This is a genomic window from Chryseobacterium sp. IT-36CA2 (assembly GCF_949767875.1).
In the GTDB taxonomy this organism is placed as follows: domain Bacteria; phylum Bacteroidota; class Bacteroidia; order Flavobacteriales; family Weeksellaceae; genus Chryseobacterium.
Genome location: NZ_CATKPG010000024.1, coordinates 57,672 through 173,014 on the forward strand (window position 1 = coordinate 57,672; position 115,343 = coordinate 173,014).

106 protein-coding genes, 13 tRNA genes and 1 pseudogene (2 of these 120 cut by a window edge) are annotated in these 115,343 nt (G+C 33.7%); 34 read left to right on the forward strand and 86 right to left on the reverse strand.

The genetic code is table 11. The features are described from left to right. The 4 genes from ACM6F9_RS19365 to ACM6F9_RS19380 form a co-directional block, all read right to left on the reverse strand. Nucleotides 1–172, reverse strand: the start of a protein-coding gene (locus ACM6F9_RS19365; RefSeq protein ID WP_414847210.1) for an MGH1-like glycoside hydrolase domain-containing protein. It extends 2,498 nt beyond the left edge of the window; 172 of the gene's 2,670 nt are visible here — the first part of the coding sequence; it begins with the start codon at nt 170–172; the stop codon falls past the left edge of the window. Between the two features lie 111 nt (nt 173–283). Next, a complete protein-coding gene (locus tag ACM6F9_RS19370; RefSeq protein WP_414847211.1) occupies nt 284–1,093 on the reverse strand; it encodes a glucose 1-dehydrogenase in 810 nt (269 codons plus the stop codon). 73 nt (nt 1,094–1,166) lie between these two features. Continuing rightward, nucleotides 1,167–1,640 (reverse strand): GNAT family N-acetyltransferase, encoded by a 474-nt coding sequence (locus ACM6F9_RS19375; protein WP_414847212.1) that lies wholly within the window; start codon nt 1,638–1,640, stop codon nt 1,167–1,169. Nucleotides 1,641–1,646: 6 nt separating this feature from the next. Beyond that, on the reverse strand, nt 1,647–2,264 hold the full coding sequence (locus ACM6F9_RS19380; RefSeq protein ID WP_414847213.1) for a DUF1684 domain-containing protein: 618 nt from the start codon (nt 2,262–2,264) through the stop codon (nt 1,647–1,649). 131 nt (nt 2,265–2,395) lie between these two features. Here ACM6F9_RS19380 and ACM6F9_RS19385 point away from each other — a divergent pair, with 131 nt between their 5' ends. Next, entirely contained in the window at nt 2,396–3,976 is a 1,581-nt protein-coding gene (locus ACM6F9_RS19385) for a GMC family oxidoreductase N-terminal domain-containing protein (RefSeq protein ID WP_414847214.1), read from the forward strand. A gap of 2 nt (nt 3,977–3,978) precedes the next feature. Here ACM6F9_RS19385 and ACM6F9_RS19390 read toward each other — a convergent pair whose 3' ends face one another. The 3 genes from ACM6F9_RS19390 to mqo all read right to left on the reverse strand — a co-directional run bounded on the left by ACM6F9_RS19390 (nt 3,979) and on the right by mqo (nt 6,819). Further along, nucleotides 3,979–4,845 (reverse strand): AadS family aminoglycoside 6-adenylyltransferase, encoded by an 867-nt coding sequence (locus ACM6F9_RS19390; protein ID WP_414847215.1) that lies wholly within the window; start codon nt 4,843–4,845, stop codon nt 3,979–3,981. Further along, a complete protein-coding gene (locus tag ACM6F9_RS19395; RefSeq protein WP_105704045.1) occupies nt 4,845–5,246 on the reverse strand; it encodes a hypothetical protein in 402 nt (133 codons plus the stop codon). The genes ACM6F9_RS19390 and ACM6F9_RS19395 overlap by 1 nt, the downstream gene beginning before the upstream one ends. A 67-nt stretch (nt 5,247–5,313) precedes the next feature. Next, entirely contained in the window at nt 5,314–6,819 is a 1,506-nt protein-coding gene (gene mqo, locus ACM6F9_RS19400; protein ID WP_414847216.1) for a malate dehydrogenase (quinone), read from the reverse strand. 512 nt (nt 6,820–7,331) lie between these two features. On the opposite strand from mqo, the gene ACM6F9_RS19405 reads away from it, so the two are divergent. The 6 genes from ACM6F9_RS19405 to ACM6F9_RS19430 all read left to right on the forward strand — a co-directional run bounded on the left by ACM6F9_RS19405 (nt 7,332) and on the right by ACM6F9_RS19430 (nt 13,771). Beyond that, nucleotides 7,332–8,435 (forward strand): hypothetical protein, encoded by a 1,104-nt coding sequence (locus ACM6F9_RS19405; protein WP_414847217.1) that lies wholly within the window; start codon nt 7,332–7,334, stop codon nt 8,433–8,435. Nucleotides 8,436–8,446: 11 nt separating this feature from the next. Beyond that, nucleotides 8,447–9,268, forward strand: coding sequence for a hypothetical protein (locus ACM6F9_RS19410; RefSeq protein WP_414847218.1), 822 nt, complete (start codon nt 8,447–8,449; stop codon nt 9,266–9,268). 10 nt (nt 9,269–9,278) lie between these two features. After that, the gene (locus ACM6F9_RS19415) at nt 9,279–10,049 is read left to right on the forward strand and encodes a hypothetical protein (RefSeq protein ID WP_414847219.1); all 771 of its coding nucleotides are present in this window, start codon (nt 9,279–9,281) and stop codon (nt 10,047–10,049) included. Nucleotides 10,050–11,055: 1,006 nt separating this feature from the next. After that, nucleotides 11,056–12,153 (forward strand): hypothetical protein, encoded by a 1,098-nt coding sequence (locus ACM6F9_RS19420; protein ID WP_414847220.1) that lies wholly within the window; start codon nt 11,056–11,058, stop codon nt 12,151–12,153. An 11-nt stretch (nt 12,154–12,164) separates the two neighbouring features. Next, nucleotides 12,165–12,983 carry a hypothetical protein gene (locus tag ACM6F9_RS19425; protein ID WP_414847221.1) on the forward strand — a complete coding sequence of 273 codons (819 nt, stop codon included), beginning with the start codon at nt 12,165–12,167 and terminating at the stop codon, nt 12,981–12,983. A gap of 11 nt (nt 12,984–12,994) precedes the next feature. After that, the gene (locus tag ACM6F9_RS19430; protein ID WP_414847222.1) at nt 12,995–13,771 is read left to right on the forward strand and encodes a hypothetical protein; all 777 of its coding nucleotides are present in this window, start codon (nt 12,995–12,997) and stop codon (nt 13,769–13,771) included. Nucleotides 13,772–13,859: 88 nt separating this feature from the next. Here the strand turns inward: ACM6F9_RS19430 and ACM6F9_RS19435 are convergent, their stop codons facing one another. Continuing rightward, on the reverse strand, nt 13,860–14,900 hold the full coding sequence (locus ACM6F9_RS19435; RefSeq protein ID WP_414847363.1) for an NAD(P)H-dependent glycerol-3-phosphate dehydrogenase: 1,041 nt from the start codon (nt 14,898–14,900) through the stop codon (nt 13,860–13,862). Between the two features lie 224 nt (nt 14,901–15,124). On the opposite strand from ACM6F9_RS19435, the gene ACM6F9_RS19440 reads away from it, so the two are divergent. After that, a complete protein-coding gene (locus ACM6F9_RS19440) occupies nt 15,125–16,153 on the forward strand; it encodes a peptidoglycan DD-metalloendopeptidase family protein (RefSeq protein WP_414847223.1) in 1,029 nt (342 codons plus the stop codon). A gap of 206 nt (nt 16,154–16,359) precedes the next feature. Here ACM6F9_RS19440 and ACM6F9_RS19445 read toward each other — a convergent pair whose 3' ends face one another. From ACM6F9_RS19445 to ACM6F9_RS19465, 5 genes are all read right to left on the reverse strand, one after another. Continuing rightward, a complete protein-coding gene (locus tag ACM6F9_RS19445) occupies nt 16,360–17,532 on the reverse strand; it encodes a MoaF-related domain-containing protein (RefSeq protein WP_414847224.1) in 1,173 nt (390 codons plus the stop codon). Between the two features lie 17 nt (nt 17,533–17,549). Next, on the reverse strand, nt 17,550–18,203 hold the full coding sequence (locus ACM6F9_RS19450; protein WP_105704039.1) for an NAD(P)-dependent oxidoreductase: 654 nt from the start codon (nt 18,201–18,203) through the stop codon (nt 17,550–17,552). Nucleotides 18,204–18,262: 59 nt separating this feature from the next. Continuing rightward, the gene (locus tag ACM6F9_RS19455; RefSeq protein WP_105704038.1) at nt 18,263–18,673 is read right to left on the reverse strand and encodes an Rrf2 family transcriptional regulator; all 411 of its coding nucleotides are present in this window, start codon (nt 18,671–18,673) and stop codon (nt 18,263–18,265) included. 65 nt (nt 18,674–18,738) lie between these two features. Next, nucleotides 18,739–19,689 (reverse strand): hypothetical protein, encoded by a 951-nt coding sequence (locus ACM6F9_RS19460; protein WP_105704037.1) that lies wholly within the window; start codon nt 19,687–19,689, stop codon nt 18,739–18,741. Between the two features lie 145 nt (nt 19,690–19,834). Then, a complete protein-coding gene (locus ACM6F9_RS19465; protein ID WP_051934256.1) occupies nt 19,835–20,269 on the reverse strand; it encodes an FKBP-type peptidyl-prolyl cis-trans isomerase in 435 nt (144 codons plus the stop codon). A 297-nt stretch (nt 20,270–20,566) separates the two neighbouring features. Between ACM6F9_RS19465 and ACM6F9_RS19470 the strand changes: the two genes are divergently transcribed. Further along, nucleotides 20,567–21,574 (forward strand): catalase, encoded by a 1,008-nt coding sequence (locus ACM6F9_RS19470; RefSeq protein WP_414847225.1) that lies wholly within the window; start codon nt 20,567–20,569, stop codon nt 21,572–21,574. Between the two features lie 217 nt (nt 21,575–21,791). Here the strand turns inward: ACM6F9_RS19470 and ACM6F9_RS19475 are convergent, their stop codons facing one another. The 9 genes from ACM6F9_RS19475 to ACM6F9_RS19515 all read right to left on the reverse strand — a co-directional run bounded on the left by ACM6F9_RS19475 (nt 21,792) and on the right by ACM6F9_RS19515 (nt 29,152). Beyond that, nucleotides 21,792–22,205 carry a DUF1348 family protein gene (locus ACM6F9_RS19475; protein WP_414847226.1) on the reverse strand — a complete coding sequence of 138 codons (414 nt, stop codon included), beginning with the start codon at nt 22,203–22,205 and terminating at the stop codon, nt 21,792–21,794. 3 nt (nt 22,206–22,208) lie between these two features. Next, on the reverse strand, nt 22,209–22,736 hold the full coding sequence (locus ACM6F9_RS19480; protein WP_414847227.1) for a TetR/AcrR family transcriptional regulator: 528 nt from the start codon (nt 22,734–22,736) through the stop codon (nt 22,209–22,211). A gap of 418 nt (nt 22,737–23,154) precedes the next feature. After that, entirely contained in the window at nt 23,155–24,198 is a 1,044-nt protein-coding gene (locus tag ACM6F9_RS19485) for a TerC/Alx family metal homeostasis membrane protein (RefSeq protein ID WP_414847228.1), read from the reverse strand. Between the two features lie 85 nt (nt 24,199–24,283). After that, nucleotides 24,284–24,892 carry a TerD family protein gene (locus tag ACM6F9_RS19490; RefSeq protein ID WP_414847229.1) on the reverse strand — a complete coding sequence of 203 codons (609 nt, stop codon included), beginning with the start codon at nt 24,890–24,892 and terminating at the stop codon, nt 24,284–24,286. A 69-nt stretch (nt 24,893–24,961) separates the two neighbouring features. Beyond that, nucleotides 24,962–25,909 (reverse strand): hypothetical protein, encoded by a 948-nt coding sequence (locus ACM6F9_RS19495; RefSeq protein WP_414847230.1) that lies wholly within the window; start codon nt 25,907–25,909, stop codon nt 24,962–24,964. A gap of 16 nt (nt 25,910–25,925) precedes the next feature. After that, a complete protein-coding gene (locus ACM6F9_RS19500; RefSeq protein WP_414847231.1) occupies nt 25,926–27,101 on the reverse strand; it encodes a toxic anion resistance protein in 1,176 nt (391 codons plus the stop codon). 2 nt (nt 27,102–27,103) lie between these two features. Beyond that, nucleotides 27,104–27,661 (reverse strand): TerD family protein, encoded by a 558-nt coding sequence (locus ACM6F9_RS19505; protein ID WP_414847232.1) that lies wholly within the window; start codon nt 27,659–27,661, stop codon nt 27,104–27,106. Next, nucleotides 27,651–28,475, reverse strand: coding sequence for a phosphoribosyltransferase family protein (locus tag ACM6F9_RS19510; RefSeq protein ID WP_414847233.1), 825 nt, complete (start codon nt 28,473–28,475; stop codon nt 27,651–27,653). The genes ACM6F9_RS19505 and ACM6F9_RS19510 overlap by 11 nt, the downstream gene beginning before the upstream one ends. Nucleotides 28,476–28,483: 8 nt before the next feature. Further along, the gene (locus ACM6F9_RS19515; RefSeq protein WP_414847234.1) at nt 28,484–29,152 is read right to left on the reverse strand and encodes an HAD family hydrolase; all 669 of its coding nucleotides are present in this window, start codon (nt 29,150–29,152) and stop codon (nt 28,484–28,486) included. A gap of 626 nt (nt 29,153–29,778) precedes the next feature. Between ACM6F9_RS19515 and fusA the strand changes: the two genes are divergently transcribed. Then, a complete protein-coding gene (gene fusA / locus ACM6F9_RS19520) occupies nt 29,779–31,845 on the forward strand; it encodes an elongation factor G (protein WP_414847235.1) in 2,067 nt (688 codons plus the stop codon). Nucleotides 31,846–31,941: 96 nt separating this feature from the next. On the opposite strand, the gene ACM6F9_RS19525 is transcribed toward fusA, so the two are convergent. Beyond that, the gene (locus tag ACM6F9_RS19525) at nt 31,942–33,480 is read right to left on the reverse strand and encodes a SulP family inorganic anion transporter (protein WP_414847236.1); all 1,539 of its coding nucleotides are present in this window, start codon (nt 33,478–33,480) and stop codon (nt 31,942–31,944) included. Between the two features lie 618 nt (nt 33,481–34,098). Here ACM6F9_RS19525 and ACM6F9_RS19530 point away from each other — a divergent pair. Together ACM6F9_RS19530 and ACM6F9_RS19535 are read left to right on the forward strand one after the other, a co-directional pair. Then, nucleotides 34,099–34,527, forward strand: coding sequence for a transposase (locus tag ACM6F9_RS19530; RefSeq protein ID WP_414847237.1), 429 nt, complete (start codon nt 34,099–34,101; stop codon nt 34,525–34,527). Between the two features lie 11 nt (nt 34,528–34,538). Continuing rightward, nucleotides 34,539–34,877: a helix-turn-helix domain-containing protein gene (locus ACM6F9_RS19535; RefSeq protein WP_414847238.1), complete on the forward strand. Its 339-nt coding sequence runs from the start codon at nt 34,539–34,541 to the stop codon at nt 34,875–34,877. 1,192 nt (nt 34,878–36,069) lie between these two features. On the opposite strand, the gene ACM6F9_RS19540 is transcribed toward ACM6F9_RS19535, so the two are convergent. The 4 genes from ACM6F9_RS19540 to ACM6F9_RS19555 form a co-directional block, all read right to left on the reverse strand. After that, nucleotides 36,070–36,291, reverse strand: a complete 222-nt coding sequence (locus tag ACM6F9_RS19540; RefSeq protein ID WP_414847239.1) for a phosphate ABC transporter substrate-binding protein — start codon at nt 36,289–36,291, stop codon at nt 36,070–36,072. Between the two features lie 331 nt (nt 36,292–36,622). Then, complete coding sequence (locus tag ACM6F9_RS19545) at nt 36,623–37,150, reverse strand: DUF6584 family protein (RefSeq protein ID WP_414847240.1); 528 nt, start codon at nt 37,148–37,150, stop codon at nt 36,623–36,625. 237 nt (nt 37,151–37,387) lie between these two features. Then, nucleotides 37,388–38,050, reverse strand: a complete 663-nt coding sequence (locus ACM6F9_RS19550) for a hypothetical protein (protein WP_414847241.1) — start codon at nt 38,048–38,050, stop codon at nt 37,388–37,390. 161 nt (nt 38,051–38,211) lie between these two features. Next, nucleotides 38,212–39,729, reverse strand: coding sequence for a TROVE domain-containing protein (locus ACM6F9_RS19555; RefSeq protein ID WP_414847242.1), 1,518 nt, complete (start codon nt 39,727–39,729; stop codon nt 38,212–38,214). A 409-nt stretch (nt 39,730–40,138) separates the two neighbouring features. Here ACM6F9_RS19555 and ACM6F9_RS19560 point away from each other — a divergent pair, with 409 nt between their 5' ends. Then, nucleotides 40,139–40,591, forward strand: coding sequence for a VOC family protein (locus ACM6F9_RS19560; RefSeq protein WP_414847243.1), 453 nt, complete (start codon nt 40,139–40,141; stop codon nt 40,589–40,591). A 123-nt stretch (nt 40,592–40,714) separates the two neighbouring features. On the opposite strand, the gene ACM6F9_RS19565 is transcribed toward ACM6F9_RS19560, so the two are convergent. From ACM6F9_RS19565 to ACM6F9_RS19575, 3 genes are all read right to left on the reverse strand, one after another. Further along, entirely contained in the window at nt 40,715–42,058 is a 1,344-nt protein-coding gene (locus ACM6F9_RS19565; protein WP_414847244.1) for an SWIM zinc finger family protein, read from the reverse strand. Between the two features lie 3 nt (nt 42,059–42,061). Continuing rightward, complete coding sequence (locus tag ACM6F9_RS19570; protein ID WP_414847245.1) at nt 42,062–44,758, reverse strand: DUF6493 family protein; 2,697 nt, start codon at nt 44,756–44,758, stop codon at nt 42,062–42,064. A gap of 101 nt (nt 44,759–44,859) precedes the next feature. Next, complete coding sequence (locus ACM6F9_RS19575; RefSeq protein WP_414847246.1) at nt 44,860–45,654, reverse strand: DUF6493 family protein; 795 nt, start codon at nt 45,652–45,654, stop codon at nt 44,860–44,862. A gap of 358 nt (nt 45,655–46,012) precedes the next feature. Between ACM6F9_RS19575 and ACM6F9_RS19580 the strand changes: the two genes are divergently transcribed. From ACM6F9_RS19580 to ACM6F9_RS19590, 3 genes are read left to right on the forward strand one after another with little or no spacing between them, the layout of a single operon-like run. Continuing rightward, nucleotides 46,013–46,438 carry a MarR family winged helix-turn-helix transcriptional regulator gene (locus ACM6F9_RS19580; protein WP_414847247.1) on the forward strand — a complete coding sequence of 142 codons (426 nt, stop codon included), beginning with the start codon at nt 46,013–46,015 and terminating at the stop codon, nt 46,436–46,438. A 7-nt stretch (nt 46,439–46,445) separates the two neighbouring features. Beyond that, nucleotides 46,446–46,790 carry a GIY-YIG nuclease family protein gene (locus ACM6F9_RS19585; RefSeq protein WP_414847248.1) on the forward strand — a complete coding sequence of 115 codons (345 nt, stop codon included), beginning with the start codon at nt 46,446–46,448 and terminating at the stop codon, nt 46,788–46,790. Next, nucleotides 46,787–47,674: an alpha/beta fold hydrolase gene (locus ACM6F9_RS19590; RefSeq protein WP_414847249.1), complete on the forward strand. Its 888-nt coding sequence runs from the start codon at nt 46,787–46,789 to the stop codon at nt 47,672–47,674. The genes ACM6F9_RS19585 and ACM6F9_RS19590 overlap by 4 nt, the downstream gene beginning before the upstream one ends. A gap of 64 nt (nt 47,675–47,738) precedes the next feature. On the opposite strand, the gene ACM6F9_RS19595 is transcribed toward ACM6F9_RS19590, so the two are convergent. The 29 genes from ACM6F9_RS19595 to ACM6F9_RS19735 form a co-directional block, all read right to left on the reverse strand. Continuing rightward, entirely contained in the window at nt 47,739–48,290 is a 552-nt protein-coding gene (locus tag ACM6F9_RS19595; protein ID WP_129042333.1) for a 3'-5' exonuclease, read from the reverse strand. Between the two features lie 110 nt (nt 48,291–48,400). Next, the gene (locus ACM6F9_RS19600; RefSeq protein ID WP_414847250.1) at nt 48,401–48,943 is read right to left on the reverse strand and encodes an exonuclease domain-containing protein; all 543 of its coding nucleotides are present in this window, start codon (nt 48,941–48,943) and stop codon (nt 48,401–48,403) included. 87 nt (nt 48,944–49,030) lie between these two features. After that, complete coding sequence (locus ACM6F9_RS19605) at nt 49,031–49,594, reverse strand: metallophosphoesterase family protein (protein WP_414847251.1); 564 nt, start codon at nt 49,592–49,594, stop codon at nt 49,031–49,033. A 193-nt stretch (nt 49,595–49,787) separates the two neighbouring features. Then, entirely contained in the window at nt 49,788–50,804 is a 1,017-nt protein-coding gene (locus ACM6F9_RS19610) for an RNA ligase, Rnl2 family (RefSeq protein ID WP_414847252.1), read from the reverse strand. A gap of 13 nt (nt 50,805–50,817) precedes the next feature. After that, nucleotides 50,818–51,189: a cyclic-phosphate processing receiver domain-containing protein gene (locus ACM6F9_RS19615; protein WP_414847253.1), complete on the reverse strand. Its 372-nt coding sequence runs from the start codon at nt 51,187–51,189 to the stop codon at nt 50,818–50,820. A gap of 10 nt (nt 51,190–51,199) precedes the next feature. Further along, on the reverse strand, nt 51,200–51,976 hold the full coding sequence (locus tag ACM6F9_RS19620) for an ATP-grasp domain-containing protein (RefSeq protein WP_414847254.1): 777 nt from the start codon (nt 51,974–51,976) through the stop codon (nt 51,200–51,202). Nucleotides 51,977–51,998: 22 nt separating this feature from the next. Further along, entirely contained in the window at nt 51,999–52,811 is an 813-nt protein-coding gene (locus ACM6F9_RS19625; protein ID WP_414847255.1) for an ATP-grasp domain-containing protein, read from the reverse strand. 18 nt (nt 52,812–52,829) lie between these two features. Further along, nucleotides 52,830–53,315 (reverse strand): ribonuclease H-like YkuK family protein, encoded by a 486-nt coding sequence (locus ACM6F9_RS19630; RefSeq protein ID WP_414847256.1) that lies wholly within the window; start codon nt 53,313–53,315, stop codon nt 52,830–52,832. Nucleotides 53,316–53,435: 120 nt separating this feature from the next. Beyond that, a tRNA-Leu gene (locus ACM6F9_RS19635) sits at nt 53,436–53,511 on the reverse strand. Nucleotides 53,512–53,607: 96 nt separating this feature from the next. Continuing rightward, nucleotides 53,608–53,681, reverse strand: a tRNA-Leu gene (locus tag ACM6F9_RS19640). A gap of 370 nt (nt 53,682–54,051) precedes the next feature. Then, nucleotides 54,052–54,123 (reverse strand) — tRNA-Glu (locus ACM6F9_RS19645). A gap of 77 nt (nt 54,124–54,200) precedes the next feature. Next, a tRNA-Tyr gene (locus ACM6F9_RS19650) sits at nt 54,201–54,287 on the reverse strand. Nucleotides 54,288–54,478: 191 nt separating this feature from the next. After that, nucleotides 54,479–54,560: transfer RNA gene (locus ACM6F9_RS19655), tRNA-Cys, on the reverse strand. A 216-nt stretch (nt 54,561–54,776) separates the two neighbouring features. Continuing rightward, nucleotides 54,777–54,848 (reverse strand) — tRNA-Asn (locus tag ACM6F9_RS19660). Between the two features lie 4 nt (nt 54,849–54,852). Next, nucleotides 54,853–54,926 (reverse strand) — tRNA-Ile (locus ACM6F9_RS19665). A gap of 2 nt (nt 54,927–54,928) precedes the next feature. After that, nucleotides 54,929–55,003: transfer RNA gene (locus ACM6F9_RS19670), tRNA-Glu, on the reverse strand. A 6-nt stretch (nt 55,004–55,009) separates the two neighbouring features. Further along, nucleotides 55,010–55,081 (reverse strand) — tRNA-Pro (locus tag ACM6F9_RS19675). A 71-nt stretch (nt 55,082–55,152) separates the two neighbouring features. Continuing rightward, nucleotides 55,153–55,226, reverse strand: a tRNA-Arg gene (locus tag ACM6F9_RS19680). Nucleotides 55,227–55,233: 7 nt separating this feature from the next. Continuing rightward, nucleotides 55,234–55,307, reverse strand: a tRNA-Lys gene (locus ACM6F9_RS19685). 8 nt (nt 55,308–55,315) lie between these two features. Next, a tRNA-His gene (locus ACM6F9_RS19690) sits at nt 55,316–55,383 on the reverse strand. Nucleotides 55,384–55,958: 575 nt separating this feature from the next. Then, the gene (locus ACM6F9_RS19695; RefSeq protein WP_164976820.1) at nt 55,959–56,087 is read right to left on the reverse strand and encodes a penicillin-binding protein; all 129 of its coding nucleotides are present in this window, start codon (nt 56,085–56,087) and stop codon (nt 55,959–55,961) included. A gap of 231 nt (nt 56,088–56,318) precedes the next feature. Further along, nucleotides 56,319–57,341 (reverse strand): hypothetical protein, encoded by a 1,023-nt coding sequence (locus ACM6F9_RS19700; RefSeq protein ID WP_414847257.1) that lies wholly within the window; start codon nt 57,339–57,341, stop codon nt 56,319–56,321. Continuing rightward, a complete protein-coding gene (locus tag ACM6F9_RS19705; protein ID WP_414847258.1) occupies nt 57,334–59,028 on the reverse strand; it encodes an APC family permease in 1,695 nt (564 codons plus the stop codon). The genes ACM6F9_RS19700 and ACM6F9_RS19705 overlap by 8 nt, the downstream gene beginning before the upstream one ends. Then, a complete protein-coding gene (locus tag ACM6F9_RS19710) occupies nt 59,018–61,396 on the reverse strand; it encodes a hypothetical protein (protein WP_414847259.1) in 2,379 nt (792 codons plus the stop codon). Before ACM6F9_RS19710 ends, ACM6F9_RS19705 begins: the two co-directional genes overlap by 11 nt. Next, nucleotides 61,387–62,130: a hypothetical protein gene (locus ACM6F9_RS19715; RefSeq protein WP_414847260.1), complete on the reverse strand. Its 744-nt coding sequence runs from the start codon at nt 62,128–62,130 to the stop codon at nt 61,387–61,389. The genes ACM6F9_RS19710 and ACM6F9_RS19715 overlap by 10 nt, the downstream gene beginning before the upstream one ends. Then, nucleotides 62,103–63,236: an AAA family ATPase gene (locus tag ACM6F9_RS19720; protein WP_414847261.1), complete on the reverse strand. Its 1,134-nt coding sequence runs from the start codon at nt 63,234–63,236 to the stop codon at nt 62,103–62,105. Before ACM6F9_RS19720 ends, ACM6F9_RS19715 begins: the two co-directional genes overlap by 28 nt. A 12-nt stretch (nt 63,237–63,248) precedes the next feature. Continuing rightward, nucleotides 63,249–63,824: a DUF4919 domain-containing protein gene (locus ACM6F9_RS19725; protein ID WP_414847262.1), complete on the reverse strand. Its 576-nt coding sequence runs from the start codon at nt 63,822–63,824 to the stop codon at nt 63,249–63,251. Further along, entirely contained in the window at nt 63,817–64,473 is a 657-nt protein-coding gene (locus ACM6F9_RS19730; RefSeq protein ID WP_414847263.1) for a hypothetical protein, read from the reverse strand. The genes ACM6F9_RS19725 and ACM6F9_RS19730 overlap by 8 nt, the downstream gene beginning before the upstream one ends. A 286-nt stretch (nt 64,474–64,759) precedes the next feature. Then, the gene (locus ACM6F9_RS19735; RefSeq protein WP_414847264.1) at nt 64,760–65,152 is read right to left on the reverse strand and encodes a VOC family protein; all 393 of its coding nucleotides are present in this window, start codon (nt 65,150–65,152) and stop codon (nt 64,760–64,762) included. A 261-nt stretch (nt 65,153–65,413) separates the two neighbouring features. Here ACM6F9_RS19735 and deoD point away from each other — a divergent pair, with 261 nt between their 5' ends. Then, the gene (deoD, locus tag ACM6F9_RS19740) at nt 65,414–66,124 is read left to right on the forward strand and encodes a purine-nucleoside phosphorylase (RefSeq protein ID WP_414847265.1); all 711 of its coding nucleotides are present in this window, start codon (nt 65,414–65,416) and stop codon (nt 66,122–66,124) included. Between the two features lie 52 nt (nt 66,125–66,176). Here the strand turns inward: deoD and ACM6F9_RS19745 are convergent, their stop codons facing one another. The 3 genes from ACM6F9_RS19745 to ACM6F9_RS19755 all read right to left on the reverse strand — a co-directional run bounded on the left by ACM6F9_RS19745 (nt 66,177) and on the right by ACM6F9_RS19755 (nt 68,549). Next, nucleotides 66,177–66,962 carry a TatD family hydrolase gene (locus ACM6F9_RS19745; protein WP_414847266.1) on the reverse strand — a complete coding sequence of 262 codons (786 nt, stop codon included), beginning with the start codon at nt 66,960–66,962 and terminating at the stop codon, nt 66,177–66,179. 220 nt (nt 66,963–67,182) lie between these two features. Then, nucleotides 67,183–67,833, reverse strand: coding sequence for a hypothetical protein (locus tag ACM6F9_RS19750; RefSeq protein ID WP_414847267.1), 651 nt, complete (start codon nt 67,831–67,833; stop codon nt 67,183–67,185). Between the two features lie 2 nt (nt 67,834–67,835). Further along, nucleotides 67,836–68,549 (reverse strand): DUF434 domain-containing protein, encoded by a 714-nt coding sequence (locus ACM6F9_RS19755; protein WP_414847268.1) that lies wholly within the window; start codon nt 68,547–68,549, stop codon nt 67,836–67,838. A 271-nt stretch (nt 68,550–68,820) separates the two neighbouring features. Between ACM6F9_RS19755 and ACM6F9_RS19760 the strand changes: the two genes are divergently transcribed. Beyond that, a complete protein-coding gene (locus tag ACM6F9_RS19760; RefSeq protein ID WP_414847269.1) occupies nt 68,821–69,660 on the forward strand; it encodes a DUF4822 domain-containing protein in 840 nt (279 codons plus the stop codon). A 79-nt stretch (nt 69,661–69,739) separates the two neighbouring features. On the opposite strand, the gene ACM6F9_RS19765 is transcribed toward ACM6F9_RS19760, so the two are convergent. From ACM6F9_RS19765 to ACM6F9_RS19775, 3 genes are all read right to left on the reverse strand, one after another. After that, nucleotides 69,740–70,789: an MBL fold metallo-hydrolase gene (locus tag ACM6F9_RS19765; RefSeq protein WP_414847270.1), complete on the reverse strand. Its 1,050-nt coding sequence runs from the start codon at nt 70,787–70,789 to the stop codon at nt 69,740–69,742. Nucleotides 70,790–70,920: 131 nt separating this feature from the next. After that, on the reverse strand, nt 70,921–71,616 hold the full coding sequence (locus ACM6F9_RS19770; RefSeq protein WP_414847271.1) for a hypothetical protein: 696 nt from the start codon (nt 71,614–71,616) through the stop codon (nt 70,921–70,923). Nucleotides 71,617–71,712: 96 nt separating this feature from the next. After that, nucleotides 71,713–73,464, reverse strand: a complete 1,752-nt coding sequence (locus ACM6F9_RS19775) for an alkaline phosphatase D family protein (protein WP_414847272.1) — start codon at nt 73,462–73,464, stop codon at nt 71,713–71,715. Nucleotides 73,465–74,270: 806 nt separating this feature from the next. Here ACM6F9_RS19775 and ACM6F9_RS19780 point away from each other — a divergent pair. Both ACM6F9_RS19780 and ACM6F9_RS19785 read left to right on the forward strand, forming a co-directional pair. Next, the gene (locus ACM6F9_RS19780; RefSeq protein ID WP_414847273.1) at nt 74,271–76,430 is read left to right on the forward strand and encodes a hypothetical protein; all 2,160 of its coding nucleotides are present in this window, start codon (nt 74,271–74,273) and stop codon (nt 76,428–76,430) included. Between the two features lie 815 nt (nt 76,431–77,245). Further along, a pseudogene (locus ACM6F9_RS19785) lies at nt 77,246–77,344 on the forward strand (N-acetylmuramidase domain-containing protein); the annotation flags it as partial. Between the two features lie 54 nt (nt 77,345–77,398). On the opposite strand, the gene ACM6F9_RS19790 reads toward ACM6F9_RS19785, so the two are convergent. Both ACM6F9_RS19790 and ACM6F9_RS19795 read right to left on the reverse strand, forming a co-directional pair. Then, nucleotides 77,399–78,319 (reverse strand): hypothetical protein, encoded by a 921-nt coding sequence (locus ACM6F9_RS19790; protein WP_414847274.1) that lies wholly within the window; start codon nt 78,317–78,319, stop codon nt 77,399–77,401. Nucleotides 78,320–78,323: 4 nt separating this feature from the next. Continuing rightward, nucleotides 78,324–79,754: an MBOAT family O-acyltransferase gene (locus ACM6F9_RS19795; protein WP_414847275.1), complete on the reverse strand. Its 1,431-nt coding sequence runs from the start codon at nt 79,752–79,754 to the stop codon at nt 78,324–78,326. Nucleotides 79,755–79,841: 87 nt separating this feature from the next. Between ACM6F9_RS19795 and ACM6F9_RS19800 the strand changes: the two genes are divergently transcribed. After that, the gene (locus ACM6F9_RS19800) at nt 79,842–80,054 is read left to right on the forward strand and encodes a hypothetical protein (RefSeq protein ID WP_414847276.1); all 213 of its coding nucleotides are present in this window, start codon (nt 79,842–79,844) and stop codon (nt 80,052–80,054) included. A gap of 152 nt (nt 80,055–80,206) precedes the next feature. On the opposite strand, the gene ACM6F9_RS19805 is transcribed toward ACM6F9_RS19800, so the two are convergent. The 4 genes from ACM6F9_RS19805 to ACM6F9_RS19820 form a co-directional block, all read right to left on the reverse strand. Next, entirely contained in the window at nt 80,207–80,365 is a 159-nt protein-coding gene (locus ACM6F9_RS19805) for a hypothetical protein (RefSeq protein WP_414847277.1), read from the reverse strand. 839 nt (nt 80,366–81,204) lie between these two features. Continuing rightward, on the reverse strand, nt 81,205–81,945 hold the full coding sequence (locus ACM6F9_RS19810; protein ID WP_414847278.1) for a hypothetical protein: 741 nt from the start codon (nt 81,943–81,945) through the stop codon (nt 81,205–81,207). Between the two features lie 440 nt (nt 81,946–82,385). Further along, complete coding sequence (locus ACM6F9_RS19815) at nt 82,386–83,306, reverse strand: hypothetical protein (RefSeq protein WP_414847279.1); 921 nt, start codon at nt 83,304–83,306, stop codon at nt 82,386–82,388. Next, entirely contained in the window at nt 83,293–85,602 is a 2,310-nt protein-coding gene (locus ACM6F9_RS19820) for a hypothetical protein (protein ID WP_414847280.1), read from the reverse strand. Before ACM6F9_RS19820 ends, ACM6F9_RS19815 begins: the two co-directional genes overlap by 14 nt. Nucleotides 85,603–85,787: 185 nt before the next feature. On the opposite strand from ACM6F9_RS19820, the gene ACM6F9_RS19825 reads away from it, so the two are divergent. Continuing rightward, nucleotides 85,788–86,603, forward strand: a complete 816-nt coding sequence (locus ACM6F9_RS19825; protein WP_414847281.1) for a hypothetical protein — start codon at nt 85,788–85,790, stop codon at nt 86,601–86,603. Between the two features lie 54 nt (nt 86,604–86,657). Here the strand turns inward: ACM6F9_RS19825 and ACM6F9_RS19830 are convergent, their stop codons facing one another. Genes ACM6F9_RS19830 through ACM6F9_RS19840 form a run of 3 tightly spaced genes read right to left on the reverse strand, consistent with a single transcriptional unit; the run spans nt 86,658 to nt 88,155 of the window. Next, a complete protein-coding gene (locus ACM6F9_RS19830) occupies nt 86,658–87,458 on the reverse strand; it encodes a hypothetical protein (RefSeq protein ID WP_414847282.1) in 801 nt (266 codons plus the stop codon). 29 nt (nt 87,459–87,487) lie between these two features. After that, the gene (locus tag ACM6F9_RS19835; RefSeq protein ID WP_414847283.1) at nt 87,488–87,946 is read right to left on the reverse strand and encodes a hypothetical protein; all 459 of its coding nucleotides are present in this window, start codon (nt 87,944–87,946) and stop codon (nt 87,488–87,490) included. Between the two features lie 2 nt (nt 87,947–87,948). After that, nucleotides 87,949–88,155: a hypothetical protein gene (locus ACM6F9_RS19840; RefSeq protein WP_047096491.1), complete on the reverse strand. Its 207-nt coding sequence runs from the start codon at nt 88,153–88,155 to the stop codon at nt 87,949–87,951. 71 nt (nt 88,156–88,226) lie between these two features. Between ACM6F9_RS19840 and ACM6F9_RS19845 the strand changes: the two genes are divergently transcribed. Then, the gene (locus tag ACM6F9_RS19845; RefSeq protein ID WP_047096490.1) at nt 88,227–88,538 is read left to right on the forward strand and encodes a hypothetical protein; all 312 of its coding nucleotides are present in this window, start codon (nt 88,227–88,229) and stop codon (nt 88,536–88,538) included. A 313-nt stretch (nt 88,539–88,851) separates the two neighbouring features. Here ACM6F9_RS19845 and ACM6F9_RS19850 read toward each other — a convergent pair whose 3' ends face one another. Then, complete coding sequence (locus ACM6F9_RS19850; protein WP_414847284.1) at nt 88,852–89,463, reverse strand: recombinase family protein; 612 nt, start codon at nt 89,461–89,463, stop codon at nt 88,852–88,854. 389 nt (nt 89,464–89,852) lie between these two features. Then, nucleotides 89,853–92,261 (reverse strand): hypothetical protein, encoded by a 2,409-nt coding sequence (locus ACM6F9_RS19855; RefSeq protein ID WP_414847285.1) that lies wholly within the window; start codon nt 92,259–92,261, stop codon nt 89,853–89,855. Between the two features lie 242 nt (nt 92,262–92,503). On the opposite strand from ACM6F9_RS19855, the gene ACM6F9_RS19860 reads away from it, so the two are divergent. The 4 genes from ACM6F9_RS19860 (at nt 92,504) to ACM6F9_RS19875 (ending at nt 96,600) form a co-directional block, all read left to right on the forward strand. Next, on the forward strand, nt 92,504–93,193 hold the full coding sequence (locus tag ACM6F9_RS19860) for a hypothetical protein (RefSeq protein ID WP_414847286.1): 690 nt from the start codon (nt 92,504–92,506) through the stop codon (nt 93,191–93,193). Between the two features lie 109 nt (nt 93,194–93,302). Further along, nucleotides 93,303–95,024 (forward strand): DNA methyltransferase, encoded by a 1,722-nt coding sequence (locus tag ACM6F9_RS19865; RefSeq protein ID WP_414847287.1) that lies wholly within the window; start codon nt 93,303–93,305, stop codon nt 95,022–95,024. A 124-nt stretch (nt 95,025–95,148) separates the two neighbouring features. Next, a complete protein-coding gene (locus tag ACM6F9_RS19870; RefSeq protein WP_414847288.1) occupies nt 95,149–95,358 on the forward strand; it encodes a helix-turn-helix transcriptional regulator in 210 nt (69 codons plus the stop codon). An 18-nt stretch (nt 95,359–95,376) separates the two neighbouring features. Further along, complete coding sequence (locus tag ACM6F9_RS19875) at nt 95,377–96,600, forward strand: tyrosine-type recombinase/integrase (protein WP_414847289.1); 1,224 nt, start codon at nt 95,377–95,379, stop codon at nt 96,598–96,600. A 20-nt stretch (nt 96,601–96,620) separates the two neighbouring features. On the opposite strand, the gene ACM6F9_RS19880 is transcribed toward ACM6F9_RS19875, so the two are convergent. The 10 genes from ACM6F9_RS19880 to mce form a co-directional block, all read right to left on the reverse strand. After that, complete coding sequence (locus ACM6F9_RS19880; protein WP_414847290.1) at nt 96,621–97,379, reverse strand: DUF6011 domain-containing protein; 759 nt, start codon at nt 97,377–97,379, stop codon at nt 96,621–96,623. A gap of 119 nt (nt 97,380–97,498) precedes the next feature. Beyond that, nucleotides 97,499–98,785: a protein NO VEIN domain-containing protein gene (locus tag ACM6F9_RS19885; RefSeq protein WP_414847291.1), complete on the reverse strand. Its 1,287-nt coding sequence runs from the start codon at nt 98,783–98,785 to the stop codon at nt 97,499–97,501. Nucleotides 98,786–98,821: 36 nt separating this feature from the next. Then, nucleotides 98,822–99,484 carry an endonuclease NucS domain-containing protein gene (locus ACM6F9_RS19890; protein ID WP_414847292.1) on the reverse strand — a complete coding sequence of 221 codons (663 nt, stop codon included), beginning with the start codon at nt 99,482–99,484 and terminating at the stop codon, nt 98,822–98,824. Between the two features lie 16 nt (nt 99,485–99,500). Then, a complete protein-coding gene (locus tag ACM6F9_RS19895) occupies nt 99,501–101,492 on the reverse strand; it encodes a restriction endonuclease subunit S (protein ID WP_414847293.1) in 1,992 nt (663 codons plus the stop codon). Then, nucleotides 101,492–102,937, reverse strand: a complete 1,446-nt coding sequence (locus ACM6F9_RS19900) for an N-6 DNA methylase (RefSeq protein ID WP_414847294.1) — start codon at nt 102,935–102,937, stop codon at nt 101,492–101,494. Before ACM6F9_RS19900 ends, ACM6F9_RS19895 begins: the two co-directional genes overlap by 1 nt. A 67-nt stretch (nt 102,938–103,004) precedes the next feature. Further along, on the reverse strand, nt 103,005–105,380 hold the full coding sequence (gene hsdR / locus ACM6F9_RS19905) for an EcoAI/FtnUII family type I restriction enzme subunit R (protein WP_414847295.1): 2,376 nt from the start codon (nt 105,378–105,380) through the stop codon (nt 103,005–103,007). A 451-nt stretch (nt 105,381–105,831) separates the two neighbouring features. Continuing rightward, nucleotides 105,832–106,293 carry a Panacea domain-containing protein gene (locus ACM6F9_RS19910; protein WP_414847296.1) on the reverse strand — a complete coding sequence of 154 codons (462 nt, stop codon included), beginning with the start codon at nt 106,291–106,293 and terminating at the stop codon, nt 105,832–105,834. 1 nt (nt 106,294) lies between these two features. Continuing rightward, on the reverse strand, nt 106,295–107,158 hold the full coding sequence (locus ACM6F9_RS19915; protein ID WP_414847297.1) for a hypothetical protein: 864 nt from the start codon (nt 107,156–107,158) through the stop codon (nt 106,295–106,297). A 171-nt stretch (nt 107,159–107,329) separates the two neighbouring features. Further along, nucleotides 107,330–107,403, reverse strand: a tRNA-Ile gene (locus ACM6F9_RS19920). A 62-nt stretch (nt 107,404–107,465) separates the two neighbouring features. Next, on the reverse strand, nt 107,466–107,864 hold the full coding sequence (gene mce / locus ACM6F9_RS19925) for a methylmalonyl-CoA epimerase (RefSeq protein WP_414847298.1): 399 nt from the start codon (nt 107,862–107,864) through the stop codon (nt 107,466–107,468). 94 nt (nt 107,865–107,958) lie between these two features. Between mce and rbfA the strand changes: the two genes are divergently transcribed. The 7 genes from rbfA to ACM6F9_RS19960 form a co-directional block, all read left to right on the forward strand. Continuing rightward, the gene (gene rbfA, locus ACM6F9_RS19930; RefSeq protein ID WP_027373534.1) at nt 107,959–108,318 is read left to right on the forward strand and encodes a 30S ribosome-binding factor RbfA; all 360 of its coding nucleotides are present in this window, start codon (nt 107,959–107,961) and stop codon (nt 108,316–108,318) included. Nucleotides 108,319–108,321: 3 nt separating this feature from the next. After that, nucleotides 108,322–109,524, forward strand: coding sequence for an ABC transporter permease (locus tag ACM6F9_RS19935; protein ID WP_414847299.1), 1,203 nt, complete (start codon nt 108,322–108,324; stop codon nt 109,522–109,524). Nucleotides 109,525–109,604: 80 nt separating this feature from the next. After that, nucleotides 109,605–111,398, forward strand: a complete 1,794-nt coding sequence (locus ACM6F9_RS19940; protein ID WP_414847300.1) for an endonuclease — start codon at nt 109,605–109,607, stop codon at nt 111,396–111,398. Nucleotides 111,399–111,461: 63 nt separating this feature from the next. Then, nucleotides 111,462–112,199, forward strand: a complete 738-nt coding sequence (locus tag ACM6F9_RS19945; RefSeq protein WP_414847301.1) for a shikimate dehydrogenase family protein — start codon at nt 111,462–111,464, stop codon at nt 112,197–112,199. Nucleotides 112,200–112,273: 74 nt separating this feature from the next. Further along, a complete protein-coding gene (locus ACM6F9_RS19950; protein WP_414847302.1) occupies nt 112,274–114,076 on the forward strand; it encodes a DUF349 domain-containing protein in 1,803 nt (600 codons plus the stop codon). 64 nt (nt 114,077–114,140) lie between these two features. Continuing rightward, nucleotides 114,141–115,166 (forward strand): bifunctional diaminohydroxyphosphoribosylaminopyrimidine deaminase/5-amino-6-(5-phosphoribosylamino)uracil reductase RibD, encoded by a 1,026-nt coding sequence (gene ribD, locus ACM6F9_RS19955; RefSeq protein ID WP_414847303.1) that lies wholly within the window; start codon nt 114,141–114,143, stop codon nt 115,164–115,166. A gap of 65 nt (nt 115,167–115,231) precedes the next feature. After that, on the forward strand, nt 115,232–115,343 hold the 5' portion of the coding sequence (locus ACM6F9_RS19960; protein WP_255813880.1) for a bacteriocin-like protein. 53 nt of this gene lie beyond the right edge of the window; only the first 112 of its 165 coding nucleotides appear in the window; the start codon lies at nt 115,232–115,234; the stop codon falls past the right edge of the window.

The window sequence follows — 115,343 nt, forward strand, 5'->3', positions numbered from 1 at the left end:
TTCCTTCTTCGCCCCAACGGTATGTTTTGGCTTCTGCTGTATCGTGATTGGTATAATTCCAGGCATCTCCGTTTCCACTGTAGTCTTCCCGAACAAGCCCCCATTCGCGGTTACTTACATAAGGACCCCATTTTTTCCATGAAACATCTGAAATTCTCTGTTTTTCTGACATAAACGATAATTATAAGTAATGAATAATGAGCAATAAGTAATATTTGATACTGTTTAAAGTGATGAGGAAAACCTTGAACCTTAAACCTTAAACCTTGAACTTTAAACTCCCCTATCCTCCCGTAGAAAAGCTCTCAAACGTAGTCATTCCACCATCTATAAAAATGCTGGCTCCCGTTATATAATCTGCAAGGTCACTGGCCAGGAAAGCAGCTAAATTTCCGATATCCTTCGGCTGTCCGATTCTGTTATAAGGAATAAGCGTAAGAAGAGAATTGAGTGCTTCCGGAGTACTCCAAGCATTCTGGTTAATAGGAGTCTGAATAGCTCCCGGACAAATAGAATTCACACGGATTTTGTTTGCACCATATTCCTGAGCAAGGGTTTGCATCAGCATTCTGATCGCCCCTTTACTGGAAGCATAATTAGCATGCCCGGCCCATGGAATAATTTCGTGCACTGAACTGATATGAATGATTTTCCCACAGGCAATAGAACGTGAGGGATCTATTCCGCGTCGTAGAAATTCTTTAATGGCTTCTCTGGCACATAGAAACTGTCCGGTAAGATTCACTCCTATGACGGCATTCCATTGATCCATAGTCATTTCGGTGAATTTTGCATCTTTTTGAATTCCGGCATTGTTAATCAGTATATCTACGGTTTGATACTCAGCCACAACATCCTGAAACATTTTGACTACCTGATCCTCCTTGGAAACATCACACTGATAAGTCATTCCCGTTCCTCCAGCATCCGTAATTTCTTTTAAAACAGCTTTAGCATCTTCTATAGACCTTTCTGAAGGATAATTGACAATGACTGTTGCTCCTGCTGACGCTAATGATTTTGCAATTCCGGATCCGATTCCGCTGGAAGCTCCTGTGATTATGGCAACCTGATTTTTAAGTGATATTTCCATCTTTTGTAATTTGTTCTTACTCAAATTTATGGAAAGATATCAGCAGATAAAAAATTATAACTCTTAAAGTTTATTAAAGTTTTTTATACATCAGATATTGAGGTCCGCTTCTTCCGATTCTCGTTTTGCCATCGTAAATATATCCTGCCTGAAGATAAATATGGTAAGCAGAATCATTTTTCTGGTTAACAGCCAATACAATTTCATTGCAGGTATTGAAATGGTTTTTGACAAAATGTTCAACTTCCATCATAGCAGCTTTTCCAATTCCTTTACCCTGCATCTGAGGGTTCACGGATAGAGAACGTACTAAAACTGAATTCTCATTATCGGTAAGCTCCAATTTATCTTTTCCAAAATCAAGTACAAAAAATCCAACTCGTGTATCATTTTCAAATATGGTTACCGGAAATGCATCATTATCATCCCGTTCGCTGATGTTTTTCAAAGCCTGTTGAGCCGTTGCAGTGAACCTCATTTGATTTTCATCCAAGGCATAACTTACTCCGGAGAGATCTTCCTGTTTAAAAAATTCTAGGTGTATCATATGGTATTAGTGATGGTAAATATCTTCATACATTACCCCGGCACGGATTTCCACTGGAAGTTTATTTTCTTCAGGAACAACAGGGCAATTGTAATCATAAGCGTTATAAGCACAGAAAGGATGATAAGATTGATTAAAATCAAGCACAATCGTATTTCCTTTCGGTATTTTAAGATCCATATATTTCCCTCCTCCATAGGTTTCCTTTTCATTGGTCGCATCACGGAATGGAAGAAAGAGATAGTCTTTGTATTTTTCCTGTTTTATTAAAGCCAGACTTTGATACAATGTTACCGTATAAGGCTTACCATCCAATGTAAAGGTTGCTTTTCCGTATTCCTGATACGTTTTTGTTTTCCCTGAAGAAGTAGGAAGTTCAAAAGGCTGGGTATCTTTTGATTTAACAAACTTTGCAGTTACTCTATATTTAGCATCAAAAGGAAAGAAAGGATGTTGTTTAAAGTTTTTAAAATTATCTCCCCTTAACGGAGTTTCCTTTGGATTGAGATATTCAGCATTTAGTTCTTTCTGAAATTTTTGCACCTCTTTTTCTTCCTTTGACATCTTTTTTTGTGAAAAAAACCATAGCGGAAGCAGTAAAAAGAGGAGTATATATTTTTTCATGAGTTTAAAATTATAAGTAAAACTATGAATTTTCGAAACAACAAAAGTTAAAATTGTAATAAAAAAATATAATCTGTAATAAATAAAATAAGCACCCGAAGATCTAGCATGCTTTTTGAAAATCAAAGGTCATGGACAGAAAAAAATTCATTAAGACTAGTGCATTGGCGATTTCAGGGTTTTATTTTCTTCAATCCGAATTATTTTATGCTACGGAAAGAAAAAACAACAATATAAAAGAAAACTTTGATGTTCCGATTATCATTGTTGGAAGCGGATATGGAGGCGCTGTATCAGCCCTGCGTCTTTGTGAAGCCGGAAAAAAAGTAGTATTGCTTGAGATGGGTCTTAACTGGGAAAAAGCAGGCATTCCGTTTTCCAATCTGTTGAAACCTGGAAAAAGTTCTGCATGGTTGAAAAAGAAAAGTATTGCCCCTTTTATGAATATTTTTTCTCTGACTCCTTTTACCGGGGCATTGGATCGTCTGGATTTTGAACATATTAAGATCTGGGTAGGAAGAGGTGTTGGCGGAGGTTCTCTGGTAAATGGCGGGATGGCTGTCACTCCTAAAGAAAGCTATTTCAAAGAGGTTTTCCCTCATCTTGATGCTGAAAAATTTTACAATCATTACTTTCCTCTGGTACAAGAAGAGCTAAAGGTAAATGTGATTGATGAACAGTTTCTGAAAGACTGTCCTTATTATAAATTTACACGGATAGGTGAAGATGAGGCCCATAAAGCTGGCTTTAAAACAATGAGAGTTCCAAATGTGTATGATTTTAAATACATGGAAAAAGAATTCCGCAATGAAGTTCCACGCTCTGCTCTTAATACAGAAGTAATTTACGGAAATAACCACGGGAAAAACAGCCTGGATAAAACGTATCTCAGAAAAGCAATGGAAACCGGAAATTTAGAAATCCTTGACCTTCATCGGGTCCAGACCATTCAATTGAATAATGATAAAAGCTATACACTCAATGTTCAACAAATAGATACCTCCGGAACCCTAGTTACCGACAAAGTTTTCACCTGTAAAAAACTGATTCTTTCTGCTGGAACAATGGGCACTTTACAGCTTCTGCTGGAATCTCATGCAATGAACAATCTTCCTGTTCATGAAAACATCGGAAAAAACTGGGGGAACAATGGAAATTTTATGACCGGAAGAAACTGGGTTAAGCCTTTATCTGGTGGTACAGGAGCTAAGCAATCTACGATTCCCGTGGGAGGAATTGATAATTGGGATGATCCTGAACATCCGTTTTTTACAGAAATTGCTCCTTTGCCTATGGGAATGGATGTCGCTACTGCTTTATATCTGCTGATCAACAGAGTTGAGAAAAAGGGAGAAGTAGCTTACCATAAAGCCAACCAATCCCTGACTTTGAATTGGGACGAAAGTAATACTGTCAAAATGAAAGAAAATGCCCAATATTTTATTCAGAAAATGAACAAAGCTAATGGCGGTACCAGAAGTCATTTACTTTTCAATAATGGGTTTGGGGCAGATATCTGTTATCACCCGCTTGGAGGATGTGTACTTGGTGAAGCAACCAACGAATATGGAAAACTAAAGAACCATGACAATTTATTTGTTCTGGATGGATCATTAATTCCGGGAACTATTGGAGTAAATCCGTTTGTAACCATTACGGCCATTGCGGAATACTGTATTGAAAATCTGATTAAACAGAATGAATTTGCTTGAAATTAAAGCGTCGTATGTACTTCCTTAAGGTAATTTCTGATATCATTCTCTAGCTTTACCGGATAGATAAAATTGAGTTTTTCTGTCAATGAAGTACCCAGCTCATGTACCAGATCTGCAAAGACAAACAAGGCTTTCCAGTTTTCTTCAATATCACTTCCTGAGAATGTGTTTTCCACCCTATTCCAAAGATCATCAGGCAGATATTTTTTAAAAAGTCTTCCGTGTTTGTTGGTCGTAACATGATTCCAATCCTGATTTCCGGCAATATACCATTCAATCAAAGGAACAAGATAGTCTGTACGCAGAATATTTTCAGACATGAATTTAGCATAAAAGATATCCCCACGTTTCAGGCATTTTGCAACATACGCTGTATCCCACCAAAAGTCGTTCAGCAGCAGCTGAAACTCTTTTTCCGTAGGCTTCTGAATCATGATTGACTGGTAGGTTGGAGGTTTTAGATTTTTGGTCAAATTATCTTTATCCAGTAAAACTTTATACCCTACATCCCAATCTTCGGGAAGGTTTTCTTCATTGATTTCTTTGATAAACTCTGACACCTGATAAAGTTTAAAATCAACCTTCACATAATCTTTATACAACACCATTTTCATAGCATGCTTTCCTTCAAAAATACGGTCATCTTCTTCAATCATGGAAATAGGATCTCCAAAAAGACTGATCCATTCATTTCCGGATTCATAGGATGTTCTGTTTTCAAAAACAAGTTCTACATCAAGATCACTAAAATCATCCACAGGAGCGTAAGGGTTTACCAGTGAACTGGTCAGGAGAACAGCACGGATATCAGGATTCTTTTCAGCCCAATGAATAATCTGTTCCAGTTTTTCGTCCCTCACTTTCATTAATAAGATTCTGATATTTTCACGCGATACACATCGGAGGAATTTCTCTTGATTGATTCTACAAAAAAGCCTCCTTCTTCGGGGATAACTTCTTTCAGATCAAAACTTTTGCAATCTTTTGGAAGACCGGAAAATATCAGGGTAAACCAAAAGTCTTTCATAAAGGGAACCGGTGTCCAGTATGGGGAAATTGAAATATTTTCCACATGAATCATTTTGCTTCTATGCTCAGACTGGTTATCAAAAAGATAGGTTGAATGCCAGATCCTGATCAGGTTTCCTAAAAACGGTGATGCCGGAAAACAACAGTGTACAATAACCTGCTTCTCTTCTTCTATTTTAGTCTGAAGAGATTCCAGGATTTCTTTTGCAATAACTGGTTTTACAATTACTTCTTCCACCTTTTTATGAGTAATAAGTAATGAGCAATGAATAATAGTTACTATCACTCATTGCTCATTATTAATGTTAATATTCTAATTCTAATTTTTCTTTTGTATAATTCCTAACCTCATGGGTCAATTCCGGATTTTCAGCCAGTTTTTGTCCATAAGAAGGAACCATTTCAAGCAGTTTTCCTTTCCATTCTCCATGCAGTTTTTCCGGGAAGCATTTTTCCAGCACATTCAGCATGGCATATACTGCTGTAGAGGCACCTGGTGAAGCTCCCAACAGAGAAGCAATTGTTCCGCTCTTGTTCACCACCACTTCAGTTCCGAATTCCAGCTTACCTCCTTCTTTTTCATCTTTTTTGATGATCTGAACTCTCTGTCCTGCTACTTTCAATTCCCAGTCTTCTTCTTTTGCATCTTTGATAAATTCTCTCAAATGCTGCATTCTCTGAGATTTCGTCATCGCAACCTGCTGGATCAGATATTTCGTCAGTGGAATATTATGCCACCATGCTCCGAAAAGTGATTTTAAGTTTTTCGTATTTACACTTTCCGGAAGGTCCAGATAACTTCCTTCTCTTAAAAATTTTGTTGAAAATCCTGCAAAAGGTCCAAAAAGAAGTGCTTTTTTCCCATCAATAATTCTCAGATCAAGATGCGGAACAGACATTGGTGGAGCATCTACTGTAGCCTGTGTATATACTTTAGCATGGTGTTTTTCTACCAGCTCCTGATTATGACTTACCAGCCACTGTCCTGAAACCGGGAAACCTCCGTATCCTTCACTTTCTTTAATATCGGAACTATCCAATAATGGAAGAGCATATCCTCCAGCGCCGATAAATACAAAATCTGCTACCACTTCCTGTTTGTGGCTATGAATCCTGTCCTTCACCTTCATCTCCCATTTACCACTTTCTCTCGGGCTGATATCCTTCACTTCATGGTATAAAAATACTTCAACGTTAGAATCTTCCAGAAGGTGTCTTCCCATTTTTCTTGTCAGTGTTCCGAAATTCACATCCGTTCCCATATCCATCTTCGTTGCGGCCATTACTTCAGACTGATTTCTTTTACTCATTACCAACGGAATCCATTCTTTCAGTTTTTCGTGATCCGTAGCAAACTCCATTCCTGAGAAAAGCACAGATTCTGACATTTTATCATGACGTTTTCTAAGATATTCAGCATCTTTTTCTCCAAATACCAGACTCATATGCGCGCAGGAATTGATAAATTCTCTTGGCTCATGAATATATCCTTTGGTAATCAGGTAAGACCAGAATTGTTTTGAAATTTCAAACTGTTCTGCAATGTTTTCTGCCTTGGTGATATCAATAGATCCGTCTGGTTTCTCCGGGGTATAATTTAGCTCACAAAAAGCGGAGTGCCCTGTTCCGGCGTTGTTCCATGCAGCTGTACTTTCTTTGGCAAACCTTCCGAGTCTTTCGAAGATAGCGATTTCAAGATTTGGATCAAATTCATGAAGCAGCGTTGCTAAAGTGGCGCTCATGATTCCGCCCCCTATCAGTACAACATCGTATTTAGGTTTCGGTGTTCTGCTTGTAAGCGATTGTGACATAATTTAAAATTTTACTTCAAATTTCGGGAAAAGTTTTAAAAACCGGAACGCGTTTAACGATTTTAACACGTTATTTTTTGATTCAAAAATATTTCTTTAGTACACAATAAAAAACCATGGAAAAATTTCAATAAATAATTATCGAAATGATTGATAATAACACGATTTACATTAAAAAAATATTAAAATTTCGTTTTTTTTAATTCACTAATGGGTAAATAATTACGTCATTTTCCCAGGCTAAAATTTTGCAAAAACTTAAGTTTATTTAAGTTCAACACATTAAACACTGTAATCATAAACATTTACGTTACTATTTTTTATCAAACATAAGTGACAAATAATTACAAAGCATTTAATCAAAATCACTTTTTATTGAAAAATAATCAAATTAATAGACGTAAATCGATATGCAAACCATAAAACAATCGTTTTTTTTACGTACCTTTCAATTGAATTAATACATATTAGACCAAATATTTAATTAAAATTATTTCATAAACATACTAAAGATGAAAATTATTAACTTCCTGGGTATACTGTTTGCAACAGCAGCATTTGCCCAAAGTGGAAGTGTTGGAATCAACACGTCCACACCAGATCCCAGTGCTATTCTGCACATTGAGAACTTCCAGGGAACTCCAGCTATAGCTACTGCAACCATTTCAGGGGGAGCAGTTACCGGTATCACCATCAGTAATGGGGGCAGCGGTTATACAACAGCACCTACAGTTAATTTTTATGGAGGAGGAGCGGTTGTAAGCGGAGGTTCAAAAGCCCGAGCTACAGCAACTATAACCGGAGGAGTAGTTACCGGCATCACCATAAACAATGGAGGAAACGGTTATACAGCAGCTCCTACGGTAACAATTTCAGGTGGTAACAAAGGAATGTTATTCCCCAATCTGAATCTTGCTAATCTAAGCAGTACTACTACTCCGGTAGCATCCCCTGCCAATGGACTGATTGGATTTAACGGCGGAACGAACAGCAATAATAAAGCGCTGCATGTTTTCAACAGTACTACCAATTCATGGCAAAGTACCATTGATGCACAAAATACTCCAAAGGTAGCTTACCTAGATTTTACCGGATCATTATCTGCATTGGATAATTATGCGGCAGGTTCCAGTACTCAGCTTTTGGTAAATAATCCTGCTGTTTCCGGAGTATCTAATATCAGTGGATTTAAGGTTCTCCCGAGCACTTTGGGAGGTTATTCTTTGATTCTTCCACAGGGAAAGTATTTGGTAGAAGTGAATCTAAATTTAAACTCCCCCCAGGAAAACCCAGCAGGGGTAAACGGTACTGCTCCACTAACAGGAAGCACTTATTATCTGATGGGATACTTTATAGATTTCTACCCAGATACCTATAATAATACCACCAATACCTTTACCGCAGCAACTCTTAACAGAAAAGAGGTTCCGATTGTTTCAAAAGTAAGTACCAACCACCTGGCTACATGGTCTTTCTATTATAATGTTCCGGCTAATGCCAATGCCAATATTATCGGCGCATTAAGATTAAACCTGGGAAGAATGCAAAACAGTACATTCTACGATCTTGTAAATGTAATTGCCAATGGATCTTATATTAAAATATCTCAGCTCTAAAAACAATGAATATGAAAAAAAGTTATATCCTGCTATTATTGATCATAACGCAGACTATATATGCACAGGTTGCGATTGGAAAGACCACTGTGAACAGTTCAGCTGCTTTGGATGTGGCCTCTACAACCAATAAGGGAGTTCTTCTTCCAAGAGTAGATATTATAGATGTATTAAGCAATACATCACCGGTAAACAATCCGACAGAAGGGTTGGTTGTATACAACAAAGGAAATTCTATAAGTCCTGGTGTTTATATCTGGAAAAACAATATGTGGACCTTGTTATCTGACACCTATAACCTGGTAAGCTACATGATGCTACAACGTACAACTGATTATACTATATTAGGTGGCTTAGCCAATGGTACTTACAAAAATTTCAATGATGCTGCTTTTACTGTGGTATCTAATGATATCGGAGCTTTATATAATAATTCTAATGGTGTAATTACTCTTCCCGGAAACAGCGGTTACCTGATCAATGTCTGTCTGAATATCAGAACTGCTCTTGAAAGCACAACAGCCGGAATAGGAGGAACTCAGGTTCATCTTCATCAGTATCTTGTAAAGCTTGTAGATCCTGTGAGCGGAACGCAGTATGGCAAAACAATCAGCATCAATGCTCAATCCATTGCCAGCAACAAAACCCATACATTAAATATGAGTTTTTCGTTTGTGACCACTTCAGCTTCTCCTATTCTTTTAGTACCGGCCATTGCTCATGATACGGGAGGAACTTACCAGAACGGAGCCGGAGGAACTACTCCTAATAACGGAGAGATCATCATTACCAATGCCAAATTTGACATTCAAAGGTCAGCCCTTAACCAATAATTAAAACACAATGAAAACATATATTTATATTGTCTGTATGATACTTTTCAGCGCTTACACAAAAGCACAAGTGGGTATCAACACAAACACACCTAATGCAAGCAGTGTCCTGGACATTAATTCTTCGAACAAAGGGGTTCTTTTTCCGCAATATGACCTTGTTGTTCTTAACAGCACTTCAACTCCTGTGGCTAATCCTGCAGACGGACTTATTATCTACAACAGCGGAGGAGCTTCTACTTTCCCGAAAGGCTATTACGTATGGGTCAGAAACCAATGGCAGCGTACGCTTATCTCAGGAAGTGAACCTCAGATCATGTCTCTGCTTATAGGTTCAGGAACATTAATTCCTACTGGAAGTACCAATAATACACTGGGTAGTTTTACAGTAACATCTAATAAGATTACCGGAGCATCACTTGCTGCAGATAATTCAACCATTACCTTACCGGCAGGAACTTATATTATCCGTTATTCAGTGGATGCAAGTAACGCCAATAACAATAACGGTACGGCTAATACACAGTATCTTGGTCAGAACTTCACCTGTACAAGATCTTATCTGATTAATTCTGCGACCAGTGCTACCATCACTGAGACCAACAGAATGTGTCAGCTGTCCAGTTCTTTTACATTTTTCCAGGGAAGTTATTTTTTAACATTGGCTACTCCTACTACTATTCGTCAAAAGTTTGAATTTGATACAGGAAATGGTTTTACATTCAGTAATCTTAACGTCAGATCATCATTATCCCTTGTAATTACTAAGATGGGTCAATAAAAAAAAGTGTAAGCATTTCTAGTGCTTAGCTTCATTATTTATATTTAAAACAGAGCTTTATTTTTAAAGTTCTGTTTTTTTATATCCCACCCAGGATTATATTGCTTATCCGGAACATTTACTATCCTTAAGCATCCATATTCTATCCCGTTATTTATTCTGGATTTTTTCTTTATTACTTTTTCCGGCAAATAGCAATTTTCTCTTTCGTTAGCATTTCCATAATGTGAATGACAAAACTGTCATACACTACCCATTATTCAACAACAGTAATAAAGACAGGTTCCTATTTCTTATCAAAAAAGACGTAGGTGACAATTTATTAAAGATGTAATCATTTATTACGATCATCATCCCTATAAAACATACTATACTACCAACCAAAACTTGCTTCAATCAAATTAAAAAACAGCATCAATTAATCCTTGTCTAAATTAGACTGATTGATAAAAATGATAAATAATAATTTATCAAGTATAACATAATTGTTCATCTTGATAAAACTCTTCTTTTGAATTATAAAAATCAAGTCAAATCTGAACCTAATTTTCCACTAAAAAAAATAGATAAGTATAACACTTATTTCTAACATATACGCAAAACACCAATAATCAATAATCAATAATGAAATAAAATGTAATAGATAAGTACAACACTTGTTCCCAATACACACAAAACACCGATAATCAACAATGAAATAAAATGTACTAGATAAGTACAACGCTTATTTTTAATACATATAAAACCCTGATAATCAATAACAAATTAAAATGTAATACATATGTAATATGCATATATTAAAATAAAAATCAATGTAATACATATGTAATACCTATGAAATATTAGTTTTTGCCAAATGGAAATAACTTTGCATAAAGAATTCAATAAAAGATAATTATCTCAATTCTACTACACTAATTTTTAACCATTAAAAAACAGGCAGATATCCTTCATTAGAAAACACTTACTCATTTATTTATAACAATTTTTAAAAACATATTAAAGGATGAAAATTATTAATTTAATCGGTGTACTTTTCGCGACAGCGGCATTTGCCCAAAGCGGAAGTGTAGGAATTAACACATCCACACCAGACCCCAGTGCGATTCTGCACATTGAGAACTTCCAGGGAACTCCAGCGTTAGCTACTGCAACCATTTCAGGGGGAGCAGTTACCGGTATCACCATTACCAATGGAGGAAGCGGTTATACTTCAGCGCCTACGATTAATTTTTATGGAGGAGGACCAGTTGTAAGCGGAGGTTCAAAGGCTATAGCGACTGCAACAATTTCCGGAGGAGTTGTTACAGGCATTACGATTAATAACGGAGGAAGCGGTTATACTTCAGCGCCTACGGTAACAATTTCTGCAGGCAACAAAGGAATGTTATTCCCCAATCTGAATCTTGCAAACCTGAGCAGCACTACAACCCCTGTTGCTTCCCCCGCCAATGGATTGATTGGTTTTAACGGCGGAACGAACAGCAATAATAAAGCGTTGCATGTTTTTAACAGTACCACAAACTCATGGCAAAGTACCATTGATGCTCAAAATACGCCAAAGGTAGCTTACCTTGATTTTACCGGATCATTATCCGTATTAGATAATGCCGGGTCAGGTAGTAGTGCTCAGCTTTTGGTAAATAATCCTGCTGTTTCCGGAGTATCTAATATCAGCGGATTTAAGGTTCTTCCGAGCACTTTGGGAGGCTATTCTTTGATTCTTCCACAGGGAAGGTATTTGGTGGAAGTGAATCTGAATCTAAATGCACCTCCTGCCAATCCTTCAACACAGGCTACCGTACTTCCGTCGTCTTCTTATTATCTGATGGGGTATTTTATAGATTTCAACCCAGATACCTATAATAACACCACTAAAACCTTTACCGCAGGAACTTTAAATAGGAAAGAGACACCTATTGTTTCAAAAGTAAGCACCAACCATCTGGCTACATGGTCTTTCTATTATAATGTTCCGGCAAATGCCAATGCCAATATTATCGGCGCATTAAGATTAAGCCTGGGAAGAATGTCAGGCAGTACATTTTATGATCTTGTGAATGTAATCTCAACCGGATCTTATATTAAAATATCTCAGCTTTAAAAACAATGAATATGAAAAAAAGTTATATCCTGTTATTATTGATCATAACGCAGACTATATACGCACAAGTTGCAATTGGAAAGACCACAGTAAACAGTTCAGCTGCTCTAGATGTGGCCTCTACAACCAAGGGAGTTCTTCTTCCAAGAGTAGATATTATAGATGTATTAAGCAATACATCACCGGTAAACAATCCGTCAGATGGATTGGTTGTATACAATAAAGGAAATTCGATCAGCCCGGGTGTTTACATCTGGAAAAACAATATGTGGAACCTGTTGTCTGACACTTACAATCTGGTAAGCTATATGATGCTTCAGCGTACTACAGATTATACTATATTAGGTAGTTTGGCCAACGGTACCTACAAAAATTTCAACGATGCTGCGTTTACTGTGGTATCCAATGACATCGGAGCTTCATATAATACCTCTACAGGGGTGGTTACACTTCCAGGAAACAGCGGTTATCTGATCAATGTATGTCTGAATGTAAGAACAGCTCTTGAAAATACAACAGGCGGAATCGGAGGAACTCAGGTACACCTGCATCAGTATCTGGTAAAATTGGTAGATCCTGTGAGCGGAACGCAGTATGGCAAAACAATCAGCATCAATGCTCAATCCATTGCCAGCAATAAAACCCATACCCTGAATATGAGCTTTTCGTTTGTAACGACATCTACATCCCCTATTCTTTTAGTACCGGCCATTGCTCATGATGCAGGAGGAACATATGAGAACGGAGCAGGAGGAACTTCTCCGAATAACGGAGAGATCATTATTACCAATGCCAAATTTGACATTCAAAGATCGGCCCTTAACCAATAATTAAAAACACAATGAAAACATATATTTATATTGCCTGTTTGATACTTTTCAGCGCTTACACAAAAGCACAAGTCGGTATCAATACAAGCACGCCTAATGCAAGCAGTGTCCTGGACATTAATTCTTCGAACAAAGGGGTTCTTTTTCCACAGTATGACCTTGTTGTTCTTAACAGCACTTCAACTCCTGTAGCTAATCCGGCAGACGGGCTTATGATCTATAACAGCGGAGGAGCTTCTACTTTCCCAAAAGGATACTATGTATGGGTAAGGGATCAGTGGCAGCGTACCCTTATTGCAGGAAGTGAACCTCAGATCATGTCTCTGCTTATAAGTCCGGGAACACTTATTCCAACTGGAAGCGGAGGCACCAATAATACACTGTCTAGTTTTACAGTAACATCTAATAAGATTACCGGAGCATCACTTGCTGCAGATAATTCAACCATTACCCTACCGGCAGGAACGTATATTATCCGTTACGGGGTGGATGTAAGTAACACCCAAAACAGTACTGGTACGCCTGATACAAAGTATGCTGGCCAGACTATCACCTGTACAAGATCTTACCTGATTAATTCTGCGACCAGTGCTACCATCACCGAGACCAACAGAATGTGTCTGCTATCCAATTCTTTTACATTTTTCCAGGGAAGTTATTTTCTAACATTGGCTGCTCCGACTACTATTCGTCAGAAATTTGAATTTGACACAGGAAATGGTTCCACACTGAGTACACTTAATGTAAGATCATCATTTTCTCTTGTCATTACAAGGATGGGACAATAAAAAAACTTAAGCATACCTACCTAAGTTTTAATTAAAGATTTTTTTCATGAACAAGGTTTTATTAATAAAACCTTGTTTTTTTATATTATTAATTCAGTTTTGCCGTCAGTTTTTTAAACTGCTTTTCGGCATTTTTCCCTTCATAAAGAATAGCGTATACGGTATCTATAATTGGTAATTTAAGATTTTTCTGTTTGGCAGTTTTGTAGATAGAATCAGCTGCATAATATCCTTCCGCCACCATATTCATAGACTGAATGGCAGATTTTACGGTATATCCTTTCCCAATAAGGTTTCCAAGGTTTCGGTTTCTGGAAAAAAGTGAATAGGCTGTTACTAAAAGGTCTCCCAGATAAGCACTTTCATTCACATCTCTTGGGGCTTCATAGATAGCTTCCAAGAAAGTTTCCATTTCACGGATTGCATTAGAAACAAATACTGCTGTAAAGTTATCTCCATAGCCTAATCCGCTTGCAATTCCTGCTCCGATTGCAAAAATATTTTTAAGAATTGCACTGTATTCATTTCCTAAAATATCTTTACTTGTTTGTACTTTAATAAAATCTGAACTGAAAATACCTTCAAGTTTTTCAGCGGTTTCATCTTCTACCGTAGCAATAGTAAGGTAAGAAAGTCTTTCCATCGCTACTTCTTCCGCATGGCAAGGTCCTGCAATAACAGCCTGGTTTCTGAAACCGATTTTAAATTCATCGCGAAGATAATGAGCCACTACATCATTTACTTTAGGAATAATCCCTTTAATTGCAGAGATAAAGATCTTATCTGAATAGTCACAGGTCATCTTATCTAATGTATCAGAAAGATAGATCGACGGAGTTGCCAGAACGATAACATCACAGGCAGTAACCAATTCATTGATATCCGTTGTCAGTTTTAAACTTTTCAGATTAAAATGAGCTGCCGTAAGATAAGTGGGATTATGCCCACGCAGCTCAATGGCTCCTTTTACAAATTCACTTCTTACACACCAGTGTACTACTTTGCAGTTTTCAACAAGCATTTTTACGATCGCGGTTGCAAAACTTCCGCTTCCTACAACTCCTACAGAAATATCCTTTTTATTCTTTTTTGGATTCGAAGACTCTGAAATAATTTTCTTTTTAGCCATAATTGGAATGTGAACTGCAAAGATATTAAAACAAAGACGTAACGCAGGCTTTGAAACTATGATAAAAGCCATTTTCTGAAAAAATTAACATTCCGACACAATTAAATAGCTAATTAACCGTTAAATACAGAAAAAACTGAATTTTAATTAAAAATAACTCTCAAAACGTATTTTTAATTAAATTTGCATCTTCAAAACCGTTTTAACTTACTAAGAGAAGAAATATGAAAAAATTTCTAAACAGCAAGAAGAACGTAAACATTCTCCTCGGAGGACTTTTACTAGTAGTTTTTGCACAAGGTGTATGTATTGCCAAACTCTTTTCTGAAAGAGATGATAAAACCTACGAAGTAAACCTTGTAAAAATAAACACTGAAAAAGACAGTGTAGATTATTTAAAAATGAAAACTGATCTTACTCTTGTAGATCAGACCGTTGGCCAACTCAATTCCTTCCTGAAATCTAAAGACATTACCAACGAAAAACTGATGATACTGGATCAGGACAGTATTTCAAATTCTATTTATCTTTCCAAGCAGGCTAACCGATACAGCCAATATCTGATGGATCTTCAGAAAAAACTGATGCAGGTTCCATTAGGAATGCCTACGGATGGGTATATTTCCTCTAATTTCGGGATAAGAAAAAACCCGATTCCTTTTAAAACTGTTTACGCTTCAGTAAAAACAAGTGCGGCTACAGAATCAAAGCCTGCAGTTGTTGCCGCTGCAAAGCCCGAAGTAAAAGCTGAACCTGTAGAGAAAATCATAGAACTTACTGACAGCTATGGAAATAAAAGAGAAGTAAAAGTGATGGTTACGCCAAAAGCGGCTCCTGTGGCTTCTGCGCCATCTCCCACTGCTACAAAAGTTGTTGCCGGAACTACTACAACTAAAACCGCTGTTGCTGAAAAAAACAATCCTCCTGCTGAAGCTGATCAGATACAATTCCATAAAGGATTAGACATTGCTGTCGCTTATGGCTCTGATGTAAGAGCTGCTGCGGCGGGAACTATTATTTTTTCCGGGCAGAAAGGAGGTTATGGAAACTGTGTGATTGTTTCTCACGGAAACGGACTGGCTACGTTATACGGACACTTATCTCAGCTTGTTGCTAAAGTAAATGAAAAAGTAAAAGTAGGACAGGTAATTGCTAAATCCGGAAATTCCGGACGTTCCACAGGACCTCATCTTCATTATGAAGTACACAAAAACAATACTCCGGTTAATCCGAAATTGTTTATGAATTTATAAAAAGAAAGGCTGTCTATTCGACAGCCTTTTTTACTGATGATGAAATTTTTAAACCATTAAGATTCTATTAAGTTTTTAAGAATATTAAGAAGAGCTTCGCTTTAAGCAGACTCTTTCTCTATTTTTTCCTTAATGTAACTTCAAGCCTTCAAAAGTCTTATGGTTCAAAATAAAAACTACCATCATGTGATGGCAGTTTTTTTATCTTATTTCAAAATTTTAAGAGTTCCTTTCGGATGGGTAAATGTACCGTCCGGACCTGCAATATTCGAATAGATGATATTTTTGTTATAATCCTGAATATGGGTCACATTGAAGCCAAGATGGGGCTCATGCCAGTACACCATAAAAACATTCTTTGCTACTTCCACAGCAGTATATTCTACTGTATCTGTACTGTCTTTTGAACTTCCGGCTGTTCCTGTAAACGTCATGGTTTTGTTATCTTTAAAATCAAGAAGGAATTTTACAGCTCCGAAATCCACTTCAACCTTGCGGCCAATTGCCGGATATGGAGATTTCAGATCCCAGTCCATTTCTTTAAGATAAACCTTTACGCCCATTTCCAGCTCATCTTTTCCTGGCAGATCAGGGTATTTTTTAACCATATAATCTACGATAGCGGATGACGTTTTATTTTCAGTCACTGCCTGTTTATAATTTTCCAGATAGCCTTTCACAAAATCAAGAGATTGTGGAGATGTGGAAAGTTCTGCAAAGTGGGAAGGAATTACTTTTTCCGGATTCAATGCTTTCATAGCATCTATCTGCCCAATCCACTGATCTATCGCTTTTGCATTCTGGGTATCTGCCATCCAAAGGTGTGAACCTACAGACACAGAAATCCCACCTGCAATGGTTTTGATGGAAGGAATCCAAAGGAAACTGTGTGCCGGATCTTCCGGGTTTTGTCTGATTTCAATTTTGTTTCCTTCAAGATCAGGAATTGAAGTAACTGCTTCAGGAATTATAATTTCCGATGGCGCATCTGCCTTCAACTGTGGTTTCCATACTCCCATTTTATCATCTTTTGAAGCTGATATAAGGTAAGCAGTTTGTGCTGTTGAGATAATTTTAGCATTAGGAAAAGCTTTTTTAATCACGTCCAGACCAAAATAAAAATCCGGATCACTGTGAGAAATAAAAACGGTTTTCAGGTTCTTCCCTGTGGCTTTTATTTCTTTTACCAACTGTTCTGCATATTGTTTCTGGAACTGAGCATCTACAAGGATTGCATCTTTATCACCATAAATAATGGTTGAAGTAATAGGAAAAATAGCTTTGGTTCCCGGATTATAAATTTTTACTTTGAGATTTCCGGCGAATATGCTGATAAATCCCAATAGTGCTAATAACGACAATAATTTCTTTTGTATCATTTTTGTTCTTTTATGGATTAATAAGCTGCTGTAAAACGTTCACGAATGTGGTTGTTCTGCTCTAATTCATCTACTAAAACTACGGCTACATCTTCTACAGACAGACGGCTTCTTCCGTTTTCATCAAATACTGGAGTTTCTAATGAAGTTCTGTATTTTCCGGTTCTTTCCCCTACATTGGCCTGATTCATTTCTATAGCAGGGCTGAAGAAAGTCCAATCTAATGTATTATTTTCTTTGATTTTGTTTAAATAGTCTCTCGCTGCTGTTGCCCCTGGCTTGTATGCTTCCGGGAAATCTGGAGTATCTACAATCTGTACATTATCCGGAGTATAAAGGCTTCCTGCTCCACCCACTACGATCAGTCTTTTTACACCTGACTGCTCTACTGCTTTCTGAATATTTTCAGAACCATTTAAGAAATCATTGTAAAGATTAGGATTCGTCCATCCCGCATTGAATGTACTGATTACCGCATCGCTTCCTTTCAATGCTTCAGTCAATTCATTTACATTGTTTACATCAACACTTTTTGCGGTTACATTTTCCTGTGTTTTTACTTTTGAGGCATCTCTTACCAATGCTTCCACTGCATATCCTCTCTCTGCTAATTCTGATACTACGTGTGCTCCTACAAATCCTGTTGCACCGATTACTGCTACTTTTTTCATAATGTTTTATTTTTAATTAAATTGTAATAAATTTTGTTACATTTAAGGTTAAAAAAATTTTATTCGAACTGGTCCACGAATTCCTGTAATGACTTGTCTCCTAAAAAGTTTACCACCAATTGATTTGTTTCTTCAAACAATGTATTTAAATGATTATTGATCTCCTTACCAACACTGCATGCCGGATTAGGATTCTGATTTTTTTTACCTAATACTTCTGTATTTTTTACTGCTTTATAGATCTCAGAAATAGTGATCATTTCAGCATTTTTTGCAAGCTGACTTCCTCCTTCTTTTCCCTGTCTGCTGACAATCAGACCTGCTTCTCTCAACACGCTGATCTCCTTTCGGACAATCACCGGATTTACATTGATACTACCGGCCATCCAGTCAGAAGTAAGCCACTCCTGAGGACTTTTTGCCAATAAGGTCATAATATGTACTGCCGTAGCAAATCTTGTATTGTTCATTGTAATTACGTTGCAAAGATAAACATTTTTTAAATGTAACAAAATTTATTACAGTTAAATTTTTCTTAAAGAATTAATTTGTCTAAATCAAGCAGTAAATAATTGATGTTCTGATTGATGGTGCGAGTTGCCGATTGCATTTGATTGAGCATGGCAGCCCGGTTGTGAAGATCATCTGCTCTGTAGAATCCTCCATCACTGAAAATAACTGACTTATCCGCTGCTTCTTTACTGTCATCAAACTGATAATGAAGCCATCTCGATTTCATATTTCCGATAATAGAATGTTCTTCCTTGTTGGAAAACTTTTTCTCCGTATACATATACCAGATGAAAGGTGGAAAATTGGGAGACTCCAGTTTTTCTCTCCAAATATCTCTTAACAGGTTTCTTTGGTGGATAAACTCTACCTTTTTTCCTTTGGGATTAAGGGTTGCCAAACCAAACCCTGCTCCTAAGATACCACCTCCAATGCCTATTGCATTATCCCAACCGTCACTTTTCACTATACCCCCCGCTATGGAAGAAGCTGCTCCGGCAATGATAGAATATAAAATAAGTTTATTATTTCTGGAAGAATTCAGGTTATCTACATAGTTTCCGATTTGTGCTACTCTTTCTCCTTCGCAATCAAATTCAGCAGCTACTGCATCAAGTTCAGTTAGCGCAATGGTAATTCTGCTGTTGATTTTGGTTTTAAGCTGCAATATTTTGACTTGTGAAGTCAATGAAGAATCTTTTTTAAGTTGAATAATTTTATGAACATCATCCAGATTATTCAAAGCATTTAAGATCAAAATACTCTGATCCGTAAAAGTTTCCTTCAGATCTTTATTGGCCGTCAGAATAGAATCCGAATTATAAGACGGAAGTTTATTATTGTAATTGTACTTGAAAGGTGCCTTACAATAGCTGTCTTTCAGGGTAAGAATATTCTGCTGAATAGCCTGATTCTTTTTGGAAACACAGGATACCAGTAAGCCAGCAATAGCAAAAAGGTAAAAAAGTTTTTTCATGCAGTCATATTTTGTGTTGCCTGGATTGTATTGTAAAAATCATTTCTTTTTTCTTCTTCATCTTACAATTCACCTATACGAATATAGTACAAATAAAAAAATTTACCTGAAATCAGGTAAATTTTTAATCTATTTTTAAGAAGGATTATTTAATATCAAGCAATTCAACTTCGAAAACCAACGTACTGTTTGGTCCGATTTCTTTGCTGATTTCCTGATCTCCGTATGCTAAATGCGGAGGAATGATCAGTCTCCATTTACTTCCAACAGGCATTAACTGAAGAGCTTCCGTCCAACCTGAAATTACTCTGTTTAAAGGGAAAGATGCAGGCGTACCTCTTTTTACAGAGCTGTCAAACACTTTACCGGAAATAGTAGTTCCGTGGTAATGGCATTTTACAGTAGATTTAGGACCTGGCTTTGCACCGTCTCCTTCTGTAATAATTTCATATTGTAAGCCGCTTGGTAACTGCACTACGCTTTCTCTTTTACCATACTCTTCCATATATTCTTTACCATCTTTCAGGTTCTTTTCTGCCAATTCTTTTTTACGTTTAAATAACATATCTGCTACTCCCATATTATAATTTTTTACAAAGATAAGGCTTTTTAAGGTTGGAAAATGGAAGCATGAGGATGGAAGCTTAAAAATAGAAGCTCTTTCATATTCAATCCTATTTTTTTAAATTCATTCTTATTTAAAACAATTAAAACCTAACAATCAATTAATTAAACAAATTATCAATTAAAATTCAGCAACCATATTGACTTACATTTTCTTATTTTCTATACTGTTTTCCACAAAATTCAAATAATTGTAATACTTTCTTAACACAGATTTCGAAACTTGGCGTTATAATTGAATTTTAAAAACTAAATGCCAAATCCATTAAAATATAATAAGAAGTTTGACGAGCTGAATGAAGAGGAAAAAAAACTTCTGGAAATCAATAAAAAAACAATAGCTGATTTTGTTGAGCAGTCCTCTTCCATCAGTGATGTCAATTATGCAACCCGGAATGCCCATGCGAAAACTTATGCCGTAGCAAAGGGAACATTCTGGATAGAACCTGATATCCCGGAATCGCTACAGCCCTATTTTGATAAGGAAAAATTTGATCTTACTATACGTTTTTCCAATGCGCAGCTGAAGATTAGAAATACTAAAAAAGATATTCCTGCTTATGGTTTTGCGGTACAGATCAAGGACGAAAACGGAGTGTTGCTTGCCAATTATCCGTTGGTTAATTTTCCTTTGTTCCCAATTCAATCTGTTTCTACTTTTCTAAAGCTATTTACAGCAATCAACCGGCTTTATATGAAGCAATGGAGAAATTTATTCCCTATGTTTATTCAGATGGGTAAAATGCTTCCTTCATTGTTAACTGGTGATATGCTCCGCAATATGCTAAAGCTTATTGGAAAGAGAAATGATTTTATTCTGTCGTTTGATTATTATTCTGTAGGAGCTTACCGTCTGGGAGACCAGGTTATTAAAATAAAGCTATGCCCACAATCTGTGGACAAAAATACAGGGAGAAAACAAAATATAAAAGACTCGTTGAAAAGTTACCTGCAAATTCATGATTTTACTGCAGATGTTTTGATCCAGGTATGCTATGACTTGAAAGACCAACCCATCAACAAACTGAATGTGGAGTGGAAAAATTCTCCTTTTATTAAAATCGGTGAGGTAAAAATTGATAAAGATTCTTTGTTGGATTCCCGCAGTTGTAACACGGAACTTCTTTCATTCAATCCTTTTGAAAGTAAAATCTTTTTTCAGCCTGTAGGAAAAATACAAAAGTTACGCGATGAAGCTTATAAAGTTTCTATACAAACAAGAAGGAAGATTAATAAGCTACTGCATGGGAAAAACAGTTAAAATAATGATGAATTATGAATTTTTGAACGCAAAACAAAGATTTTATATAAAAAAGAGCATTTCTTGGAAGTGTCATTCTGAACACAGACTGAAAGTCTGCGAACGCAGTTCAGAAATGTAATGAAGAATCTCATATCATTGTCTATCATTAAGATTCTTCCTTCGTCAGAATGACAAAAACCAAATAATTTGAGTTTTGAGATAATTTCTTATTATTTTATGTGAACTTTCTGTCTTGTTCCTGGATAGCCAGATCATTGATACTTGCATATCTTTTCGCCATCAAACCGTTTTCATCAAACTCCCAGTTTTCATTTCCATAGGCTCTGAACCAGTTTCCTTCTTTTGTCTGATATTCATATTCAAAGCGAACGGCAATACGATTATCTGTATGTGCCCAATACTCTTTTTTAAGCTTATAATGAAGTTCTTTTTCCCATTTCTTCTGAAGGAATTCTACAATTTCGTCTCTACCATTCACGAAGGTATCTCTGTTTCTCCATTCACTGTTGATAGTATAAGCTTTAGAAACCTTTTCGGGATCCTGACTGTTCCAGGCATCTTCTGCCAGTTGGATTTTTTCTAATGCTGTTTCAAGAGTGAAAGGCGGAAGCGGATGTTTTTGTTCCATAATTTATTGTATTAAATTGGTGACTATTTTTTTTGATTTTTCAATTAATTCATTGGATTTGAAAAGCTGACTTTCTATGATACTGCTTTCAAAAAGCATATAGATGTGATCAGAAACAATATCGTCATTCATCAACTCTAGAAAATAGTTTCTAAGATCAGTTTTATGAAACTGAATCACACTTAGAATTTTGGTATTATCCGTAGGTATTTCCGATAGAATGTTCAGAAAACTGCATCCTCTGAAGTTTTCCTTGTCATTCATATAGACTAGAAAATCGAAAGCTTTGATGATTTTAGATGTTGAATCTTTTTCTTTTGCGACAAAGGTATTGAGTTCACCAAACCAATATTCATGTCTCACATTCAGAAATTCTACACACAAATCTTCTTTGGATTTAAAATACTGATAGAAACTTGCTCTGGCGACTTCTGCTTCAGAGATAATCTGGTTGATTCCTGTGGAGTTGTATCCTTGTTTGGCAAACAAATCAAAGGTTGTTTCTACAATTCTTTCTCTTGGAGATTTCATATACTTTTCTTTTCTGGAACAAATGTATGAAAAAAAACAACAAACAGACCAGTCTGTCTATTTTTTATTTTTAAAATATTTTTTTTAAGTAAGATGTTGGAAAACGCAAAGGCACTAAATTTTTATAGATGTCATATATTAAAGGCGTAAGGATTTTATCTGCGATAAAATTTAATATCGTTAATAATATAACTCTGAATAATATAAATAATTTATAAGCCTCCTTGCCGAAAATCTTTGAAGTTTTAATTCTCTGCGTTTTAAAATTCAACGTTGCTGAAAATCTTTGATTTTCTTGCGCCTTAAGTAATTGCAAAATGCTTATCCTCCTAGTGCCTTTATATTTTTCCGAAAAAAACACAAATAAAAAAACCTCCAGAAATAAATTCCAGAGGCTCTTTATATATTTTAAATACAATTATTTTTCTTCCAATTCTTCTTTCTTCTCTTCTTCTTTTTCAGGGAAGATGATGGATAAAAGAACAGATATTACCAATACCCCTCCTACGATTCCCAAAGAAACCGGAGACGGAATATGAATCCATGGTGCAATAAGCATTTTAACTCCAATGAAGGACAGGATAATCGCCAATCCGTAGGGAAGTTTGCTGAACATGTGGATAAAGTTGGCCAACAGGAAATATAATGATCTTAATCCTAAAATAGCGAAGATATTTGATGTATAAAGGATGAATGGATCATTAGAAATAGCGAAGATCGCCGGAATAGAGTCTACCGCAAAAAGAACGTCAGTAAATTCGATAACCCCTACCACTACTAAAAGAGGTGTTGCCATTTTGATTCCGTTCTGGATGGTGAAGAACTTATCTCCATCATAGTTATCGGAAACCTTCCAGAAACTTTTGATCAGTCTTGCTCCTGCTGTATTGCTGTAATCTTCATCATCATCATCGTCACCATCACCCCAGGATTTGATCCCCGCATACACAAGGAATAATCCGAATAAGGCCATTACAACGTTGATTTTCACAGCTTCTCCGAAGATATTCATTTCAGGAAGATAGGTAAGATTGATCAGTCCTACTCCTGCAAAGATGAATATAGCTCTGAAGATCAATGCTCCAATAATTCCCCAGAAAAGAACTTTGTGATGAAGGTATTTCGGAACTTTAAAGAACCCGAAAACCAGGATAAATACAAATAAGTTATCCACAGAAAGTGCTTTTTCAATCCAATAAGCAGCCTGATACTGTGTAAATTTCTCTATTGCCAAAGCATGGCTTGCAGGACTTCCATCGGTATTGAATACCCAATATACCACTCCTGAAAAAACCATTGAAAGCGAAATCCATACGATAGACCATATAGTAGCTTCTTTGGAAGATACTTCGTGACTTTTTTTATTAAATACCCCTAAGTCCAGGAGCAGCATGATAACGACTGTTATTGCAAATCCCCACACCAGACCTGGGTGCAGTTCTAAAATACTTTGATGTTCCACTTGAGTTATGTTATTATATGATAAAAGCAATAGATGCACAGAGTACAAATATTGCTATTTTATTTATCTTTTGATTGTCAATTGATTATAGGTAATTCATCTGTACCGTTTGGATCGTCTGCTCCAGCTTTTTATCTGCTGTAGGATCTCCAATCGCATTGAATTTCCACTCTCCATTTCTCTTATAGAAAACCCCCATTACCATAGCAACGTGTCCGTTGAAAGATGCATCATTCGCAATATCATATTTTGCAAAAACTTCTCTTACATTGGTAGGTGTTCCTTCATAAATACGGATAGAAGCAAAAGGAATGGTTCCGAAATCCTGGCCTCTGTAGCTGTTCAGTACCATTGCCACATGCTCTACATTCTGCTCCAGCTGGCTGAAATCTACTGTGATTACTTCATTATCCAATCCGTCATCTCCGTCTACGTCACCAGTAAGGTCATCTCCACTGTGTCTTACAGATCCGTTTCTTGATTTAAGGTTTCCGAAATAGATTACTTCCGTAACGTTTTTATTTGAATCATATAAAATACAGCTTCCGTCTAAGTCTACTGCTTCTTTTTTAGTTCCAAAAAATCCTTTCTTTTCAATTGCTCCCCAGTTGATTCCTACACAAGCCTGGGAAAGTTCAGCTCCATTTTCTTTTTTAAGGTTTATTCTCTGACCTTTTTGTAAGTTGATAGCCATCTTTTTATGTTTAGTTGTTATTTACTATTTTGCAAAAAAGTGAATCTTCTTTGCTTTTCAAATTTCGTTCTAGTTATTATTTAAATTCAAATTAAGCATTGCCCGCAGAATATTGGTTTCTTCATCGAAGTCAAATATTTTGCTCATAATATCCATATTTTCCAGGTTTTTGATATAGTCTTTCAAAACACCTTCTACTTCCGGTGGTAACGTACGTTTTCTCTCGTTCATACTGTGTTCCAGCTGTTCATTTTTACTTTTCAGCTGATCAATAATAGAACTTTGATTTGATTGATTTTCAGAAGTATCCAGTTTATCCAGTTCTTTGTCAAAAAGATACAATTTCTTTTCGTCTACACTGAAAATAAAATGATCATCAGACTGAAAGATTTTGAAAAGCTCATAATCATGGGTTCCAACAAGGTAACCGCAGACAAAACGAACTTTAAATCCTTGTATATTAAGTCTTCCCAACAGTTTTCTTTCAATGGAATAATCTTTATACTGATATGCCGGGAAAGAATCAGATTTCAGCAGGGTTTCATCTGCATCTGTTCTGTAAAATTCCTGGGCATACTTTTTATGAAAGTACAATACATTCTCCCAATTGGCTGTAAAACTATCTTCAGTAAGATCTTTATACAACGTTTTCAGATGCTGGGAAAATACACCGCTATACATTTTCCTGTCGGTCTGAAAACTGTCTACCTGCCTTTCTTCAAAACCTGAAATATATTTACCGTTGATGTTAATTTCATTGATGACCGCCAGCATATCATTTTCCTTCTGCTTCTTAATTTTAGTCAGAAGTTCTATGAGGCTGTCCGTATACTGCAGGTGAAAAAGTTCCAGTTTATTGTAATCTAAAGCCGTATTTTCCTGGAACAGATTGTGGATAATATCTGTTTTGATGTAAATAGATATGATGTCAATATGTTCAAAAAAATTAGCGAGAAGCTTAAGCTTTGTTAATCTTCTTTTGCTTTGCGACAATATGGTTGCTGCATCATCCCCCACCTTAGTATGCTATAAATTAACCTCTAACATTAGCTTTAAGTTCGTGCTCCAATGTCTGAAGATCCTGATCCAGTTTTCTTCTATTATCTGCTCCCTGTTTCTGAATTTGTTTCACTTCATTCAATGTATTGATTAACATTGATGTTGTTTCTTTCAATGTTTCCACAGATACAATGGTCTGCTCATTAGCTCTTGCAACATTTATTGAGTTCTGTCCAAGACGCTCTGCATTCTTTCTTAAGATCTCTTCTGTAGTAGAAGATACTTTCTGTTGGATTTCAATATTCTGCTGTTGTCTGTACATTGCTACAGCCAATGAAAGCTGGTTTTTCCAGACTGGAAGTGTTGTGGTAAGAATCGTCTGTGCTTTTTCAGCAATAGAAACGTTGTTATTCTGTACCAGTCTGATCTGTGGAAGTGACTGCATCATGATCACGCGCACTACTTTAAGATCTGCCATTCTTCTGTCTAACCTTGCAATGAAATCTCTCTTATCTGCAATCTGATAATCCTGATAATCCTGAGGACTAGCCTCCATTTGAGCCAATTCTACTGCAGCTCTTTCCATTCTTATATTTCCTGCAATTACAAGATCTTCAATCTGCTTGATAGAATTCACATTACTTTCAAAAATAGTCTGCAATACAGCATTATCTTTTGTAGAAGTGATGATTCCTGCATTTACTTTGTAAGAGATCTGCTCGATATTGTTGATGATCTTATCATATTTTGCAAATAAGTTTTCCACCTGAGTCATTACTTTCTTCATGAATGGTAATTTACTCAGGAAATTTTTTACTTTATTTCCGTTAAGCTCATCTACGTCTACATAATTAAGCTCTACCAAAAGATCATTGATAAGTCCTCCTACTTCTCCAGAGTTTGATCTTCTAACATTTCCTAAAAAGCTGTCACTCTGATTGGTTAAAGTTTTCTGAAGCTCTGCCCCAAAATTCACGATGGAACCTGGATTTGCCTCGTCAATAGAGTTGGCAAGAACTTCATATTTCTGGCGTTCTTCTGACTGCAATTGCGTCAGGTTTACATTTCCTTCTCTATCCACAAGAACTGCCGGCGCTGCATTCTGAACAGGCTGAGCCGGAGTTGGAGGAACCATTGGAGTTGGTTCAAAGGTTTTAAGAGGTTCTATTGATCCTAGTGGATCTATGGGTTGATTTTCCTGATTGTCCATGATTACTTCTGATAAATTGATACAAATTTCTCAAGGCCCTCTCTCTGTCCTGCTCCTACAGCCTCAAATTTCCATTCTCCGTTTCTGTTATAGATTCTTCCGAATTCTACAGCCGTTTCGATTGAGAAATCTTCGTCTAATTCATATTTTAAGATCTCTTCATTCGTATCTGTATTGAAAATTCTGATGAAAGAATTTCTTACCTGTCCAAAGTTTTGTTTTCTTGAATCTGCTTCGTGAATAGTTACTACTACTGTAATTTCTTTGATAGCACTATCAATTTTTGTAAGATCAATTTTGATCTGCTCGTCATCACCTGATCCTTCTCCTGTAAGGTTATCCCCTGTATGGATTACAGATTTGTCCGGAGACTCAAGGTTGTTATAGAAAATAAAGTGATTATCTGAAACTAATTTTTTGTCGTCCCCAAGCAAAAATAAAGAAGCATCAAGGTCGAAAGCCGTTCCTGTAGAAGTATTATTGATATCCCATCCTAAACCTACAGTAAATTTAGGTGCGTTAATGTTTTCTCTTTGTCCTTTTTGTAAGTTAATAGCCATAATATAATTCCGTTTGTGTTAAAGTATTGATGTTATTTTCGTATTCTTTTATTAAATGATAATTGTTACTGATAGCCAGCTCCAAAAGCAGATCCATCTGTTCTTTTTTTACTTTAGACGTAAGATAATCAAAATTACTTGAATCCAGTCCTAAAATATATTTTACAATCCTTGTATTGAATTCAAAACTTTCTTTATTCATCACTTCTGCAACATGATTTACATTTTTCACTGCATAATAATTGAAAAAGTTTTCAATTTTCGGGTCAAGGTCAAAATTCATCAGTTCTGCATAATACAGGAACATAAAGTCTGCTTCCACACTATATTCATCCAGGATTCTGTTGACTGTATATTCATGACTTCCCGTGATTTTTATATCGTCTATAAAAATACAAAGTTTTCCTCTCAAAAAGTCCTTATCAATGTAATAAGTGTCATTTGCGATCAGATTTTTTCGGTCTTCAAAATTAAGATTCCCGTAATCTGTGATATAGGTATGATTTCTGTTGATTTTTGATAAAATACTTGACTTTTTTCCTTTTTGAAACAGATAAAAATCAAGATGCTTTTTAAAGAAAAAACATAAAAAATTGGATGCTGTTGGAATAGCCATATAAGGGCTTGGCAGCACTACAATTTCTTTATCTGTATTTAAAAGTTCTGCATTTTCGGAAACAAATCCGTCGAATAATTCTCTTGCAAATTTTTCAGCATACGACTTATCGCCATACTTGAAATAGCTGTATTCTGCAGGTGAGAAAGTAAACTCATCTGCCGAATGAATGTGGTGTAAGCTGTATCTTGTATTCATGTTTATTTTTAGTGTTTAAGTAAATGGGCACTGAAACCGAAGTTCTTTGCTCCCTGATAATCAGCTACAGGATTGTCTCCGATGTGCAGAATCTGGTGCAATGGCAAATCCTGATCTTCGATCTTATTCTTCACTTCCTGAAAAATAAGCGGGTTCGGTTTGGAACAGTTGATTTCATCAGAATAGATGTGAAAGTCTATGTACTGATCCAGATTTTCATGAATCAGGAATTTTCTCATTGTTTTGCCTTTGATAAACCCGGTGTTGCTCAGAATATTAATGGTTTTCCCTTGGTTTTTGATATCCTCAAAAAAATCATGAATATTTTCAAAAATCACAACCGGTTTATATTCCAGAAATAATTCTTCACTTTTGTTGTAAAACGCATTGAGTTTTTCTTTATTCAATTGTTTTACATCTACATTCAAAGCACCCAAAATCATCAGATAAATTTCAAAAGTATCAATATTCCCTCCTGTCACCTCATTGATCGTATTGCAAAGATCATCATAATATTTTACGGTTTTCGCAACCTCCTCTATTGGTTTATCTACGTTGAAAAATGAGGAGAACAGCTCAACTCTTTTTGCTTTAAATTCAGGGTGAGATTTGATTAAGGTGAGCCACAGGTCAAAGGAAAAATGACAGTGGTTTTGAATGTCGATATCTGTTTTCAATAGGTTTTAAGTTAAAAGTTTTTATTTAGCTTCTTGAAAAAGATTTAAAATTTTCATTCATCAAAAAGTGTTTATAAGACTATTCTTCCCAAAGATAAAATTTTTATCATAAAAGCATTACGTTCATTCTCTGTTTTAAGATATTTTTATGAAAATCCACAATTTTGGTAGATTCACTGAAGGTGATTTTCGAAGCGTTTAATAACAACTCAAAAAAAATATTTTGAAAAATTCTTTGGAAATCAAAAAAAAATTATAATTTCGCAACCGATTAAAAATCAACAATGTCAACAAAAATGATAAATATTATAACTTTAAGCAATCCTGTCAGAGCTGTGTTCTTTGGCAGCACTGAATATTTATCTGAATAGTTCTATAGATCTTTTATACCTAAAAATATATTGAAGACCTATCTATTCAAATAGGTCTTTTTTGCTGCCCTGATTTCAGACTTTAACAATTCAAGAAAATTCTGTTGTTTGTTAAGATCTCTGAAAATTTTCCTTTGATACAAAATACAGAAAATGTTTTGCCGGCTTTATGAGACCGGAGTGTATTTTGTGCTCATTTTTTTCAGAATCTCTGCCAGACACAGATCTAAAAATCAACAATTTAAATCAAACAAAATGAAATACAACACACGAAATATAGGGATTATAGCACACGTAGATGCAGGAAAAACAACTTTATCAGAAAGGCTTTTGTATTACACTGGACTCATTCATAAAATCGGTAATGTAGACGACGGAAATACTACCATGGATAAAGACATACAGGAAAGAAACAGAGGAATTACCATTTCATCCGCTGCAGTTTCTACCCAATGGAAAAAAGACAATAAAGTGTATAATATCAACATTATTGATACGCCAGGGCACATTGATTTTGCAGTAGAAGTGGAACGCTCCTTAAGGGTTTTGGACAGTGTTGTTGCTGTTTTCTGTGCATCGTCAGGAGTTCAGCCACAGACTGAAAATGTTTGGTTCCAGGCTGAAAAACATGGAACATCCAAAATCTGTTTCATCAATAAAATGGATAGAATTGGGGCAGATTTCTTTGGAGTTCTCAATGAGATAACAACCAAACTGAATGCTGTTCCTTTGGCTCTTCAGATTCCAATGGGTGCTGAAGTACATTTTGAAGGTGTTATTGATCTTGTCAAAATGAAAGCATTATACTGGACCGATGAAAACGGTGAAACCATTGTGGAAAAGGAAATTCCTGACCATTATATTGCTGAAGCTGATGAATACAGAATAAAGTTAATGGAAACTCTTGCAGAAAACGATGAGAAGTTCTTTGAGGTTTTTATGGATACTGAACAAACAGTTACTGTTGAAATGATTTCAGAAGCTATACAAAGAGTCTGCAGAACAGGATCAGCTGTTCCCGTTCTATGCGGTTCTGCTTTTAAGAATAAAGGAATTCAGCCTCTTCTTGATGCTGTGGTTACTTATCTTCCGGCCCCTGATCAGCTTGCTGACTTGCAGGGAAGAGATCCTCAAACGGAAGAAACCGTGACATTGGAAAGAAATGAAACGGCTGCTTTTTCAGGGCTTGTTTTCAAAGTTGTGATTGATAAACATATGGGAAGGCTTGCTATGCTTCGTGTATATTCCGGAAAGATACAATCCGGAGATACGATATTGAACGTAAGGACGGGTGAAAGTTTCAGAATTTCGAGAATTTTACAGATGCAGTCGGACAAAACGTTATCACTAGATGAAGCCAAAGCAGGAGATATTGTTGCTTTAACGGGAATAAAGGATGCCAAAACCGGAGATTCTTTATCTTCTCTTAATCAGCCAATATTACTGGAAGCCATCACGATTCCAACTCCTGTTATCAGAGTTGCTATCGAGCCAAAAACCAATGGTGATGAAAAATCTTTTGGTTTGGTGCTCGCAAAAATTCAGGAAGAAGACCCTTCGTTGGTGGTAGAAAGAGATCCGCAAACCGGGGAAACTTTATTAAGTGGATTGGGAGAACTTCATCTTGAGGTTACACTGGAGAAAATCCGCCTGAATCATGGTATTGAAATCAATCAGGGAAAACCTAAAGTTTCTTATCGTGAGATCTTAACGGAAACCAAAGTTCATAGAGAAAAGCTTTCCAAACAAAATGGAGGAAGCGGTCAGTTCGCTGATATCACTTTTGAAATCGGACCAGGAAATGACCATGAACATGGATTGGAATTCATCAATATGATCAAAGGAGGTGTTATTCCTAGCGAATTCATTCCTTCTGTTGAAAAAGGATTCAGAGAAGCTATGGATCATGGACCATTGAAAGGATATCCTCTGGAAAATATGAAGGTGACTCTTCTGGATGGTTCTTTTCATGCTCAGGATTCCGCAGCATTTGATTTCGAAATTGCTGCAAGAGAAGGATTCAAAGCAGCGACAAAAGCATGTCATCCTAAATTGATGGAACCTATTATGCAGGTAGAGATCCAAAGTATTGAGGAATACACGGGCGCTGTCACTGCGGACATCAACAGAAGAAGAGGAATTATAACTTCTATTGATGAAAAATCAGGAAGAAGGATTTTTGCAGCGGAAGTTCCGTTAGCTTCAACTTTCGGGTACATTTCTGACCTGAGAACTCTAACCAGTGGAAGAGCTTCCATCAGTATGAAATTATCAAATTATGCTTTAGTGCCTGATTTTATCGCGAATACATTAATAACCTAAACAAGCAAGGACTGTAGATTTTTCTTACAGTCCTTGTCTTGTTATTGGGGTTTATTCTTCATAATTGATAATTGATAAACAATTCAATTTTATTTTCTATTTTTCCGGCATCACCTTATACGTAGGATCTTCCTGAATATTGACTTCCACTACAGCTTCTGCATTTTTAAGTATTTTTCGGCAGTCTTCGCTGAGATGACGCAGATGTAAGGTTTTATGATATTGCTTATAACGTTTGGATAATTTGTCCAGAGCATCTATAGCACTCATATCTACAATTCTGCTTTCTTTAAAATCAACAACCACCTGTTCCGGATCATTCATTGGGTCAAATTTATCTGTAAATGCTGTCACTGAGCCAAAAAACAAAGGTCCGTATATTTCGTAATATTTTATCCCGTTTTCATCAACATATTTTCTTGCTCTGATTCTTTTAGCATTATCCCATGCAAAAACCAGTGCTGAAATAATTACCCCGACCAAAACAGCTAAAGCCAGATTATGCAAAATCACCGTAATCAAAGCTACGGTAACACCTACAAAAATATCCGATTTCGGCATTTTATTCACAATCCTGATGGATACCCACTGGAAAGTACTGATTGCAACCATCATCATCACTCCTACCAAAGCCGCCATAGGAATTTTCTCTATGACAGGTGCTCCACATAAAATAATGATTAGAATCAATAAGGATGCTATTATTCCGGATAATCTTGCTCTGGAACCCGCATTCAGATTCACCAGTGTTTGTGCTACCATGGCACATCCACCCATTCCGCCAAAGAAGCCATTGGTAATATTCGCCAATCCCTGAGCTACAGATTCTTTATTTGTATTTCCTTTACTATTGGTAATTTCATCTACCATAGATAATGTCAGAAGGGATTCAATAAGACCTACTCCCGCCATAATTAAGGCATACGGGAAAATAATCTGTAAAGTTTCCAGAGAAAAAGGAATCTGGGGAATATGAAAGGTTGGAAGATTTCCGCTGATATGGGCAATATCTGCTACTGTTTTTGTCGGAATATTAAACCCGAGAACAACAGCAAATACAATGATAATGGCTACCAGAGAGGCAGGGACAGTTTTTGTGATTTTTGGAAAAAAATAAACTACGGCAATTGTAAGCGCAGTTAATCCTGCCATGATGTATAAAGGCATTCCCTGCAGCCAACTTACTGCTCCATTAGCATCTGTAATTTTGAACTGCTCTACCTGTGCCATGAAAATAATGATAGCCAATCCGTTCAGGAAGCCATACATAACTGGTTGTGGAATCAGTCTTACAAATTTTCCAAGTTTAAAGATTCCTACAGCCATCTGAAGTATTCCAGCAAGTACTACGGTGGCAAAAAGATATTCTACTCCATGAGATTGTATAAGAGCAATCAATACAACGATAGTTGCTCCCGCTCCACCGGAAACCATTCCAGGACGTCCACCTAAAACTGCCGTCACGAGTCCCATCATAAAAGCTGCATAAAGCCCTGTAAGCGGGGACAGACCAGCAAGAATAGCAAATGAAAGTGATTCGGGAATCATCGTCATTGCTACCGTGAAACCCGCAAGCAATTCATTCTTGTAGTTTATTTTTTTCGAAAAGTCGAATAAGCTTATAGTATTTTTCATTGATTTGCAAAGGTATGGACTGTCTCAGTGGTATACAATTTTTTCTTTTTATCATTTTTTTACAAGTAAGAATACTGCTTTCAATAATTAACATATCAATTCTTATAAAATGTTAATTTTCATTAAAAAATAGATATAATGTATGATTTTTACATTTTCAACTATTATTACTTCTTATTTTTGTTTACATTTGAAACCGAATAAGCAATTATTTGGTACTAATTAAAAATTCAACGCGTAAAAAACTGTTTATCAATGTATGCACAGTTTTCACTCATAGAATTATATAAAAACCTTAATAGGTTATATATTATTTTACACAAATGGCAGGAAGAGAAGTTTGAAAGAGAGAAGAGGAAACCATTAAAAATAAAGAATATACCCAAGTACATTAAGGTGATCCTTACCCACCTGTTTTTATATATTTGGTTAGTTATAAATCCATTTTTTAAGATTGATGATCTTATTAAATATATTTTAATATTTTTAAATCATAATTTCTATTTTTTATCGATTTCAAATCTGATTAAATCATTTTCGCTATAATAAATAATATACATACCCTATTTTCGTTTTTTTGATACATAAGTTTAAACAAAAGAACAAGATTCATTAAAAATGTTATATAAAGAAATTCATATTGGGAAGTTTATTAAGGAAAGGGTAGATGAAAATGAAATAACAACAGAAAGGATATGCAAATTTTTAGGCAAGGATGAAGGAACTATTGAAATGATGTATGCCAATAAATCAATGGATTCAGATCTACTTCTAAGATGGAGTAAATTATTGGAATACGATTTTTTCAGACTCTACAGTTCACATTTGATTTTATATGCGCCTCCTTCTGCAGTTAATAAAAACCAACAGAAATCTGAGAAAACACCTTATTTCAGGAAAAACATTTACACTCAGGAAATCAAAGACTTTATTATGAAAAGAATTCTTTCCGGTGAGATGACCCAAAGTGAAGTCATTAAAGAATACTCTATCCCGAAAAGTACACTCCACAGATGGCTTCAGAAGAGTGATAATGTAAACGGATAAACAGACACAACATGCGCCCCAATTACAAGAAAATTTATCTGGATATGCTCAGGATGGAATATCCGGAAAAGCTAAAGGATCCAAAAATTAAAGAACTCCTTGAAAAGCTTCATACCAGTGAAGATGTGCTTAAGTTCAATGAAAAACTGTTCAAACAGTCCAGAGAAAATCAAAAACTTAAAACTTACGACAGGCAGACCATGCTAAAATTGTTGCAGTATCAGAAAAAGCACGGTCATTCTACAAGCTATATGTCGAGAAAATATAAAATAAGCAGAACTACTCTTTCTAAATGGAAACTCATGTTTGAGGAAGAGCTTGAAAATACAATGAAAAATGCCGATCAGTAATCTGTCGGCATTTTTTAAAGGTAAAAATAAGGAAAAAACCGGGCTAAACGTTTGCCGGAATCGAACCGGATAACCTTGCCGGAATGACCGGCTTCGCTATTCCTCCCTAATTGTGTTACGATGAATTTTTTCCTAACGACACTTCAAAATAATAATATAAAGAAGCTGGAAGTGGGAAGAAGAAAGGGGTTAAAGTCTGAAAATATATCTGACTTTATAGAAAATTATATACAAAGATATCTTTCAACATCCCACTTCCGGCTTCTGATAGTATAAAAACAAGGCGAAAAACGAATAATGCAGTCGTGCTCTAACCAACTGAGCTACTCTTCCTATATAGACCGTGTTTTTTTGTTGTGGAAGAGACGGGATTCGAACCCGTGACCCCGTCGTGATGAGCGAAGTAACATTTTCCTACGGCACTTGTTTGTTTTTTAAAATAAAAGAGGCTAGATTTGAAAAGGCTTGTACAAGATCACTTTCATGACCTTCTGGAGTCGAACCAAATTAAACCGAAGTAGGCCTTCTCTACGGCACTCTTTTTATGTAAATCAAGGTAATATTTTTCAGAATCTTCCGTGCATTTGCTCTACCTGCTGAGCTACCTCTCCTTTTCGAGGGAAAAGGCAGGATTCGAACCTGCGACCCAATGTTTACTCAATCTCGAAGTATGATTCTAAGACGACACTTGATTTTAATTTTAGTAAGGTGATTAAATTAAACAGAGACTTATACGGGGTGTTACCATTTCTACTATCTGCTGATGCAGAACAGGATTCGAACCTGTATTACCGTCCCTTAAGAAGTAACTCTGTTTTACGACACTTACTTTATATGTTTATTCATAGTTATTAGTTTTCTTTTTGCAAAATTATATTGTGACTGCGCAATCTTTTTACGTAGTTATTTTTTTATTTAGATTTTGTTCGTTGATGTAATTTAAATAAAAGAGGCTAGATTCGAAAAAACTTTTACAAGATCACTTTCATGATCTGTTCTGGAGTTGAACCAAATTATACCGAAGTAAGTCTTCTCTACGGCACTCTTTTATAAATCAGGGTAAAAGCAGCGGAATCTTTCTATACCATCTATTCTTTCTTTTGAACTACATTCCGTTTACAACAGGAATGGCAGGAATTGAACCTACATCTGACGGGGGACTCGAAGTATGATTCCTATACGACACCTGATTCTAATTTTTCCATTGGGTTTTCCTGTATTTTTTCCAGTTTCGCTGGAACTTTGTATACGTTGCGTTTATAACTTCAAAACCATGTGGAAAACAATATGAACAACCCATATCATCTCCGTACATCAGTCTTGAGATCTGTACGCCTGAAATTTTCTTTGGAAAGTCGATTAATCCAAATTCATTGAATCCGAATTTTTGTCTTAACATTTTAGCTTTTTTCATAAGTATTGAGTATTAACCTCAATACACCGCTTCTTTTAAATCTGGTTTATAATTATTCATGGTTATTAAAATTTATATTCTTGATGCGCATTCTTTTTACGCAGTTATTTTTTATTTAAAAACCAAGTAACAATGTATAAGAGTTTTTGATTCGAGTCAAATTAAAAGTTTGATGATGGAACTCTTATGAACGACATTGGTCTGCAACTGGGCAATCTGGTGAAAGACTTTGTCAGTTTGGAATCGAAGTAGGTCTTTCTAACGACACCAGTATTATTAACACTGCAAAATTACATTATAGGTACGCAATCTATTTACGTAGTTTTATTTTTTATTGAGAAAACAATGATAAGATCAATTCACGCAGTTTAAAAATCCCTAAAACCAGAAGTAAAATAATGAATCCGATCAATAAAAAGATTCCTATCTTACTTAAAAAGCTTGTTTTGTTTTCTGAATAGCTTTCTTTCTCTCTTGTTTTGGCTTTGAAAACAGGAATTTGTTTGGTCGCTTTAAGGCTATCTTGTTCAAGCGCTATGATTATTTTCCTGGCATGTTCATCAAGCAGATTTTTATCTCCTCTGAAAACAATGTCCTTTAAAATGGCATTTCCTGAATTACTTAAAGACTTTCTGTAAATCTCTACTGCATCTTCCATTTCATGATTCTCCGGTTTAGAAAGAATCCAGAATTTACCTGCTTCGTCAAGAAATCCTGCTTCAAAATAAATCTGTCCTAATTTTTTTCTCAAGGAAAAATCATTAGGAAACTGATTGATCATATTTCTTAGTCTGTCGCATGCTTTTTTCTTTCTGCCATCTTTAAGATCCTGTTCAATTCTGTAAAATAAATTTCCCATAATTTTTTAAACAGTTTTATTTTTATTTAAATATTTGTTCGTTTTGCCTTGAAGCAAAAGAACCAAAAGTTCAAGACTTGGAAACTCCGGCTAAAAATAATCTACACTCTCTAAAAATTCTAAAACTTGCGCGAATGTTATATGAGTTCTTCGTTTCAATTTCCGTGTCGCGCTTCAAACAATAGAATTTTCTTAACGTTCGCATAGCTTATTTTCTTAACGCCTCCATTTCCTATGTCACTCTTTAATTCCAGCCAATTGTTTTGAAATTTTCTCTGGATATTTACAATTCAGCGTTTTTAGAACAGATACTATTCTGTTTTTTAAATTGATCTGTTGCATGATTACTTTTTCTAACTCAGCTTTGAGTTCGGATTCTTCTACTTCTGCAACAATTTTTATATTTTCAACATCTTCAATATTGGATTCTGTATATTCTGAGAAGCAGATTTTCCCATTTTCTCTTTTGTAAAACACCCATGGATGTCCTATCCAAAGGTCTTTCCATTCCGAAGATGGTGTATTAAAAATATTTTTCCAATCTTCAATATTGCTTATATCACCACAACAGTTAGGTTGTATCAATATTTTATCTTCTATTTTTAATACAATTCCTCCGTCAAAAGCCATGACATACATATCTTCTCCAGATTCGTCTGGTTCTGTGTCTTCCATTTTGGCTTCTACAATCATCTTCAGATTTTCGTCATCTATTGTTTCGATATCTGTCAAATAAGATCCTTTCTCAATAGCCTCAAAATTAAAATTCAGTTGAGAAACGGCTTCTTCCCATTTTGTAAACCATTCTTCGTGGTCTGGATAATCGGAAATTTCTGGTAACTCAAATTCTCCTTTGGAATATCGTAACGGGCTAATTTCAATAGTATTAATAAGTTTCATAATATTGTCGTTTAATTTTCTAGCCCGGATTGCAGCGGCATCCTTTTTCTTAATGGCATGAAAAAAGCTTTGGCGAAAAAGATACAGTGGAAAGCGGGAGTAAGCTCCTGAATATATTGATTCTTTTGATTGGTTAGTTTTTATTTTAAAAGCAGTGCCTGTTACAGCACTACTTTTTGAATCATTTTCACTGCGGATTTTTTGTCTTCCAAAGCATTCAGTACATCGAAAATTTTGTCTGACCAACCTGCAATAAGGTGTACATCATCTTTCCTGATATCAAGCGGCTGTGTACCATAACCTGCCAGGTCAAAAATATACAGCTTCGCATGAGGAGCGATGGCTTTGTATTTCTTCCAAGTGTCTTCAAAAGAGTTTCTGCTTCCTCTGCTATCCCACATCTGGGTATCCGTGAAAAGCATTACTTTATCCACCTGTTCTCTTCTTTTGATCAGGTCTTCGATGACCAGATAACCATTAGTGGAGTATCCTACTTCACCTTCACGCTTATAGAATGCGTCTACGTTTCTCAAAATACCATTTTTCGGCATTGGTACTCTTAGCCAACGGTCACCGAAGATACCTGTTACCACGTTTTTACACTGTGACTGCAGGATCATAGACATTAGCAAACCGATATCGTACAGCAAAATTTTACTTTTGCCGGAAACCGCTTTCTGCATAGAACCTGATACGTCGGCAGCGATCACTACTGAAGTATCAAAACCAAAGCCTTTGATGTTTCTGGCACTTACAACAACAGCATTTTCCAACGCTTCCAGTATTGAAGACAGATAAGGAGAATCTATGTTTTTTAATTCTCTATAAGCTGCCAGAAATCGGAATGGGAGCTGTTTTGAGTTGGATACGGCTCTTTCATCAGAAAGATATGCACATACTTTTTTCATAGCATCGGATGATACTTTAGCTTCCAGAATATTCCTCAGGTTTCTCATGGTTGCCATGTAACCTAATTTATTACTGAAGATTAGTTCTTCCCATTTGTTTTTGAAGGCCAGTTTTCTTGCTGCATCATCTGCAAATTTGGTCTGACCCAAAACAGAAAGTTCAACTTCCCATGTATAAGGAGTTTCCAGTGTATTGTTAGCAATTTTGTTGAAAACGGCCTGCTGGTTTTCGTCTTTAGCTTTCGGGTGAACCAGAAATAATGCATCTTTCAAGGTTACTTCCGCTTTTCGGTTGTATTTTGCAAACTGGTATTCATCAAATTTATTGAATGATTTCACCAGGCCTTTCTGAATCTGCTTTGACAGTTTGTTCAGTTTCTTGGTATCTGCTCTTTTGTTGGCAAGCTGGTAATATGCCAGCAATTCTGTAATTTCATCCGCTCTTTGTACCACTCCATCTACTGTTTTGCTTACAAGGTCTGTACCTGAGGTCTGCTTTGCCAATTCAGTTGTCAAAACCAATGGAATGGATCTTAGGTACATTTCTTTCCTTGCATAGACAGCGAGTTTTGCTACAAACTCAGGGTCATTTTTTTTGATCAGAGACTGAATTCTTTCCAACCTGTCATTTCCTTTTTCATAATTGGCATCTGACAGTCCTGTTGTAACAACAGCACTATACAATTCTTCTGCAGGTGTCATCGCATATGCTTTTGCACCTTCGTAGTTCTGTACTACTTTATTTTCTTTTTTTAAAAAATTAAATTTCATGGTTACTGTTTTTATTTGTTAAACATAGGAAGGTTTGATACTTCCTCTCTGATTTCTGATGCAAAGTAAAAACAGTATTACGTAACCTTTTTGCGTAGAATATTTTTCTCTGATTTTTTTTGATTTTTATTTTTGAAAATTGATTGTGAGGGGGATTTATTTTGAATAGCTAACACGGATTTGATAGGATTACGCAGACTTAAGTTTTGGCTAAAGCCAGATGAATAAATGATAATTTATTAGGTGGGCTAAAGCCCACCTCTATTGAATCAACATTGAAATTTAACAACAATTTAATTCCTAATTCCTAATTATAAAATCCTTCTATCACTCATTTCCATTAAAGAAATCGACTGTATTGAGTTTTCCGGAAATGGTTTTTTAGCTTTGTTATTATTAAAATTAAGCTATGATTAAAGGATTATATGAGACCCATGTTCAGGTGAGCGATCTGGAAAACGCGATACAGTTTTACACAGAAGTATTAGGGCTTACATTAGCTCATAGAGATGAAACCAGACCTATTGCTTTTTTGTGGGTTGGGGAAGATAAAGAATTTATGTTGGGGCTATGGGAACAGAAGGAAAATCTCCAGACAAGACATTTTGCTTTTTCCAGTAGTAAGGAAGATATTTTAAATTATTCAGTGGAGTTTCTTGAAAAAAAGGATTTAAAGCCATACAATTTTCTGAAAAATGGAAGTATTGAACCTATGGTTTTTGCATGGATGCCCGCACTGGCTATTTATTTTAATGATCCTGATGGAAACCAGCTGGAGTTTATTTCTATTCTGGAAAGTGACGGTAGACCGGAATTGGGAGTGCTTAGCTATGAAGAATGGATAAAACAAACAGGAAATTGATACAGTTTTTAAATTGATACAACGCAGAGGCGCAAGAAAATCAGAATTGATCTGTACTTAAACAAAATTAAATTTTTGCGCCTTTGCGATTGTTAACAAAATAATAAATGAGCATCAGCAGTTTTAAATATGTACCAGTTTCTTAACTGCCAATACGTGTTTGCAGGGACCTCTTTCTCCCTGATATTTAGAAAACCATTCACAGGTACAGCGTTCTCTTTCTTCTTCAATGATTACTGTATGGCCCACACCTGTTCCAGCTACCCTGGCTTCTGTTCTTTCTTTGTTGTTATTTAAAATCTCAACTTTTCCTGATTCTATAAGCTTTTCAGCATTTTTTAAACGTGGGTTTAATCCAATTATACGGCTTAATTTAAAAGGAAGTCTGCGATAAAAAAATTCTTTATCATCAAGATCGTAACCGAGTAATCCCATTGCTGCAAGCCTTGCTGTAATATTTTCAGTCTTATCAAAACTTATATTCTCTTCCAAAGCAAGTCTGGAAGGGTTGAAAGACTGATTGGCATAGGCATATTTATCCAAAGCATCAATCCATTTATCTGAAACATTTGAAATCAGGCTGTCCAAGAGTGCTCCTTCTCCGGAAAAACCTCTCCAGCACTCTCTTGACAAAGAAAAAGTGAATCTGATATTTCCCATATCGAGCTGCCATGTTGTAGACTGCATATCAGCATGTGGAAAAACCTGCATATTATCAATATAAGGAAGAAGAGGTTCCAAAAGACGAAGTCTGTGAAGCCCTCCTATACAAATAGAATCTGCAGATTTTACGGGAGAAAAAACAGGTTTATTACCTCTTACAATCAAGTAATAATCTGACTTTACCACTCCTTTCGGCATTCCACGAAACAATTGCTGTGTCTGGATTTTATTAAAAGTATAGCGCTTTTCTGATTCTGATAAATAGACCTGAACAGTTCCCAACCCTTTGATCCATTTTACAGGTAAAGGAACTTTTCTTTCTATGATTTTTTCTTCTTCTTTGTACAATCCCAGTTCTTTTTCACCTACGGAAAGCATGATTTTTTCATTCGGACGAATGCTTCCCAATGCTGTTATCATTGGCTGGTTAAAATCTACATTCGTTGTTCCGCTTTCCAGGAATTCACCATTCAATCCATCCGGCAGTACATCTACTCTTGCATAAGCACCTGCACAGTGAGAAAAACCTTCAAAGCGTAATCTTTCATTTCCTACTGTCACTATCGGATCTTTGAGAAGTGTCATCTGAAACGGAGACAGATTAAAGCTCGATTTCACAATATTGGAAAGTGCAATCAGACATCTGGCTAGAATAAAGGGCTGTCCCACATTTCCCCAGAAAAAACAAGGGACATTGGTATTTTTATGTATCTCGCTGTATTGGGCAAGAAATAATTCTTCAAGTGCTCCCTTCTTCAGTAAAGAGGATGCTCCTGAATAGTTGTAAATAAGCGTATCTTCCATAATTTATTTTTTCAGAAGAAGATTGCAGATTTTTTTCAGACTCGAGTTTTCTTTCCAGTTGTTTAATTTTTCTATTATTTCTTTATGAGCTGTTGAATGATTCAAAGCCAGCACTTCATGATAGATTTCAAGGATTTTTTTCAAATTGGTGACCGGCTCTTCCATTTGAAGCAGAATATTGGAAATCAATTCCTCTAAAGCAATATTATGATCTTTACTTACATTCAGCATGTGATGCTGCATAAGATCTGTTAATCTTTTAACCGGAGCCCACTCCAGTTTTTCGTGCAAACCGATCACTCTTCCCAACCATGCATTATCCATCATCTGGCCGGAAACATGTTCAAGCCATATTTCTGCTGCTGTTCCTCGGATGGTCTTATCACTATCCAGGAAAATAGTTCCCAGGAATAGATAACCGATTTCGTCCAGAGGTTTTTTGATCTGATAAAGTGCATTTGCAGTATTCAGAACAAGGCTTCTTTCAAAAACTTCTGCAATTCCGGAATAGAAAAGACAATATTTGATGACCTTCGCTAAAGCATTTGCCGGTGTATTTGGAAAACAAAGCATCAGTGCCGGAACCTCATTAAGTTCTTTCTGTTCAGCAACAAAATATTCCATGAACAAAGGTTCTTTTCTGTTTTCAAGATGATATTTCGGAATAACGATATTCAATTCTACAGGATAATATGAATTTTTTTTATTATCAATGGTTTTCCATTGATAGGCTCCTGAAAAAAATTCCACAGGAATATTATCATACCCAAAGCTTCTGAATTCTTCAAAAATAGTCTCAGGTGAGCGGGTAATTCCGGCTGTCATCCACCATGAAGGATGTATAAACTCTCCTTCTGGTTTTGCATTTTTACCAAAGAAGAAAAGTAGTAATTCTTTATATTCACCTTTCAATCTTTTCTCAACTTCCACTATTGCTTTTGCTGTATCATCTAATGCACAACGCTGCAGTGCCAGCTGAATATCCAGATGATGGGGTTCTGTATTATTATTCTGATAGCTCTCCAGCCTCTCCACCAAAGTAACAGGAGATATCCAGCATGGAGCATGTGTAATTGGGAATAACAAAGGAATTTTATCTCCTGATTTTATTTTTTCGAAAGCATACATTGCCAATTCTTTGAACGCTTGTCTTGCAGGACAGTCTGCCCCTACTTCTTCCATCAGACCTAATTTTTTCTGATAATTAGAGTAAGATTCTCTTGCAGCTTCTTCTTCTTTGGTTTTCTGGTATATTTTTTCAAGATTCTTAAGCTGAATCGGGTATTTTTCCAGCAAGGCCAAACCGAAGTTGATGATAGCATTGCACAATAAAACATTCAGATAAGGAACTTCCCATTTGGCTATGGTTTTACAGGCTTTCAAAAATACGGGTTCCATAAGCTTCACAGATTCTGCATCTACATCTCCTGCAAACTGGATAAATCCAGTCAAAGCAATATCACAGTGATAGCTATACGGATCATCCATTGCCAAAGGAAGATAAAACATCAGATCTTCAAAACTTTGAAGTACCTGTATTGCATTTTCGTCTACAGTCAGTAGCAGCTTTTGTGAAGTTATCGGTTCCAGTTCAGGTTGTTTTTCTTCAATATATTTTACCAAAAGAGGACGCACATTGGTCAGGATGTTATCTGAATAATGAGAAAGAGCTTCTCTCATATTTTCCGAAGCTGGAATATATTTAAGGATGATTTTTGCTGCTTTCGACTGTATCCCATCATCTTTGCTTACAAATGCCGAACTTAAGGCCATTCCCAGCATTTCAGGATCCATTTTCTTTCTCTGAAATATTTTTTCAGTAAGCACTAAACTGGAAACTACTACTGTTTTTACCTCTGAGCTCAGCAAATTCGGAAGATAATGTGAAAATTCATCATTTTTAAATTCAGAAGTTCCCACTATTTTTTTCAAATGTGATAATATCGTATTCACCGCTTTTGACTGTGAAGAAGCCAGCCCTGCAAGCAATTCATCCTGCAGATCAGATAATTCTTCTTCCGTAGGTTTTAAAGATGTAAATGCATCCATAAACCAACCGGTAACATTTTTATTAAAATTTCTGTTCGAAGCCAGGAGACATTCTCTTAGGAATCTTTTTCTTTCAATTTTTTTCTCTGTGATGAGTTTTTGAACAATAGGAAACCATTCTTTACGGAAGGGCAAAGATTTAGATGGATATTCACACAGATACCAAAAGTGGGTATTAAGTGTTTCAGGATGCCAATCCAGATCAGCCGGATGATTACTCAGGTGATGCCCCAGTAATTCTGGTTTAGGCTGCACGTAACCTTTTTCCGTCCATCCTAAAATATCTCTATAATTAAATGCTGTAAATTCAGCTTCTACAGATTCATTGATAAAGTCTGAAAACCAATCCGGGCATCCCCACTCCAGTATCTGTTCGGTCTGTTCTGCATTACGGAAAAGGCTCCAGTAATTTTTACCGAAATTCTTTTTGTCCATGCAGACAAATGAAGCAATATCAATAATGGAATGCTGATTCACAGATCCTGCCGTGTGGTAGGAGTTTTTAGTCATTACAATTTTACTAATCTCCCGATCCATTTTCTTTATAGATGGCACCAGTGTTTTCCTTTCTTCAATGGTAAGCTCTTTTAGAAAGGGGATAATCTCATGTATTTTTTCCTCATTAAGGATCTCATAAAGTCTTTCTTTCATGTGCTTCTAATTTGATGTATAAATTTGTTTCAGGTTATTTATTTTTTCCATTCTTCAAGCGGTTTTACAACAGTTTTATTCTTTTTTTATCAGTTTCTTCTCTACAGTTTATAATAAAGCTCAGGAAGCTTTTTAGCATTAAAAACTGATTTCTCAACAGCTGAAAGAATGGGGATCAGCAGTTTTTCAAAAATGGTAGTATAACTGGTAGTCAAATCAATAAGTTTTAAAATCTTATCTCTCAACCTCATTACAAATGACCATTCTAAAATGGTCTTTTTACCAATTATCGTTCCCAGTACATTTACCTTCAAATCATCCGAAACTGCCTTATTTAATAAGCCTTCAAAAGCCGTACCATAAAGGGTTTCAGAATTATTAAACAGTCCCGGAAACAGGAATAAATCTGACCTCTGCCAGGAAGAAAAACTCAGCTTTATACAAGCCTCCGAAAATCCCACCTTATCATCAATATCACACTGATAAACAACATGTAATAAAATCTTATTATTTTCCTTTTTGAAAAAAGAACCTGAAAAAAAGGGTCTCCAAAATAAAATTTTAATTAATCTATTATAATAAACACTATGATAATGATTGAATAAACTGGTCAAAAAAGAAGTATTCTGAGGATGGTAACTTTCAAAAAAATTGTCGGCAAAAAAAGCCAGTACCACATTATGGACTGATCTGTCTTTGTACTCACTTCCCGCTCTACTGCCAACTAAAGAAGGAAATACAGAAGTTATATTGTGCCTCAGTTTTTTATTACTATGTTTTTTTAAATGAACAACAACTTCTATTATATCTTCTGGTGTAAGCTTTTTAAGAAAAGGAGTCGTTCCATTTATTTTATAGTTTAAATATATTACCTCAAAACCTTCATCAACAAACATAAATTTATTCTTGTCAGCTAAAATAAAAAAAAATGACTGACAGACAGTAAATTATCCCATTAAAGTGAATTTTTTAACAAAATATTAAGTTAATGAAACAACCATTACCAATACCTTTAGTACCATAAAAACAATTCCCTGTTTAAAGATATATTGATAAAAAAGTGAATAAAAGCCCTGTATTCTAATATTTACACACAATTCGGTGTCTTAATTTAAGAATTTGTAATGCCACCCAAGACCATTGGATTAGTATACAGATACGTTAATTTTATTTAAAATAATAAAATAGGATTGTAATTCTCTAAATTTTATATATTTGCAAAACAAAAATACTTGACAACTCAAATACTTTTCAATGATAAGCACAGAATTATTATTTTTAATAAACATCAATAAGCTGCAGTCTGTAATCGCCAGAAAATTTGACTCTCTGAGTGTTCATGGCTTAGGATTCAATGACTTTGTTATTCTTTACGTCCTCAATTCTTCATCGGAAAACAGGATGCGAAGAATAGACCTTGCTGAAAAAATAGGTCTTACAGCTTCGGGAGTAACCCGATTATTAAACCCATTGGAAAAAATCGGACTGGTGACAAGAGAAACCAATGAAAGAGATGCCCGTGTCAGCTATGTGGTCATCACACCTAACGGCAAAAAGATATTTGAAGAAGCTAAGCTAAGTGCTGAGCATATTACGAAAGAAATTCTCTCTTCTAAAAAAGGTAAGTCTTTAAAAATGATCAACGAACTTTTATTTGATTTAGGAGGAAATATACAATAATGAAAACATGAAAAATGCATTAAAGAAACAGCTCAGGGAAAAAGCAAAAGACCACAAAACAACGATGGGAGTTCTTGCTGTTACCAATACATTAAACGGAAAACAATATATACAAGCTTCTTTAAATCTGGAAGCACTGGTGAATAAAATGAAGTTTCTTTTAAATGGCGGAATGTTTGAGCATTCACAATTACAAAAGGAATGGACAGAATTGGGTAGTGATTCTTTTTCTTTTGAATTTGCCGTAATCGTTCCGGATCAGAACAATGAATATATCAATTATCGTCAGGAGATACAAAAGGCTGAACAGGCATTCATATCAGAAAGCAACATGGAATTCTATTCATCATGACGAAAATTATCCATACAAAAGAGGCTGATCTATGCTACGAAATTTTCGGAGAAGATCATCAGCAGAATATTGTATTAATTCCTGGATTAGGAAGTCAGATGATCCGTTGGGATGCTGCATTATGTGAGCATCTTGTTGAAAAAGGGTTCAGAGTGATTCGTTTTGATAACAGAGATTCCGGGAGCTCTGTTTTTAATACAAAAAAAGAAATCCCTTCTGATAAAGGTATTAAAGAGATTTTTGCCGCACTTAGTAAGGAAGGAGTTCCTTATTCGCTGATGGATATGGCGAATGATGTCATTAGACTTCTTGATCATTTAAATATCAAACAAGCTCATATTGCAGGGCGTTCCATGGGAGGAATTATTGCTCAGCTTTTAGGTTCTTATTATCCTGAAAGGATTTTATCATTGACAATCATTATGTCAACTTCATTGAATCCTTCTCTTCCCAAACCAGATCCTGAAGTGATGGCGATGATGACACGGGTGTCTGCAGATCCTGTTCTCCATAAAGAAGAATACTTAAGGGAGAAGATACGTTTTGCGGAAAGAATATCAGGTTCGGGATATGTTTTTGATCCAAATCTGGAAACAGTATTGCTGGAACAAGAACTTACCCGTTCAAAGACAAAAAACGGAATCATCCGGCAGCTTATGGCAATGGGCTCTTTTCAATACGATCCTGAACTATTGAAAAAAATAAATGCTCCTGCATTGATTATTCATGGAACAGATGATTTGATCTTTCATTTAGAATGTGGAAAAGATATTGCGGATTCTATTCCTGGTTCTGAGTTTGTCCTCATTGAGGGAATGGGACATTCTATTCCGATGGAACTTTATGATTTTATCAGTGACAAGATATCTGATTTGGCAAAATAAAAAGACTGCCTCATTATTTGAGACAGTCCCGGTTTTAAATGTATCTGCTATTATTTCAGATTGTTTAATAATTTTTCAGGCACCAATGCAGAATCTTTGCAATGTTTTTTGCATCATCAACACCTCTGTGGTGGGTACCTTCTAAGGTCATGCCCAGTTCTCCCAAAGCTCTGTTCATGCCGACACTTTTCCTGATGGTAGGATGAATTTCACCAAATAATGTCTTCACATTGATATGGTCATCACTCATAGGATAATCCGTGTAGAATCTTCTTGCCTGATCCTGAAGCATGTTCAGGTCATAATTTCCATAACTTGCCCATGTCAGTTCTTCGGAATCATATTCTGCTCTCAGGATATCGAAAGCGTCATCCAGCATGATTCCTTCATGATCCAGCATATTTTGGGTAAGGGTGGTCAATTCCGTACAGAACGGACTTACTTTTGAATACTGAGGTTTGATTAAAATTCCCTCATTTTTGGAGATCTTACCGGTTTTTGCATTCATAATGCACACCCCGATTTCGATGATCTCACTTTCCTGACCTCTTGGCGGCCGGTTATCCCAACACGTTGCTTCGAGGTCTACTATTAATATATTTTCTGTTGTTTTCACTTGTTTAAAATTTGATTTTCATGGTGGAAGATGCATGTGGTAAGATGGAAGTTTTTACAGTGTTTCATTTACTTCCAGCTTCCAGTTTCAGTCTTCCATCCTAATTACTTTTACAGCATCTTACTTAAAATTCTGGCTGTATTATAAGCATCGTCTGCTCCGCTGTGATGGGTGCCTTCAAAGTTCATATTCAGATAACTTAAGGCTCTTTTAAGTCCTATTTGTTTGTGTAATTTAAAATGCCTTTTAAATTCATGCATCACATTCATATAATTTTCTGAAAAAGGATTGGTTATCCCGAGCCACTCGCATTGTTCTATGATCTGCTCTCCATCGAAGTTTCCATATCCTGCCCAGGTAAGCGGTGCAGAATGGTACTGATCTCTGATTATTTTACAGGCTTCTTCGAAATAGATTCCTTTTTCTTCTATCAGCTGCGGAGTAATTCCTGTCAGTTCTGTACAAAATCTGTTGATTTCTGATCGTTCCGGAATTACATAAATGCTTTGTTTCTGGGAAATTGCTTTTGTTGTTACGTTTAATTTGCAAATTCCTATTTCTATAATATCGACTTTCTGCCCGATGGGAATTCTGTCGTTTTCCCAACATGTAGCTTCCAGATCGATGATTATGATCTCATTGGTTGTTTTCATGATTTTTTAGAAATGAGAAGCTAGAGGTTAGAAATTAGTTAGGTTTCTACTTCTCCTACCCTTCAGCTTCTTTTTCATTGTTAATTGTTAGTTTCTAGGAGCAAATGGAGGAGTCCATTTTTTCCTTTTCATTATTTCTTTGACTTCCTCGTAGGAAACCGGATAAAAATTGTGGCAGTCTACCCCAACGTCAAAACTAAGTGCCATCTCATCATCCGGCAAAGTTCCGTGTGAATGGCCGTATAATTGCCAGACTCCTCGGTGTGAACCATTCCAGGTACGCATGGCGTAATGGAAAAGGATGATTTTCTGTTTACCGTTGTTTTGATCCGGTTCATCAATTCTCAGTTCGTGATAATCTTTGATGGAGGCAAATCGTTTGGGATACGTTAAAGCAGCTCCTTCGTGATTGCCTTTAATCAGATGGATATTTCCATTTAACCGATCCAAAATCTCTTTTGTAAAGTCCGGTTTTCCTAAACTCATATCTCCTAAATGGTAGACTGTATCACCGGCTTCAATTTTCTCGTTCCATCTTTTAATGAGTTCTTCATTCATATGGTCCAGTGATTCAAAGGGTCTCTCTGAAAATTTTATAATATTCTCGTGACCAAAATGATGGTCTGCTGTAAAAAATATATTGGGTTTCATTTTTTTAATTTTTTTTTCTTTTTTAAAACCACCCCGTCAAAAATTCTTTGAATTTTCGCCACCCCTCCAAAGGATGGGAATTTTCACACTTTCATTAGTTCTATTTCTCTTTAATAAAATGAAGTGTTTCCGTTCTTCTGACTTTTATGGTTACTTATTATACATAAAAAAGTTTCGGTAAAAAATACCGAAACTATACTTTAAGAGTCATCAACTCTTCTTTTATAAAATCAATCACTAAAGAATTCAACTTTTTGTTGATCCTTTTCTGCTCTTCTTTTTCAATAGCTGTGAAAGCTGCCGGGAAGTCTTTTTGGAAGTCTTCTAAAATATCCTGTGAAAAAAGACCAATCACCTTACCTATCATTTTAGGTTCGAATTCGCCAATTTTACTTATCACATTATTCAATCTGTTGACTGTAGCATATTTTTGGATTTCCTCCCAAATCTCCTGTGCTTTTTCACTGAAGTGAACCTGTTTCTGAACAGCTTTAGCTTCTTTTTTAACCATTTTGGACTTTTCAACCCATTTTTCATTCTTATTTTTTAGAATAATTCTGGCTCCATTTCCGAAATATTTGGTTTTCAAAGTTTTTACAATAGTCCCTTCACACATATTGTCTTCCAATTCAGGTAATCCAAGCCAGGCCGGAATTTGTGAATTGAAAACATTAGGGAATTTTAAAGCGTCTTCCAAAGTTCCCTGAAACAAAATTTTAGCATAGAAAAATCCTGTCTCTTCAAAAATCTGATTGACTACTTCTGTATCCAAATAGGTAATTCCATTCAGTTTAATATCGAAAGCATAAAATTCGTTGTAAGGTGCATATTCAATACCTTTCTGTACTTTCACAGCATTTTTTACGGGTTCTACTTCTTTATGTTTGTATCCGCCACCGAACAATTCACCGTAGATCACCACAGTTTCAACATCCGGATGGATGGCTTTCACTTTTTGAAACACTTCTATTACATTTTTTCTGTAACGTTCCAAAATCTGATGGGCATTGAAAAATTTCTCATCTTTTTCGATGAAAGCAGTTCTCTTCGCGATTTTAATTTCCTTTCCGTCGGTAAAGAAAGAGAAATTAGCTCCGTGAACTTTTTCCTGTACGATGAAAACCTCATCCCCAAAACCCTGAATTCTGATCTGTTCGATCACGCGGGTCTGGTAAGCATTTTCTATTGTGTTATATGTTTTGAAAATCATTTTGTTTTAGTTTTTAATTGTTCTTAAAATTTTTTAAAAGGCTAAGAATATTTTCCTTTCCTACCGGATTCATGGAGTGACAATAGAATTTTGGAAGATCCAGATAATTGTCCATACAATATTCTATCAGCCATTTGGCACAGTCATATCCTGTTTTTTCAACAAACTCCTGAGAGCCCTGTTCCAAATAATGCTCGTCTGCAAGATCATGATCAAAAGAAATCATTTCCGGAAGTCCTTTTTCCAAAATCCTGTTGACAAACTGTTCGTAATTCCGAACGATATGCCAGTCGCTTCTGAGGAACATATCCTGTTTGGTATAATGATAAGCCTCAATCGGGTATCTTATATCATCCAGAAATAATAATCTTTTAGTTTTTTCCATGATTTATTTTTTAATTTGAAAAATAAATATTCAAAGCTTTTATAACACTTTTTACATTGGTGTTTGGATAAAATCCTGAACTGTTAATACAATTTATTTCAACAATTTTCCAGCCTTTGTCTGTTAAACAGATATCCATCACAAAAGCTTCCCCAAGATTAAAAAGGTTGATCATTTCATGAGCGAAAATGAGCCCATCTTCTGAAACCTTTTCTTCAAAAGGAGCATCATCATTAAATTTATAATAACCACCATCAATAATCTGTCCACCAACAATCCAAAGTCTTGCTTCTTTTATTGCTCGTTTTGCCTCGGAAACCTGTATTAAAGAATCTTGTGTAATTCTATTGATCTGACTTTCCATTGCTTCAAATACAAAATCTTTCCATTCTGTCTCTGAAAATACTTTTCCTGTAAAAATTTTTGCTTCATTGTAGGGTTTTATGAATTTCATCTCATCTTTTTCCCAATTAAGCTGCTCAGAAATTTTATAAACAGAAGCATTATCATTAAGGAGATTTTCTCCATAATATTTGGAATATACCTCATATAGGTGATTGCCTCCATAAAAGGAACCCGGAAACCAGTCTGAATTTTGTTTTGCCAATCTTGCGATTGTCACCGAACCGTATACAAAAACATCTTTTCTACCTGTTTCGAAATCAATTTTTTCTGCAGCAGGAGGAATATTAACTACATCATAATCAATATTCAATTCTTCCAATGCATCAAAAATTTTATAGTGATCCGGATCTAAATACACATTAGCCTGAATTAGAAAATACATGGTTATTTGTTTTAAGGTTTTCTTATTTACTTTTCACTGTCTGTGACAATTCCAATTTTGCATCTTCAGGAAACCCTGAAAGACCTGGAATATCATTATATTCTAAAATTATTTTTTTCCCATCTTCCATTTCCAATACATCAATAGCTACAATATCGGCTTTGATATATTCTTGTAAAAGCTTTACTTTTTCAATCCATTCATCTTCTGGATTTATGATTTGATACTCCTGAGTTAAAGAATTGGCTTTCCAATATTTCCCTTTTCTTTTCATTGCCCAAACTTTATCATTGATAGCCAGATATCGAATGTCATATTTATAATCAATAAACCTTTCAGTTGTTACATAATCCTGATGAATAAACAGTAAATCTTTCAATTCTTCCCATTCTTCTTCTGTTGAAACTAAACTTTTACCATATCCTCCATGATGATTTCCAACTTTTACTACGAAAGGAAATCTCATTTCCAGATTTTTCAAATGATGGGTATTAGTTGCCACATTAAAATTGATAACCGGAAGTCCAAGTTTTTTAAGAATTTTAAGCATTGTAAGCCTTTCATACCCCATTAATAATGTAGAAGCTGAATTTACACAAGGTACTCCTGAATAATCTATTAGCTCTAATATACTCCGGTATTTAGGTTCAGGATTAATTGCACCTAATCGCCAGAAAATAATATCCGGTTTGCAAACTCCATCTGCATCTGTTACATATAATGAAGAATCTTTTAAAATGAATTCAGATGTCTGAACTTTCTTCTGAACGACATCAAACCCTGCAAAATACTCCTTCCAATATTTTTCTCCGTTAATGATTAAAATTGTTTTCATTGTTTTTGATTAAAAAGATTACACCATCATATCAGCACAGTTGGAACTTGCGAAAGCGTAAGGTTTTGCTTTAAACACATATCCCATTCCCAGAATATATCCCATGGCATCTTTTAATGCTACATTGGATTTAAAATCCGGGTCGGTATTAATGTCTGCGTGTACCTCCATTTCCACACCATAAGTATCCAACACAGAGCAGATCGCGTATGCAATTTCAACAGATTTGTTGACTTCATTCAGCATTCGCTCCTTGATACTGATACTCTGTATTTCTCTTTCTTTTCTAATAAAGGTAAACGCTCCTTTTCCCTCACGAATAAATACTACTGCTGTAGCATAGCTGATGGCATTTCCATATACATGAGAGTCTGATCCCACACATACTTTCAGACGGTGTCCATTGGCCTGTTCGCGGAGGATGGCTTCTTCTACCAGCTGTGTGATAGAGTGTTGGAAAATTTTTCCATTCATATTCTGCCATGTTTGTTGTTGCGTTTCCATTTTTTCTACATGTTTTAATTCATAAATGATTGTTGATTGTTGATAATTGATAAATGATAATCGATAAATAATGAGTTGCTCAGCAATCATTTATCATTGATCTTTTATCATTTATATTTTTGGTACGGAAAGAGGGATTCGAACCCCCAAAAGCTTGATCCTAAATCAAGAGTGTCTACCATTCCACCATTCCCGCAGATTTTATGAGTAATGATTAATTGGTAATAAGTAATATGAAAATCTGTCATTATTATTCATTACTTATTGCTCATCATTTATCGCTCATATTTTGTACCTCTCCCCAGATTCGAACTGGGACTTTACGGGGTTTAAAGCCGTTTTCTCTGCCAATTGGAATAGAGAGGCTGCTGTTTTTATAAGTAATGAGTAATCGGTAATTAGTAATAGAAAATCTATGGTTATTACTCATTATTTATTACTTATTGCTCATATTATATTTAGGTTTGAGAAAGCTCCGTCTGTTTATAAACTATGCCTGTTAGTGTTTGTAAAGATCTTCTATGCTGGACAAACCTTTCTCATTTCCTAATTGTATTGTATTTTAAAAAAGTAAAAGGCTGTCTGTTTTTATTGACTAAAGATCTTCTGCTCTCGACAGTCCTTTTTTCTCTTTTCTTATTTTTTGTGTGAATGGTAACTGGCCAATTTTTTTAAAAAAATCTGAACTTTCATGGTATTAATATCAATTCAATATTGACCAGCTATTCACATCCAGTACTCTATAAGGGAATCGAACCCTTGTTTTCTGCTCGAAAGGCAGGCGTCCTCACCGTTAGACGAATAGAGCATTGAACCACTGACCAGGAATCGAACCTAAACAACAAGAGTACATTTCCTGCATGCTGCCATTACATTATCAGTGGTTGGTGGAAGTAGTAGGATTCGAACCTACTCAGCAATGAAGCAACAGATTTACAGTCTGCCCCGACTCTCCAACTTCGGCGTACTTCCGGATATTTATGAGCAATTAGTAATAAATAATTTCTCATTTTTTTTCCTTTCAAAAAAGAAAAGGGCTGTCTTTATATTGAATGTTTAACTAAAGATCTTCTGCGCTCGACAGCCTTTTTCTTTTATTAATAAAGGATATTCGTTGCTATAGATGATAAAAGATTCTTATATCTCCTATAGTTTTTACATTGAGATGGCTATGGGATTCAAACCCACTCAGTTTACACAACGGTTTTGCAGACCGCCCCGACTCTTCCACTTCGGCGAACCATCAAATAAAAAAATAAAGCCTGTCTTAATTTGTTTGAAGAACTTCTGCGCTTGACAAACTTTATTTTTACCTAAAAATTTATAAATGATCACAATTAATTTCTAATGATTCCGGAGAGAAGAAAAGCCTGTCTGTATTTTTCGTGTTTGGCGTAAAGATCTTCTGCTCTCGACAAACTTTTACTTTTTCTCCTGAAACAATTAACAATTAGTTACCTGCGATTTTGGAAAGACTCGAACTTTCAACTACTGGTTTAACAAACCAGTGCTCTTCCATTGAGCTACAAAATCATTGTAATTTCGGAAGGACTCGAACCTTCAACCTTCGGTGTATCAGACCGACACTCTAACCACTTGAGCTACGAAATCATTGGTATTCCATAAGGGGATCGAACCCTTGTCGTTCGGTAGAAAGCCGAATGCACTTACCACTATGCTAATGGAACAAATTGTCTGGAAAGCAAGATTCGAACTTGCGACCTCCCGCGTCCAAGACGGGTAAACAACCACCGTTATCTTTCCAGCTTTGGGGTTCACTTCTGTTTCTTTTCCGGGAGACAGCCGGATGGGAAATTTTCCATGAACCTTTTCTTTGTGATTCCGAGAGGGCTCGAACCTCTAACCCTGGGTTTAGAAAACCCATGCTCTATCCAATTGAGCTACGGAACCGTTTTTGTAATCCCAGAAAGATTTGAACTTTCAACCCCCGGTTTAAAAGACCGGTGCTCTAACCATTTGAGCTATGAGATTTTCTATTTTGGGTATCTCCGGGGATCGAACCCTGTTCTCCGGTTCCACAGACCGGCGCTTTACCAAATAAGCTAAAGAAACCATAAAAAAAGCGCCTCTTTTCGGGAGGCGCTTCATATATTTAAACGTAAGAGATCATTAGCTGACCCACGTATATAAGCACCTTTTATCCACAATTCCACTTTCAAGAATACACGCAACACCTGTCGGCTCTTGTCCGAATAGTCTTGAATATCGATTGAATATGTTGTGTAACTGTTTCATTTTATTTTTGTTTGTTTCTAAATTATTTTTAATTGAATCCTGAAAACCTGTTGCTTTCAATTTTCGGTTGCAAAGTAAATATGATTTTTTTTAACCTGCAAATAAATTTTTAAATTAAAACATTGATAACCAATTAATTACGAGTTAAATTTAGAATAGAGAATTTCTGTCCGCAATATTTTGCAGATATCTTAATTACCTAAATGACTGTCTCTCATCGGGTTGCTTATCACTCTATTTTATCGTATTAAAGTTTCATTGTTAATTAAAAAATTTTCATGTTTATAGTTATTTTTTTTCATTCTAAATAATTTCTGACCTAAAAAACAAAAAACGCCTCGGTTTTCCGAGGCGTTTCTGTTGTATTTTGATTAATTTTTTACAAGTTTATAGTAAATAATTTCCAAAGTCAGCACATTTCGCCTCATTCCATATCACCTCATCACGTCCGAATAATCCTTTATTAGAAGGACTTTCGAATAGTTCCGCATTGATATGTGCTCTTTGTATTGTCATAATTTTCTGGTGCAAAGATAAATCTTTTTTGGTTTTATTTTATCATCTTCACAAGGAAGGGTAATAAAAAGGGAGGTTATGATACTTATAGATAATGCTTTTTTTAACGCAAAGTATTTATTTCTTTATACAATATTTTAAGGGAGCTAAGAAAGAAGCGATTTTCAATCGATTGGATGAGGCGAACGTTTTATTTTTGCTTAGTATAAGTTGTTCTTCTCAATTTTGTGTTTAATTTCTAAACATTTTATTTCTTCCTGTTTTGAATCTAGAAATGTCTTTGAGAATTACCTCATCATGGGGATTAAAAAATTTCAGTTCATTGACAATCTCTGAACGGGTATTTACTTTTTCCGCGATGATTTCATAGGCTATATTTCTGGTTGCTGCCTGTAACTTCGGGTCTTTCCTGAATTCATGTTTCATGGCTTCCAGATAGGTGATCTTTTTGTAGGCTGGCGTGTTTTCGTACAAATTCAGAATTTCAGATTCTAATTTTTTAACGTCAAAAATATTGGCAAAATAGTTATTCAAACAGTTGAAGGCGTCTTTATCTTCTTCCCATCCTTTCAACAGTACTTTCTGAGCATCTTCTGTTTTTTCCATCTTTTTACGATAAACCAGTGAAGCTTTCACCATCTGGCTGTTGCCTACATAATCATCTGCCACCATCTGATAATAGGAATGGGCATTTCTAAGATCGTTAATTTCTTTGTAGAGATCTCCTACTTTTTCTTTTTGTTCCATTTCTTTATAAAGGTCAATGGCTTTTTTGTATTGTTTTGCTTTTTCGTAGCAGACGGCAGCATCGGATTTATTATTCAGTTTTTTAAGATATACTACGGCTGCTTCATTATAGAATCCTCCATTTTCCAGAGTTTTTGCTCCTCTGTAGTTGTCCTGTAAAAGGTTCATGTATACTCTGGCTGCTTTTTTATAGTCTTTTTCAGCAATATATTTTTCGGCAAGTTCTTCGTATTTGCTTCTGATTCTGTCAAAAAGTGAATTTTCCAGATAGAAACTACTGCTTCCGCTGCCTTTTCTTCCTGCAGAATTTCTGTTGTTTTGTTCTTTATCTTTCAAAGAGGTGATCACCAAAAGAATGATAAAAGCTACAATCAGGAAAATGATTAAAGTCCCGATCACACTCCAGAAACTTTCATGGAATAGCTGGGCTACAATCCCGACAACCTTAAACATGGCCAACAGTACAAATGCTGCTATAAATTTGTCTATAAATTTCTGTCTATTCATCATCATCGGAATTTAAAATGGTTTTATCTTCTCTAAACAGACGATAGAGAAGTAACATCACACAAATCACCAAAATCCATACAAACCAATTGTACCCAAACATTTTGACCAGCGGATAAAATAAGTATACAAGCATGGCTACAAGGATGGCAATTAAAATAAACTTTACCCATACCGGAACATTGTCTCCGCCAAGGTTTAACGATTTATTTTTAAACAGGAATAAATACAATCCTACTCCGGCAATCATCAGGATCACCATGTACATAATATCTGAAACCGGAGCCTTTTTCTCTAATGGGCTTCCTTCGGGAGCGATCGCTTTTACTTTTGCTTTATCAATAGATGCAGAAGAAGGATCTACAATATCTAGCGTCCCGTAAAGTTTCCCTAAAGAATCTGCCATTAAAGCTTTTCTTTTTTTCAGAAGATATTTTATGACATCTCCATTCACTGGCTTTCCTTTGGTGTATTGTTTCAGAGAATCTGAAATTTTACGTTGCAGCTTTTCGGTTTTTTCTTCTATATGTTTTGTAATTTTTTTTGTGTAGATCGTTTTGAGAGAATCTCTGCTTTGTTTTTCTTTATTCACAAGCTTCCCAATGTCACTCCCTATTTCACTGACCTCTCTTCCGCCTGCTTTTTTATAGTTTTCTTTATCTTCTTTTGTTTTGGACTCTATGATTCCTGCATTAATAAGCTCTTTGGATAATCCTTTTCTCTGCTGGTGATACATTGAATCAATCTTAAGATCAATTTCTGACGTTCCGGACTGGAAAGCAATCATGTCCGAAGGTGCCTTTACTGCATTACTTTCAATTTTTCCTGAAGAACCTACTTCTTCCCGCTCAGAATTATTTTTATCTGAAGGTAATGCAATTCTTAGTACAATAGCTGCAATAATAAGCGCCCAGAATATTCTACGAAAATTCTTTGTTCCTGCACTTTCTGTTTTACCTGTAGAACCTCCGCCAAATAATCCTTCCAGCCAGGTAAACTGACCAAAACCATCACCTCTGGAAGTTCCCATTACATCCAGGGAAACACCCAATTCTACCGCTCTTTCAGGATATTTTTCAATGTATTTTAAATATTTTTCTATTTCTTTTTTATTCCCGGCCATTACTTTTTTAAGATCAAATGGCAGGTTGTTCATCCATTCTTCTTCGGTTTGTTTTGGCTGTAATGCTTCCATTACTTTTTCATCATCCATTTCCACCGTATAACTTTCTATTTTTTGTGGAATTGAAACTCCTTTCAGAGGCTTTCTGATGGTTTCATCAATTGTTTCCGGCTGTTGAATTAATGAAATCCAGTCGATTTCTTCAGACAATTTTACCAATCCGAATTCTGGATGCATAATCAGAAAACGGGAGTCAAGCTGTGACCAGTCTTCCTGATTTATTTTGGGGTAAAAGGTTGTATTTTCAGGGATAAAAAGCCTGTCGTCCACGCTTTGAAAGTAAGCATTTCTACCTATTTCTTGTGGAGCATGATCATTAAAAATAAGAAAACATCCATACAGCACATTAGGGCTATTTGCCGGAATAGCATAAGACCTAACCTGACTTAAATTGATCCCAAGGACTTCCATTTCCTGAAACCATACCACGGGTGAGGAACCTTTAATCAAAAGTCCTTTTTTGGGATAGTTATTTTTCGGGAAAGGTTTTATTCTAAGCTCCATACTCCAAAATCTGTTCTATAAATGGTTTTAAAAACCTGTCGCACATATCATCCATTGTTCTTACTTTCAACAATGCATGTTCCGGAAGATAATATTCTGACCCACCAAATTCCGTATAGGTAGCCAACGAGAGGAAACCGCCCAATGTGGAGGGAATAAAGAATTCTTCAATACTCTTGTTACTGCTTCGGAAGGTCAGCATTCCTCGTGAATCGGTAATGATTTCACTTCCATCAGGGAATGTAAATTTATTTTTATTCTGCTCTGCAAAAATTCGGATATCATATTTGTTTTTGGAAAAATTTAACGTGTTTTCGGAAGCACTGTATAATTCATTCCCGGAAACAACAAGGTTTTCGTATTTATTGATTCCGATTTTATTAAAATTATTGATTATTCTTAAACCGCTTCCTTTCAGCTTAGCAACCTCAGCTTCGGCTTTTATATTATTTTTCTCAAATTCTTTCTCTTTCCCGGTGACAGGTTCTACAGAAATATTTCCATCAATGTTAATTTTATAATAGGTCTCATTATCCGGGTAATGCAGGTAAAAATTACGCCCAAAATATACCAGTCTGTAGGACTCAGGAATATTCATCCCAGTAAGATTCTGGTCAGAGTATTCTCCTGTATTAAGATTAAGCTTTGATATTAATTTCTGACCAGAATGATATTGACAGAGAATAAAGTGCTGCTGTCTGTTTTTTGCGAGGGCAAACTGTCCTTTTGGCTTTATGGAAATTTTATCAAACAAAACTTCACAGCCATGATGTGTTTTATAATAATCATAAGAGTGTCTGTCGTAATAATTATCGGAAAGATAAGTTTTCAGTAATTCCTTTTTTGAACTTAGAATAAAAAATTCTCCTTCATATAAAAACTTAGCGATTTTATTGACTGGTGTTGGAAATAAGCTCGGGTAGTTTTGTGGGAGATCTGTTTTCTTTCCGTTAAAATTATGAGTAGATTGTTTTTGCTGCGGTGGGTTGGCCCACAACTCCTGCAATGGAAGTTTTATCTTCTGGATATGTTTTCTTGCTCCTTTATGATGTTTGTAAAAATTGATTTCTCCATCTGAAGACGTTGTCACCAGAAATTTTAATTGATCTCTATTTTGATGTACAACCCTCTGAATTTTCTCATCAGCCATATTATCCTGATGGGTAATGAAGAACACTTCAATATCATTTTCTGAATTGTGTTCATTAAAAAATTTCTCCAGCGATTCAGAAACTTCCAGAACGGGACTAACTTGATTAAGATTTTCAACCACCTCTTCCACTTTGTTGAGTGTAATGGGAATGCCTGCCTGTCCTAAGGCAAAGACTTTACATTCTGAATGGGCTTTAGGATGTTTTATAACCGCAATTGCAGAAGCATAGGCTAATACTTTAGGTGTTCCCCAGTTTCTAAGGGAAGTATCAATCAGGATAATTCTTTCAAAAATATTTTCTTCAGGCGGTATTTCTCTTTGAATGTAAAGCGCCTCATTATTGGCTACACGATTCATGAAGACGTCATCTTCATTGGCAAATTCGGAAAGAAGCATTCTGTGGAAATCACCTTTATTGGTCATATCAGAAATTCCTCCGATGGGTTGTTCCCCTGGAGAGAGATGACGCATTGGAATTTTCAGTCCGCTCCAGATTCTTTTGATCAGGCTTCCTACCTGAAAAGTCTTGGGCTCTTCAATCAATTCTTTGATGAAATCTTTATTGGTATCTGCTGTAGTTTCTTCTTCTACCACCTCATCATCCAATTCAGGTTCATGAATCAATCCTTTCATGGAATCAATGATGGATTGTACAGTGGGAAACTTTTCATTCAGATTCAAAGCGCTTAAATCTTTGTTTAAAGCTGATGAACCGTCTTCGTATTTTTCTGCACTGACAGCAAGTTCCTGTGGTCTTTTATAATAGATCTTTAAAAAAGCGTCTGAAAGACTTGATGATAAACTATTATGACCATTTCCAAAAAGAGTTTGCAGCAATACAATTCTGGTTTGCTTCTGTTTGTAAACTTTGGGAAGTGATTTTATTTTTTCCAGAAATTCAATTTGTTTTTCCACACGGAATTCAAAATCCTCTCCACTGTAAAATTTGGCTGTGCGTCTCAACGGACTGGCAAAATCTGTATAGCCGTCCTGCATCGCGTATAAAACCATAAGCAATGCCCCGAAAGGAGGCCATCCCACGGGCTGAAGCTGGTTCAGAATTTCCATTACATAAGGTCTGTAAGCAATGGCTCCCACCTCCGGAACGGAGAGAAGATTGTTATCATGATAACCGCAATCTCCAGGAACATCTTCATCTGTTTTCCATTCCCAAAAGTAATTTTCGTAGGACTGGAAATAAGCCTTTAATTCCATTCTCTTGATTTTTCGGTAAGACGGAATGAACTTACAGATAACGGACGGAAATCGGTTCCTTTAATTAAAAGACTGTTTCCTTTTTCGTCCCATAACAGTAAGTCTTCCGGTTCTTTATTATATTTCTGCTGCAACAGCGTACTGACGTTTTTAAATTCAAAATCCAAACCGGCAGGCAGCAGATGTCTGTCTTTGGTCCAATAGGTCTTTCCGGGAAAGCTTAGAAGTGGAACTCCAACAAACAGAGCTTTATCTCCCAGCAAAGTCCATTTTATTTTTTCAAGTTTAAATTTGGGCAATGCGATGATACTTTCTTTAATATCAGCAATATTGCTGAGTAAAGCGATTACCGGCTGTTCTTCATTACTTTCTTTCAGTTGTATCTGAACCTGTTCATGAATACCAAAATAATTTTGGTTGGAAGGTGGAAAACTAAGTTGCAATGCTTTATCTATAGAAATCCAAAGCAATGCGGTTCTCATTTTTTTGCTTGGAACCAAAGCTTCTTTCCTGAATAAAAGTCCATCACGAAGTTCATATAAAATAAAATCCGGCAATTGTTGTATTTCAGAAGCGGCTGCCTGTTCATCGGTAAAACCTTTCAGCCAGATCGTGTCATCATCTACAGCAATATGAATGTTTTTCCAGTCTCTGATTGAGCCCAGAAAATCTTCATCAGAACGGGGAATTTCCGCCCAGAATTCTTTTAAACGCTTTGAAGAATCTTCTGCCATAAGTTTTCTATTTCTTGCTGTATATACTGCTTCTGTTCCGGATTTCTGATCCAGTCACAACGGGTCTGCAGATATCTCAGTTTATCTTTTATTACATTTTGTTCTTCGAAACTCAATGTTCCTCCATTCCATTTTTCCACAAGAATTTTTACGTCTTTCATGACTTCTTCAGGATTGGGGGTTTTATTCTGCATTGCCTGTGGATGGGAATCCGGATGATCATCTTTCTCAATCGTCCTGTTGATAATCCCTTCCAGAATTTCAATCTGTTCTTCTGTATCCCAGATATGTTTCAAAACCCAGAGGTCGGAAAGTACAGCTTCTTTTCTTCCGCAGATCAGGGCGCTTGCAGCAATCAGGTTCTGAAGTTTCACAGCTCTACGATCTGAAATAGCAATTCCTGTGTTTCTGAGGCTCATAATGGTATTCAGGTAAACTTCATAAATAGGTTTAAGATCTATTGTTCTACACAGATTTTGTAATTGTCTGATCTCATCAGCATGAATTTCCGGAACTTCGGTTTCTTCTTCGTTTTCCAGCTTTCTTCCGGCCAAAAGTACTTGTTGTAAGAGTTCCGGATTAACGTAATCTACATTAATTCTTACCAAAAAACGGTCAAATAAAGCATTCAAAGCTTCATCTTCCGGAAGAACGTTACTCGCTCCTACAAACATCAGTGAAGGTAAGTGTTTGGTTTCCTTTCCTCTTTTAAAGATTTTTTCGTTGAGCGCTGTCAAAAGTGAGTTCAAAATAGCAGAGTTGGCATTGAAGATCTCATCCAGGAAAACCATGGAAGCTTCCGGCATCATTCCTTCCGTATTGGTCAGAAGTTCTCCTTCTTTCAGTTTTCTGATGTCAAAAGGTCCGAAAATCTCATTCGGTTCTGTAAAACGGGTCAGCAGATATTCAAAATTTTTGCCATCTCTTACTGTTTTTGCCAGCGTTCTGACAATTGCTGATTTTGCCGTTCCCGGAGGTCCGTATAAAAAAGCATTTTCTCTCGCCAAAAGGCATATTCCTAGCAGATCTACGACATCATTTTTACCTACAAAAGTATCTTTTACGTAGTTAAGGACTGTGTTAAGCTGATTTATATTCTGGTTCATTGATTTAAAAAATTAAAATTTCCACCACTTTTTCTTCTGGGGTTTCTCTTCTGCTTTATTCTCTGCCTGTTCATTTCTTTTACTGAATGAAAAAGCCAGTCTCTGATAAGGATCTTTGATGTCGAAATATAGCTGCGTTCCATCATCCAGTGTAAGTGCATCCATAATCTTATCTCCATCCTTGACCAGACTTTGGGAGACATCCTGCTTATTGAGGTGATGTCTGATCAGGTCTCTTTCATCAGAAATTCTTGTGATAATATAGGGAGAATCTTTGGTTCCGTCACCTGTCTTTTCAAGACATTCAAAAATAATCTGTGCTATGGTCATTTCAATATTTCTTCCTTTTTCATCACCCAGTTCTTTGTAAGCAAAATATTTATAGATATGGGCTCTTGGACTCAGCAAAATATTGACATTAACATATTGTATAACCTCTTCAAATTTTCCTTCATTGAGTAAATCCTGTATGTTTTCAATATCTTCAGAATAAGGATCATATTCCGGATCATTGATCACCATTTCACGACATTTCAGGAATGTTTCTTTTGTTGGATCGGTTAAAAATTCAAATACTTTCTCATACATTTTCATTGTTTTCTTCGGTTATAGTTTTTAGTTCTCTCCAGAATGCGTCTTTGTGCATTCCAAATTCGGCTGTCAGCAGTTTATTTATCAACGGAATTTCCGCCAGTTTATAATCTTTTTTCTCAACAATTCTTTCCAGATAGAGTTTCCGGTATGTACTGTCTTTCAGTTCCTCCTTCCAATTCATATTCGGCAGATCAAGATCATACCCAATTCCGGAATAGTGAAATTGTATCAGAATATTTTCCAGCATTGAAATTAAGGGATCTTCAGGATCAACTGTGTTTAAAGCAACAATTACCTGGGGTAAAAATCTCAGTGACAAATCTACAGATAAGATAGAAGAAATATCCCGAGTTCCTTTGAATCCGGGAATAAGATTGTCGATATTTTTTTCAGTATTTTCTCTGATCAGATATAGCTGTGCACTATGGTAGAGGACTTTTGCTGCCCAAACAGCAGCCTCTTTGTTGCAGGATAATTGGTCTGACAAAAACTCAAGTCGTTCTTTTTCAAATTCTCCTTCAAAATAATCTCCTGCTTCCACCTCTTCCTGAGGGGAAATTTTCTGTAAGTTTGAAAAAAGAGTAATACATTCTTCCTTACGAAGCAAAAAGATCGTGTCTAAAAACGGTGACTTGGTTTCCATGATCTAACAAAAATAAAATTATTTCGTTGAGAATAAAATTTTTATGAAGAAGATTCATGTTAAATATGGGTTCTTTGGTAATTATAAGGTTGGAAAACGCAAAGGCGCAAAGAGAATAAGGATGATGATATTTTTTAAGGCGCAAGAAAATCAAAGATTTTCAGCAAAGCTTTCTCTTAACTATTTAATACACTAATACTATAAAAATTTTGCGCCCTTGCGTTTCTAAACTCATTTCATTATTTTAACAATAGATTGCTTCGTCGCTAAAGCTCCTCGCAATGACTTATTGTGATACGATTTCAATGATATTATTTTCCGGATCAAGGATTACGCTTTCATAATAGCCGTCTCCCGTGGTACGAGGTTCTCCCGCAACTTTATATCCGTCTTTTCTTAATGTTTCGGTAAGCTCATCTACTTTTTGTTTGTTATCCACAGAAAATGCAAGGTGAATGATTCCGTACTGCTGGGATTCGTAAGAGTTTTCACTTTCTTTAATATCCGGTTTGGTCATAATTTCAAGGCGGCAGCCATTCTCAAAGCTTAAAAAATAGGATTGAAAATTTTTAACCGGATTATGGTATTTTTCATTAGATACCGCTCCAAAATACTTCTGATAGAACGTTCTGGATTTTTCAAGATCTTTAACCCAAATGGCAATGTGCTCAATTTTCATTTTTAAAATTTAAATATTTACTTCTGCAAAAGTAGCCGGGCTGCTTTCACAATACCTGCTCTACATTATTCTTTTGTTGTTCTGTATTTACCAGGTTATTTTTTTGATTCATACAAAATACTTTATCTAAAATTTCATTTAAAACATTTATTAATAATATTTTATACATTCTATTGATGAGAGACCGCTTCATTGTTTCTATTATCGCAATAACCGAAACAAACTAAAAGTTATTATCTTTGCTCCATTCAAAAAAACATTATGAGTATTCACATCAGTGCCAAAAAAGGAGAAATTGCTAAAGTAGTATTGCAGCCGGGGGATCCGCTTCGTGCACAGTATATTGCTGAAAATTATTTAGAAAATGCTAAACTGGTAAGCAAAACCAGAGGTATTTTTTATTATACAGGTCTTTATAAAGGGAAGGAAATTACTGTAGGAGCAAGTGGAATGGGTTTCCCAAGTATCGGAATCTATTCTTTTGAGCTGTTCACAGAATATGAAGTAGATACGATTATCAGAATCGGGACTTGTGGTGCTTACAATACAGATCTTAAACTTTTTGATATTTTAAATATTGACAAAGCAGCAAGTGAAAGTACTTATGCTAAATATGCATGGGGAATTGAAGATGAAATCCTTTCTCACCAAGGGAATATCTTTACTACCATCAATGAAACAGCTAAAGATTTATCTTTAAATGCTAAGGCAATCAACATTCACAGTAGTGATATTTTCTACAGAAAAGATCCCAATACTCCGGAAATTGCTACAAAATACAACTGTCCTGCAGTAGAAATGGAAGCTTTTGGTTTATTTGCCAATGCTCAGCATTTAGGAAAAAATGCAGCGACTATTCTTACGGTAACGGATATTATCCCTACACACGAAAAAATCTCTGCTGACGAAAGAGAAACAGCTTTGAATCCAATGATGGAACTGGCTTTGGAATCAGCTATAAAGAGTTTATAAAAAATAAATTATCTATAAAAAAAGAGCTTTACTTCATCAGTAGAGCTCTTTTTTATAGTTTGAAAAAATTTCTGGCGGTTTCTGTGGTCTCATCTGCAACTTCAGAAATGCTGATCTTCTTCAGATGCGCAATTGTTTGTGCTACATAAGGTAAAAATGAAGGTTCATTTCGCCTGTTCTGTATTCTGGGCATGTTTTTCGGAAGCATAAAAGGGGCATCAGTTTCAATCATCATTCTGTCTAGCGGGGCATATTTTATAACGTCTTCGAGATGTTTAAATCTTTTTTCATCACTGATTGCTCCTGTAAATCCTAAATAAAATCCTTTATCAAGATAAGTCTTTGCTTCGTTCAAAGTTCCGGTAAAACAATGTACTACAGCTTCAGGTAATCTGGAAAGATATTCATCTGTAATGTCATTAAATCTTTTAAATGCTGATCTTTCATGAAGAAAAAGGGGTCTATTTACTTCTATGGCAAGCTCCAGTTGTGCCTGATAACATTTTTCCTGAATAGGCCTTGGAGAAAAATCACGATCAAAATCCAGTCCGCACTCTCCTACTGAAATCACGTGATCCAGTTTCAATAGCTTCCTGAGTTCGCTTATACTTTGTTCATTAAAAGATTTGGCATCGTGGGGATGAATTCCCGCTGTTGAAAATAAAATTTCAGGATATTCTTCTGCAATTTCCGCAGATTCTTTGCTGCCTTTTACGCTTGTTCCTGTGAGAATCATATGCTCAACACCATGATCCAAAGCGCGGTTGATAATTTCTTCGTGTTCATTATAGAACTGTTTATTGGTCAGATTAATGCCAATATCAATGTAAGTGTTCATTTTGTTTTTTATTTTTTAGTATATGTTATTTATAAATATAAAATGGAAGTTGATAATATTCTGTTATGATTAATTCATAGCTTCTATTTATCGCTGCAAAAGTAGAAGTTTGGTACGTAATGTTTTTACGTAGGAGAAAAAAGCTGAAAAGGCAAATGGGTGAAATTGCGAAAGTTTTTATTTCCCCTAAGATTTTACAAATGAGATGTTTGTTGATTACTTATTCGTTGATAAATTTCTCGAGAAAACCAATAAGTTTTGTTCCTCCGTGGCTCCAACGGATTCCATGGCCTTCTTTTTCACGCACCTCAAAAACCAGTTCGTGTTTGTAATGGAAGAAAACATTCCACCATGTTTTATTTTCAAGGATATCATTGATTTTTGCCATTACTCTTTCCTGTTTCTGCTGGTTATTTCCTTTGATTTCTCCCCAAAATTCATCATCCATTCTTCCAATGTGCTTTTCCCAGGCTCTCTGTGCAATCGTAATTTCATTGTTGAAGGGTTCCTGACACGCATTGATCAAGATGGCTTTCAAAGGCGGAATTGCTTTTTCATCACGGATACTTGCTGAGGTCAGCCGTTGTCCTAAAATATTTAGCCAATGCTCAATTGAAATGGCTTCCAAAAGTCTGGCTTTTACCTCATCTGAATCACTGCTTTCAAAAACCGCAATAAATTTCCCAAAGCTTTCCTGTCTGTTGATCTTTATTTCTTCATTAAAATAGGGGAAATCCCATTCTAAGGTTTCCTCCTTAAACCTATGAATGTTTTTCTCCAGATTGGCCAGATGTTCTTGTACGAGAATAGCCTTGTATTGGTCTTTCCATGTTTCAGAAAACATGGGAATATAGGGTTTAAACAGATTCATATTTACTTCGTTTTGATCAGATTCATAGTAAGATTTTCTTCTGTGATCAAATATCCTATCAGATTAAACCATTCTTTACAGTGATCCAAAATCCATGCATCAGAAGAGACAATAAGTGCTGAGCTTTCTGCCAGAAATTTATCCGGATTGTACTGGAGATCTGCTTGCCAATTGAGCTGGTGCTGTTCGGCAAATTCAAGAATAATCTGTTTAATTCTTCCACTGTTGGAAACTGGTTTATCAAAGATCCATACCAGTTTATGAATTTGATTTTTCTGATAAAAAAAAGCAACGAGTTCCACTGCTCTTAAGGTTTGATTAACTCTTTTATAAGTTCCGTGAACGCCTGAAAGATCACGAATACAGCCATCCATTCCTTCAAAAATATAAGCTTCGGAAAGCAAGCTTTCCAACAGGATCAAAACATTAAAACCGTCGAGATAAACTGTTTTTCCTCTTAAATCTGTGGCTTCCAACTGCTTCAACTGTCTGTGGTGAAGCTGTACAGCAGATGCAGATGCTCCCCTCAAAGCTTGTATTTGACGGGTTTTCAACCTATATCTGTTTCCTACAAGATCAGAAGCCGCTTTTTCCGGATATTCTCTGCTCAACAGGTAATGCATGTCTTCAACAGCCAGTTTCAGCTTGCTGATCTGTTTCTCTGAACCGAAGAGGGTATCATCGCCGGTATTTTTTCCACGATTTCTGTTATTCATACTCAAAAATAGAATTTTTGATGGATTTTTATGATAGGAAATTGTTTTAATTAATGAAGATTAGAAACCACCCCGTCAAAAATTCTTTGAATTTTTGCCACCCCTCCAAGGGAGGGGAATTGGAAACCTTTGATAGAGAAGTTTGCCAATGCTATTACTTTTCTCATTCTAATTGGGCATTTGTTATGTTTTCTACAACAAAAGAGATATTTCGTACAACACATTGATATTTATTAGAAATAAGTTTGCAAAGACTTAAAAAAATACCCTTATGAATACACTGAAAAAATTATGTTATCTGTCTGCAGCAATGCTGTTATCAGGTTCTTTCATTTCATGTTCAAATGATGATAATGAAATTGTTTTTGAACAGCAGACTCCCTCACAGGTACTGTCTTCTACTCCTTGGGAAACTACCGGTGCCAAAGATAAAAATGGAAATAGTGTGGCTCTTACTGATACCAGCGTTTCCGGATATGTAGGTTTCGCTTATTTTAAAACAGATGGAAAGTTTGCTATTTATAACCTTACGGATGTTCTGAGATCTATGGGAACATGGTCTGTAGATGCACAGGGAAAAACCAGAACTATTGCCGCATTGAACCCGGATGGCACAACTATTTTTACCCGTGATGTGGAGATTCTTGTTTTAAACAGAAATGAATTCACGTACAGAATCCGTCCAAATTCTAGCGATCCGTCTGTTTATTATGATATCATCCATACAAGAACGTCTCATGCAGAACCAGCTAATGGACAGCTTACTTTGGCTTCTACTCCATGGGAAACGACAGGTGCAAAGGATAAAAGCGGGAATAATGTTGCATTAAGTGATGCCAGTGTAGCCGGATTTGTGGGATATTCTTACTTCAAGGCAAACGGAACTTTTAAAATTTTCGGTTTAAATGATGTATTGAGATCCGAAGGAACATGGTCTATTTCTCCCGATGGGAAAAAGAGAACGCTAACGACACCTACGTTCACCCGTGTTGTGGATATTCTGGTTTTGAATGAAACAACGTTTACTTACAGAATTACCCCTGATGCTGCTAACCCAGCTATATTTTACGATATTATTCATACTAAGGTTAGCCATAAGGAACCTTTGTAGTGATTATTTTTTTGATAAGAAGAAAGAAACCTGCTCATTACTGAGCAGGTTTTTATATTTTAAAATTAAACGGAATCTATTACTTATATTCTTCCCACCATTTTTTCCATGTTACTGTTCCCAGCTGATCCAGATTTAATTTTTCTCCCATCACAGGAAGACTTATAGGAATATTGTTTTCTTCTGCATGTTTTGCAGCTAACTCCAAAGGTTCATACCAGGTATGTTGTGCCAGTTTAAATTTGGAATTATGTACCGGGATAAAGTTTTTGGCTTTCAATTCTTTGATTTCTGTCATCAACTGATCCGGTAAGGTATGAATGTAAGGCCACTTTTCGTTATACTGTCCATTTTCCATTATAGCTAGATCAAAGGGGCCATATTTTTCTCCAATTTCTGTAAAATGATTTCCGTAACCGCTGTCACCACCTAAAAACAGATTTTTCGTAGGTGTTTTTAAAACAAAGGAAGTCCAGAGTGAGATATTACGGTTCAATAATCTTCCGGAAAAGTGTCTTGCAGGCGTGAGCGTGACTCTGAAACCTTCTGCAATGTCTATACTTTCCCACCAGTTTTTTTCAATGATTTTGTCAAGATCCCAGCCCCAGTATTCGAAGTGTTGTCCGGTTCCCAAACCACAAATAACTTTGCCAACTTTATCTTTTAATTCCTGAACGGTTTTATAATCCAAATGATCCCAATGATCATGGGAGATAAGGAGGAAATCTATATCCGGCATATGTTCCGGCTTGTAATAATCAGCTCCCTGAAATGCTTTTATAGAACCCGGCATTGGAGATGCATTGCCACTGAAAACAGGATCTATCAAAAACTTTTTTCCATCTACCTGCATGAAATAAGAGCTGTGCCCGAACCACACCAAAACATTTTCTTCCGGCTGAAGATTCTTAAGATCAGTTACCACAAACGGGAGTACCGTTTTTGGTGATGTATTTTCTACTTTACAAAGGCTTTGAAGAAGTAATTTGGTCATACTTTCGCCTTCTAGTAAAGCTGGAGTTTCCAATATATTCTGAAATCTTCCGTTGAGATAATTGGGAAGTGTATTGAAGTACTCTTTTCTTTTTTCATCGGGAAATTGCCCAAGCTGCTTTTTTAAATTTTTCATCCATTTAATTTTAAATCCAGCCCTGATTTTGAAAGAAATGATCTCTATTGCATTGGCTGGCAAATCTTATTTTAAAATAAATATAAGCATAAGATTTAGAGATGTGAAAATAAAATTAAAAGGAAGTGTCCTTAAAAAAGCCATTTAATCAATCCAAGCATGATAGCTCCTAATATTAAACAGCATACAATCATTACAGCAAAAGTTTGTCCTAATGCTATCCAAAATTTTTTATGATCAAATGTAAAATCAACAGGGTTAATATAGTAAACATCATAAACCCATGGATTGATACGCACGTCTGGTCTAAAGTACACAATTCCCTGGATATATCTTCTGCGTAAGGTTTTCAAGTTTCCAATATAGGAAGTATAGCCTGCCTCCATTCCGTCAAAATCTACCTCTTTTACAGAACCATTTTCATATACCTGCAGTACGTAAGTTTTTCTTCTGGGAGTGATACTTATATCATATTCATCTGAAAAGTAATATTTTTCAAGGTTACTGTAAAGAATTTCATCTATGGTTCCGTCCGCTCTTTCGTAATGAATACCCAGGTCATCAACCACGATCTTTCTGACCACTCTTTTTCTGATTTTCTTCTGATAAAGAATAAAGCGATACAGGCCAAAAGCAAGAGCCGGATAATAAACTACTGCTACAATAATAAATAATACAGTTTTATTACTCAACACAATGGGTAATCCCAATATCAGCAGAAATGCCACCAACAATAAAAGTATCCCAAAAGTTCTCGTCAGCCATGTCATAAACCACCACGTTTTAGAAACCAGCGGTAAAAATTCTTTTCTTACATCCTCTCGCATCTGTTCAAGGTACAAAAAACTAAATAATACAAAAGAGCCACAGTGGCACACCATGACTCTTTTCACTAAATTGAAAATAAGATATGATAATTGAAACTATGAAATCGTATAGGTTTTTTCTGTACTTACATTGTAGGTATCAGAAATGATATTGTCTACAAATCTCCATTCTGCTACTGAGCTTCCGGAAGTAAATTTCACGTGCAGATATCCTCTTTTATAAAGATTAGCATAATTCAGATCATCAATCAGCAATGAAAATGCCTGCGCCAGTTCTATTGCTTTTGTAGGATCTGCGCTGATTCCCAGATATCCTTCCAGACCTGGAGAAGAAACGGAACTGCAAGCCAGTTCTGTTCCGATAAATTTACCCTGAGCATCAGTCAGTTTTCCTAACCATGCATTGTGGGTATCCCCTGCCAGTACCACTACATTTTTCCCTGCAAGAATGGAATAAAGCTGTTCTCTTTCCATGAAATATCCATCCCATGCATCTAAATTGTAAGGTAAAGTAGTTGTAATTCTTGCGATTTCCTGAGGTGTCAGAGTATGATCCTGCTGTTTGTATCTTGTTTTTAGGATAATCAACTGTGTAATGGTATTCTGAAGAGCCTGCATAGTGGCCGGCTGTGCACTTCCCTGTTGCTTTATTTCTGCCAGAATCTGATTCAAAAGCATTAATAATTCAGCTGGAACCATCATTTTAGTCATTAAAATCTGCTGTCCAAGTACTTTCCATTTTGCTGTATCGCTATTGATCTGAGAACTCAGCCATGACATCTGCTCACTTCCTATCAGCTTTCTGTTTGTACTTAAAAAGTCTGTTTTAAACTGTACCTGGTTAAAATTCCCTGCGTTATCCAGATAATCGGAGTATTCCATTTGCTTATCTCTGGCAATTACCCTTGTATCCATCATATAAAGAGAAACTATATTTCCGAAGTTGAAACTTCTGTAAATTCTCATATCTTTCCCTGTTTTAAGAGGAATATATTCGCTGTACGCCTGGAAAGCTGCCATTTTTCTTGCCTGAAAGTCACCTTCATTAGGCTGATGATTTTCTGCCCCGGATTTATAGGTATCATTGGCAAACTCATGATCATCCCAAACACAGATAAACGGTTTTTTCTGGTGAAGAAGCTGAAGGTTTTTATCTCCTCTATACTGCCTGTAACGTTCTCTGTAATCACTGAGATTAAGAATTTCCTTTGCAGGAAGATGGGTTCTTCCCAACTGATTCGTATAAGGATTTGTTCCATATTGTCCGGGAGCATATTCATAAATATAGTCTCCAAGATGTACTACAACATCAGCTTCAGATTTTGCAATGGCTCCATATACATTAAAAAGACCAGCAGGAAAATTAGAACAGGATACCACTGCCATTTTCACCTCACTTACAACATCTGATTTCGAGGGTAAAGTAAGGGTTTCTCCTGTTACACTAACTTCTTTTGTTTTGCTGTTATAAAATCTGTAATAATATTTTGTATTGGAAGAAATGTTCTGCACATCTACAGCTACTGTAAAGTCGTTGACTACCGTAGCATTAGCCTGACCTCTTCTTACCACTTCTGAAAAATTGCTGTTTTTACTGATTTCCCATGTAATTTCCGCATCAGTTCCTCTTGAATATCGGGTCCAGATAATGATTCCTGTTGCACTTGGGTCAAAACTTGCCACTCCGGATTCAAAACCTCCGTTTTTAAGATCGTCGGGAGCATTTTCATTTTCAGTAAAATCATCGGCGCAGCTTTCAATTAAAGGAGCAATGAAAATTCCTCCGGCTGCCAATAGTGAATTTTTAAGAAACCTTCTTCTGTTGAAATGGTTGTTGTTTTCCATCATTACTTTTTTTGCAAAGCAACGGTATCCGAGGAAGAAGGCTGTTAACTGAATTTTAAATGTATTTTATGGTTTTTTAAACAAATGTTTAATGTTATACATAAGAAATTTATGCTTATTATTTATTCGAATTATAAGTCAGTTGGAAAGAGAGCAGAAAACTTTATTAAATAAATTCTTTGCTTATCCCAACCTATTAAATCATATGTTACCTTGAAAAACAAAGTTTTTTTTATTCAATTTAACATATATTCATCAATGAAAACATTTTATTAAAAATTTTAATGAAAATTTAATATACGACAGGTTTTGACGCATCATAATTATAATATTGTTTAAACAAATTAAAAAAAATAATCTAGAGAAAATTATGGAAAATACGTTCCCGAATAAAACCAAAGCTTACCGAAACCGTTGAATTGTTTAAAATTTAAACATTATCAACAATAATCTAATAATTCTTTACAATGTTATTTATGGAGAATCAGTCTTAACTGAAAGACAAATCATTAGCCTGATTGCAACAAATTTTGATATAAAAACACCTACATATTTATCTCCTTTATATTATAATAGGAATTTCGATACTGCATTTGGTGAAAATTATCTTGTAATGAGGCATTCCAATTTATTGACCAGACTTGGGAATGCGATCCAAAATGTTCTATCTGGAAATATGTGCCTTCAGTCTATGCTGAATTAGTAAAAACCATTGTAGAAAATTATTTAGATGCTGATCAGAACGAAATTTTCATTCTGAAATATTGCAGCAACACAATAATTCCAACTAACCTTTAAAATTTAAAAAAATGCCAAATCTAATTACTCTTAATGTTGTATATGATTCAACCGGTCAAAAAACAGGATTGAATGATATTGACCTGATATGCTCTACATCAACTGATAACAAAAAAATAAGCAGTTCAATGTATGACACTTCAGTAGACCCACCACTGAAAATTTCTAATCAAATTGATCAGAATACGAAAATTTTGACGAAAATTGAAGATTGTAATGGTTCATACTATCTTGTTTCAGATTCTTATGGAAAGATTTCTGATGCCCAGGAGTCCAATAGTGAATTTTGCCAAACCGAACCCAGCTCCAGGGATTCTGAAGTCGACCCCATATTTACAGCCTCTTCGGCGCATGATATTACTCCAGATCATATTATTTTTTTGAATGGAAAAGACTACAACAGTCTCAATAATTTACCAAACTTATCTTTAAAAGCAGATTTGATTTCAGGAAAAGTTCCTGCTTCACAATTACCAAGTTATGTAGATGATGTAGTTGAAGCAGCTAATTTGGCAGCCTTGCCTGCTCCCGGAGAAAATGGAAAAATTTATTTGACTTTAGACACCAATAAAATTTATCGATGGAGCGGTAGTACATACGTTGATACAACACCAGGTGAAGCCGACACATTAGATACTGTTACTAGCAGAAACTCTGTAACAAATAATTCGATTACTATATCAGGATTAAAAGCAACTTCTCTACAGGGAGATGCTACGTATACTAAAGCTATTATTGCTAAGCCTGATGGTACTTTTGGATGGGAGAACAGAGCAAGCTCCGCAACAATAGGAGGAGTATTACCAACTATAAAAATATTAGATTATACTCAAGATACTACTAATTATATGTTACGAGTATCTTACACTTATGGTCAAGCAGCACCATCAGGTAATCCTCAATTCGAGGTAGTCATTCACTCAGCATTTATAAAAGCTAATAATATCACCACGACACAAGATAGCGTAAATCAAAGTACATCCAGTACAAATAATGAAATCAGTATTATTGGATTTATAATTACCATATTGATACCAAAAGCAAGCAATACATCTACTGCCTGGAACAATGATATTACTGGTATAATGGTTAGATTATTATCTATTGACAATGGAGACGGGGGTGCTAATTCTACAAAAATTGTACGAAGGGTTGCTGTTGACATGAACTTCATAGGAAATATCAAGCCTAAAGTTTTAGTGGACGGATCTGTAGCAAAAGAAAAGCTGCAGGATTACAAAGGGTCAGACACATTAAACAATATATTTCTTTTTGGGGCGGGGAATTGGACATCAACAGGATCATATTCTCTTGCAATCGGACAAGAAGCGCTTAAAAGCATTCAGACCGGAAGCGCTATTGTTGCCATTGGAAACAGGGCTTTAAAAAATCACAAAACAGAAAACAGCAATGTTGCTATAGGCTCTGATGCTATGATGAATTCTGAGACATGCAACGACTGCTCATTAATAGGTCACGAAGCTGGGCTAAACATGAAAGGTGGCGTTGGAGATACTGGAATGGGAAGAAGATCTATTTCTAGAGCCTTATGGGCATCAAATAATACCGCTTTTGGTGATTCTACATTATTCCGAAACAAAGCCACACAAGGCAGTAATATAAGCGCAGGAAATGTTGCGGTTGGATACGTTGCAATGGAGTACGGGTTTAAAAATACTGCTACAGTTGGAATAGGAAAGGCTGCGGGGCGATTTACAAATTCTACGAATAATGTATTAATAGGCAATGCCGTGTTATACGGAACTGAGCTTTCAAATGAAGATAAAGAAGGAACAACTGTTGATGTAGTGATGGCTGCCGAAAGTGTAACAGCTATAGGAGCCATGGCAATGAATATGGCTAAAAACGGATGCAATGAAAATACCGTTGTCGGCCAATTAGGTTTATATCAAGTAGAAGGAATCAGAAATACTGCAATAGGTCTTCAATCTGGATATAATATAACAACAGGTAACGGGAATACATTAATTGGATGGTGTTCTGATGTTATCTCTGGTACTATTTTAAATTCGATTGCCATTGGGTATAGCGTAAAAATAAATAAAAACAATCAAGTGGTTATTGGAAACACTTATAATGATGAATTTGTTTTCGGAGGTGTTGTATTCACAAAAGCACAATTAGAAGAATTAAGGGCTCTTGTGAGTTAATTCAAAACTATTAAAATGAAATGGGAATTCCGGTTTTTCTAACACACTTTGTCGCAAGGTTTTTCTATACATTATAGGAACACCTCATAAAATGGAATTTTGATCAATAACTTCCTTTTCTTACCAACCGCAGGAACTCAAAATGCAGATGGTACAATAACTTCAAATAACGCTTCTGGGATGTAGTACTCCAGTACATCTTAGAAGCTTTATTTAGATTATCCCTCCGCTTTATTTTTTTATAGTGGTGGTCACTTTGAAAAATATTCAGGTAGATCCTATGTATAAAACAAGAGGCGGAAGCTTCAGATGTATTAAAGAATAAGTAACTAATATAAAAGATAAGAACAATGAATGATAAAAAAATATTGAAACACTCCTAGGATGAATTCTTAAAAACTCTCTTCAGTCCATTGTTTTTTTGGACTATATATTCTATTTAGTTTATCAATTGATTGAAGAAAAACCAAGCTATAACCAAGGCTTGATGATTACCATAAAGTCAGGCGAAGTATATACAAATCTTCTTCAGAACTTGAAAATTAATAATATTCAAAAGACAGTATATAATGAAAGTAGTATATTTAAATTACTGCATATTGATAAAACTGTTTTCTTCATTGTGTGGTTTAACCTTCTGTAGTGTACTATCCCATTGTTTAGGATTTCCAAATAATCCTTTTCTATCCTGGTGAAAAGTAATTATACATTTTATAGGGCACTTACCCTGTTTATTTAGTTTCACTTTTTGCAATAGAAAAAGTATTGATAATTATTGTTATTCATTTATTTAATTTTTAGAAAAATGGGCTGATTTTGCCCGTGTTTACAACGGTAGAAATTATCATATAAACGAATATAATAAAAAAATGGAAGCAGCTTATAAAAAACACTCCAATTTAATCAAAGTATAACTTTAATTGTTTTATATAAATGACTGTAATTTAATTCCGTAATTCTAATTATTTTTAAAATTTAATTTCATCATCTAACATTTGTGTAAATTTCTTTGCTCCTTTATTATTCAAATGATCTCCATCAAAAAAATCATTATCAACAAAATTTTTGTCATTCATGAAGTTTAAGTAAGTACAAAAGCTTGCATTATCTTTTACTATTGAAATTACAAAACGAAGAGTTTTATTCATTTGCACATTATTGCTTTCATTAAAATAATATTTAGAAACTGGAGTTGATACAAAGATTAATTTAATTTTGTTTTGTTTGGCAAATTTTATTAATCTATCTACAACTATAGTGTTTTGATCAAAATTAGATTTGTATTTTGGATCATTAATATTAATAGAATGTCTTTTAATTGCAGATTCTGAAGTAGTTTTTAAATTTTCACTTTTATTAAAAACATAATCAATTCCGAACCCTAATTTATTACAATCTATATTATTTTTCTCTTGAAAATAATATTTTGTTAGTCTATTGAAGTTTTTGGAAAATTTACCATTAAATAGTTCAAAGTGATTTTCAATATTTTTTGATGGAAAACCATAATATAATGTATAATTTTTAAGTCTCCATGAATCCATTTGATTTTCTAAACGAAAATACATTGTTAAATAATCAACGGGTAAAACTATAACCTTCAAAGAATCCCATTTTTTATATTTATTAAGTATCTCGACATCAATATCAATTGTTTGAGAAATAGCTGCTGCATTAAACGATTTATATTTTGAATATTCAGGATTTAATCCAAAATATATATGTGAATTACCCAGATAAAGCAGTTCAATACCAGAAGATTTTGTGGATAAATATTTTTCTTTATATGAATAGTCATTAGGAATTATTCTTAATGAATATTCAACAAATGAAATAAATAGAATTAATGGGATTGAGAAAAATAATATGTTACGAAACAGTGTTTTCATAGCTTTAAAACTGAAAGTATATAAATGTTTGTTCTTCTCCTGAAAAGTAAATTATAAAAGCAATAATTGTATAGTAAAAGCACCATCTTACAAATTTATTATTTAATGTAAGGTTTTCTATTGCATAGTTGCTATTCCTTCCAATCCACTCTACAATCATAAAAACAACAATAATTATAAATAGCCACAAAACATCCTTCTGTGGAAATTTTAAAAGCGTATAACTACATATTCTCCTGATATATCTTAGCGCTTCTATTACAGAATCAGACCGAAAAAAAATCCATGCAAATACAGCCAGAGTAAAGGTTGTTATCATTTGAAAAAATTCTTTTACCGTTGGCAATACTTTATTCTGTGCTACTGTTTCCAGGTTATTACGATGGGTCTTCATGATAATGGATGGCATAATGAAAAGAGCATTTAGTGCTCCCCAGACAATAAAAGTCCAATTGGCTCCGTGCCAAAAACCACTTACAATAAAAATAATAAATGTATTGCGGATACGCATCCAGTTCCCCCCTTTGCTGCCCCCTAATGGAATGTATAAATAATCTTTGAACCACGAAGAAAGCGAAATGTGCCAGCGTCTCCAAAATTCGGCGATGTCTCTTGAAAAATAGGGATAGTTGAAATTTTTCAACAAATCAAACCCCATCATTCGAGCTGTCCCTAAAGCAATATCAGAGTATCCAGAAAAGTCTCCATATATTTGAAAAGCAAATAAAACAGCCCCTACAACTAATGTGCTTCCGTATAATCCATAATGAAGTGAGAATATTTCATTTACATATATAGCACACTGATCAGCTATAACAATCTTTTTAAACAATCCCCACACTATCTGTTTTAGACCACTTACGACATCATTATAGTTAAAAATACGTTGTTTCTTTATCTGAGGTAGCAAGTGGGTTGCTCTTTCAATAGGGCCAGCCACAAGTAAAGGGAAGAAGCTAACAAATAAAGAGTAGTCGATAAAATTTCTTTCTGCCTTTATTCTTTTTTTATAAATATCAATAATGTAAGAAAGCCCGTGAAATGTATAAAACGAAATACCAACTGGAAGAATTACCTGAATCAAACCAATATTTGAATTAAACCCGATTCCCGATAAGAATTCTGCAAAACTTTCAACAAAAAAATTATAATACTTGAAAAACCCTAGAAATCCAAGATTTATCACAATACTTAATGTAAGCCAGAATTTAGCTTCTTTATTTGATTTACTATTTTCAATTTTTATTCCAGATATGAAATCTAGTCCTATTGAGAACATTAGTAAAAACAAGAACCTCCAATCCCAACATGCATAGAAATAGCAGCTAGCGATTGCCAGTAATATATTTTGATATCTTAGATTACTTCTTAATAACCAATAAAATACTAAAACAATTGGGAAAAAGACAGCAAAACTTAATGAATTAAAAAGCATTAAAGAATTATTATCGGATTATATTTTTTTTCAACGAGTAAATATATAAATATTGTAAATTTAAAGATGTAAATTTCTGGAATAGTTTTGAAAATTTTTGATGAGACAGAAAAAGATGATTTTAAAGAAAGAGTTATCCAGATAAAATCTTTTGATAAAGATCAGGTTTTGGATATTTATGCATATAATAAGCTTACATTTAAAACTAGGTTTCTTAAGATAAATGAACAGGTTACTTCCTCAATCATTTTAAGGGATATTCAGGTAGGTAAAAAACAGGAAGCACAGGTTATGTTGTAAAAGCCAATAAAGCCAGATTTAATACTCATAAAAGACCTTCCATTTGTTGAAATTGAATCAGAAAAGACTCCAGAACATTCACGAAATAAAAAGCGCAGTTAATTACTACGCTCAATATTGTCAACAATTATTTCTTTCAAATCTCTATTTTTTCAGTTTTTTCTGCCAATTGCATATTTACCTGTAGTTTTATTTGTAGTGTGATTTGCCATTCTTTGTGCAGGAGCCTCCAGTTCTTTCAGTTTGTTATCACTCATTTCATCTAATATGTCAAGGAATAAATGTTTATGAGTATAGAAATCAGCTGTCATTTTCAAAATATTACCTTCTGCATCTTTTATTTCATTAGAGTCTTTTTACATGTCTTTTCAAACGCCTTGAAATCTGTTTTGCACTAATAGGTTTTTCATCTGGAACCAACCCGGCAGAAAATAAATAATCCTCTTCATTCTGACACTCTGATAAAACTTCTCTCCAATATGGAATGCCACCCTAAGAATTATCTTTTTCTCCCAAGTATATTGTTCCCTTTTTTTTATTAAAATGTCTCGTCCTAATATAGCGTTACACCAAAAAAAGTAATATTATGGAATCACTTAATAATCAATATATAAAACGCAGTCAAAAGGATTATAGTCTATCCTTTAAATTAGCAGTCGTAAAAGAAGTAGAAAGTGGCAGTAAGATCATCACTTGAAAATTTCTTTACAAATTGAAACCCGTTTGAATATTTGTCAATTTGTTTTGGATCATGAAAAATACATGTCACTCTCCATTGTTTTGGAAATTTTGATTTACTTGTGAAGTTTTTATAACCCTTGGGGCTAATAAAAACACCGGTTCTGGAACAACCGTTTAGAAGTTTAGTTCTTTCTTTTTTCATGATGTAGTAAAAGTTACCCTCCGGACTTTTCTACTCATGTCAAAGCTGATATAAAACACGGAAAACCTAATGTGGCAACGGTTTTCCGTGTAGTGGTCCCACCTGGGCTCGAACCAGGGACCACCTGATTATGAGTCATTGCAGGGTTTTCATAATCCACTGTCTATCAAGGGGACAGAAAAGGGGACATTTTATTTTGTTTGATGATTTAATATGTTCTATGACCATTTAATAAAAAAGTCTTGCAACAAATCTTGCAAATAAAATTTACTTTATTGACTTTGATGTCGATTGACCAAAAAAGTATCCTAATATTAAAAGAAATGCCGTCTCCACTATTTTTATAGGTTCTCTTTTTAAAAACATAATACAAATTAAACAAATTGTTAAAACAATTAATAAAATACCTCCTAAAATTGATGCTATTGACTCTTTTGCCAGAATCTTTAGCCATATTTCAGTCTTTTTATCAAACAATTCAAGTTCGTATCTTCTTATTTCAATTTCGTTTGTTGGAAATTTGTTATCCGTCTCCTTTAAAATATCTTCAAATTTTTTTGTTTGTTCCTTTAGATCTTCGAAACCCGCATCAATTTTTTTACGCAATTCTTCATTTGGTAGATCCTCTATAATGTTTTTAATAGAATCAATAATTTTTGTTTGTTCCTCTTCAGAAATTTTTTCATTTATATAACGCAGTATTGTATTTAACTGCTCTTGTATAGTAAAAGTAAAACCTACTACAGCATATTTCCTTTGGTTAGCAGGTTCTTCCACAGTATAATCAACACCTTCTTTAAATGACCATGAATTTTCTTTTATGAATGTTTCACTTTTAATTAATGTCCAGATTGCATCCTTTTTTTGTTTTAGTATTTCGACATCTAAGTTTGAGAGTGAATCTTTATCTACTCCTAAAGCTTTAATTTTTTCTGAAAATTTTTTTTGTGCTAACAAACGTAATCCGTTTCTAGCCTCTTCAACGGTTGCAAACAAGTAATTTGACATATATGTTAAGGTATAATTATTTAAAATCTGAAAACCCTCGTTCATTATTACAAAATTCATCAACTTAAAACTCGTAAGTTTTTAATATAATTTCTTCATATCCATGTGTAATCATTTTCCCAAAGATAAATCATTTCTCTAATTTAAATTTAAATAATAACTTTCAAAACAATGAGAACAAGTCAGAATTGACAATAAAAAAACTCTAATCAAAATTTATCATTTTAATATATTGTTTTATAAACATCATTTTGCAGTACTAAAATTTTTTCATTTTTATAGAGTTCACAGAAAAACTAATTCACAAAACACCTTCTAACTAATGAAGATTTATTTTCAAAAAGGATTAATCTAGATTAAAGCGTCTTTATGCTAATCCCGAAGTAAGAAGTAAAATATAGATAACAGTCTATCAATTTATAGTAATATTAAAATAGATATTAAGACTTGAGAATTTTCAAGTTTATTAAAATATCTTTTTTTAATTTACTAAATGGTCTTTTCTCAAAATCTACTTCATTAATTTCCGATCCAAATGCAAGACGGAAAAGTTCTGATTGTGTGAATTTTTCTTTAGTCATTTTATGTAATTCTTCTAAATATTTATCAGAATATTTATATCGCAAAAAATATAAATCTTTAATCTCACTACCGTTTGATGCGTAAATTTCTTTTAGCTTAAAAAGTTTTATGTTTTCATCTAATTTTGGATTTAGTATGTTATTTTCATTTTTCTTAACTACTCCAAGTTTAAAATCATCATTTACATTCAATAACGTAGTAATATTTTGCGGAATCACATCAAACTTAAAATCATTAATTATATTTTCTACATAAGGATGAAGTATGTTATAGTCTTTTTCTCCTTTTAATGTAGTATTGCATAAACTACAAGATGGTATTAAATTATAAAATGAAAGGGCTAGTAAAGAATATTTTTTCTTATAATAAAAATGATCGAATTGTGGTCTTGAAATTTTAGAATCAGAACTAATAACTGTGGTAGTATAATTTCTATTACAATAACAGCAAATCCTTACATTTAATTTTTTTGCTAACTCATAAGTCCCATATTTTCTAGACTTTGAACTAAACCACTTATAATCAAAAATAAGTCTATAATCAGTCATTGGAAATTTTTTTTCAAATAACCTATAAATTCTAATTAACTTATTTGGTTTAGATGTTAAAATTTCTTTTAAGAAAATCTTCAACGCCCTCTTATGAAAATCTGAAATAGGAATTTTATTTTGATCATTTATAAAATGATGTCCATTATCTATTTTTTTTAATAAATCATATTTTAATTGGTGATAATGTGCAAGAGTCAATTTTTCAAAATCTCTGTTAATATGTATCATAATCTTGATATTTATAATTAAACATGTCTTGGAGTTTGTCTTTAATAATTGGCTCATCTATCAAATTAATACTTTCAAAAAGTTCTTTTTGTTTCACTTTTCCGAATTTCCTATTACTCAATAGGTGAAGTAACATATCATTTATTTTGGTCTTGGCAAATTCACCTATTAGTCCTTCTTTAATAAAGAAACTATCTGCAAATAAATCGGTAATATTTGCTCCAAATGTATTCATCGAATAACTATCTTTTATTATAGATCTTGATTTCTCATTAATTTCTAAAAACAAAACATTTTGTTTTGGAATATCTGATAATATAAATGGAGAATGTGTTATGAAAAGAATGTTAATGTCCTTTATATTTTTAAAGTTTAATTTATCAATTTCATTGAGAAGGTAGTTTAAAAATTGTTTTTGATATTCAGGATGATAATAAAGTTCAATCTCATCATATATCATGTTTATGTGCTTGTACTTGGACAATTTTTTATCATCATTATCAAATACTGATTCAATATTTAGTATATGATAGATTATAGTAGTAGTACTATAAACTAACTGTTTCTCTCCAGAACTTAGTGAAGAAAAGTTACTACCGTCTTCAAAAATAACATCAAACTCAAAGAATGATGGTAATAATAATTGATGGAAAACATTTCCTTTTTCAACTAAAGCAATTATTTCCTTTGCATAATCTAAAATTTTAATTTCAAATTCATCAGTTAGAAAATTACTTTGTTCTTCTGTAATTGGTTTAATGTCACTTTTAAAGTGCTCATCATAATTAATCAAGAAGTTCACAGCTTGTTTTAATTTTGTTGTAATATGACTATTATCTTTTTCTTTTAAATGGATCAATAATTTTTTTAATTCATCAATATCACCTCTTTGCTCTTTAATGGAGAAAATCTTAAGATATTTTTCATCTTTATATGTCCCATAATTTTCAACAATAGAGAATATTTTATTTAAAATGTATTGATAGCAAATTTTTTCAAATTCTTTTAGATTTTCAAAACCTGTGTAATTGATCTTAGTTTCAAAAACTTCATTAATTACTGGAATAAAATGTTCATATTGTTTTAATATAGTAAATGATAAATACTTTATTTTATTATCTAATAAACTTTCAATTAATTTGTGATGATTTATTCTTATTTTTAATTTGTATGGAGTTTTACCATTAATTTGACTGGGGTTTTCCATTTTATCAAATACAAGTGGGTAGAACAAGTTATACAAAAATCTTGATTTAGTTAATTCTGTTTCAGTGTTTACGTCAATTACTCCTTTTGTTCTCATTGGATTTAGTACCACCGGCATTTGATATGAGTCATTTTTATGAAAAATATTTTTAAGCCATAATCCTAAATCATCTGAATTTAAGGCATAAAATGAATAATTGATCGCTAAAGTATAAAAGAAATTAGTTTTAATGAATTGTGTAGTGCCTTCTTCATTTAATAAAGTAGGATTGTTAAAAGTGGTTAAGTCTTCTTTAATTCCAGTGAATTCATAAAATTGTATTTTTTCCTGATTAAATTTAAGTGAATAAATTTTACACTTTTTATTAATTATATATTCGAAAAAGATTTCAACATTAATGTTTTTAACAGCAATATTACAACCATCTTTTACTTTACTTAAGTATCTTAATTGTCTGTCAAATTTAAAATCACTGAAATTTTTTAACATTTTATCAACTTTATCAAAATCTTCATCATAAATAAATCCAGTATCTGCTTTTTCTTTTAGTTTATCTATTTCTCTTTCAAAATTTTCTTTTATACCATTTTCTCCTTGGGGAATACCATTTTTATTATTTTGATTTACCGAAATAATCTGTTCTATATAGTTTTTAAGTTCATATTCTTCAACAAAAGTGTTATTTAAAACATCATCAATTTTTTCAATGATCTTTTCTTTGGATATTTCTTCCGCTTCGTCTGGCTGAATATTTATTTTCTTACTTAATATACCTTTGTATACTGATAAATTATATAATGCCATATATAATAATTCCACTAATGCACTTTTCCCACTTCCATTTTTACCTACAATTGCCGAAATATTCAGATTAATATTGGCTTTGCTAAAAAATGATTTTGGAATGGATATTACAGGTTTATATTCTATTTTGGTTATGTCATCTAATAATGTATTATCAAGTTCAATGTCATTGCTGAAAAATTTGTAATCATGATAAAATTTATAAATCCTTCCAACTTCTAAACTTTTCCGGAATTTTTCGTTACAATTTTCTAGTGGTCTAATTGCTATTAATTTGAAGCTCATTGTTAATTAGTTTTGAGTAATATTATGAAATTTATTTAAAATTTTAGTTTACAATTCTAATTACTCCATATAAATTTGGATATTAATAATATTAGAATATACTCCTCCTATATCAATGTAGGTTGTAGTAAATATCTTTTGTTAACTAATATAGCATTTGTTTATATTTGTTAAAACTAGTATTTATGGAAATGTCAATATCTGAAATTATTGCTTATTGTGGGGGCTCTTCCATTGTTATATCTGCTATTGTGGGGTTTCTTGCACAAAAGGTATCTGATTGGGGAAATGAAAAATGGAGATTAGGCACCGAATCAAAATTGAAAACCTTAGAAAACAAACTAAGTGAAAAGACATCTATACTGAACAATTTAATAGATGTGCAAAAGTCAAGTTATAATTTTAGTCAAGAAAGAAGAATAAAGGCAATAGAAGATGTTTGGAATCTTATTTGTGAATTTAATTTTAAATTTCCAAAATCTATAATAACTGTTTATAGCATTTATACAGAGCAAGAAATAGAAAGGTTAATAAACTCCAACAAAGATTCAGTAAATTGGGATAAAATTTCTAGCGGTTTAAGTGAAATTAATAATGAGAAGTTCATCGAATTTTATAGTGAATTGCAAAGAAAGATATCGTACAATAGACCTTTCTTAGGTGAAAAATTATATTATAGCTTTTTCGCTTTTACCTTATTTTATAGTAGACTTATTTTTATAGCCGAAGTGAGTTTGAATAGAAAAGAACTGATATACTGGAATAAAGATAAAACTATAATAAAATTATTAAAAGAACATTTTAGTGATGATGAGTATGGACTTATATTTAAAAATCAATTACAATCACTAAATTATACAATAGGAGTATTAGAAAATAAAATAATAATAGAAATAAATAATGTCTTAACCGGAAACACTGCATCAAAAATGTCAATGGAACACTTGTCGGAAATTACAACTTTTATCAACCTACGAAACATAACAGAAGAAATAACCTAGACATCAAATACCAACAAGGTTTAATATTAGCAAAAAAACAACGTGGTCAGTTTTTTAATATCCTCTGGAATTTTTAAATTCTTTTTCACATTTTAAAGAACAAAATTCTTTATCCTCAGTAACAATACACTGGTATTTATTTCCATTCTCATAACTTTCAATACATTTAAGCGGATCAACATAACCAATGTTTATTAAAAGTCCTATTAATTGAAGTGGATCTTCGGCAGGTTCTACGATATTACTCAACAATTGTTTAGAGGAATAATATTTGCTTTCAAGAATGAATTCCTTTCCACACCATTTACAATTCTTTGTTTCAGAACTACATGATTTTCCAGATAAATCTTTTGGGTCTGGGTTGGGATCACTCAATATTTTTTTTAATTGTAATATCTGTTCATCATTAAGATTATATTGACTAATTACTTTTGAAGTATTAATAAGTTTTTCCGCTTCAGGAGTTATACTTATTTCTGACCAATTAAAGCCTGTATAAGTTAATTCAATATTCTCTTTCTGATTTAATTCATTAATATCAGAATACTTTTCATTAATATGTTGTTTTATTATTTCAGGGATAGGTTCAAGTTCAAATTCTGAGAACCAAAATCCTGTTTTGTCAAAATTGTAATTGTAATCAGTGATTGTAATCAGTATAAAGGAGTAAACTACATATCCAACAACATTTAATGATCTGTTTAAAATAAATATATAATCTTTATCAGTACGTTTTCCAAAAATTAAACGAGACGTAACCGAAAAGAACACAAAACAGATAAAAAATGAAATAATAAACTTGGGAGATAGTAAAGACTCAGTGTTAAGCAGTTTTAGATAATCATTATAGTACATCCGTTTATATTATATTTTAAATTATATGTTTATTTTCTGTAGTAGTCAATCTTTTTGTCTTTTTTCCCATCTCCGTTTTGATCATAATAATCATATTCCTGAAGTTCCATATCTTGGGTGGTTACTTTATTTAAATAGTATTTTTCCTCATCAATGTCAAGTAACTTGGTGGTGGGATTGTAGTTATAGGGTAATTGTTCTATAGTACCTGATTGTTTACATTGATTTGTTGAAAAGTTCATGACAAAGGTTGTTAGATAATACTTATTGTTGTTCTTAAACTCATGAATTGACTCCTTTTCACATTTGGAGTGTTCATAAGATTGTAGGATTGTATTATCCTTTCCGCTAAAAATAACTGTTTTGTATCTGTGCCAGGCCCCTGTAAGTTGATTAGTTGTATTCTTTTCTTCTAAAGGTTCATCATTGTGGTTTCCACATGATGATAACAGAATGCTGATTCCAATAATTATTTGAGTTTTTTTCATAGTTATTTTCCTTTTTTATATTCCTCTAATTTTTCAAGAGTTGGGTTATTGAGTTCATTGTATTTTTTCTTTATTTCATCCGCAGTGAAACTACTCTTGTTTCCCTTGATACTTTCACGGACGAAATATTCAGAAACCTGAAAAGATGATGAGAGAACTTTGACTATTTGAGTATTGTATGTCAGTCTTTTTTGCGTATTTTTATCCATTGCTTACTTTGTTTCAAATACGAAACAAATATATCAATATTTCAATACAAATCAATAAATATATAGTAATAATGAATGATTTTTTTGAAAGATTAGATAAATACATGGAATACAAAGGTTTAAACGATAATAAACTTACCGTTGAGACAGGTATTTCTGTAGGTATAATCGGAAAGGGAAGAAAAAGAGGAGGATTATCTCAGGAAAATATAGCAAAAATACTATATAGGTATTCTGATTTGAATGCCAATTGGTTATTTAGAGGTGAAGGGAATATGATAATTGAGGATCAAATATTTTCTTCTTCAGAGATTAATTGGAAAAAAATAATAAAATCTCAAGAAGATTTATTAGAGATTTTGAAAAAACAAACTGCTAAATAAGTATCTAAAGTATACCTATTTTAGTAATTTTATTAGCAACTTTTCATATTTAAAGAACTTTTACGCTATCTTTTTAAACCTTTTTTGCCTGAAATTATAATCCCCGGTTTAAATTTAAACTAAAAATAAAATCCCATTTATAATGGTATGAATAAAGCTTTTTCACTCTTTACCTAGGGTAAATATTAATTTTATTACACTTAAAAACATCGATATCTATTTCAAATTCGTAATATTTTTTTCAAAATTCTTAAAATATTATTTTGCCGGAGAAAACAACTAGTATTATATATCTTAGGATACAATTTTTTAATTAAATCATTTCAAGTTTTATTGCCACTTTTTTTACTTTCATAACCGTCTTTGTTGACATTTTAAGAATTTTACCTATCTCTCTCAGGGTTCTTCCTTTCTTAAGATATTCTAATGCCTTCTTGTTTTTTGGTTTATTAATAAAATTGGAATCACCTTCATTGGTTCCCATTGGCCTTCCTAAAATCCCACCATTCTGAAGATAAACCATTCTCCCAACACTAGTTCTTTCCAAAATATTCTCAAGTTCCATTTCATATAGTGAAGACATTACAGAAGAAATCATTTTCCATATTGCGTTTTTCTTACCGTTAGGTCTGGACTGAAGACCTATATTTCTTACAACCACATTAATCTTCTCATCTTCCAACCATTCCAGTGTTTGGATTACATCTCCGGTGTTTCTTCCTAGTCTTGAAAACTCTTCTACCACGATTTCTGAAACTCTCCCTTCTTCAATCAGTTTAATGAGTTCTTTAGATTTGGGACGGTCTTTAAAACTTACCGATCCAGATATTTTATCAAGAAAAACCATATCATATTTTTCTTTGTCTGCTTCAAAACGATTTCCGGTTTGAAGTAATGTAGAAACTCTATTGTATTTTACTCTCATTTTGTGGTTGTTTTAATCACAGATTAAATTTAAAGCGAAAATACCTTTACGCCTAAGCATTTAGCACTATTTAGCACTTTCAGAACGCATTCCCTTTTATTGTAATATAAAGGAAAACAGGATAAACTTATAGAAGATTACTATAAGGGCAAAATAATTACATAATAAAGAAGGGAGACACTCCCCCTTCTTATCATATTCAAAAAATCATCATTATCGCACGTCTGGCCCCCCTCAAATCCTCCCTCCTCCCCCTATGGTATTTTGATAAAAAAAACTAGGTTCAATAATTTAACTGAAATCTCAATAAAAAAATTTCTGGAAAAAAATCTAAAAATTGAAGTTATTTATCATTTTTCTATGAAATCATGATTTACTTAGTTAACAGTCTATGCTATTTTCTTCTTAATAATAAATTGATCTGATACATACAAAGGGAGATTTGAATATACTTCCACTTTACAATCATTTCTTAATGTTCTTGCGCGTCCTACCGCCTGTATTAAATCGGATTCTATTAAAGATAATTGAATATCTCTTAAATCTTCATTATCAAATGCATTAAACATAAACTCAAATCCATTATAATGTATTTTTTGATAGGTCATTTGTGAATTTTTTATGTCAAAATTAACTCCCATCAATTTTGCCATTAGAAAATATTCAACATTATTTCGATGCGGAGTACCAACAATTGTAATATTTTGTCCATTAAGATTATCATAGCCAGAGCAATTACCAAAATGAACTTCTTTTGGTGAATTTTGAAAAATTTCCTTGTGATCAATAAATGTAATTACAGTTTTATCTCCAACTTCATCACTAATTTGTTTACCATAAATGTTCAATCCTTTTCTGGAACATGATCGACCTGTATATTGTATTATTTCCCCTTTTTGTTCAACATGTTTGATATCAAAAACTTCAAATTCCATATCAGTATATAATTTCTTATAAAATTCAACTGGAATAGTTGCGGACATAATGATATTTTTTGAGTCAACAGGTAATTCCTTCTTTATTATATAATAGATTGTATCCTCATTTTTGATGAAGAATTTACTATTAAAAAAATCAAAAACATTCGTTTGAAAAATGTTTTTATCATGGACAAATTCAAAAAGATTGTCATAATTGATATTAAAAATCGGAGTTGCATAAATGCCTGCTTCAAGAGATGAGAAAAAATCCATAACTTCTTTTAATGGACTATATAAGTATTGAGTTACAATAATATCTTTAATTGACATAGATTTTATTTCCACCAGTGAATTGAGAGGATCTTCATCAAAAATAATAGTTTTATGTACGAATGATTCTGAATTTAAAACTCTTTTATGAGTTGTTAAAACCGTTTTATTTGGATTTTTACACTCTTCAAGTTGAGTTATATAATCTGCAGCCAATTGAATATCATCCAAATTTTTCACAAATCCAAATTCAGAAACTTTTCTAATTAATCCCATTGATTTCTTTGGCAACCCGATACGGTAATAATACCCTATTTTTTCATTAAGATAATTATCAGAAAACACAATAGTATCCGGTGAAAAAGTATGATCTATATTCATTCTTTCTTTCACCTCATTCTTAAGACTATTAGTTGGTAATGCAATAACACATTTTTCAACATTAGTTAATAATCTTGTTTTTCCAATTGCAGTTGGTAATGAAAATATATAGGTTTTGTTCGTCTCATTATTACCGAGAACTTCACGAAAACTTGAGATCATCTTTTCTTCTGCTTCCTTAAGACTTATTTTATTAATCGGATCTAATATTTCTACATGTCCTCTAATATTATTGACTTCAGTAATTATATCATGAATTTCACTATCTTCAATATGAGGGGAAAACTTATAAACAGGCATTGAATAGTATTTCATCTTTTTGACATAAGGTATAATGGCAAAATTGTTGGAATTGTATTTTGTCTTACCTTCTAAATTAAATCTATTCATTGTTTCTTTTATTTTCTTTTCACCACCTCTTATGTATATAATATTAGTAACCAGGCCAAAAAGTTGATTATGATCTAACCATTTTCCACTAAGAAAACTATCCAGAATTTTCACTTTCTTTCTTGCCATATCCCAATCAACGATTTTTCCCCCTTTTAAAGAAGTACAAATAAGATTATTATTCTGTGCTAAAAAGTGTTTATTCCTATAATCATTATATAGATTATTACAAAAATTAGCAGTAATTGAATTTGTACCAAGAATATTTCTTGTAAGATAATTATCTCTAGATATTTTATTAATATCAATAAATTCAATGAACTTCATTAGAGATACTGGTACAGTACTAGTTATTTTCACATTGGTTCCACCATAAAATATTCTGGAAGGATTTTTACATTTAGGGTCTATAAAAAATATTTTTTCTAAGGCAATCATAATCTTATCATAAATACTAATGTCATTAATCACACTATCAAAGAAAAAAACTATCCGGAATTTATGAAGTTCCACCGAAGTTCCAAATGTATCATAATGAAGATTAGGACATATTCCAAATTCTTTAAATTTTTGATAAACTTCCTTTAATGAAATTTCTCCTTTATCAAAATCCAATCCGATAATAGAAGATTGAATCCATTCATTATTACTTATCGATTCTTTAAAAATACCACCACTCCAAGAATGTGCCTTTGGTCTGGTAATTAATGTCGCAAAATCTCTGATTGTTGTTTCTGTTGAAACCATTGACTGATTCACTTTCCAGAAATATTTCTTTTCCAACTTAATATTGAATATAGTATTACTTATTGAATACTTAAAATTTGTTTCTTCCATATTTTTTAAATCTTATTCGATTATTCATCAAACTATTAAATATATAAGTGCATTTTCGAAGAAAACAAAATAAGAAAGTTAATTTTAGCGTTTTTTAGCATATCAGGGTGATATTAATTTATACTTATAACTTTTTTTAGATTGATATACAGTACATTAAATTAATAATATTTAAATTACCACTTTTATATTGGGTAACTATTATTTTTTTTTCATACCTTTGTTTCATCAAAATAGATAATATGAAAATTGATATAAGTAACATTGTTCAAAAACTTAGTCAAATGACGATTAAACCTAGGACATTTTATGTGGGATTACCTATAGTTCAAATAAAAAAGATGAATAAAAAGGAGGTTATGCATGAACTGAGGAATCCCGCTAGAAATTTATATAAAAAGTTTACAGATAGTTATTTTGAGGATATTGAAGAAGAGAAAAAAAAGGTGATCCAAAATTTCAATAAGTTTCTTCATGAAAAAATTGATTCTCTCAATGTAATTGATATTATAGAAAGAACAAACGAATGGATAATCCGTATTGAGAAATTAATCTTGATTTATGAACCTAAATATTACCGATCTGTTTTCGAAAAAAAAGGTTCGGGTTTTAAGTATGATAAGGTGAAGATTGTTTGGATCGATTCCAATGGAATTAAAGATAAAAATACAACTCGAACTTTCGGGCAAATTGGTGAAGAGAGTTTAAAAGAAATAATGAAAAAATTTCTTGTAACTAATGAGAACGCAAAAAATCCTAGAGAAGAAGAAAGGATTAAAGTTGTTGATGGTTTATTTAGTTCAGATCTAATTGTTGAAATTGACAGAGAAGATTGGATATTTGAATTTAAAATGGCAACCAAAGACGACTATATACAAGAAGCAGTAAGAAAGGAAATATGGGAGTTATATAAAAAAGAATACAACTTGTAAATATCTTTGATTAAATCAGGAGATAGAGGGATAATTCCCTTTTTTTTATAAATAAAAAATAAGTTACCCAAATTGAAAATAACCTACTAAAAAATAAAAAAATTTCATTATGAAAAAATTAGAAAATTCATCAGTTGTATTACCATTAGTAAACAAAATTATGACAATACCTACATCACAAATTGAAATCTCAGAAGGGTGGGAAGAATTGTTTGACAAAAAAGGAAAATCGTTCTTCATTAAAAACCTTGAAGATCAAATACAAAAAACTGGATATTATTCTCCAATAGTTGTTTTTAGATTTGATAATAAATATGTTATTGTAGATGGAGTATTAAGATTTTTGACGTTACTAAATTTAAATTTAAACCAAATTAACTGCATAGTATTAGATAATACTCCTGAATCAAAGGAGGAATTTAAAGATAGGATAATCGAATACAACTTAAAATCCGTTCCAACAATAAAGGAACGTAAAAGACTTTTATCTCATTATTTTCGGATAGTTGATTGCCAAAGCGAATTGGATGAGAGTTCTTATAACGAAAAATACAAATTTATTTCTGAACAATATGGTAAAGGATGGGGAAGAAATAACGTAATTACTTTTAAAAAATCTTTAATTTTTGATAAAGAAAATCCAAATAACAATTTAGATCTTTCGACTAAAATTTTAGAAAATGAAATCTCATGTGATAGGGCAAAGCAAGCATTAGATTTATTGACTAATAAAGAATTTAATTATAGTCTTGAAAAAGAAAAAGAGGCTAAAATACTTGATGGATTCCTAAACAAGAATTATGATTTTAGAAAGGCTAAATTACTAGTTAATCAATATAATACGAAAAAGGATAAAAGGATTACAAATATAAATCCGATAACTGAAATCAATTCAGAAAGATATTCCATATTACCTGGTAATTGCCTTGATGCTCAATTTCCAAAAGACACATTACTAAATGGTATTTTCACCTCAATTCCTTATTATAATCAAATTGAGTATTCAGACAAGAATACTCAAGGGCAGGAATTTGAAATTGGTCGTGAAAAAAAACCTCTAGAATTTATCAAAAATATCGTGGATGTTATGAAACTTGGAGCTGAAAATATGAATGATAACGGGGTCATAATAATAAATCTTCATGATTCTTACCAGGGAGGAATATGTGTAGGTATAGTTGCTCTTTTAGTAACGGAAATGCAGAAAGCCGGATTTTTCTATATCGATCAGGTAATCTGGCAAAAATCTAACAATAAACCACAGGGGAATAATACCAAGAGATTTACAAATGGATACGAATCAATTCTTATTTTCTCTAAATCTAAAGATTATTACTACGATCAATTAAGGGTATTTGATTCTGAGAAATCTGCAACAGTTAAAAAAGGTTGTTCTGAACAGGGTAATAAAGGAGCCGATAAAGTATCATCTTATCATATATCCAACAACTATAAAACAATCAGAAATTTTCTTTGTGATAATGATATTGAGCAGATATTAAAATTAAATATTTCAAAAGAAAGGTCTCAACAAGATGGTTTACAAAATGGATTTTTCGGATCTTTTCCAACATTACTTCCTGTACCATTTCTTTTATCTTTTATTCCTGAAAACGGTACTATATGGGACCCATTCGGTGGAACCGGAACTACAGGAAGAGCAGCGTTAATGCTTAATCGTAAAGTAATTATCAGCGAACTATATGAAAAGAATATAGTGAAGATACGTGAAATTCTTGTAAAAGGTGTTTCTGAGTACAATGAGCAGGATTATATTACATTAAAAAATGACTTCTTGTCTTCCGAAGATCATATGAATAAGGCGGCTTGAGGATTAAAAAATATCCAAATAACAATACTCTAAATTACATATTAAAAAGTAACCAATCATTTTGGCAAAATCAAATCAAAGGCGTACAATAGCCACGTCTTTAGTTTTTATAAAAATTAAAATCATGACAACAAGTAAATTCATGGATATAAATTCATTAACAGAATATATACCTTTAACGAAATCTACCATTTATTCAAAAGTTTGTAGAAAACAAATTCCATTTAAAAAAATTGGAAAAAAATTAATCTTCAATAAACTAGATATTGATAATTGGATTAATAATGGTGGAAAAAATACTAAAGAGGAAAATATTCCTTCTTTGTTTGTTTAAATTTAAATCACGTTAGTAATGGCAACATGCAGTCTCATTTTAGATAAAAGGGTTAAACTTAAAAATGATGAGTACAATCTTACTGTTCGAATTATAGATGGAAAGAATCAATTGTATCTCAATATTTCAAGAATGACAGAAAAACAATTTTCTTACATTTTTGACAAAAAGAATATGGAAGAAAAGTCTTTGGAATTTCGCCACAAATGTCAAGAAAATATTAAGAAAGTTGAAAAAATAGTTTCTGAAATGGGTTCTTTTGATCGAAAATATATTAAAGACAGATTCTTCAATAAAAGTAACAAGATTGAAAAAGAAATATTAGTGGTATCACTAAAATTGATTGATCTATTCAAACAATATAAGATAGAAAATGACCATTTAAGTATAAGAACTAAAGTTCATATGAAGGAATCTAGGAATGTGTTTACAAGGGATAATCCGAAAATTAATATTCTTGAAATAACACCAGATTTTCTCAAAAAAAATGAAAGAAGAAGATTACAAAAGGGTATTTCAATTTCTTCAATAAATTCAAATTTTCGTGACCTCAGAACGGTAATTAATTACTTTATGAAAAAGAATAAAATAATACCTTCTTCCTACTCCTACCCTTTTGGTAAAGGTGGTTACTCTATTTGTGAATACTTCCCAAAGAAACAAGTACTAAGTAATGAAGAAATTCTCAAAATTATAAACCTAAAAGAATTTGAGAATCCTGAACAAGAATCTGCAAGGGATATTTGGGAACTTCTTTATCGATGCAACGGTATAAACTTTGCGGATCTTCTACGGCTACGATGGGATCAAAGAAAAGGAAATTGTTACATTTTTTTTAGAAAGAAAACGGAGAACACTAGAAAAAAATTGAGACAGGAAATTGTAGTTCCTGTAAACGAAAAGGTGGAGAATATTATTAATAAAGTTGGAGATAGCCAAAGTCCTTTCTTACTCGGATTTCTAAAAGAAGGTTACACTGACGAAAATTTTGATTATATGAACCGGAAAATGAGAAAGACTATTAATAAATCTCTTAAAGAAATATCTGAACATCTTGATTTGTCTATAACTCTTCAATTAAAGACCGCAAGGGATTCGTACGCAACAGTTCTCAAAAGAAGTGGAGTTTCTATTGATAAAATTTCAGAAATGTTATCACATTCAAACACTACTGTGACAAAACATTATCTTGATAGTTTAGATATGGAAACGGCATTCGATATTAATGAGAATTTGATATAGCAATTAATTTCTTTTCAGATTCATCGAAAATAATAATCTCCACGACATATAGGACCGATTCCATAATATATTGATTCCGGAACAGTTAATTCCCGGCTACAAATAGAACAATAGCAGTTTAGTATAGCACCTACGTATGAAAATTCACCATCCTTTATCATGTCAAATAAATTGAACTTTAATCTGTTAATAAAATCCTCTTCAAGAAATCCTAAATCATTTATTCTTGCCTGCAAATATCCATTTCTATCACAAACTATCATATATGGTTGGTCATTATACTCGAGTCTTTCAAATCCGATAAAAATTTTCCTATACTCTTTTTCAATAGAATAACTTTCAATATCATAATCTTCAGATAAATCAACATCTTGTAAATTATTGTGTATTTCGAAATTTTCATTTGGTCTTGTTACAATTGGAAGATCATGAATGAAGGACAACATTTTTGCACCAAATTTTAATCTTAATTTATTACAAATGGAGTGGAGAATAAATCTTAATTGTAGAGTCCTCGAAGTTTCTTCATTTCTTATATTTTTGAATTCGTTTACTAAATTTCTTATTTTTCGATGAGAAACTTTTTGTAAAATATTTATTACGTGACTATCTAAAAAGTAGGACTTAAATTCAGAGTCACAATCTTCCAATTTTACTTTCTTAAAATAATTATTTGTGAAATAGCTTTTATTCTTTTCTACAGATGGGTTTAGTTTAAGTTGATTTTTTATTTTCTTTAAATCACTAAATGAATTTAATTTTTTCGAATTCTGTTTCATGGTATTACTTGATTTTTAATTATCATTAATAGTTCTCAAACTATAAAAAATAGATTTGTTAATCAATTGAGTTCTACCACTCAAGTTATCACTATTTTCTAACTATGGTGTAATAGTAACTAAACAATTCGAAAATAGGCTAAGTCAGATTTAATCTTCCTATTTTTAATCGAATACGGTACTATTTTTTTCTCGATGAGTGCTTGAAATAAGTTTCCAATTTTAATTATAAGATTTTCTTTGAAAACTTCTGAAACAAAAATCAATTCATAATTTTCTCTATGATCTAGAAAAAAGTCCCATTCAGTTTTACTTAGGTAAAAACTTTTATCGTTTCCTATCGAACCCTTGCATTCTAAATATCTTAATGATGAACCAGTACCAATTTCAAAGTCAAAAGGCTTATAACTTTCGGTTACTTCGTTATTCCATTTAAAGTATTGCAAGTCTAAAATATTCTTCAAATAATCATTTACATAGGATTCTGCTTGACGACCAATCTTTAAATTAATTTCATAATTCTCTAAAATTTCAAATTCATCATTTTGATCAATCGCTTTTAAATTTGATATTTGGCTAACAACTAATTCGAGTTGTTTTCCAATCAAAGAAATTGCATTAGTATTATCCTCGATTGTCTTTTCAAGTTTACTAATATAATCACCAGTTGGTATCAAAGAAGTGTCCGGTTGGCTTTCTTTTTCTAAATTTTGATCTTCGCTACTCGAGTCTGTATCATTTTCACTTTTGGGTTCTGAAATCACGCTCAATGACGAACTTATAATATTAGATTTAAGTTCAAATAACATTGATTCGAAATACCTCTTATCATAATCGATTGCCCTCAAATTGACATATTTGCCACCACTCTTATTACAAAGATTTTTACTTTTTTGTTCGGCACTTGTGTCTTGGTCTATTCCGATAATATAAATTGGACATTCTACATTTGAAGATTTCATGAAATCTAAAATTTTGTCGTCAAAATCTTCAACATCATTACTATCACCATCAGTAATAATAAACATTATTTTCTTTGATGAAACACCGTTTTGTAAGAAATTAGAAAATCGTTTAAATGCTGTGTAAATGGGTGTCCCTCCAATTGGGGGAGCTTTAATCTCTTTAATTTTTTCAATTGCCTCAATAGCGGATGACCCCGAGTATAGATATCGTGAAACGAATTCATTAGATCTATATTTAGAACCTGAACTTGAAAATCTTATAATGTTAATGAAATTAAAATGTTGAATAGTGGGGAGAATATCTTCAATAAGAATTTTTTTCACCAATTCTATTCGTGGCGAACCATCTTGAAGTAATGTTTTATTCTCATATTCAGGAACACCTTTCATATATCCCATACTTCCAGAATAATCAATTAAAATTCTCGCATGAATATCCATATTATTTATTTTTATAAGAAAACAGTGGAATCCCTATTAATCTTTAAGTGAAATTTGTTTTAAAACTAATTGCTTACCTTCTTCCAATGATTTATCATAGTTGTAAACAAACCATTTGAAATGATCTGTTTGAGAAGGAAACATCCCTTTAAAGGTATATTTAATTCGAGGATTTTCTTTTCCAGTAATTAGGTACATTTTGATTTTTGATGCGTTCTTAAGAATCTTCTTTTCCAATAAAATCCCTTTGTACCTGAAAAGTTGTTCTATTGCAGATTTCCCACCATCCCCTATTTTAATTTCCACAATCACATCATTACCTTCCTTGTCTTTACCAATGTAATCGACTCTGTCTTTTGTACCTCTTAAAATTTCTTGATTATCAGTACTTGTAATTCCGATCTTTTTCAGAATCTTGTATCTGATAAGATAAGATTCTAATTCAGCTTCTGAATTAAATTCATCAGTTGAGGAAAAAATCTGTGTTTTTGTAATCAAAATATTGGAAGTCAATTCTAAATCTTTTGTGATTTTCGGTGATGTGTAATAACCATTATCTTTACAAAACTTTTCCAATACATTAATAGCACCGGCAACCCGCTTTTCATAACCGAATTTTTTCAGTAGGGTATAAAAACGAATACTTTTACTCCCACTGTTTTCAATCATTGCATCAAAGTTCTGTATAAGATCTTCCATAGATTACGTTTAGTAGTTATTTCTTATCAATAAATTCCCCAAATCCCACCGGTTCAATTTTCTCTTTTCTAATCCATTCAATGGTGTGATCTAATACATCAATAAATCTTTTCTTTTTATCATCCCAGGCAAGAAAATCTTGTTTTAAAATTTCATCGGTGAAAAGTTCTTTTCTTATCAATCTATTATTCCATACGGCATACATGGTGGAAATTCTCTCGCAAAACTCCCAATTCTTATCTTGGAATTTATCTAAAAGATTGTTTATACTTTCAGCCTGATCTTTAAACTCTCTGCTAAATAAAGATGGTAATTCCTTTGATGCTGATAAAGAGTTGTAAGTTACTTTTGAAGTTGCACCAAACATATCTTTTTTAATTTCAAAAAATCTGAGAGACTTTAATTTTGGTTCTATTACATGTTCTAATTCCCAAGCGTAAGGTCCGGCTACATTTTTCTGATATTTTAATTCTGAAGACAATTGACAATGATACTCGACCAAGTGAAGCATCTTCTGCAATTTTACCCTACCAAAATCTTTTGAGTTTTGAGTACTTAACTTTTTAATTATATAACCTGCAAGAATTGCCATATCTCCGGTATCACATTTTTTCTGAATATCTTTAGAAATAGAATATATTGGAGATTTTTCTGCAACTAATTTTAGATCTTCATTTTTTATTTCACTCTTTCCTTCGAGGGCTTCTCTTAAAACTTGTTGAAGAAGTTGTTCATTATAGCTTTGACTTTCTTTTACTGATTTTTCTAATTCATCACAATAAGTCATCAGTTCATTTAACTTAGAAACAATTCTGTTCTGAATATCTAATGGCGGAATTCCAATAATAAACTGTTCTAAATTATATTTTGGTAAACCTTCACGTCCCGCACCGGTTGTTGATTTAAAGATTAAAGATTGAAAATAAGGAGATAATACAAGATAATGATAGAATTTTGGAATGATTTTAATTCCCCTAATTATACAAACATGTTGGCTTACATTTCCTTCTTCAAAATCATCTGGGACTAATGCACACCTTCCTAAAGATCCTCCTGTAATATTTAAAAGTAAATCATTATTATAAACAGTGGTTCCATTCATCTTTTGATGGGTTTCTTCATCAATAAATTTAATATCATCATACACTAATCCGTCATTATGAATATTTTGAGATCTAAAGAAAGGATATCCTTTTAATGAATAATTACTTCCTTTAGGAGTACTTCCAGAACCAATTTTAGAAGAAATATCATCAACTCTAAACCAAACCCAATTCTCAGGTATTTCAAATGGAATTTCTTCCTTAGAAATTGGAGGTAAAGGTTTAGATTTTTTAATCTTTTTTTCTTTGATTAATTTCTCCTTTTCAGTTTGAATTTCTTGTAGAAGATCAGCACCGGTTTTTCCATCAGAAGTTTCGTTACTAACCAATTTTCCTTGCATTGCTTCTCGGAGAAATGCTTGACGTAAATCTTTTATTAAATCTAATTGATGGGTTATTTCCGCTGATGCTAAACTAAAAGTATTTTTTAATTCTGATATTTTTTTTATAGATTTCTTTTGATCATCTAATGAAGGAAGGTCTATTTCATTATTTAAGAAAGAATCTTCTGAAAGATATTTTCTATGTGTAATTCCAGAACTTGCTCTTTCACATAAATCATAAAAAAACTGTGAATTTGTAAATTGATTAAACCAATCAATATCAATTAAATTAAAATCTACATTATATGCCCAAAAATTTCCGGTTATAATTGCATTATCAACCTCTTGGGGAGCGATTCCGAAAGCTCCATACCGAGCATCAATTTTTGAAAGAATAAATTGTCCTTCCTTTAAAACAAATTGTTTTTTTGTACCTATTAATTTACCAATTTCTTCATCTCGTAATGAAACTCCTCCATGTTTAATTTTAATTGTAACACGTTTGTATTTTTCCGTATCATTAATTTCTATTGGAATCTTACTTCTTTTCAAAAAATCTTTGAATTTAATAACTCTTCCCATCAACTCAATACATTTTTAAGTTGTTGTAATAGATTGCTAGTTTTATCCAAAGAAATAGTTAATTCCTCCATTAATTGTCCCGAAGAATATTCCTGATTCTCTTCAGCTTTATGGGGATTTTTAATATCAAGGTCAAAATTACGATCCTTTAAAGTGTCAATTGACACTTTCCAACATATCTCCGATTCCTTACGATCATTCCACCATTCTTTAATCGGATCAAATTCAGATTCTTTAATGGGTTTTGTTTTGCTATAAGACTTTTGTCCTTCCGGTAATCTGTGTTCATAATACCAAACATCTTTTGTTGCAAAACTTGATGTATCATTATTATGATGAACTTTATCAAAAAACAACAGATTGGTTGCAACCGTCGCATAAGGTTGAAACACAGAATTTGGTAAACGGATAATAGTATGTAATCTGCAATCTTTCAAAAGTTTTTCTCTCACTCTTTGTTTCACACCATCTCCTGTTAATGATCCGTCAGGCAAAACAATTCCCGCACGACCACCTACTTTTAATAAGTGAATCATTAAGATTAGAAACAGATCAGCAGATTCTTTGGTACGGTAGTTTTGAGGAAAATTATTTTCATTGTTATTCGCTACAATCCCCCCAAACGGCGGATTTGCTTCGATAACATCCACACGATCCTTTTCACGATATTCTGACAAAGGTTTATCTAAGGAATCACGGTAGGTAATATTAGGAATTTCTACGTCGTGTAAAATTAAATTGGTGGTTGCAAGTAGATACGGTAATGGTTTATATTCCCACCCAATAATATTATCCTGTAAAGATTTTAAATCCTCTAAAGAGGAAACTTTTTTGGAGATATTTTCGATGACCGCAGTTAAATATCCACCCGTTCCGCATGCAGGATCCAAAACCTTTTCTCCTAATTTGGGATCAAGAATATGAGTGATAAATTGTGTAATCGCTCTGGGGGTGTAAAACTCTCCGGATTTTCCGGCGGACTGTAAATCTTTTAAAAGACCTTCATAAACATCTCCAAAAGCATGTTTATCTTTTGTATTATTAAAATCAATCTCATTAAGTTTATTTAAAACTTTACGAATATTGATTCCACTTTTCATGTAGTTGTTGTTACCGTCAAATACTTCGTGAACGATAACAGCACGTTGATTCCCGGTACTTAAATCTAAATTTCTAAGTGCAGGAAAAAGTTCTCGGTCTATAAAATAAAGTAATTCATCACCTGTTATTCCTTCGTCATCTGATGCCCAATTTTCCCATCGATATTTCTCAGGAATTGGAGACACATAATTCTTATCCATCATTTCCATTTCCTGATCTTTATCACAGAAAACTTTGAAAAACAGCATCCATCCCAATTGTTCTAAACGTTGTGCATCACCGTTTAGCCCGGAATCCTGCCACATGATTTTTCTTATACTTTCTATTACGCCTGTAATACTCATTTCTTATTTTTCTAATTTGCAAAAGTACGTTCCTAAGAAATCTACACCAAGATTATAGTAACATAATTTAAGCTATTGAGTAGATTTCATTTTCAAGTTCCTTTATAGCACTGAGATACATTTCTCTCCCGCCAAAAGTTTTTACAATCTCCATTGGCGAGCCAAATTCAGAGATTGGGTTTAGTTTCAATACTTCCATTGACTCAATGGTCTCAACACCCTCATCAGCATATTTATCCACCAATGCAGTAAGAACATTTCTTGCCTGCTCACCATATTTTGCAAAGTAATTTCTTTTTTTTACCTCGTTTGCACGTTCTTTCCGGGTTAAGGGTTTTTGATCAAACGCAACGTGACAAATAATATCAAAGAGATCACATTCTTTATTTACTGCCTGCAAAAGTTCTTCAACCATAACACCTTGTTCTGCCAATTCCTGAATAATTGCATCTTTCCTATCGGAATTTTTCCAAAGATTTAAGAACTGATCTAATGAAGTATATTTTTCACTTAAAATATCTTTAGTATAGTCTTTTAAACTTACAGTAATCGGTTTACCGTCTTTATCAAAATATAATTCTCTTGAATTTAGTACAGTAACATCTACACCATTTACATAAACTTTTGTAGGTTTTGTTTTCTTTTCGGTAAAGGGATCTGAATAGTCAGGTTTAGGGTCATTCACTTGATCTGTACTCCCCTTTTCATCAGTTTGCAATTCTTCCGGAACATCATTATCGAAATCATCGTTTGCAGGAGTATCTTCATCAATAACTTTTATTCTAACAGGATCACCATCAAAATTGGGATCTGCAAACAAATCTGTTACGTTTCTAAAATCCATAATGGTAAAATATAACTTACCAAATTCTTCGTTCACTCTCGTTCCACGACCGACAATTTGTTTAAATTTTGTCATTGATCCTATTTCGGTATCTAATGCGATCAATTTACAAGTTTGGGCGTCTACGCCTGTAGTCATTAATTCAGATGTTGTGGCAATAACGGGATAAGTCTGTTCCGGATCAATGAAATTATCCAATTCTCTTTTTCCTTCATCGTTATCACCGGTAATTCTCATAACATACTTATGATTTTGCAATACAAGATCGGAGTTCAGACTTACAATTGCAGACCTCATTCTCTCAGCATGATCTATATCTCTACAAAAGACAATTGTCTTATTGAATCTGCTTGTATTTTGAAGAAACTCGGTTACTTTTTTTGCGACTGCCCAAGTTCTGTTATCTATAACTAAATTTCGGTCAAAATCTTTTCTATTGTAAATCCTATCTTCAACAACATTACCCTCTTTATCTCTTTTATCTTTTTCAGGTCTCCAACCTTCCACATCTACATCTAAGGTCACTCTAACAACTTGGTAAGGTGCTAGAAACCCATCTTCAATCCCTTGTTTCAAACTGTAAGTATAGATTGGATCACCAAAATATTCTGAATTACTTACGGTTTCTGTTTCCTTTGGTGTTGCTGTAAGACCTATCTGTGTAGCAGATTTAAAATAATTTAGAACTTCTCTCCAAGCTGAATCTTCCTTTGCACTTCCTCTATGACACTCATCAATCACTATCAAATCAAAAAAATCTTCACTGAACTGTTTGAAAATGTTTTTTTCATCCTCATTACCAGTCAAGCCTTGATAAATGGCTAAATATATTTCATAAGATTTGTCCACTTGCCTTTTTTGAACAATAGTCATTTTATCTCGAAAATGTTTGAAATCTCCTCTTTTAGTCTGATCAATTAGCGAGTTACGATCTGCAAGAAATAAAATCCTCTTTTTGGTTCTTGACTTCCATAAACGATGTACAATTTGAAAAGCGGTATAAGTTTTACCTGTTCCGGTTGCCATCACCAATAATATTCTATTTTGACCTTTAGCAATAGCTTCAAGTGTAAGATTTACTGCATTCTGTTGATAATATCTCGGAGATCTTCCGGAACCATCAAAAAAGTAATCTTGTTCAACAATAGATTTTGAATCGTCTTCATTAAGACCTTTAAATTTTAAGTATTTACTCCATAATTGTTCCGGTGAAGGGAAATTATCTAATTCAATTTCGGTTTCAATATTTGTAGAATTAGTTTTATCATGGAATAAAAAACGATCTCCATTAGTTGAGAATACAAACGGAAGTTGAAGAATATCAGAGTATTCTAATCCCTGTTGCATTCCAGCACCGACTTCATGATTATTTTCTTTAACCTCTATAATCCCGATCGGAATATTTGGCTTGTAATATAAAATATAATCTGCTCTCTTCTTTTTACCACGTGTGGATAATTTGCCCCGAACAATAATTCTACCATCTGTAAAATTAACTTCCTCTCGAAACTGTTTCATTTTATCCCAACCTGCGTTTTCTAGTGCCGGAGTTATAAATTTTGTACAAATATCTCTTTCCGAAAATAATTTTTTACTCATGTTTAATTGTTTAAACTGTAGATATCATGATTAATATTGCAATATAGCACATAATTAAGAATTGTGGTATATTTTGAAATATTAAGTCTATTTTAAGTGATTAAATCGTATTATTGTATTTTAACTCAGATTTAAATTTAAACCAACTTTTACACAATGTCAGATGAAAGTAAATTAAAACTGATTTCAGTTTAGTGATTTCATAAAGATTATTAATTTTAATTCCAATAGAAAAAAGTAAAAAATTAAATGATGAGATTTGTAAGAAATTATACTATATACATTGAGCAATAATTTAGAGTTATTCTCATCAATAAAAGGATTCGTAAATATTATGAAACGTCGGTCAAATTAAAGATCCAAATTATTGTTCGAATTAAATTTGAAAAATATAACTTTCAAATTACATGAATAATTCTTGTAGTAAAAAAATTCATTAAACAGATAATTATTACCTTTTGCGATAATCTTTTGCTAACTTAACTAAATCAATTAACTGACCTTCTTTTGAATTTAGTACAGCATAGGTTGAATTCACTAAATTATTTAATTCTGACCAACTATAATTTTTGCAGTGATTTACAACAAAATCTATAACTTCTTTAGTTCGATCAGACAAATTCTCTACACCTTTTTTATCAAGAAATTTTATAATCAACTGCTCTTTATTATTTTCATCAAATCTGACAGAAACATCAAAATTTGAAGACTCATTAAATATGCTTCTAAGGTTTTTATAAAATGGTCCATATTGAGATAGATTCCATTCAATGTCTGTAAGTTTTTCAAACTTGTTTATTGCAAACCTCCATTCTATTAAATACAAAAGTTTCATAACTCTTGAAATAGAAAGCTGTCCAGAATTTGGGTATATAGTATATAGATAATCTAAGATATTTATAACTCTTTCCATTTTAAAATCCATTTTGTTCAGCATTCTCAATGTTTGGAAAATTCCAATCTATTTTTTCCACAAATGCAACTAATTTTTTCTCTTCTTCAATACTCAATTTATCATCAATATCTGATTCTTGGAATGCGTTATCATTTTTACTTTCAATAACAATAATAGATGTACGGGCTAACTCATTTAGGTCATCAAATGCTCTTAAATAAAAACTTCTACTTTTCATTTTCATTTTCCAAACAGTTTCTTCTTCTATGGGTGCAATATCATTAAGAATTTTATAGTATCCTCTCCTAAATTTAGTTCTATTTTTATCTGGTAAAGGAATACCGTTATTTTTAAAATATTTTTTAAGTTCCCAAGCTTTGTTAATTAGACCCTCTTTTTTGTAATTACGTCTCGATTTAGTTTTTAATTCAGGATTTGAGGAATACCTTCCTAGAACGTAAAATTGATCGTTAATAAATTTATAAATACTTATTCTCTCATTATCACCTAATCCTAACTTAACAAACAAGTATGCTAAATGAATTTCAACAATATCAATAGAGTTTTGATTAATTTTCTGAATTTGGTTTTCTAATTTTTGGATATTTTCTGATTGACTATTATTAATTTTTTCCAAATTTAATATTGACTTATCTTTTTTGTTCTGCTTAAAGAATTGGATTAAACTCAGAATTAATGCTATACATAATAAAACCCAACCTAATGTGTAAGAATGAATTTTTTTTCCAAATATTTCCTTATTGATTCCAAAAAGAATACCTATCAAAGCATACAAAATACCAATTATAATATTAAATAATCCTAATCCATAGTTATATATGTAACGGGTAGATTTACTCCACCAATGATCTTCATAACTCATAAAACAAATCTATATAAAATTAATTACGCAACAATATTTAAAAAACAATTAACGAATATATTAATCTAGTGATTAATGAAATATTACGTTAATTCATCTCACAATTCTTGCAATAACTTTGCAATAAAATAAAATCAGACACCTACAAGAATGTAAGTGTCTGATTTTCTGTGGTCCCACCTGGGCTCGAACCAGGGACCACCTGATTATGAGTCAGGTGCTCTAACCAACTGAGCTATAGGACCTCAAAACTTGGTTAAATTTTGTGTTTGCAAAAATAGTAAAATTTCTTTCACTACAAAATTTTTTATTGCTTTTCTTGGCAAAGTTCTACCAGCACACCGTTTGTAGACTTTGGGTGAAGGAATACAACTAATTTGTTATCAGCACCTTCTTTCGGTTCTTCGGAGATAAATTGAAATCCCTCTTTTTTTAATCTTTCTACTTCTTCCAGGATATTTTCAACTCCAAATGCCAGATGATGGATACCTTCGCCCTTTCTATCAATAAATTTTGAGATCGGACTTTCGGGATTACTAGCTTCCAAGAGCTCAATTTTACTTTCTCCTGTTTCATAAAAAGAAGTTACAACGCCTTCTCTTTCAACAGTTTCTTTTTTATAAGATTCTTTTCCTAATAATTTGGTAAAAAGTTCATCAGAAACTCCTAAAGATTTTACAGCAATACCAATATGTTCTAGCTTCATAAATACTATATAGATATAATTAAATCGTAAATTTGATACTACAGTCGAATTTCAAAGTATCAATTCAAACAAAAGTACTAAATTTGCAGAAATTATGGAAAGTAACAGACAAAGAAAAGTAGCACAGATCATTCAGGAAGACTTCGCAGAACTTTTCCGCAAACAGGCTTCAGAAAGCAAACAGAGCATATTAGTATCTGTTTCAGATGTAAAAGTAACTGCTGACTTAGGAATTGCTAAGATTTATTTAAGCATTTTCCCGCAGGAATTCCGCACCGCTGTGATGAAGGAGATTGAAGAAAATAAACCTCAATACAGAAACTTCATTGGCCAGAAAATGGCAAAACAGGTACGTATCATTCCACAACTTAACTTTTACCTGGATACCGCTCTTGATGATGTTGAAAAACTGGAAAGAGAATTAAGAGGCGAAGGCGACAATCCTGTTTTATAGATCTTGAAGAATATTGCATTTTACATAGCATCCAGATACCTTTTGGCTAAAAAAGGCAGTACTGCTGTCACGTTCATTACGTGGCTGTCTGTAGGTGCTATGACGGTTGCTGTGGCTGCAATGTTCGTCATTATTTCCGTTTTCTCAGGACTTGAAGACCTGAACAAAGACCTTATTTCTAACCTTCATTCCGACCTTACTTTAAAAAGTGCTTCCGGAAAAACTATTAAAAATCTGGACAGCGTTAACAAAGTACTAAGCAGCAATAAAGAAATCAGCAGCTTCTCCCGTGTTATTGAAGAAAAAGTATACATCAGCTTCAATGGGAAAGGCGATATTGCTTATTTAAGAGGTGTTGATTCCGCTTATATTAAGGTAAACCCAATTAATAAAGAAGTTTTCTACGGAACCTATCCAAGTTTCAAATATTCTAATGAAGTATTGATGGAAAACAGTCTGGACAACAGACTTTCTATTCCTGTGGATTCTTCGAATCATTATGCAACGGTATTCATGCCGAAGCCAGGAACAGGAATCATCAATAAGGAGGAAGATATTTATAATAAAAAAGATATTTTAGTAACAGGTGTTTTCCCGGGAAAAGATCAATTGGACAGTTATATCATTTCTCCCATTGAACTTACAGAGGAATTACTTAGTCTGCCAAAAAAATCAGCTTACCAGATTGTTATTAAATTAAAAAATCCGGAGAATGCAGATGCTGTAAAGCAAAGCCTGCTTTCTTCTCTGGGAAAAAATATTGAGATCAAAACCAAAGAAGAAGAAAATGCTGCTTTCTGGAAAATGATCAATACAGAAAAACTATTCATCTATCTGATTTTTGCATTGGTAATTTTCATTACAACCTTTAATCTTGCCGGAGCCATCATTATTCTTCAGCTTGATAAAAAGAAACAGGCAAAATCATTGATATCACTAGGCTTTCCTTTAATCCATCTAAGAATGACGTATTTCTACACTGGACTTCTTATTGTTATTTCCGGAGTAATTACGGGATTAATTCTTGGAACCGTACTTTGCTATTTCCAGCTTTACACAGAATATTTCAAACCAAATGGTCTGGCATTCCCAGTAAAAATCGTAGAAAAAAATTACTTTATTGTCGCACTTACAGCGTCCTTATTTGGATTCACGATTTCATGGTTCTTTTCAAAAATCAGTAAAGAATATATTACTAAAAACTAATACCTTAAGTTTATATATTACATTAAATTAATATACTTCGGTTTCATTTTTTTGTACCTTTACGCCCCAATTTTAAAGAAATGAAACGAATTTTATCTTTTTTTCTATTAAGCTTTGCATTCATAAATGGTTTGGCACAAATTCCTGCCGGATATTACAATGCAGCAGCAGGCTTAAGTGGAGCTCCTCTTAAAACAGCTCTTAAAACAATTATTACCAATGGACATATAGATCATGGGTATGGAGGTTTATGGACTGGCTATCTTACTACAGATCGTGATTATTTTTACGAAAATGATGGTACAATTCTAGACATATATTCTGAAAAGCCAAATGGACCTGATCCATATAATTATACTCCTATCACCAATCAATGTGGAAACTATTCAGGTGAAGGAAGTTGCTACAATAGAGAACACATTATTCCTCAAAGTTTATTTAATGAGGACTCTCCAATGGTTTCAGATATTCATTTTATCCGAGCAGTAGATGGAAAGGTTAATGGAATCAGATCTGACTACCCATTTGGAGTTGTCGGAAGCAATGTTTCCTATTTATCTCAGAACCAATCTAAACTAGGCACTTCAGTTTCTCCAGGCTATTCAGGTACTGTATTTGAACCTATCGATGCATTTAAAGGAGACGTTGCCAGAATGATCCTGTATTTTGTAACAAGATATGAAGATAAACTTCAAGGTTTCACTTCAGGGGGAATGCTTGGAAATACAACATTTCCAGGGCTACAACCTTGGGCTCTAAATCAATATTTAGCATGGAATGCAATGGATCCCGTTTCTCCGGAAGAAATTGCAAGAAACAATGCGTCTTATACTTATCAGGGAAACAGAAATCCATTTATTGACCATCCAGAATATGTTGCCCAAATCTGGGGAACTCCGGTTGTAGATACACAAGCTCCTACTGCTGCAACAAACATTGTGGCCAACAATCCAACATCCAATTCCATTGCTGTAAGCTGGACAGCTGCTACTGACAATATAGGAGTAACTTCTTACCAGGTTTATGCAAATGGTACTCTAAGAGCTACCGTTTCAGGTACAACAACTTCTACTGTCGTATCAGGATTATCTCCATTGACTCAATATACATTCTATGTAATTGCGAAAGACGCTGCAGGAAACTCTTCTCCACAAAGCACAACTGCTACTGAAACTACTCTTGACGGACCTGCAGGAGGCGGAAGCTGTGGAACTGAAGACTTCAGCACAATGCAGGACGGCTCTTCTTTAGCATCTTCTTATGCAACAAGAACATGGACAAATAACAGTATAACATGGACTGCTACATTAGCAAGAACTGACGAAACGATCAACGGTAAAGCTGTTTGTACAAATAAAGGAACTCTGACAAGCTCTGTTATTTCAGGAGGTGTTCAGACTTTAACATTAACAACGCAAAGGAAATATAGCGGAAATAACGGTAACCTTAATGTATTGGTAAATAATGTTATTGTAGGAACCATCCCTTACAGTACTACTGTTACAACTACTACAATCAATGTAGGAGTAAGCGGTGATGTGACTATTCAGATTGTAAATCCAAACACTGGAGACAGAGTAGCAATGGATGACCTTAGCTGGACATGTGCTACTTCATTAGCAACAGTAGAAACTAAAAAAGATAAATCAGAATTCACCATCTACCCTAACCCGGTAAGAAACAATGAGCTATTTGTGAAAGGAGAAAACCTGAGCAAAGTTTCAAAAGCTGACATCTATGATCTTTCCGGAAAACTGATTGAAACGATCTCAAATCCTTTCAGACATTCTAATAAGATCAATCTTAAAGGGCTTGTAAAAGGAACTTATATTCTGAAAACAGACAATTTCTCTACTAAATTTATTGTAGATTAATTATTAAAAAATATTTCAAATCAAAGGCCGGATTTATCCGGTCTTTTTTTTTATTTTTGATCTATGGATTCCAATAAAAAATTAGGATTGATAGGACGAAATATTTCTTATTCTTTTTCTAAAAAATTCTTCGAAAATAAGTTTCAAAAGCTTATGCTGAAAAACTTCTCTTACGATATTTTTGATCTGAAAGAAATCAATGAAGTGGAAAACCTTTTTTCTTCTCCGGAACTTCTAGGATTCAATGTTACCATTCCTTATAAAGAGAAAATAATTGATTATCTTGATGAACTAAGCGATGAAGCAGAAAAAATAGGTGCTGTGAATTGTGTTCTTATCCAGAATGGCAAAAAAACAGGTTATAATACCGATGCTTTCGGATTTGAAAAGACCTTGCTTTTGCACAAAACACCTTCACAAGACAAGGCACTTATTCTGGGAAACGGCGGTGCTGCAAAAGCAGTCAAATATGCTTTAGATAAAAACAACATTCCGTGTGTAACTATTTCCAGGAGTACTGAAATCAACTTTGAAAACCTGGATAAAGAAACTGTTGCAGAACATAAGATAATCATTCAATGTACACCTGTAGGTACTTTTCCAAATGTTAAAGAGTGTCTGAATTTTCCTTTTGACGGACTTTCCCCTGAGCATTTGGTTATTGATCTGATTTACAATCCCAATTACACCCAATTCATCATCAATGCCTCTGAAAAAGGAGCAAAAACAGTCAACGGATATTATATGCTTGAACAGCAAGCAGAAAAAGCTTGGGAAATTTGGAATTTTCAAAAAAAATAACATAAATTAGTACTTTAATTGGCCTTAAAGCTATATATAAAGGATATTAACGCCACTCACATAAAAGATTTGCTATGACTACAGAAAACAATCTTTCTGAAAACGAAGAAAAGAAAATTCCTAACGAAGTATCTCAGGACCCATCAGAAAACGCAGTTTCTCATGATGCAAACCAACATGAAGATGATGCAGAACACCTGGAAGAACATGAAGAAGAACAAATTTCCCTTGCTGATGCTTTAAAGGAAATGGAAAAAATCATCAACACTCCCAACGCAGGTGAAAACTTCAAAAGATTCAGCCAGCTGAAAGAGAAAGCAAGTCATTATATTCATGATGAAGTGGAAGATAAAAAACATGAATATGTAGAAGGAGGAAACCCTGTTGAAAGTTTCAGCTATGAGCATCCTTCTCAAACTAAATATTCTGCTTTGGTTAATATTTTCAGGGAAAAACATGACGACTTCCAGAAAGGACAGGAAGAAGAGCAGAAGAAAAACCTTGAGCACCGTCAAAGTATTATCGAAAGACTTAAAAATCTATACACAAGTTCCGAACCTGGAATCAATCTTTTCAAATCCATCCGGGAAATTAAAGAAGAATGGTCAAAAGCCGGACAGGTGGCAAAGTCTGAATTCAAAATTCTTAACAATAATTATTTCCACCACCTGAATCAATTTTATCAGATGTTGGATCTAAACAAAGAATTCCTGGAGCAAGAGTACAGCCACAATCTTGAAAAAAGAGAGCATATCATTGCCCGTGCTAAAGAACTGGAAAATGAACTGGTGATTCAGAAAGCTTTAAATGAGCTTCAGTACCTTCATAAACTTTGGAAAGAAGAAGCTGAGCCTGTAGCAGAAGAATTCCGTGAGAAAACATGGGAGGAATTCAAAGAGATTTCAAACAAAATTCACGAAAGAAAATCTGAACTTTCCGCATCTATTGAAAAAGAACAGGGTGTAAACCTTGAAAAGAAAAATGAGATCATTGCTGAAATCAAGAAACTTTCTGAGCCATCAGAAACTCCTAATCATAACTACTGGCAAAATGCGATTAAAAGAGTTGAAGATCTGCGTTCTGAATTCTTAAAAACCGGAAGTGTACCAAGAAAATTGTCCAATCAAAACTGGAATGATTTCAAAACGACCCTGAGAGGTTTCAATACAACGAAAAACAACTATTACAAATCGTTGAAAGGATCTCAGCAGGCAAATCTTGAAGAAAAATTGAAACTGATCCAGACTGCACAGGATAATATGAACAACGAAGAATGGGATATTGCCGTTCCTCTATTCAAAAAACTACAGGAAGACTGGAAAAAAATAGGCCATGTTCCAAAGAGCATGACTAATAAAATCTGGGATGAATTCCGTGATGCTTGTAATGCTTTCTTCAACAATTACAGAGAGAAAAGCAATACTTCTACCGACAACTGGAAGGAAAACTATAAAAACAAAAAAGCCCTTCTTGATGAACTGAAAGAAGTTTCTAATGAAGAAGGCAGTATCGAAAAAATTGAGCAGATCAAAACTTCTTGGAATAATATCGGTAAAGTTCCGAGAGATAAAATTTCAATCAACTCTGAATTCAACAAGACATTAAGAGAGAAATTGAAAATAAACAAGATCAATGAACTTGAACTGAAAGAAGAAGGTCTGTCTGAAAACCAGCTTACCGATAAAGCAAGAAAGATCAAAAATCAAATCTCTGATCTTGAAGCAGAAATCGTAAAACTGGAAAACAACCTTGCTTTCTTCAATAAACCATCAAGAGAAAACCCTCTTTTAAGAGATACTTACAATACCATTGATGAGAAAAAAGCTCATCTGGAAACATTAAAACAAAATCTCCACAATATTATCAGCGGAGATTAATGCATAACAAAATAAATAAAGGCGGAGCAAAGCAATTTGTCTTCGCTTTTTCTTTTTATACAATATGAACAACGACGAACTTTATATCAAAAGATGTATCGAACTGGCTCAAAAAGCCCTTGGCCACACCTACCCCAACCCTCTTGTAGGAAGTGTAATCGTACACAATGGAGAAATTATTGGTGAAGGATACCATCATAAAGCAGGAGAAAATCATGCAGAGATTAATGCCATCCATTCCGTTAAAAATAAAGACCTTATTCCGGAATCTACAATCTACGTGTCTTTGGAACCATGTGCCCACTATGGGAAAACACCGCCTTGTGCTTTAAAGATTAAAGAATTAGGCTTTAAAAAAGTAGTTATTGGCGCCATGGATTCCCACGATAAAGTGAATGGAAAAGGAAAGAAAATTATTCAGGATGCAGGAATTCAAGCCATTTCAGGAATTCTTGAAAAAGAATGTATTGAATTGAACAAAAGGTTTTTCACGTATCATGAAAAGAAAAGACCTTATATTATTTTAAAATGGGCAGAATCCGGCGATGGTTTTCTTGACAAAGATTTTAAACCAACCGCAGTTTCCAATACATTAGTGAATCAGTTTGTTCATCAATTAAGAGCTGACGAGCATGCTATTTTAGTAGGAACCCAAACCGCTTTACATGACAATCCAAGCCTTACGGTAAGAAATATCGAAGGAGTAAACCCTGTCAGAATTCTAATCGATTTTGATTTAAAAGTTCCTTCTCATTTTAATATTTACAATACTGAAGCAAAAACTTTGGTTTTAGATTCTGTGAAGGAAGGCACCGAAGAACATATTCAATTCATTAAAATCGATAAGAATAACTTCCTGCCCGAACTTAAGGAAGCTTTGTATAAAGAACAGATACAGTCTGTCATTATTGAAGGGGGGCGTTTTACCCTTCAGCAGTTTATCAATGCTTCGCTTTGGGATGAAGCCATTGTCATTAAAAATGAAAATCTAATGCTCGAAAACGGAACAAAAGCACCGGAATTTAATCATACAGCTATTAAAACTGAAACATTCAGAGACAATACAATTTCATTCTTTAGAGCAAAATAAAACCATTTTATCACCGTCAAATGAAATAATTTCTTTACATTAGTTTTTCAAAAAAAATTAAAACCATGAAAAATTTAAAGAAAGTTTCAAGACAGAACTTAAAAAAAGTAAATGGAGGAAATGCTCCTGAATGCTGTTCATTTTATCCACCTTCATTACAGCACTGCTGCGCAACAC

What these genes read in the sequence shown, in the direction of transcription:
- ACM6F9_RS19425 (WP_414847221.1), top strand. Translation starts at nt 12,165, where the DNA reads ATGAAAAAAAGTTATATCCTGTTATTATTGATCATAACGCAGACTATA.
- ACM6F9_RS19490 (WP_414847229.1), bottom strand. Translation starts at nt 24,892, where the DNA reads ATGGCTATCAACTTACAAAAAGGTCAGAGAATAAACCTTAAAAAAGAA.
- ACM6F9_RS19535 (WP_414847238.1), top strand. Translation starts at nt 34,539, where the DNA reads ATGCGCCCCAATTACAAGAAAATTTATCTGGATATGCTCAGGATGGAA.
- ACM6F9_RS19455 (WP_105704038.1), bottom strand. Translation starts at nt 18,673, where the DNA reads ATGAACAATACAAGATTTGCTACGGCAGTACATATTATGACCTTATTG.
- ACM6F9_RS19910 (WP_414847296.1), bottom strand. Translation starts at nt 106,293, where the DNA reads ATGGAAAGAGTTATAAATATCTTAGATTATCTATATACTATATACCCA.
- ACM6F9_RS19775 (WP_414847272.1), bottom strand. Translation starts at nt 73,464, where the DNA reads ATGATGGAAAACAACAACCATTTCAACAGAAGAAGGTTTCTTAAAAAT.
- ACM6F9_RS19720 (WP_414847261.1), bottom strand. Translation starts at nt 63,236, where the DNA reads ATGAACCAGAATATAAATCAGCTTAACACAGTCCTTAACTACGTAAAA.
- ACM6F9_RS19750 (WP_414847267.1), bottom strand. Translation starts at nt 67,833, where the DNA reads ATGAATCTGTTTAAACCCTATATTCCCATGTTTTCTGAAACATGGAAA.
- ACM6F9_RS19780 (WP_414847273.1), top strand. Translation starts at nt 74,271, where the DNA reads ATGCCAAATCTAATTACTCTTAATGTTGTATATGATTCAACCGGTCAA.
- ACM6F9_RS19575 (WP_414847246.1), bottom strand. Translation starts at nt 45,654, where the DNA reads ATGTTTGTTGATGAAGGTTTTGAGGTAATATATTTAAACTATAAAATA.
- ACM6F9_RS19500 (WP_414847231.1), bottom strand. Translation starts at nt 27,101, where the DNA reads ATGGACAATCAGGAAAATCAACCCATAGATCCACTAGGATCAATAGAA.
- ACM6F9_RS19735 (WP_414847264.1), bottom strand. Translation starts at nt 65,152, where the DNA reads ATGAAAATTGAGCACATTGCCATTTGGGTTAAAGATCTTGAAAAATCC.
- ACM6F9_RS19825 (WP_414847281.1), top strand. Translation starts at nt 85,788, where the DNA reads ATGGAAATGTCAATATCTGAAATTATTGCTTATTGTGGGGGCTCTTCC.
- ACM6F9_RS19885 (WP_414847291.1), bottom strand. Translation starts at nt 98,785, where the DNA reads ATGGATATTCATGCGAGAATTTTAATTGATTATTCTGGAAGTATGGGA.
- ACM6F9_RS19550 (WP_414847241.1), bottom strand. Translation starts at nt 38,050, where the DNA reads ATGAAACTTATTAATACTATTGAAATTAGCCCGTTACGATATTCCAAA.
- ACM6F9_RS19600 (WP_414847250.1), bottom strand. Translation starts at nt 48,943, where the DNA reads ATGAAAACAACCAATGAGATCATAATCATCGATCTGGAAGCTACATGT.
- ACM6F9_RS19630 (WP_414847256.1), bottom strand. Translation starts at nt 53,315, where the DNA reads ATGGAAACGCAACAACAAACATGGCAGAATATGAATGGAAAAATTTTC.
- ACM6F9_RS19375 (WP_414847212.1), bottom strand. Translation starts at nt 1,640, where the DNA reads ATGATACACCTAGAATTTTTTAAACAGGAAGATCTCTCCGGAGTAAGT.
- ACM6F9_RS19745 (WP_414847266.1), bottom strand. Translation starts at nt 66,962, where the DNA reads ATGAACACTTACATTGATATTGGCATTAATCTGACCAATAAACAGTTC.
- ACM6F9_RS19385 (WP_414847214.1), top strand. Translation starts at nt 2,396, where the DNA reads ATGGACAGAAAAAAATTCATTAAGACTAGTGCATTGGCGATTTCAGGG.
- ACM6F9_RS19625 (WP_414847255.1), bottom strand. Translation starts at nt 52,811, where the DNA reads ATGAAAACAATTTTAATCATTAACGGAGAAAAATATTGGAAGGAGTAT.
- ACM6F9_RS19590 (WP_414847249.1), top strand. Translation starts at nt 46,787, where the DNA reads ATGACGAAAATTATCCATACAAAAGAGGCTGATCTATGCTACGAAATT.
- deoD (WP_414847265.1), top strand. Translation starts at nt 65,414, where the DNA reads ATGAGTATTCACATCAGTGCCAAAAAAGGAGAAATTGCTAAAGTAGTA.
- ACM6F9_RS19480 (WP_414847227.1), bottom strand. Translation starts at nt 22,736, where the DNA reads ATGAAATCTCCAAGAGAAAGAATTGTAGAAACAACCTTTGATTTGTTT.
- ACM6F9_RS19715 (WP_414847260.1), bottom strand. Translation starts at nt 62,130, where the DNA reads ATGGCAGAAGATTCTTCAAAGCGTTTAAAAGAATTCTGGGCGGAAATT.
- ACM6F9_RS19430 (WP_414847222.1), top strand. Translation starts at nt 12,995, where the DNA reads ATGAAAACATATATTTATATTGCCTGTTTGATACTTTTCAGCGCTTAC.
- ACM6F9_RS19855 (WP_414847285.1), bottom strand. Translation starts at nt 92,261, where the DNA reads ATGGAAGAAACAAATTTTAAGTATTCAATAAGTAATACTATATTCAAT.
- mqo (WP_414847216.1), bottom strand. Translation starts at nt 6,819, where the DNA reads ATGTCACAATCGCTTACAAGCAGAACACCGAAACCTAAATACGATGTT.
- ACM6F9_RS19440 (WP_414847223.1), top strand. Translation starts at nt 15,125, where the DNA reads ATGAAAAAATTTCTAAACAGCAAGAAGAACGTAAACATTCTCCTCGGA.
- ACM6F9_RS19820 (WP_414847280.1), bottom strand. Translation starts at nt 85,602, where the DNA reads ATGAGCTTCAAATTAATAGCAATTAGACCACTAGAAAATTGTAACGAA.
- ACM6F9_RS19370 (WP_414847211.1), bottom strand. Translation starts at nt 1,093, where the DNA reads ATGGAAATATCACTTAAAAATCAGGTTGCCATAATCACAGGAGCTTCC.
- ACM6F9_RS19945 (WP_414847301.1), top strand. Translation starts at nt 111,462, where the DNA reads ATGGATTCCAATAAAAAATTAGGATTGATAGGACGAAATATTTCTTAT.
- ACM6F9_RS19565 (WP_414847244.1), bottom strand. Translation starts at nt 42,058, where the DNA reads ATGGAAGATACGCTTATTTACAACTATTCAGGAGCATCCTCTTTACTG.
- ACM6F9_RS19580 (WP_414847247.1), top strand. Translation starts at nt 46,013, where the DNA reads ATGATAAGCACAGAATTATTATTTTTAATAAACATCAATAAGCTGCAG.
- ribD (WP_414847303.1), top strand. Translation starts at nt 114,141, where the DNA reads ATGAACAACGACGAACTTTATATCAAAAGATGTATCGAACTGGCTCAA.
- ACM6F9_RS19445 (WP_414847224.1), bottom strand. Translation starts at nt 17,532, where the DNA reads ATGATACAAAAGAAATTATTGTCGTTATTAGCACTATTGGGATTTATC.
- ACM6F9_RS19530 (WP_414847237.1), top strand. Translation starts at nt 34,099, where the DNA reads ATGTTATATAAAGAAATTCATATTGGGAAGTTTATTAAGGAAAGGGTA.
- ACM6F9_RS19770 (WP_414847271.1), bottom strand. Translation starts at nt 71,616, where the DNA reads ATGCGAGAGGATGTAAGAAAAGAATTTTTACCGCTGGTTTCTAAAACG.
- ACM6F9_RS19510 (WP_414847233.1), bottom strand. Translation starts at nt 28,475, where the DNA reads ATGAATACAAGATACAGCTTACACCACATTCATTCGGCAGATGAGTTT.
- ACM6F9_RS19870 (WP_414847288.1), top strand. Translation starts at nt 95,149, where the DNA reads ATGACAACAAGTAAATTCATGGATATAAATTCATTAACAGAATATATA.
- ACM6F9_RS19895 (WP_414847293.1), bottom strand. Translation starts at nt 101,492, where the DNA reads ATGGGAAGAGTTATTAAATTCAAAGATTTTTTGAAAAGAAGTAAGATT.
- ACM6F9_RS19610 (WP_414847252.1), bottom strand. Translation starts at nt 50,804, where the DNA reads ATGATTTTCAAAACATATAACACAATAGAAAATGCTTACCAGACCCGC.
- ACM6F9_RS19815 (WP_414847279.1), bottom strand. Translation starts at nt 83,306, where the DNA reads ATGATACATATTAACAGAGATTTTGAAAAATTGACTCTTGCACATTAT.
- ACM6F9_RS19450 (WP_105704039.1), bottom strand. Translation starts at nt 18,203, where the DNA reads ATGAAAAAAGTAGCAGTAATCGGTGCAACAGGATTTGTAGGAGCACAC.
- ACM6F9_RS19790 (WP_414847274.1), bottom strand. Translation starts at nt 78,319, where the DNA reads ATGAAAACACTGTTTCGTAACATATTATTTTTCTCAATCCCATTAATT.
- ACM6F9_RS19380 (WP_414847213.1), bottom strand. Translation starts at nt 2,264, where the DNA reads ATGAAAAAATATATACTCCTCTTTTTACTGCTTCCGCTATGGTTTTTT.
- ACM6F9_RS19390 (WP_414847215.1), bottom strand. Translation starts at nt 4,845, where the DNA reads ATGAAAGTGAGGGACGAAAAACTGGAACAGATTATTCATTGGGCTGAA.
- ACM6F9_RS19850 (WP_414847284.1), bottom strand. Translation starts at nt 89,463, where the DNA reads ATGAGAGTAAAATACAATAGAGTTTCTACATTACTTCAAACCGGAAAT.
- ACM6F9_RS19545 (WP_414847240.1), bottom strand. Translation starts at nt 37,150, where the DNA reads ATGGGAAATTTATTTTACAGAATTGAACAGGATCTTAAAGATGGCAGA.
- ACM6F9_RS19615 (WP_414847253.1), bottom strand. Translation starts at nt 51,189, where the DNA reads ATGGAAAAAACTAAAAGATTATTATTTCTGGATGATATAAGATACCCG.
- ACM6F9_RS19695 (WP_164976820.1), bottom strand. Translation starts at nt 56,087, where the DNA reads ATGACAATACAAAGAGCACATATCAATGCGGAACTATTCGAAAGTCCT.
- ACM6F9_RS19585 (WP_414847248.1), top strand. Translation starts at nt 46,446, where the DNA reads ATGAAAAATGCATTAAAGAAACAGCTCAGGGAAAAAGCAAAAGACCAC.
- ACM6F9_RS19605 (WP_414847251.1), bottom strand. Translation starts at nt 49,594, where the DNA reads ATGAAACCCAATATATTTTTTACAGCAGACCATCATTTTGGTCACGAG.
- ACM6F9_RS19755 (WP_414847268.1), bottom strand. Translation starts at nt 68,549, where the DNA reads ATGAATAACAGAAATCGTGGAAAAAATACCGGCGATGATACCCTCTTC.
- rbfA (WP_027373534.1), top strand. Translation starts at nt 107,959, where the DNA reads ATGGAAAGTAACAGACAAAGAAAAGTAGCACAGATCATTCAGGAAGAC.
- ACM6F9_RS19730 (WP_414847263.1), bottom strand. Translation starts at nt 64,473, where the DNA reads ATGGAAACCAAGTCACCGTTTTTAGACACGATCTTTTTGCTTCGTAAG.
- ACM6F9_RS19760 (WP_414847269.1), top strand. Translation starts at nt 68,821, where the DNA reads ATGAATACACTGAAAAAATTATGTTATCTGTCTGCAGCAATGCTGTTA.
- ACM6F9_RS19475 (WP_414847226.1), bottom strand. Translation starts at nt 22,205, where the DNA reads ATGGAACAAAAACATCCGCTTCCGCCTTTCACTCTTGAAACAGCATTA.
- ACM6F9_RS19765 (WP_414847270.1), bottom strand. Translation starts at nt 70,789, where the DNA reads ATGAAAAATTTAAAAAAGCAGCTTGGGCAATTTCCCGATGAAAAAAGA.
- ACM6F9_RS19700 (WP_414847257.1), bottom strand. Translation starts at nt 57,341, where the DNA reads ATGAATAGACAGAAATTTATAGACAAATTTATAGCAGCATTTGTACTG.
- ACM6F9_RS19405 (WP_414847217.1), top strand. Translation starts at nt 7,332, where the DNA reads ATGAAAATTATTAACTTCCTGGGTATACTGTTTGCAACAGCAGCATTT.
- ACM6F9_RS19465 (WP_051934256.1), bottom strand. Translation starts at nt 20,269, where the DNA reads ATGGGAGTAGCAGATATGTTATTTAAACGTAAAAAAGAATTGGCAGAA.
- ACM6F9_RS19900 (WP_414847294.1), bottom strand. Translation starts at nt 102,937, where the DNA reads ATGAGTATTACAGGCGTAATAGAAAGTATAAGAAAAATCATGTGGCAG.
- ACM6F9_RS19860 (WP_414847286.1), top strand. Translation starts at nt 92,504, where the DNA reads ATGAAAATTGATATAAGTAACATTGTTCAAAAACTTAGTCAAATGACG.
- ACM6F9_RS19705 (WP_414847258.1), bottom strand. Translation starts at nt 59,028, where the DNA reads ATGGAGCTTAGAATAAAACCTTTCCCGAAAAATAACTATCCCAAAAAA.
- ACM6F9_RS19410 (WP_414847218.1), top strand. Translation starts at nt 8,447, where the DNA reads ATGAAAAAAAGTTATATCCTGCTATTATTGATCATAACGCAGACTATA.
- ACM6F9_RS19940 (WP_414847300.1), top strand. Translation starts at nt 109,605, where the DNA reads ATGAAACGAATTTTATCTTTTTTTCTATTAAGCTTTGCATTCATAAAT.
- ACM6F9_RS19875 (WP_414847289.1), top strand. Translation starts at nt 95,377, where the DNA reads ATGGCAACATGCAGTCTCATTTTAGATAAAAGGGTTAAACTTAAAAAT.
- ACM6F9_RS19830 (WP_414847282.1), bottom strand. Translation starts at nt 87,458, where the DNA reads ATGTACTATAATGATTATCTAAAACTGCTTAACACTGAGTCTTTACTA.
- ACM6F9_RS19795 (WP_414847275.1), bottom strand. Translation starts at nt 79,754, where the DNA reads ATGCTTTTTAATTCATTAAGTTTTGCTGTCTTTTTCCCAATTGTTTTA.
- fusA (WP_414847235.1), top strand. Translation starts at nt 29,779, where the DNA reads ATGAAATACAACACACGAAATATAGGGATTATAGCACACGTAGATGCA.
- ACM6F9_RS19525 (WP_414847236.1), bottom strand. Translation starts at nt 33,480, where the DNA reads ATGAAAAATACTATAAGCTTATTCGACTTTTCGAAAAAAATAAACTAC.
- ACM6F9_RS19725 (WP_414847262.1), bottom strand. Translation starts at nt 63,824, where the DNA reads ATGTATGAGAAAGTATTTGAATTTTTAACCGATCCAACAAAAGAAACA.
- ACM6F9_RS19570 (WP_414847245.1), bottom strand. Translation starts at nt 44,758, where the DNA reads ATGAAAGAAAGACTTTATGAGATCCTTAATGAGGAAAAAATACATGAG.
- hsdR (WP_414847295.1), bottom strand. Translation starts at nt 105,380, where the DNA reads ATGAGTAAAAAATTATTTTCGGAAAGAGATATTTGTACAAAATTTATA.
- ACM6F9_RS19710 (WP_414847259.1), bottom strand. Translation starts at nt 61,396, where the DNA reads ATGGAATTAAAGGCTTATTTCCAGTCCTACGAAAATTACTTTTGGGAA.
- ACM6F9_RS19420 (WP_414847220.1), top strand. Translation starts at nt 11,056, where the DNA reads ATGAAAATTATTAATTTAATCGGTGTACTTTTCGCGACAGCGGCATTT.
- ACM6F9_RS19835 (WP_414847283.1), bottom strand. Translation starts at nt 87,946, where the DNA reads ATGAAAAAAACTCAAATAATTATTGGAATCAGCATTCTGTTATCATCA.
- ACM6F9_RS19950 (WP_414847302.1), top strand. Translation starts at nt 112,274, where the DNA reads ATGACTACAGAAAACAATCTTTCTGAAAACGAAGAAAAGAAAATTCCT.
- mce (WP_414847298.1), bottom strand. Translation starts at nt 107,864, where the DNA reads ATGAAGCTAGAACATATTGGTATTGCTGTAAAATCTTTAGGAGTTTCT.
- ACM6F9_RS19460 (WP_105704037.1), bottom strand. Translation starts at nt 19,689, where the DNA reads ATGAAAAAACTTTTTTACCTTTTTGCTATTGCTGGCTTACTGGTATCC.
- ACM6F9_RS19435 (WP_414847363.1), bottom strand. Translation starts at nt 14,900, where the DNA reads ATGGCTAAAAAGAAAATTATTTCAGAGTCTTCGAATCCAAAAAAGAAT.
- ACM6F9_RS19840 (WP_047096491.1), bottom strand. Translation starts at nt 88,155, where the DNA reads ATGGATAAAAATACGCAAAAAAGACTGACATACAATACTCAAATAGTC.
- ACM6F9_RS19560 (WP_414847243.1), top strand. Translation starts at nt 40,139, where the DNA reads ATGATTAAAGGATTATATGAGACCCATGTTCAGGTGAGCGATCTGGAA.
- ACM6F9_RS19890 (WP_414847292.1), bottom strand. Translation starts at nt 99,484, where the DNA reads ATGGAAGATCTTATACAGAACTTTGATGCAATGATTGAAAACAGTGGG.
- ACM6F9_RS19620 (WP_414847254.1), bottom strand. Translation starts at nt 51,976, where the DNA reads ATGTATTTTCTAATTCAGGCTAATGTGTATTTAGATCCGGATCACTAT.
- ACM6F9_RS19415 (WP_414847219.1), top strand. Translation starts at nt 9,279, where the DNA reads ATGAAAACATATATTTATATTGTCTGTATGATACTTTTCAGCGCTTAC.
- ACM6F9_RS19470 (WP_414847225.1), top strand. Translation starts at nt 20,567, where the DNA reads ATGCCAAATCCATTAAAATATAATAAGAAGTTTGACGAGCTGAATGAA.
- ACM6F9_RS19845 (WP_047096490.1), top strand. Translation starts at nt 88,227, where the DNA reads ATGAATGATTTTTTTGAAAGATTAGATAAATACATGGAATACAAAGGT.
- ACM6F9_RS19880 (WP_414847290.1), bottom strand. Translation starts at nt 97,379, where the DNA reads ATGAAACAGAATTCGAAAAAATTAAATTCATTTAGTGATTTAAAGAAA.
- ACM6F9_RS19540 (WP_414847239.1), bottom strand. Translation starts at nt 36,291, where the DNA reads ATGAAAAAAGCTAAAATGTTAAGACAAAAATTCGGATTCAATGAATTT.
- ACM6F9_RS19810 (WP_414847278.1), bottom strand. Translation starts at nt 81,945, where the DNA reads ATGTCAAATTACTTGTTTGCAACCGTTGAAGAGGCTAGAAACGGATTA.
- ACM6F9_RS19865 (WP_414847287.1), top strand. Translation starts at nt 93,303, where the DNA reads ATGAAAAAATTAGAAAATTCATCAGTTGTATTACCATTAGTAAACAAA.
- ACM6F9_RS19915 (WP_414847297.1), bottom strand. Translation starts at nt 107,158, where the DNA reads ATGAGTTATGAAGATCATTGGTGGAGTAAATCTACCCGTTACATATAT.
- ACM6F9_RS19505 (WP_414847232.1), bottom strand. Translation starts at nt 27,661, where the DNA reads ATGGCTATTAACTTACAAAAAGGACAAAGAGAAAACATTAACGCACCT.
- ACM6F9_RS19555 (WP_414847242.1), bottom strand. Translation starts at nt 39,729, where the DNA reads ATGAAATTTAATTTTTTAAAAAAAGAAAATAAAGTAGTACAGAACTAC.
- ACM6F9_RS19805 (WP_414847277.1), bottom strand. Translation starts at nt 80,365, where the DNA reads ATGACAGCTGATTTCTATACTCATAAACATTTATTCCTTGACATATTA.